Annotated in this window: 110 protein-coding genes and 4 tRNA genes (2 of these 114 running past the window's edge); 48 read left to right on the top strand and 66 right to left on the bottom strand. The window is 46.0% G+C overall.

Annotated elements, in window-relative coordinates:
• A protein-coding gene (gene nadC / locus FD967_RS03685; RefSeq protein ID WP_215326783.1) for a carboxylating nicotinate-nucleotide diphosphorylase crosses the window boundary here: on the top strand, nt 1-572 show its 3' portion. It extends 286 nt beyond the left edge of the window; only the last 572 of its 858 coding nucleotides appear in the window; its start codon lies beyond the left edge, outside the window; its stop codon occupies nt 570-572.
• 10 nt (nt 573-582) lie between these two features.
• On the opposite strand, the gene nadB is transcribed toward nadC, so the two are convergent.
• The 4 genes from nadB to FD967_RS03665 all read right to left on the bottom strand — a co-directional run bounded on the left by nadB (nt 583) and on the right by FD967_RS03665 (nt 7,499).
• The gene (nadB, locus tag FD967_RS03680; RefSeq protein ID WP_215326782.1) at nt 583-2,244 is read right to left on the bottom strand and encodes an L-aspartate oxidase; all 1,662 of its coding nucleotides are present in this window, start codon (nt 2,242-2,244) and stop codon (nt 583-585) included.
• A 97-nt stretch (nt 2,245-2,341) separates the two neighbouring features.
• The gene (fdhF, locus tag FD967_RS03675) at nt 2,342-5,236 is read right to left on the bottom strand and encodes a formate dehydrogenase subunit alpha (RefSeq protein WP_215326781.1); all 2,895 of its coding nucleotides are present in this window, start codon (nt 5,234-5,236) and stop codon (nt 2,342-2,344) included.
• Between the two features lie 37 nt (nt 5,237-5,273).
• The gene (locus FD967_RS03670; protein WP_215326780.1) at nt 5,274-7,076 is read right to left on the bottom strand and encodes an NADH-ubiquinone oxidoreductase-F iron-sulfur binding region domain-containing protein; all 1,803 of its coding nucleotides are present in this window, start codon (nt 7,074-7,076) and stop codon (nt 5,274-5,276) included.
• Nucleotides 7,077-7,274: 198 nt separating this feature from the next.
• Entirely contained in the window at nt 7,275-7,499 is a 225-nt protein-coding gene (locus tag FD967_RS03665; RefSeq protein ID WP_215326779.1) for a hypothetical protein, read from the bottom strand.
• 129 nt (nt 7,500-7,628) lie between these two features.
• Between FD967_RS03665 and FD967_RS03660 the strand changes: the two genes are divergently transcribed.
• Nucleotides 7,629-8,222, top strand: a complete 594-nt coding sequence (locus FD967_RS03660) for a DUF1080 domain-containing protein (protein ID WP_215326778.1) — start codon at nt 7,629-7,631, stop codon at nt 8,220-8,222.
• Nucleotides 8,223-8,281: 59 nt separating this feature from the next.
• On the opposite strand, the gene FD967_RS03655 is transcribed toward FD967_RS03660, so the two are convergent.
• The 4 genes from FD967_RS03655 to acs form a co-directional block, all read right to left on the bottom strand.
• Complete coding sequence (locus tag FD967_RS03655) at nt 8,282-8,587, bottom strand: YciI family protein (protein WP_215326776.1); 306 nt, start codon at nt 8,585-8,587, stop codon at nt 8,282-8,284.
• Nucleotides 8,588-8,685: 98 nt separating this feature from the next.
• Entirely contained in the window at nt 8,686-9,258 is a 573-nt protein-coding gene (locus FD967_RS03650) for a phasin family protein (protein ID WP_215326775.1), read from the bottom strand.
• 234 nt (nt 9,259-9,492) lie between these two features.
• Nucleotides 9,493-9,583, bottom strand: a tRNA-Ser gene (locus tag FD967_RS03645).
• A 60-nt stretch (nt 9,584-9,643) separates the two neighbouring features.
• A complete protein-coding gene (gene acs, locus FD967_RS03640; protein ID WP_215326774.1) occupies nt 9,644-11,617 on the bottom strand; it encodes an acetate--CoA ligase in 1,974 nt (657 codons plus the stop codon).
• 167 nt (nt 11,618-11,784) lie between these two features.
• Here acs and FD967_RS03635 point away from each other — a divergent pair, with 167 nt between their 5' ends.
• From FD967_RS03635 to FD967_RS03615, 5 genes are read left to right on the top strand one after another with little or no spacing between them, the layout of a single operon-like run.
• Nucleotides 11,785-13,308: a fumarate hydratase gene (locus tag FD967_RS03635; protein WP_215326773.1), complete on the top strand. Its 1,524-nt coding sequence runs from the start codon at nt 11,785-11,787 to the stop codon at nt 13,306-13,308.
• Between the two features lie 57 nt (nt 13,309-13,365).
• Nucleotides 13,366-14,172, top strand: a complete 807-nt coding sequence (gene murI, locus FD967_RS03630) for a glutamate racemase (protein ID WP_215326772.1) — start codon at nt 13,366-13,368, stop codon at nt 14,170-14,172.
• Entirely contained in the window at nt 14,169-14,864 is a 696-nt protein-coding gene (locus FD967_RS03625) for an energy transducer TonB (protein ID WP_215326771.1), read from the top strand. The genes murI and FD967_RS03625 overlap by 4 nt, the downstream gene beginning before the upstream one ends.
• A gap of 4 nt (nt 14,865-14,868) precedes the next feature.
• Nucleotides 14,869-15,561, top strand: coding sequence for a MotA/TolQ/ExbB proton channel family protein (locus FD967_RS03620; RefSeq protein WP_215326770.1), 693 nt, complete (start codon nt 14,869-14,871; stop codon nt 15,559-15,561).
• A 2-nt stretch (nt 15,562-15,563) separates the two neighbouring features.
• On the top strand, nt 15,564-15,977 hold the full coding sequence (locus tag FD967_RS03615) for a biopolymer transporter ExbD (RefSeq protein WP_215326769.1): 414 nt from the start codon (nt 15,564-15,566) through the stop codon (nt 15,975-15,977).
• On the opposite strand, the gene FD967_RS03610 is transcribed toward FD967_RS03615, so the two are convergent.
• Nucleotides 15,974-16,420: a hypothetical protein gene (locus FD967_RS03610; RefSeq protein ID WP_215326768.1), complete on the bottom strand. Its 447-nt coding sequence runs from the start codon at nt 16,418-16,420 to the stop codon at nt 15,974-15,976. The genes FD967_RS03615 and FD967_RS03610 overlap by 4 nt on opposite strands.
• A gap of 21 nt (nt 16,421-16,441) precedes the next feature.
• Nucleotides 16,442-16,530 (bottom strand) — tRNA-Leu (locus FD967_RS03605).
• Nucleotides 16,531-16,663: 133 nt separating this feature from the next.
• Between FD967_RS03605 and FD967_RS03600 the strand changes: the two genes are divergently transcribed.
• Both FD967_RS03600 and FD967_RS03595 read left to right on the top strand, forming a co-directional pair.
• Entirely contained in the window at nt 16,664-19,129 is a 2,466-nt protein-coding gene (locus FD967_RS03600) for a penicillin acylase family protein (RefSeq protein WP_215326767.1), read from the top strand.
• Between the two features lie 70 nt (nt 19,130-19,199).
• Entirely contained in the window at nt 19,200-19,607 is a 408-nt protein-coding gene (locus FD967_RS03595; RefSeq protein ID WP_215326765.1) for a surface-adhesin E family protein, read from the top strand.
• 21 nt (nt 19,608-19,628) lie between these two features.
• On the opposite strand, the gene FD967_RS03590 is transcribed toward FD967_RS03595, so the two are convergent.
• Nucleotides 19,629-19,922 (bottom strand): hypothetical protein, encoded by a 294-nt coding sequence (locus FD967_RS03590; RefSeq protein ID WP_215326764.1) that lies wholly within the window; start codon nt 19,920-19,922, stop codon nt 19,629-19,631.
• Between the two features lie 122 nt (nt 19,923-20,044).
• Between FD967_RS03590 and purU the strand changes: the two genes are divergently transcribed.
• Nucleotides 20,045-20,899: a formyltetrahydrofolate deformylase gene (gene purU / locus FD967_RS03585; RefSeq protein ID WP_215326763.1), complete on the top strand. Its 855-nt coding sequence runs from the start codon at nt 20,045-20,047 to the stop codon at nt 20,897-20,899.
• A 7-nt stretch (nt 20,900-20,906) separates the two neighbouring features.
• Here the strand turns inward: purU and soxA are convergent, their stop codons facing one another.
• The 6 genes from soxA to FD967_RS03555 are packed head-to-tail and all read right to left on the bottom strand — an operon-like array spanning nt 20,907 to nt 25,668.
• Nucleotides 20,907-21,692, bottom strand: coding sequence for a sulfur oxidation c-type cytochrome SoxA (soxA, locus tag FD967_RS03580; protein WP_251369085.1), 786 nt, complete (start codon nt 21,690-21,692; stop codon nt 20,907-20,909).
• Nucleotides 21,689-22,018 (bottom strand): thiosulfate oxidation carrier complex protein SoxZ, encoded by a 330-nt coding sequence (locus FD967_RS03575; protein WP_215326762.1) that lies wholly within the window; start codon nt 22,016-22,018, stop codon nt 21,689-21,691. The genes soxA and FD967_RS03575 overlap by 4 nt, the downstream gene beginning before the upstream one ends.
• Nucleotides 22,015-22,500 carry a SoxY-related AACIE arm protein gene (locus FD967_RS03570; RefSeq protein ID WP_215326761.1) on the bottom strand — a complete coding sequence of 162 codons (486 nt, stop codon included), beginning with the start codon at nt 22,498-22,500 and terminating at the stop codon, nt 22,015-22,017. The genes FD967_RS03575 and FD967_RS03570 overlap by 4 nt, the downstream gene beginning before the upstream one ends.
• 23 nt (nt 22,501-22,523) lie before the next feature.
• Nucleotides 22,524-22,958 (bottom strand): sulfur oxidation c-type cytochrome SoxX, encoded by a 435-nt coding sequence (gene soxX, locus FD967_RS03565; RefSeq protein ID WP_215326760.1) that lies wholly within the window; start codon nt 22,956-22,958, stop codon nt 22,524-22,526.
• 19 nt (nt 22,959-22,977) lie between these two features.
• Complete coding sequence (locus FD967_RS03560; RefSeq protein WP_215326759.1) at nt 22,978-25,209, bottom strand: xanthine dehydrogenase family protein molybdopterin-binding subunit; 2,232 nt, start codon at nt 25,207-25,209, stop codon at nt 22,978-22,980.
• 9 nt (nt 25,210-25,218) lie between these two features.
• On the bottom strand, nt 25,219-25,668 hold the full coding sequence (locus FD967_RS03555) for a (2Fe-2S)-binding protein (protein ID WP_215309754.1): 450 nt from the start codon (nt 25,666-25,668) through the stop codon (nt 25,219-25,221).
• Between the two features lie 132 nt (nt 25,669-25,800).
• Here FD967_RS03555 and FD967_RS03550 point away from each other — a divergent pair, with 132 nt between their 5' ends.
• Nucleotides 25,801-26,154: a CidA/LrgA family protein gene (locus tag FD967_RS03550; RefSeq protein WP_215309752.1), complete on the top strand. Its 354-nt coding sequence runs from the start codon at nt 25,801-25,803 to the stop codon at nt 26,152-26,154.
• On the top strand, nt 26,151-26,876 hold the full coding sequence (locus FD967_RS03545) for an LrgB family protein (RefSeq protein WP_215326758.1): 726 nt from the start codon (nt 26,151-26,153) through the stop codon (nt 26,874-26,876). Before FD967_RS03550 ends, FD967_RS03545 begins: the two co-directional genes overlap by 4 nt.
• A gap of 20 nt (nt 26,877-26,896) precedes the next feature.
• Here FD967_RS03545 and FD967_RS03540 read toward each other — a convergent pair whose 3' ends face one another.
• Nucleotides 26,897-28,246, bottom strand: a complete 1,350-nt coding sequence (locus tag FD967_RS03540; RefSeq protein ID WP_215326757.1) for an aminotransferase class III-fold pyridoxal phosphate-dependent enzyme — start codon at nt 28,244-28,246, stop codon at nt 26,897-26,899.
• Nucleotides 28,247-28,349: 103 nt separating this feature from the next.
• Here FD967_RS03540 and FD967_RS03535 point away from each other — a divergent pair, with 103 nt between their 5' ends.
• Complete coding sequence (locus FD967_RS03535) at nt 28,350-29,339, top strand: tripartite tricarboxylate transporter substrate binding protein (RefSeq protein WP_215309747.1); 990 nt, start codon at nt 28,350-28,352, stop codon at nt 29,337-29,339.
• Between the two features lie 47 nt (nt 29,340-29,386).
• Nucleotides 29,387-30,976: a gamma-glutamyltransferase family protein gene (locus FD967_RS03530; protein WP_215326756.1), complete on the top strand. Its 1,590-nt coding sequence runs from the start codon at nt 29,387-29,389 to the stop codon at nt 30,974-30,976.
• A gap of 6 nt (nt 30,977-30,982) precedes the next feature.
• Here FD967_RS03530 and FD967_RS03525 read toward each other — a convergent pair whose 3' ends face one another.
• The 4 genes from FD967_RS03525 to FD967_RS03510 all read right to left on the bottom strand — a co-directional run bounded on the left by FD967_RS03525 (nt 30,983) and on the right by FD967_RS03510 (nt 35,105).
• Nucleotides 30,983-32,308: an ATP-dependent RecD-like DNA helicase gene (locus tag FD967_RS03525; protein WP_215326755.1), complete on the bottom strand. Its 1,326-nt coding sequence runs from the start codon at nt 32,306-32,308 to the stop codon at nt 30,983-30,985.
• Between the two features lie 3 nt (nt 32,309-32,311).
• Complete coding sequence (locus FD967_RS03520) at nt 32,312-33,097, bottom strand: SUMF1/EgtB/PvdO family nonheme iron enzyme (RefSeq protein WP_215326754.1); 786 nt, start codon at nt 33,095-33,097, stop codon at nt 32,312-32,314.
• A 264-nt stretch (nt 33,098-33,361) separates the two neighbouring features.
• Entirely contained in the window at nt 33,362-34,330 is a 969-nt protein-coding gene (locus tag FD967_RS03515) for a hypothetical protein (RefSeq protein WP_215326753.1), read from the bottom strand.
• Between the two features lie 532 nt (nt 34,331-34,862).
• Nucleotides 34,863-35,105, bottom strand: a complete 243-nt coding sequence (locus FD967_RS03510) for a helix-turn-helix domain-containing protein (protein ID WP_215326752.1) — start codon at nt 35,103-35,105, stop codon at nt 34,863-34,865.
• 70 nt (nt 35,106-35,175) lie between these two features.
• Between FD967_RS03510 and FD967_RS03505 the strand changes: the two genes are divergently transcribed.
• The gene (locus FD967_RS03505; protein WP_215326750.1) at nt 35,176-36,108 is read left to right on the top strand and encodes a YqaJ viral recombinase family protein; all 933 of its coding nucleotides are present in this window, start codon (nt 35,176-35,178) and stop codon (nt 36,106-36,108) included.
• Nucleotides 36,109-36,128: 20 nt separating this feature from the next.
• Complete coding sequence (locus tag FD967_RS03500) at nt 36,129-36,818, top strand: recombinase RecT (RefSeq protein WP_215326748.1); 690 nt, start codon at nt 36,129-36,131, stop codon at nt 36,816-36,818.
• Between the two features lie 1,095 nt (nt 36,819-37,913).
• Here FD967_RS03500 and FD967_RS03495 read toward each other — a convergent pair.
• Nucleotides 37,914-38,927: an HD-GYP domain-containing protein gene (locus FD967_RS03495; RefSeq protein WP_215326747.1), complete on the bottom strand. Its 1,014-nt coding sequence runs from the start codon at nt 38,925-38,927 to the stop codon at nt 37,914-37,916.
• 135 nt (nt 38,928-39,062) lie between these two features.
• Between FD967_RS03495 and FD967_RS03490 the strand changes: the two genes are divergently transcribed.
• Nucleotides 39,063-39,920 carry a GGDEF domain-containing protein gene (locus FD967_RS03490; RefSeq protein ID WP_215326746.1) on the top strand — a complete coding sequence of 286 codons (858 nt, stop codon included), beginning with the start codon at nt 39,063-39,065 and terminating at the stop codon, nt 39,918-39,920.
• Between the two features lie 222 nt (nt 39,921-40,142).
• On the opposite strand, the gene FD967_RS03485 is transcribed toward FD967_RS03490, so the two are convergent.
• The 4 genes from FD967_RS03485 to FD967_RS03470 form a co-directional block, all read right to left on the bottom strand.
• Nucleotides 40,143-42,251: a polysaccharide deacetylase family protein gene (locus FD967_RS03485; RefSeq protein ID WP_215326745.1), complete on the bottom strand. Its 2,109-nt coding sequence runs from the start codon at nt 42,249-42,251 to the stop codon at nt 40,143-40,145.
• Nucleotides 42,248-43,492, bottom strand: a complete 1,245-nt coding sequence (locus tag FD967_RS03480) for a glycosyltransferase family 2 protein (protein ID WP_215326744.1) — start codon at nt 43,490-43,492, stop codon at nt 42,248-42,250. Before FD967_RS03480 ends, FD967_RS03485 begins: the two co-directional genes overlap by 4 nt.
• Nucleotides 43,493-43,587: 95 nt before the next feature.
• The gene (locus FD967_RS03475) at nt 43,588-43,851 is read right to left on the bottom strand and encodes a DUF1488 family protein (protein WP_215326743.1); all 264 of its coding nucleotides are present in this window, start codon (nt 43,849-43,851) and stop codon (nt 43,588-43,590) included.
• A 1-nt stretch (nt 43,852) separates the two neighbouring features.
• The gene (locus FD967_RS03470) at nt 43,853-44,293 is read right to left on the bottom strand and encodes a universal stress protein (RefSeq protein WP_215326741.1); all 441 of its coding nucleotides are present in this window, start codon (nt 44,291-44,293) and stop codon (nt 43,853-43,855) included.
• A 196-nt stretch (nt 44,294-44,489) separates the two neighbouring features.
• Here FD967_RS03470 and FD967_RS03465 point away from each other — a divergent pair, with 196 nt between their 5' ends.
• Nucleotides 44,490-45,965: a ribonuclease catalytic domain-containing protein gene (locus FD967_RS03465; RefSeq protein ID WP_215326740.1), complete on the top strand. Its 1,476-nt coding sequence runs from the start codon at nt 44,490-44,492 to the stop codon at nt 45,963-45,965.
• A gap of 37 nt (nt 45,966-46,002) precedes the next feature.
• Here FD967_RS03465 and FD967_RS03460 read toward each other — a convergent pair whose 3' ends face one another.
• Entirely contained in the window at nt 46,003-46,518 is a 516-nt protein-coding gene (locus tag FD967_RS03460) for a DUF1003 domain-containing protein (protein WP_215326739.1), read from the bottom strand.
• A gap of 145 nt (nt 46,519-46,663) precedes the next feature.
• On the bottom strand, nt 46,664-47,851 hold the full coding sequence (locus tag FD967_RS03455) for an MFS transporter (RefSeq protein WP_215326738.1): 1,188 nt from the start codon (nt 47,849-47,851) through the stop codon (nt 46,664-46,666).
• Nucleotides 47,852-47,930: 79 nt separating this feature from the next.
• Between FD967_RS03455 and FD967_RS03450 the strand changes: the two genes are divergently transcribed.
• Entirely contained in the window at nt 47,931-48,281 is a 351-nt protein-coding gene (locus FD967_RS03450) for a DUF3147 family protein (protein ID WP_215326737.1), read from the top strand.
• A gap of 111 nt (nt 48,282-48,392) precedes the next feature.
• Here FD967_RS03450 and FD967_RS03445 read toward each other — a convergent pair.
• The 3 genes from FD967_RS03445 to FD967_RS03435 all read right to left on the bottom strand — a co-directional run bounded on the left by FD967_RS03445 (nt 48,393) and on the right by FD967_RS03435 (nt 50,516).
• A tRNA-His gene (locus FD967_RS03445) sits at nt 48,393-48,468 on the bottom strand.
• Nucleotides 48,469-48,532: 64 nt separating this feature from the next.
• Nucleotides 48,533-49,615, bottom strand: coding sequence for a tRNA dihydrouridine(20/20a) synthase DusA (gene dusA, locus FD967_RS03440; RefSeq protein ID WP_215326736.1), 1,083 nt, complete (start codon nt 49,613-49,615; stop codon nt 48,533-48,535).
• A gap of 7 nt (nt 49,616-49,622) precedes the next feature.
• Complete coding sequence (locus FD967_RS03435) at nt 49,623-50,516, bottom strand: pseudouridine synthase (protein ID WP_215326735.1); 894 nt, start codon at nt 50,514-50,516, stop codon at nt 49,623-49,625.
• 115 nt (nt 50,517-50,631) lie between these two features.
• Between FD967_RS03435 and FD967_RS03430 the strand changes: the two genes are divergently transcribed.
• From FD967_RS03430 to FD967_RS03420, 3 genes are all read left to right on the top strand, one after another.
• Nucleotides 50,632-51,405 carry a TSUP family transporter gene (locus tag FD967_RS03430; protein ID WP_215326734.1) on the top strand — a complete coding sequence of 258 codons (774 nt, stop codon included), beginning with the start codon at nt 50,632-50,634 and terminating at the stop codon, nt 51,403-51,405.
• Nucleotides 51,406-51,531: 126 nt separating this feature from the next.
• Nucleotides 51,532-51,957: a universal stress protein gene (locus FD967_RS03425; RefSeq protein ID WP_215309730.1), complete on the top strand. Its 426-nt coding sequence runs from the start codon at nt 51,532-51,534 to the stop codon at nt 51,955-51,957.
• A 71-nt stretch (nt 51,958-52,028) separates the two neighbouring features.
• Nucleotides 52,029-52,265, top strand: coding sequence for a hypothetical protein (locus FD967_RS03420; protein WP_215326733.1), 237 nt, complete (start codon nt 52,029-52,031; stop codon nt 52,263-52,265).
• Between the two features lie 36 nt (nt 52,266-52,301).
• On the opposite strand, the gene arsB is transcribed toward FD967_RS03420, so the two are convergent.
• The 13 genes from arsB to scpB form a co-directional block, all read right to left on the bottom strand.
• Nucleotides 52,302-53,351 carry an ACR3 family arsenite efflux transporter gene (gene arsB / locus FD967_RS03415; protein WP_215326732.1) on the bottom strand — a complete coding sequence of 350 codons (1,050 nt, stop codon included), beginning with the start codon at nt 53,349-53,351 and terminating at the stop codon, nt 52,302-52,304.
• A complete protein-coding gene (locus tag FD967_RS03410) occupies nt 53,348-53,866 on the bottom strand; it encodes an arsenate reductase ArsC (RefSeq protein ID WP_251369084.1) in 519 nt (172 codons plus the stop codon). Before FD967_RS03410 ends, arsB begins: the two co-directional genes overlap by 4 nt.
• The gene (locus FD967_RS03405; protein WP_215326730.1) at nt 53,824-54,153 is read right to left on the bottom strand and encodes a helix-turn-helix transcriptional regulator; all 330 of its coding nucleotides are present in this window, start codon (nt 54,151-54,153) and stop codon (nt 53,824-53,826) included. Before FD967_RS03405 ends, FD967_RS03410 begins: the two co-directional genes overlap by 43 nt.
• Nucleotides 54,154-54,190: 37 nt before the next feature.
• Nucleotides 54,191-54,949, bottom strand: coding sequence for a molybdate ABC transporter substrate-binding protein (gene modA / locus FD967_RS03400; RefSeq protein ID WP_251369083.1), 759 nt, complete (start codon nt 54,947-54,949; stop codon nt 54,191-54,193).
• 60 nt (nt 54,950-55,009) lie between these two features.
• Nucleotides 55,010-57,373: a Tex family protein gene (locus FD967_RS03395; protein WP_215326729.1), complete on the bottom strand. Its 2,364-nt coding sequence runs from the start codon at nt 57,371-57,373 to the stop codon at nt 55,010-55,012.
• Nucleotides 57,374-57,500: 127 nt separating this feature from the next.
• Nucleotides 57,501-59,318, bottom strand: coding sequence for a translational GTPase TypA (typA, locus tag FD967_RS03390; protein ID WP_215309721.1), 1,818 nt, complete (start codon nt 59,316-59,318; stop codon nt 57,501-57,503).
• Between the two features lie 70 nt (nt 59,319-59,388).
• Nucleotides 59,389-60,300, bottom strand: a complete 912-nt coding sequence (gene truB / locus FD967_RS03385) for a tRNA pseudouridine(55) synthase TruB (RefSeq protein WP_215326728.1) — start codon at nt 60,298-60,300, stop codon at nt 59,389-59,391.
• A gap of 6 nt (nt 60,301-60,306) precedes the next feature.
• Nucleotides 60,307-60,675 carry a 30S ribosome-binding factor RbfA gene (gene rbfA, locus FD967_RS03380; RefSeq protein WP_215326727.1) on the bottom strand — a complete coding sequence of 123 codons (369 nt, stop codon included), beginning with the start codon at nt 60,673-60,675 and terminating at the stop codon, nt 60,307-60,309.
• 14 nt (nt 60,676-60,689) lie between these two features.
• On the bottom strand, nt 60,690-63,467 hold the full coding sequence (gene infB / locus FD967_RS03375) for a translation initiation factor IF-2 (protein WP_215326726.1): 2,778 nt from the start codon (nt 63,465-63,467) through the stop codon (nt 60,690-60,692).
• 13 nt (nt 63,468-63,480) lie between these two features.
• Complete coding sequence (gene nusA, locus FD967_RS03370; RefSeq protein ID WP_046329860.1) at nt 63,481-64,962, bottom strand: transcription termination factor NusA; 1,482 nt, start codon at nt 64,960-64,962, stop codon at nt 63,481-63,483.
• Complete coding sequence (gene rimP, locus FD967_RS03365) at nt 64,959-65,450, bottom strand: ribosome maturation factor RimP (RefSeq protein ID WP_046329859.1); 492 nt, start codon at nt 65,448-65,450, stop codon at nt 64,959-64,961. Before rimP ends, nusA begins: the two co-directional genes overlap by 4 nt.
• Nucleotides 65,451-65,623: 173 nt before the next feature.
• Nucleotides 65,624-67,363: a 23S rRNA pseudouridine(2605) synthase RluB gene (rluB, locus tag FD967_RS03360; RefSeq protein WP_215326725.1), complete on the bottom strand. Its 1,740-nt coding sequence runs from the start codon at nt 67,361-67,363 to the stop codon at nt 65,624-65,626.
• Nucleotides 67,364-67,369: 6 nt separating this feature from the next.
• Nucleotides 67,370-68,116, bottom strand: coding sequence for an SMC-Scp complex subunit ScpB (gene scpB, locus FD967_RS03355; protein WP_251369082.1), 747 nt, complete (start codon nt 68,114-68,116; stop codon nt 67,370-67,372).
• Between the two features lie 179 nt (nt 68,117-68,295).
• On the opposite strand from scpB, the gene FD967_RS03350 reads away from it, so the two are divergent.
• Entirely contained in the window at nt 68,296-69,210 is a 915-nt protein-coding gene (locus FD967_RS03350) for a patatin-like phospholipase family protein (RefSeq protein ID WP_215326724.1), read from the top strand.
• Between the two features lie 244 nt (nt 69,211-69,454).
• Nucleotides 69,455-69,727: a BrnA antitoxin family protein gene (locus tag FD967_RS03345; RefSeq protein ID WP_215309707.1), complete on the top strand. Its 273-nt coding sequence runs from the start codon at nt 69,455-69,457 to the stop codon at nt 69,725-69,727.
• A gap of 11 nt (nt 69,728-69,738) precedes the next feature.
• Here FD967_RS03345 and FD967_RS03340 read toward each other — a convergent pair whose 3' ends face one another.
• The 5 genes from FD967_RS03340 to FD967_RS03320 form a co-directional block, all read right to left on the bottom strand.
• Entirely contained in the window at nt 69,739-70,422 is a 684-nt protein-coding gene (locus tag FD967_RS03340; RefSeq protein ID WP_215326723.1) for a C40 family peptidase, read from the bottom strand.
• 137 nt (nt 70,423-70,559) lie between these two features.
• Nucleotides 70,560-72,227 (bottom strand): ABC transporter ATP-binding protein, encoded by a 1,668-nt coding sequence (locus FD967_RS03335; protein WP_215326722.1) that lies wholly within the window; start codon nt 72,225-72,227, stop codon nt 70,560-70,562.
• Nucleotides 72,224-73,249 carry an ABC transporter permease gene (locus FD967_RS03330; RefSeq protein ID WP_215326720.1) on the bottom strand — a complete coding sequence of 342 codons (1,026 nt, stop codon included), beginning with the start codon at nt 73,247-73,249 and terminating at the stop codon, nt 72,224-72,226. Before FD967_RS03330 ends, FD967_RS03335 begins: the two co-directional genes overlap by 4 nt.
• Nucleotides 73,246-74,310, bottom strand: a complete 1,065-nt coding sequence (locus tag FD967_RS03325) for a microcin C ABC transporter permease YejB (RefSeq protein ID WP_215327150.1) — start codon at nt 74,308-74,310, stop codon at nt 73,246-73,248. The genes FD967_RS03330 and FD967_RS03325 overlap by 4 nt, the downstream gene beginning before the upstream one ends.
• An 11-nt stretch (nt 74,311-74,321) precedes the next feature.
• Nucleotides 74,322-76,193 (bottom strand): extracellular solute-binding protein, encoded by a 1,872-nt coding sequence (locus FD967_RS03320; protein WP_215326719.1) that lies wholly within the window; start codon nt 76,191-76,193, stop codon nt 74,322-74,324.
• Between the two features lie 50 nt (nt 76,194-76,243).
• Between FD967_RS03320 and fabI the strand changes: the two genes are divergently transcribed.
• The 6 genes from fabI to FD967_RS03290 are packed head-to-tail and all read left to right on the top strand — an operon-like array spanning nt 76,244 to nt 82,600.
• Nucleotides 76,244-77,029, top strand: a complete 786-nt coding sequence (fabI, locus tag FD967_RS03315) for an enoyl-ACP reductase FabI (protein ID WP_215326718.1) — start codon at nt 76,244-76,246, stop codon at nt 77,027-77,029.
• Nucleotides 77,026-78,351: a chromate efflux transporter gene (gene chrA / locus FD967_RS03310; protein WP_215326717.1), complete on the top strand. Its 1,326-nt coding sequence runs from the start codon at nt 77,026-77,028 to the stop codon at nt 78,349-78,351. The genes fabI and chrA overlap by 4 nt, the downstream gene beginning before the upstream one ends.
• Before the next feature lie 31 nt (nt 78,352-78,382).
• Nucleotides 78,383-79,267, top strand: a complete 885-nt coding sequence (locus FD967_RS03305; protein ID WP_215326716.1) for a MaoC family dehydratase N-terminal domain-containing protein — start codon at nt 78,383-78,385, stop codon at nt 79,265-79,267.
• 14 nt (nt 79,268-79,281) lie between these two features.
• Nucleotides 79,282-80,652 (top strand): MmgE/PrpD family protein, encoded by a 1,371-nt coding sequence (locus tag FD967_RS03300; RefSeq protein ID WP_215326715.1) that lies wholly within the window; start codon nt 79,282-79,284, stop codon nt 80,650-80,652.
• 50 nt (nt 80,653-80,702) lie between these two features.
• Nucleotides 80,703-81,548 (top strand): CoA ester lyase, encoded by an 846-nt coding sequence (locus FD967_RS03295; RefSeq protein ID WP_215326714.1) that lies wholly within the window; start codon nt 80,703-80,705, stop codon nt 81,546-81,548.
• A 59-nt stretch (nt 81,549-81,607) separates the two neighbouring features.
• Nucleotides 81,608-82,600, top strand: coding sequence for a tripartite tricarboxylate transporter substrate binding protein (locus tag FD967_RS03290; protein ID WP_215326713.1), 993 nt, complete (start codon nt 81,608-81,610; stop codon nt 82,598-82,600).
• Between the two features lie 94 nt (nt 82,601-82,694).
• On the opposite strand, the gene FD967_RS03285 is transcribed toward FD967_RS03290, so the two are convergent.
• From FD967_RS03285 to FD967_RS03275, 3 genes are read right to left on the bottom strand one after another with little or no spacing between them, the layout of a single operon-like run.
• Nucleotides 82,695-83,315 (bottom strand): hypothetical protein, encoded by a 621-nt coding sequence (locus FD967_RS03285; protein ID WP_215326712.1) that lies wholly within the window; start codon nt 83,313-83,315, stop codon nt 82,695-82,697.
• Nucleotides 83,315-84,571, bottom strand: a complete 1,257-nt coding sequence (locus FD967_RS03280; protein ID WP_215326711.1) for an exo-alpha-sialidase — start codon at nt 84,569-84,571, stop codon at nt 83,315-83,317. Before FD967_RS03280 ends, FD967_RS03285 begins: the two co-directional genes overlap by 1 nt.
• Complete coding sequence (locus FD967_RS03275; RefSeq protein WP_215326710.1) at nt 84,568-86,289, bottom strand: glycosyltransferase family 39 protein; 1,722 nt, start codon at nt 86,287-86,289, stop codon at nt 84,568-84,570. The genes FD967_RS03280 and FD967_RS03275 overlap by 4 nt, the downstream gene beginning before the upstream one ends.
• Before the next feature lie 185 nt (nt 86,290-86,474).
• On the opposite strand from FD967_RS03275, the gene FD967_RS03270 reads away from it, so the two are divergent.
• Both FD967_RS03270 and FD967_RS03265 read left to right on the top strand, forming a co-directional pair.
• A complete protein-coding gene (locus FD967_RS03270; protein ID WP_215326709.1) occupies nt 86,475-86,804 on the top strand; it encodes a c-type cytochrome in 330 nt (109 codons plus the stop codon).
• Nucleotides 86,805-86,813: 9 nt separating this feature from the next.
• The gene (locus tag FD967_RS03265) at nt 86,814-88,091 is read left to right on the top strand and encodes an NAD(P)/FAD-dependent oxidoreductase (protein ID WP_215326708.1); all 1,278 of its coding nucleotides are present in this window, start codon (nt 86,814-86,816) and stop codon (nt 88,089-88,091) included.
• Between the two features lie 50 nt (nt 88,092-88,141).
• Here FD967_RS03265 and FD967_RS03260 read toward each other — a convergent pair whose 3' ends face one another.
• Nucleotides 88,142-89,497: a DUF3422 domain-containing protein gene (locus FD967_RS03260; protein ID WP_215326707.1), complete on the bottom strand. Its 1,356-nt coding sequence runs from the start codon at nt 89,495-89,497 to the stop codon at nt 88,142-88,144.
• 29 nt (nt 89,498-89,526) lie between these two features.
• Entirely contained in the window at nt 89,527-90,933 is a 1,407-nt protein-coding gene (locus FD967_RS03255; RefSeq protein WP_215326706.1) for a TAXI family TRAP transporter solute-binding subunit, read from the bottom strand.
• A 72-nt stretch (nt 90,934-91,005) separates the two neighbouring features.
• Between FD967_RS03255 and FD967_RS03250 the strand changes: the two genes are divergently transcribed.
• The 6 genes from FD967_RS03250 to FD967_RS03225 all read left to right on the top strand — a co-directional run bounded on the left by FD967_RS03250 (nt 91,006) and on the right by FD967_RS03225 (nt 96,441).
• The gene (locus tag FD967_RS03250) at nt 91,006-91,707 is read left to right on the top strand and encodes a pirin family protein (RefSeq protein ID WP_215326704.1); all 702 of its coding nucleotides are present in this window, start codon (nt 91,006-91,008) and stop codon (nt 91,705-91,707) included.
• Between the two features lie 58 nt (nt 91,708-91,765).
• On the top strand, nt 91,766-92,704 hold the full coding sequence (locus tag FD967_RS03245) for a 3-hydroxyacyl-CoA dehydrogenase NAD-binding domain-containing protein (RefSeq protein ID WP_215326702.1): 939 nt from the start codon (nt 91,766-91,768) through the stop codon (nt 92,702-92,704).
• Nucleotides 92,705-92,734: 30 nt separating this feature from the next.
• A complete protein-coding gene (locus tag FD967_RS03240) occupies nt 92,735-94,282 on the top strand; it encodes a UxaA family hydrolase (RefSeq protein ID WP_215326701.1) in 1,548 nt (515 codons plus the stop codon).
• 132 nt (nt 94,283-94,414) lie between these two features.
• Nucleotides 94,415-95,395, top strand: a complete 981-nt coding sequence (locus tag FD967_RS03235; protein ID WP_215326700.1) for a DnaJ C-terminal domain-containing protein — start codon at nt 94,415-94,417, stop codon at nt 95,393-95,395.
• A gap of 5 nt (nt 95,396-95,400) precedes the next feature.
• Nucleotides 95,401-95,712, top strand: coding sequence for a chaperone modulator CbpM (locus tag FD967_RS03230; protein WP_215326699.1), 312 nt, complete (start codon nt 95,401-95,403; stop codon nt 95,710-95,712).
• A 57-nt stretch (nt 95,713-95,769) separates the two neighbouring features.
• A complete protein-coding gene (locus FD967_RS03225; protein ID WP_215326698.1) occupies nt 95,770-96,441 on the top strand; it encodes an alpha/beta hydrolase in 672 nt (223 codons plus the stop codon).
• 42 nt (nt 96,442-96,483) lie between these two features.
• Here FD967_RS03225 and FD967_RS03220 read toward each other — a convergent pair whose 3' ends face one another.
• Complete coding sequence (locus FD967_RS03220) at nt 96,484-98,415, bottom strand: ATP-binding cassette domain-containing protein (RefSeq protein WP_215326697.1); 1,932 nt, start codon at nt 98,413-98,415, stop codon at nt 96,484-96,486.
• 101 nt (nt 98,416-98,516) lie between these two features.
• On the opposite strand from FD967_RS03220, the gene FD967_RS03215 reads away from it, so the two are divergent.
• Nucleotides 98,517-99,113, top strand: a complete 597-nt coding sequence (locus tag FD967_RS03215; RefSeq protein WP_215326696.1) for an ATP-binding protein — start codon at nt 98,517-98,519, stop codon at nt 99,111-99,113.
• Between the two features lie 4 nt (nt 99,114-99,117).
• Here the strand turns inward: FD967_RS03215 and FD967_RS03210 are convergent, their stop codons facing one another.
• A complete protein-coding gene (locus tag FD967_RS03210) occupies nt 99,118-100,728 on the bottom strand; it encodes an NAD(P)/FAD-dependent oxidoreductase (RefSeq protein ID WP_215326695.1) in 1,611 nt (536 codons plus the stop codon).
• Nucleotides 100,729-100,817: 89 nt separating this feature from the next.
• On the opposite strand from FD967_RS03210, the gene FD967_RS03205 reads away from it, so the two are divergent.
• A complete protein-coding gene (locus tag FD967_RS03205; protein WP_215326694.1) occupies nt 100,818-101,366 on the top strand; it encodes a YaeQ family protein in 549 nt (182 codons plus the stop codon).
• A complete protein-coding gene (locus FD967_RS03200) occupies nt 101,363-101,776 on the top strand; it encodes a putative toxin-antitoxin system toxin component, PIN family (protein ID WP_215326693.1) in 414 nt (137 codons plus the stop codon). The genes FD967_RS03205 and FD967_RS03200 overlap by 4 nt, the downstream gene beginning before the upstream one ends.
• On the opposite strand, the gene FD967_RS03195 is transcribed toward FD967_RS03200, so the two are convergent.
• The gene (locus tag FD967_RS03195; protein ID WP_215326692.1) at nt 101,768-102,784 is read right to left on the bottom strand and encodes an LLM class flavin-dependent oxidoreductase; all 1,017 of its coding nucleotides are present in this window, start codon (nt 102,782-102,784) and stop codon (nt 101,768-101,770) included. The two genes, FD967_RS03200 and FD967_RS03195, sit on opposite strands and share 9 nt — an antisense overlap.
• A 33-nt stretch (nt 102,785-102,817) precedes the next feature.
• On the opposite strand from FD967_RS03195, the gene FD967_RS03190 reads away from it, so the two are divergent.
• From FD967_RS03190 to FD967_RS03180, 3 genes are read left to right on the top strand one after another with little or no spacing between them, the layout of a single operon-like run.
• Complete coding sequence (locus FD967_RS03190) at nt 102,818-103,048, top strand: hypothetical protein (protein WP_215326691.1); 231 nt, start codon at nt 102,818-102,820, stop codon at nt 103,046-103,048.
• Nucleotides 103,049-103,069: 21 nt separating this feature from the next.
• Nucleotides 103,070-103,273: a SlyX family protein gene (locus FD967_RS03185; protein WP_215326690.1), complete on the top strand. Its 204-nt coding sequence runs from the start codon at nt 103,070-103,072 to the stop codon at nt 103,271-103,273.
• A gap of 56 nt (nt 103,274-103,329) precedes the next feature.
• Nucleotides 103,330-103,677 (top strand): phage holin family protein, encoded by a 348-nt coding sequence (locus tag FD967_RS03180; protein ID WP_215326689.1) that lies wholly within the window; start codon nt 103,330-103,332, stop codon nt 103,675-103,677.
• 3 nt (nt 103,678-103,680) lie between these two features.
• On the opposite strand, the gene FD967_RS03175 is transcribed toward FD967_RS03180, so the two are convergent.
• Nucleotides 103,681-105,495, bottom strand: a complete 1,815-nt coding sequence (locus FD967_RS03175; RefSeq protein ID WP_215326688.1) for an AsmA family protein — start codon at nt 105,493-105,495, stop codon at nt 103,681-103,683.
• A gap of 240 nt (nt 105,496-105,735) precedes the next feature.
• Between FD967_RS03175 and FD967_RS03170 the strand changes: the two genes are divergently transcribed.
• On the top strand, nt 105,736-106,596 hold the full coding sequence (locus FD967_RS03170; protein WP_215326687.1) for a hypothetical protein: 861 nt from the start codon (nt 105,736-105,738) through the stop codon (nt 106,594-106,596).
• Between the two features lie 11 nt (nt 106,597-106,607).
• On the opposite strand, the gene FD967_RS03165 is transcribed toward FD967_RS03170, so the two are convergent.
• The 3 genes from FD967_RS03165 to FD967_RS03155 all read right to left on the bottom strand — a co-directional run bounded on the left by FD967_RS03165 (nt 106,608) and on the right by FD967_RS03155 (nt 109,618).
• The gene (locus FD967_RS03165; RefSeq protein WP_215326686.1) at nt 106,608-106,877 is read right to left on the bottom strand and encodes a hypothetical protein; all 270 of its coding nucleotides are present in this window, start codon (nt 106,875-106,877) and stop codon (nt 106,608-106,610) included.
• Nucleotides 106,878-106,943: 66 nt separating this feature from the next.
• On the bottom strand, nt 106,944-107,999 hold the full coding sequence (locus tag FD967_RS03160; RefSeq protein ID WP_215326684.1) for an extracellular solute-binding protein: 1,056 nt from the start codon (nt 107,997-107,999) through the stop codon (nt 106,944-106,946).
• Between the two features lie 62 nt (nt 108,000-108,061).
• Nucleotides 108,062-109,618, bottom strand: coding sequence for an iron ABC transporter permease (locus FD967_RS03155; RefSeq protein WP_215327149.1), 1,557 nt, complete (start codon nt 109,616-109,618; stop codon nt 108,062-108,064).
• Between the two features lie 68 nt (nt 109,619-109,686).
• Here FD967_RS03155 and FD967_RS03150 point away from each other — a divergent pair, with 68 nt between their 5' ends.
• Both FD967_RS03150 and FD967_RS03145 read left to right on the top strand, forming a co-directional pair.
• Nucleotides 109,687-110,757 (top strand): ABC transporter ATP-binding protein, encoded by a 1,071-nt coding sequence (locus FD967_RS03150; RefSeq protein WP_215326683.1) that lies wholly within the window; start codon nt 109,687-109,689, stop codon nt 110,755-110,757.
• A gap of 35 nt (nt 110,758-110,792) precedes the next feature.
• Complete coding sequence (locus FD967_RS03145) at nt 110,793-111,188, top strand: dihydroneopterin aldolase (RefSeq protein ID WP_215326682.1); 396 nt, start codon at nt 110,793-110,795, stop codon at nt 111,186-111,188.
• 4 nt (nt 111,189-111,192) lie between these two features.
• Here the strand turns inward: FD967_RS03145 and FD967_RS03140 are convergent, their stop codons facing one another.
• Nucleotides 111,193-111,912: a glycosyltransferase family 2 protein gene (locus FD967_RS03140; protein ID WP_215326681.1), complete on the bottom strand. Its 720-nt coding sequence runs from the start codon at nt 111,910-111,912 to the stop codon at nt 111,193-111,195.
• On the opposite strand from FD967_RS03140, the gene FD967_RS03135 reads away from it, so the two are divergent.
• Nucleotides 111,913-112,458: a YggT family protein gene (locus FD967_RS03135; RefSeq protein WP_215326680.1), complete on the top strand. Its 546-nt coding sequence runs from the start codon at nt 111,913-111,915 to the stop codon at nt 112,456-112,458. It begins immediately after the preceding gene.
• 4 nt (nt 112,459-112,462) lie between these two features.
• Here the strand turns inward: FD967_RS03135 and recQ are convergent, their stop codons facing one another.
• The 3 genes from recQ to serS all read right to left on the bottom strand — a co-directional run.
• Nucleotides 112,463-114,304, bottom strand: a complete 1,842-nt coding sequence (recQ, locus tag FD967_RS03130) for a DNA helicase RecQ (RefSeq protein ID WP_215326679.1) — start codon at nt 114,302-114,304, stop codon at nt 112,463-112,465.
• A gap of 87 nt (nt 114,305-114,391) precedes the next feature.
• Nucleotides 114,392-114,481, bottom strand: a tRNA-Ser gene (locus FD967_RS03125).
• A gap of 56 nt (nt 114,482-114,537) precedes the next feature.
• A protein-coding gene (gene serS, locus FD967_RS03120; protein ID WP_215326678.1) for a serine--tRNA ligase crosses the window boundary here: on the bottom strand, nt 114,538-115,343 show its 3' portion. The gene runs 505 nt beyond the window's last position; 806 of the gene's 1,311 nt are visible here — the last part of the coding sequence; its start codon lies beyond the right edge, outside the window — the gene reads right to left on this strand; its stop codon occupies nt 114,538-114,540.

The following is a 115,343-nucleotide window of genomic DNA, read 5'->3' as shown; positions in this document are numbered from 1 at the left end:
TACTCTCGGCTGAGCGTCCCTGTATTAATTTTTTACAAACACTATCTTGGACTGCCAGTATTGCGCGTCAACATGTTGATGCGATTGCAGGCGTCAGCCCCAATCTAAAAGGTTGCGCAGTACTAGATACTCGCAAAACCATTCCGGGATTACGTCAGGCGCAGAAGTATGCGGTACGCGTCGGCGGTGGTCAAAATCAACGTCTTGCACTTTGGCATGGCATCTTAATTAAAGAGAATCATATTGCTGCCGCAGGTGGTGTTGCTGCTGCCGTGAAAGCTGCACAGGCTTTAAATTCCGGAGTAGATATTCAGGTGGAAGTAGAAAACTTGACTGAACTGAAAGAAGCTTTAGATGCTGGCGCCAAAAATATCTTGATCGATAACTTTACTACCGAGCAAATGAAAGAAGCTGTCGCCTTTACCAATGGCCGCGCCTTGTTAGAGGCCTCTGGTGGTATCGACCTAGATCAGATGCGCGCCATTGCCGCTACGGGCGTTGATCGGATTTCTCTCGGAAAGCTCACTAAAGATATTAAGGCCGTGGATTTCTCAATGAGAATATCCGCATAGTAATTAATCTCTAGCTTGCAGAGCTTTCGGAATTACCCTCAGCCTGAGGCGTCAAAATAGTTGGATAAGAAACTGCCCAAGTACCTGGGTAATCACGGCTGTAATGCAGCCCCCTACTCTCTCTACGCATTAAAGCTGATCTCACAATGAGTTCCGCGCACTCCAACAAATTGCGAAGCTCAATTAAGTCGCGTGTTACTTTAAAGTTAGCGTAATACTCTTGTACCTCATATCGCAAGAGCTTAATGCGATGTAATGCTCGCTCCAAGCGTCGATTAGTTCTCACGATACCGACATAGTTCCACATCAATGAACGCAGCTCATCCCAATTATGGGCAATTACCACCTGTTCATCTGCATCCTCTACTTGACTCTCATCCCAGAGTGGGAGCTTTGGCATTGCTGGCGCTTTTAATGCAGAAATATCTGCAGCAGCAGCTTTGCCAATAACGATGCACTCCAATAAGGAATTACTTGCCAAGCGATTAGCGCCATGCAGCCCAGTGTAGGTAGCCTCACCTACCGCATACAGACCAGGCAAATCAGTACGCCCTTTGAGATCAGTCACAACTCCACCACAGGTATAGTGCGCTGCTGGTACTACAGGTATTGGCTCTTGAGTAATGTCTAGCCCCAAACTCATACAGCGCGCATAGATCATTGGGAAATGCTCTTTGATAAAAGCTTCACCTAAATGAGTGGCATCGAGATGCACGTAATCAAGACCATGCTTTTTCATCTCAAAGTCGATTGCCCTAGCAACAATGTCACGAGGAGCCAACTCATTGCGCTCATCATGCTCGGGCATAAAGCGAGTGCCATTGGGGAGCTTGAGCAAACCACCCTCACCACGCATCGCCTCAGTAATTAAAAAGGTTCTATCGCTCGGGTGATACAAACACGTTGGGTGGAACTGAATAAATTCCATATTACCGACACGGCAACCTGCGCGCCAGGCCATAGCGATACCATCACCTGTCGCGGTGTCCGGATTGCTGGTGTACTTATAAACCTTGCCAACACCGCCGGTAGCCAATACCACTGACTTGGCTTCAATCGTTTCTACACGATTATTTTTAATATCGAGAGCATACACGCCATAACAACGATTCGGCTTGGCGCGTTGCGTCTTTGCATCTAATTGACGATTAGTAATCAGATCTAAAGCAATCCAATGCTCTAGTAATTGAATATTTTGATGATCTCGTGCTTTATCTAATAGCACCTCATGAATAGCCTTACCAGTAGCATCCGCAACGTGTGCGATCCGACGCTGACTATGACCACCTTCACGCGTTAGATGCAAACCCATGGGACCAGTCTCATCGGCGGTAAACGGAACGCCCTGTTCAACTAGCCAACGAATCGCTTCAGCGCTTTCTTCAGCGATATATCGAGCAGTAGACTCTACCACGAGTCCTGCGCCAGCATCTAAGGTATCGGTAACATGAGAATCAACACTGTCATGCACTTTATCGACCACTCCAACAATGCCACCTTGAGCCCAAGCAGTTGCAGCCTCACCCAGACCGCGCTTGGCCATCACAATAACCGGCTGCGTCTCTGCCATATGCAGCGCAACGGTTAGACCTGCTAGACCCGCTCCAATAATTAGGACGGGTAATTCTGCTTTGGTATCAGATGGAGGGGTTTGGGGTTTTGAACTAGCCATGACTGATTCTAAAGGGCAATCGCTAAAGATATATTTTAAGAGATTTAAAACAACAAAGCCCCTGATCAGGGGGCTTTGTTAGGTTTTGCAAAATAGCTTAGGAAGTGAGTTCAGGCTGCTGCCTACTAGGGTCATTAGTTCCATAACCCATCACTAGAGCAGCCTGACCACCTTTGGCGAGCTTGACCGCACAGTACTTAAATTCTGGAATCTTGCCAAATGGATCTAAGGCAGAGTTGGTGATGAGGTTGGCTGCAGCCTCATAGTATGCAAACGGAATGAAGATCACACCACGCGGAGTGCCATCATCTCGACGAACGTGGATAGCCACTTCGCCACGACGGGACTGAACCGTAATCACATCACCAGCAGATACGCCTAACTGCGTCATATCTTCACCATGCATGGACACAGTAGCCATCGGCTCAATCGCATCCAAGACAGTTGCACGGCGCGTCATACTGCCGGTATGCCAATGCTCTAACTGACGTCCTGTAATCAGCACAAAAGGATACTCCGCATCTGGGCGCTCGTTTGCGGGAATGATATCGGCTGGCACTAACTTCACTCTGCCATCTTTGGTATCAAACTTGTCATCAAACACAATGGGTCGACCTGGATCTTCAGCAGATAAACATGGGTAAGTCACGCTAGACTCTTTTTCTAGACGCTCCCACGTAATACCATTAATGGCCGCATGCATTGCTTGACGCATCTCGTCATACACCTCTGCAACACCGTCATCAGCACCTTGGTAATTCCAGTTCAGGCCCATGCGCTTAGCAATTTGCTGAATGATCCACAGATCAGGCTTAGCGTCTCCCGGGGGGTTAATCGCTTTCTTGCCCATCTGCACCATACGATCCGTATTGCTGGCAGTACCGACCTTCTCAGGCCATGCGCTCGCTGGCAATACTACGTCTGCTAGGAGCGCGGTCTCGGTCATAAAAATATCTTGTACAACCAATAGGTCCAAAGAAGCTAAAGCATGACGGGCATGATTCAGGTCGGGATCGCTCATCGCAGGATTCTCGCCTTCAACATACATGCCACGAATCTTGTCTGGATCACTATCCGGTGCGGTGATCTTATGCATGATCTCCACTACGGTGTAACCAGGCTTCTTATCTAATGGGGTATTCCAAAACTTCTCAAACCACGCATGCGCTTCTGGATTGTCTACGCGCTGGTAGTTCGGGAACATCATCGGAATTAATCCCGCATCACTTGCGCCCTGTACGTTATTTTGTCCGCGCAGTGGATGCAAGCCAGAACCAGGTTTACCAATTTGGCCAGTAATGCTGACCAAGGCAATTAAACAACGGGCGTTATCAGTACCGTGAACGTGCTGACTAATTCCCATACCCCACAAAATCATGGCAGATTTAGTTGTCGCAAATTCTCTGGCAACCTCACGCAAGGTTTCCGCTGGAATACCGCAGATTGGAGCCATTGCTTCAGGGCTATAGCCCTTGATATTTTCTTTGAGTGCTTCAAAGTTATTAGAGCGATTCTGGATAAAGTCCTTATCAACTAGCCCCTCTTCAATTACGGTGAAGATCAAGGCATTGAGCATAGCAACGTCAGTATCTGGCTTGAACTGCATCGTACGCCAGGCATGCTTACTAATTTCGGTCGAACGTGGATCGCACAATACAATTTTTGCGCCTCGTTTAGCAGCATTCTTAAACCAGGTAGCAGCAACGGGATGGTTTGCTGTTGGATTTGAACCGATCAAGAAAATAAGGCTTGAGTGCTCAACATCGTTTACTTGGTTGCTAACGGCACCCGAACCAACGCCCTCAAGCAATGCAGCCACAGAAGATGCATGGCAAAGGCGTGTGCAATGGTCAACGTTATTACTACCAAAACCAGTACGAACCAGTTTTTGGAATAAGTAAGCCTCTTCATTGCTGCCTTTTGCAGAGCCAAAGCCTGCAAGCACCTTATTGCCATATTGATCCTTCAGCTTTTTGAGGCCACCACCAGCAAGCTCCAAAGCCTCTTCCCAAGTAGCCTCACGGAAGATATCGGACCAATCTTGCTTACCTTCTAATAAAGCTTCATCTTTAGCAACGCCCGCCCTACGAATCAGCGGCTTAGTTAAGCGCTGTGGATTATGGATGTAGTCCATACCAAAGCGACCTTTAACGCAGAGACGATTGTGGTTGGCCGGGCCATCACGACCTTCTACGCTGACAATTTTTTCATCTTTAACGTTGTAAGTAATCTGGCAGCCTACACCGCAGAAAGGGCATACTGAATCTACCTTGCGGTCAACCGTTTGCGAGCCAATTAATCCCTTAGGCATTAATGCACCCGTTGGGCAAGCCTGCACACACTCACCACAGGCAACGCAAGTGCTATCACCCATTGGGTCATTCAGATCAAATACGATCTCGCTATGAGAACCGCGCATTGCGTAGCCGATCACGTCATTAACCTGCTCTTCACGACAAGCGCGCACGCAACGATTACATTGAATACAGGCGTCTAGGTTCACTGCCATCGCTGGGTGAGATATGTCATGACTCACTTTTTCACGACGTAATGCTTTGAGCTCTGGTCGAACGGTGACATCTAAGCGTGCAGCCCAAGTGCTCAATTCGCCATGTTGATTTTTTTGCTCTTCTTCTTTGCTGTCTCCTACCCACTTAAATCCTTCATCGGGCATATCGGATAACAACATTTCTAAGACAAGTTTTTGACTCTTCAGTGCACGCTCACTATTAGCCTTCACTTCCATACCAGGCGTAGCACTTCTGCAGCAACTTGGTGCCAAGGTACGTTCACCATTGATCTCCACTACACACGCGCGGCAATTACCATCAGCGCGATAACCATCTTTAAAACACAGATGAGGAATATCGATCCCGTGGCGCTTAGCGGCCTTGAGAATAGTCTCGCCTTCGTAAGAAACGATGGTTTGACCGTCTAGCCTGAACTCAACGGTTTGCAATTCAAGCTCTTTAGGATTTACTGGTGCGTTCATATTTGTCTCGTTTTTCCCTTGTTTTTTTGCCTGCTAATTAAGCAACTTCTTCTGGGAAATATTTTGCAATACAGCGAATTGGATTGGGTGCAGCTTGACCTAGGCCGCATATAGAAGCGTCAACCATCACAGTTGCTAAGTCCTCTAAAGTATTTTGATCCCAAGATGGCGACTGCATTAACTTGGCAGCCTTGCTTGTACCTACACGACATGGCGTACATTGACCGCAGCTCTCATGCTCAAAGAAGTGCATGACATTGAGCGCCATATCACGCGCTTTGTCTTTGTCACCAAACACCATCACCGCAGCAGAGCCAATGAAACAGCCATAAGGCTGCAAGGTATCGAAGTCAAGTGGAATGTCATTCATGGTTGCTGGCAAGATACCGCCTGAAGCACCACCGGGTAAATAGCCGTAGAACTTGTGGCCATCTTGCATGCCGCCACAATACTCGTCAATCAACTCCTGAATCGTAATTCCAGCTGGGGCTAGCTTCACACCCGGGTTTTTAACTCGACCGCTAACGCTGAAGCTACGCAAGCCTTTACGATCATGACGACCAAAAGAACTAAACCACTCTGGACCACGCTGAACAATGTCGCGAACCCAATAGAGAGTTTCAAAGTTATGTTCGAGCGTTGGACGACCAAACAATCCAACTTGAGCGATATACGGAGGACGCATACGGGGCTCACCGCGCTTACCTTCGATACTTTCAATCATGGCAGATTCTTCGCCGCAAATATATGCACCTGCACCACGACGTAACTCAATCAGCGGCAATTTAAATGGAGGGTTTGCCATGAGCTTAGCTAACTCCACTTCGAGTAATTCACGGCAACCATGGTACTCATCGCGTAGGTAAATGTAGCAAGCATCAATACCCACTACATTGGCAGCAATTAACATGCCTTCTAAGAAGCGATGTGGATCACGCTCCAAATATGTGCGATCTTTAAATGTGCCTGGCTCACCTTCGTCAATGTTCACTGCCATCAATTTTGGAGCGACTTGATCTCTCACAATGCGCCACTTACGTCCCGCTGGGAAGCCCGCACCACCAAGGCCGCGAAGTCCCGAGCTTTCCATGATCTTGACAATGCTCTCGCTATCTTTTTTACCTTCAATAATTTCTTTTGCTAAGGCGTAACCGCCTTGTGCGCGATAGGACTCGTAGCCCACATAGTCCGGTGAAACCGCTTGATTGTCACCTTGCGGAGATACGCCCTGTTCAGCGAAAGCTGCAGGATCAAAACTTGCACTGTCCTTCGCCATTGGCTGGGTAGTCAGATTATTTTTGACTGCGGCTGCGACCTTATCCGTAGTTGCAAACAATACTGGGTACTGATGTACAACTGCTATTGGAGCCTGCTCACAACGACCCACGCATGGAGCAGCCTCTACCTTAATCTTAGGGTTGCCTAGAATTACCGGCAACTTTGCTAGTAGATTTTGCGCGCCAGCCAGTTCACAGGCGATACCATCACAGACACGTAGAGTGATGTCTGCCACTGGATCATTGCCACGTACCACTTCAAAGTGGTGATAGAAAGTAGCCACTTCGTAAACTTCTGCCATCGGCAAATTCATTTCTTTTGCCAAAGCAACTAAATGACGATCATGCAAAGCGCGGTATTCATCATTGAGCTTGTGTAAATTTTCAATTAGCAAATCGCGACGATCAACTGCAACACCAATTAACTGGCGAACCTCTGCCAAGGACACATCGTCTGCTTGACGCCCTTTGAGTTTGCTCTTGCGACGAATGGTTTCCCTTAAATCATCTGCAGTTGCTACAGCAACAGCCTTGACTTCAGACGAGGGTTTTGGGTGATTCATAGTTTTAATCTCTAATTTCTAGTCGCAATAATGATGCTATTTTTTATGTCTACAGCTACGCTTAAGAAGGCCCAAATTGGCAAGAAACAACTTAGCTCGCTCTAAATAGGAAATTCCCAAGATCAAGGATGATTTTGGGTTATTTCTACACTCAAGTCCTTGACGGCGCTCAAGTGAATTTAATTAGGGTAAACCCTATTAAATGACTGATGGGGAGGGCTTGCTACCGGGGGGCGGAGAGTAATCCAGTTTGCGCTCGTAAACACGCGCCTTAAAGCAATCGTTGTAGCCCTTGCTGCCAATTTGCCAACCTATAGAAGTACAGTCATCTTGGGCTGCTGACTCAATAGAGCCGCATCCCGCTAAGGCAATGGTGGTAATAGAAACAAGGGTGGCTAAGGGGCGTAATGTTGTTGAATTCATACTCTAAGTCTACTGGATTCCTGGTTCCAAGTTAAGGGAAAGTGAGTACTTGTTGAATTACAGCCAAGTCAGTAACAATGCATGGAAGCAAGATTGCAGCTACAAAGATAAATTCATTAGGAGATCATGATGCAAACAACCTTAAAACAAGTTCTAGCAATTGCCTTTTCGCTGACTATTGCCCTGCTTTCAATCAACACCCATGCTCAAGCACAAGCGGGCTATACCGATTTAATCGATGGCGTCAGCCTAGACGGTTGGAACATTATTGGCAGCGCGAATTGGGTCATTGGCAAAGGAATAGTTGAAGGGAATAAGCCGTCTGGATTTCTGGTGAGCAGTAAAAGTTATCGGAACTTTATTATTCGCGCTGAATTTTGGGCTGAATCCAACACCAATAGTGGAATTTTTATTCGCTGCCAGGATCCCAATAAAGTCACCGCTGGAAATGCTTATGAAATTAATATCTGGGATACGCGTCCGGGACAGGAATACTCCACCGGTGCCATTGTTGATATTGCCAAGGTCAACCCAATTCACAAAGCAGGTGGGCGCTGGAACACCATGGAAATTACGGCCAATGGACCTCAGCTCAAAGTAATGATGAATGGAGTACTCACTGTTACAGATGCCAGAGATAGTAAGTTCTCCGAGGGGTCCATTGCCCTTCAGTCCGCCGGCGGCATCATCAAATTTAGGAAGCTACAAATCAAGCCAATCTAGATCATCTCTAGACAGATCCATCAAAGCGGCCACCTCAAATGAGGTGGCTCTTTTTTTACTTAAGCAGCAGGTGGAAACCCAACCTGTTGTTGCCAGCTATTGTTAAACACATGAATAACCGGCTGTTCATAGACTCCTGCTTTGGTAAATGGCTCATCCGCTAGCCAAGCCTCAACATCTGCCTTACTAGGAAAATCCATCACCAACAAGCTGCCCACTGTCGTTTTGCCATCTTCCGATGTGAGTGGGCCAGCAAAGGCCATCTTGTCTGCAAACTTACCCAAGTAAGCGCGATGCTCGGGTCGCACTTGAATACGTAATTCTGCGGTACCAGGACGATCCATTAAAAGGATTGCAAAGATCATGTTTTCTCCACATTAGCTCTAAAACATCCATCTTACGGCAAGCAGAAAAAGAAAAAACCGCCCGAAGGCGGTTTCTCGTGCAAAGCCATTAAAACGAATTAAGCAGCTTTACGGCTTTTAACAGCTGGCTTAGCTACTGCGTATTGGCCTTGAAAGTTAGCCATTGCAGCATCAACACTTTTCTCAAAGTTTGCATAAGCATCAGTTGCTGAAGCGCGAACTTGGTCAAACTGTTGGAGTGAAGTTTCAAATACAGTTTTGAATGCAGATACAAATGCCTCAGAACCAGCAGGAGCTGTCTTAGTAGCTTCCTTAACAAACTTAACCATATCAGCGCGTGCGTCATCGATAGATGCGTCAACTACTTGAACAACTTCTTTGTTGCTGTTACGCACAACTTTGTTTACCTTAGCTTGGTAAGCAGCAGCGTACTTAGCAGCTTCTTGTGCAGTTTCTGGCTGAGCCAATTTTGCCAATTGTTGTGCATCTTTAATTGCCAACAATTGAGCGCTTGCATCTTGAGCGACAACTAAAGCATCCTTAGCAGCAGCTTGGTTGATTTCAGCTAATTCTTTTGCGCTTTCAACAGCTACTTGGGCTAAGAACTTAGCGTTTTCAACAGCTTTAGTTTGAGCTTGTGTCATTTGGTCGTTTAATTGATTCTGGAACATGAGATTTTCCTAACTTTTATAAAATTGATAAATGTATTGCAATGCACCATTCTAAGAAGTTTTTTATTGCAGTGCAAGATTTATTTGCGGCAACGCAACAGAAATATCAAAAACCCCTTTTTTTGATTAAAAACAGGGGGTTGAATATCAAAATGATTTAGCTTGAGATGGTTTCTTAGGGCAAAAATCAAGAAAAAGCAAAGAAAAAACCACCCGAAGGTGGCTTCAGACTACTGGCGGAAGAGGCGGGATTCGAACCCGCGGTAGGCTATTAACCTACGCACGCTTTCCAGGCGTGTGACTTAAACCGCTCATCCACCCTTCCGTACAACCGTTGATTATACGTTTGCCAGAAGGGTCTGCCTCTAAAAGCGCAATTAACTACTTAAACAGACTCTTTGAGCTGATCCAAAATCGCTGGATTTTCCAGAGTCGAGGTGTCTTGAGTCACCTCTTCACCTTTAGCGATCACACGCAGCAAGCGGCGCATGATCTTGCCAGAACGAGTTTTAGGTAAGTTATCACCAAAGCGAACGTCCTTTGGTTTAGCGATCGGGCCGATCTCCTTGCCTACCCAGTTCCGCAACTCAGTTGCAATCTTCTTGGCTTCATCACCTGTTGGGCGTCCGCCCTTCAGAACCACGAATACGCAAATTGCTTCACCAGTCAACTCATCTGGACGACCCACTACTGCAGCTTCAGCAACTAAGGGATTGGCAACCAAGCAAGATTCGATTTCCATCGTACCCATGCGGTGACCGGAGACATTCAATACATCGTCGATACGGCCCGTAATCGTGAAGTAGCCAGTATCTTTATTGCGGATTGCGCCGTCACCTGCCAGATACAAAGTGCCACCCAACTCCTCCGGGAAATAAGACTTCACGAAGCGATCGGGATCACCCCAGATCGTACGAATCATGGAGGGCCATGGACGCTTCACAACCAAAATACCGCCATGACCATTTGGAACGTCTGCACCCACTTCATCCACAATCGCCGCCTGAATACCTGGCAATGGCAACGTGCATGAACCTGGAATCATGGGGGTTGCACCTGGCAATGGTGAAATCATGTGACCACCAGTTTCGGTTTGCCAAAAGGTATCTGCGATTGGGCAACGTGAGCCACCCACATTCTCGTAGTACCACATCCACGCTTCTGGATTAATCGGCTCACCGACTGAACCCAAGAGACGCAAGGAAGATAAATCATAGCTCTTGGGATGCACTGCTTGATCATTGCTCGATGCTTTGATTAATGAACGAATCGCCGTTGGAGCGGTATAGAAGATGGTTGCCTTGTGTTTTTGGATCATGTCCCAGAAACGACCCGCATTGGGGTAGGTTGGAACACCCTCAAACACAATCTCAGTAGCGCCAACTGCGAGTGGGCCGTAGGTAATATAGGAGTGACCTGTTACCCAGCCGATATCGGCAGTACACCAGAAGACGTCATTTGGTTTGATATCAAAAGTCCACTTCATTGTGAGAATTGCCCACAAGAGGTAGCCACCAGTAGAGTGTTGAACGCCCTTAGGCTTACCTGTCGAGCCAGAGGTATACAAAATAAATAGTGGGTGCTCAGCGCTGACCCACTCTGGCTCGCAAGTAGTGGATTCATTAGCTACGATTTCTTGCATCCAAACATCACGGCCAGCTGTCATGGTGACATCATTACCGGTGCGTTTGTTGACGATCACATGCTTCACATTGGGACACTCGCCAGTGGACAGAGCCTCATCACATATTGCCTTCAAGGGCAATGATTTGCCGCCGCGGAACTGTCCGTCAGCGGTAATCACGGCTACGGCACCAACGTCAATGATTCGATCGCGCAGTGCTTGAGCAGAAAATCCACCGAACACAACCGAGTGAATTGCGCCGATACGAGCACACGCCTGCATTGCGACAACTCCTTCGATCGTCATCGCCATGTAAATGATGACGCGGTCACCAGACTGAATGCCCATTTTGCGAAGTGCATTTGCCATTTTGCAAACACGTTCTAGCAACTCTTGATAAGTTACATTGGTAACAGATCCATCATCCGCTTCAAAAATAATCGCAGTCTTATTGCCAAGGCCATTTTCAACTTGGCGATCTAAACAGTTGTAGGAAGCATTGGTAGTGCCATCTTCAAACCATTTGTAGAAAGGCGCTTTGGATTCATCAAGGGCTTTAGTAAAGGGCTTTTTCCAGAAGACATTTTCTTTAGCAAGGCGACTCCAAAAACCGTCGTAATCATTGTTAGCTTCGGCACAGAGCTTGTTGTAAGCGTCCATTCCGGGAATAGCGGCGGACTTAATGAAGTCTGCAGGCGGGTTAAATACGCGGTTTTCTTGCATCAATGGTTCCATGCTTTACAGCCCTTCTATTCAATAATCAGTCGTCTTTTTCTGCAAAAATAGCGCAGGATTAGGGAAACGCATCCCCAAGAGCTAATAAGATAAGTGAAAACACGCTAGATTTGCTCTATGGCAAACCCTTAAAATAGATTAAACCTTGCATAATTAAGCTTATAACCATGACAAATATCAAACAAAACGACCTAATCCAGAGTGTGGCAGATGCCTTCCAATTCATCTCTTACTATCACCCCAAAGACTTCATTTCCGCTATGGGCAGAGCTTACGAGCTTGAGCAAGGTGCCGCAGCGAAGGATGCGATTGCGCAGATTTTGACCAATAGCCGGATGTGTGCAGAAGGTCACCGTCCAATGTGTCAAGACACTGGTATTGCAGTCGTTTTTCTCAAGATTGGTATGAATGTTCAGTGGGGCGATGCCACCATGAGCGTCTCTGAAATGGTGAACGAAGGTGTTCGTCGCGCTTATATGAACCCGGATAACCCACTACGCGCATCCGTTTTGACTGATCCAGCAGGTAAGCGCAAAAACACAGGTGATAACACCCCGGCGGTTATTCATTATGAAATCGTCCCAGGCGATGATGTTGAAGTCATTTGCGCTGCCAAAGGTGGCGGCTCTGAGAACAAAGCTAAGATGGTCATGCTTAACCCCTCTGATTCGATCGTCGATTGGGTAGTCAAGACCGTCCCGACGATGGGAGCAGGCTGGTGCCCTCCCGGCATTTTAGGCATCGGTATTGGCGGAACGCCTGAGAAAGCCATGCTAATGGCAAAAGAGTCCTTGATGGGCCCAGTAGATATTCAAGAATTAATCGCACGCGGCGCGAAGACTCGTGCCGAAGAGCTGCGCTTAGAGATCTACGAGAAGGTGAATAAGCTCGGGATTGGGGCACAAGGCCTAGGTGGTTTGGCCACTGTGCTCGATATCAAAATTATGGAGTACCCAACGCATGCAGCTTCATTGCCAGTAGCGATGATTCCAAACTGTGCTGCAACCCGCCACGTACATTTCCACTTGCATGGCGATGGCCCAGCGATATTAGAAAAACCATCCTTATCTGATTGGCCAGATGTGACTTGGACTCCAGACACTAAAAAATCCAAGCGCGTGAACTTGGATACTTTGACTGCTGAAGAAGTGGCTGACTGGAAAGCAGGCGAAACACTGCTCCTCAACGGCAAAATTTTGACTGGTCGTGATGCGGCGCATAAGCGCATTGCAGACATGCTGGCTAAAGGCGAGGCATTACCGGTGAGCTTTAAAAACCGCGTGATCTATTACGTTGGTCCAGTAGACCCAGTGGGAGGCGAAGCAGTTGGTCCAGCAGGCCCAACAACCTCAACCCGCATGGATAAGTTCACTGAGATGATGCTGGCTCAAACTGGATTGATCTCCATGATTGGTAAGGCTGAACGTGGCCCCACTGCAATTGAAGCGATCAAAAAGCATCAGTCTGCTTACTTGATGGCCGTTGGTGGCGCCGCCTACTTAGTCTCTAAAGCCATTCAGACGGCGAAGGTCGTGGGTTTTGCTGACCTTGGCATGGAAGCAATTTATGAATTCGATGTCAAAGACATGCCAGTGACAGTAGCGGTCAGTTCTGCCGGCATCTCTATGCATGAGACCGGCCCCAAAGAGTGGCAAGCAAAGATTGCCGGCATTCCAGTCATGATTGCTTGAGTCAATTAGTACGTCATTGATTCATTAAATCAACCGCCCTTAGTTAAGCGACCTAACTTGGCACTCATCGGAGTTTTTGATTCTGGAGTTGGTGGCTTATCAATTTTGGATGAGGCTTTGCGCCAACTTCCTGAGCATGACTATATTTACCTAGCTGATTCCATCAATGCTCCTTATGGAGAGAAGTCTAGTGAGTGGATAGCTTTGCGCAGCATGGAGCTATGCCAATACTTAGCAGCGCAAGGTTGTGATGCCATTATGGTTGCCTGTAACACTGCAACCGCCGAGGCGATTGCGGCTATTCGTAATGAGCTCAGTCATATTCCAATCATCGGCGTAGAGCCTGGTATCAAACCTGCAGCAATGCAGTCCAGTAATGGCATTGTTGGTGTACTTGCAACCGAGGCTACGCTCAAGAGCGGTAAATTTAGCGCTTTACTAGCCACCCTACCCGATTGTCAGTTTGTTAAACAAGCGGGTGCCGGCCTAGTTCCCCTAATTGAAGCGGGCCAAGCTGATGGTGAGCAAACTCTAGAGCTACTTGCCGAACACTTAGAACCCATTCAGGAAGCTGGAGCAGATACGCTTGTTCTAGGGTGCACACACTATCCTTTCTTGCGAAAAGCCATACGTAAACTATTGGGAGACTCAATTAATCTAGTTGATACCAGTGAAGCAGTAGTGCGCCAACTCAAACGAAAATTAGAGGCTCAGGGCAAGCGCTTAGATAATGATGAACATGGCTCTGTTACATTCATCAGCAGTAAGGATGCGCAGACCTTGCATCAAATGGCGTTCGAGCTCATGCAATCAGACCTAGATGAACACAGCATTAAATCTCAGCTAGTGAGCTCATTCACATGAGTACCTTTCTAAATCGGATGAATGCGTATCTACCATTTGATAAGACCGAACGCATCATCATCGGCATTGTTATTGCCTTGCATTTATTATTTTTGATTGGCTTTCAGAGCAGCATGAAGCCTGACAACGATAACAATCAAGATGATGCGCGAGTGATGGCCAATCTGGTGAGTCCTGAGGCTGCCAAACAACCCCAGGCTGCCCCAGCTGCGCCTCCACCAAAACCCAAGCAAGAACAAAAGAAGAAAACTGTGGATGAAAAATCCACGCAGGCACCAACACCTCCACAAACTCAACAACAGGCTCCTACCCCGCCAACACCCCAGCAATCTAAAAGTGAATCACAGGCTCCCAATGCCGCAGTTGCACCCGCAACCACTCCTGGATCCAGTGGCACACCGATTCAGACTGACATTGGTAAACTAGTTGTCGTATATCAACCAGATGCAGATGCTTACTACCCTTCTTTCTCCAAAAGATCTGGGGAGCAAGGTGAAGTGGTGGTGAGACTGATTATTGATGAATCAGGTAGTGTTGAGGATGTTGCCCTATTACGTTCCAGCTCATTTCCAAGATTAGATAGAGCAGCAACCGAGATTGGTCGTCGTTATCGCTTTAAACCATTTTTAGTTAATGGTTCGCCACAAAGAATTTCTACCAACCTTTTAATTAAATTTAATTTAAAGAATTAATATTATGAATACACCATTTGGCTTGGCAAATTTATGGCTCGAGGGCGATGCAGTTACCCGCTTTGTGGCCATCGCACTTCTGATCTGCTCCATTGTGACCTGGGTAATTTTGCTCTCCCGTTTTTGGGTGTTGCGCAATTTACGCAAACTCCAACCTGAGATTAATCAGTTTTGGCGCGCCACTTCCTATGACCAGGGTCTGAATGCATTTACCAGCCATGCAAGTAATCCCTACTTTCAAATTGCTAAAGCGGCAAATGGTGCCTCTACCCATCACCAAAGCCAATCGACTAACCATCGTGAACTTTTGCAAACACTGAACTACTCCGAGTGGATGGCGAGAAGTCTAAAAAACAGTATTGATGGTGTTGCAGCCCAACTCCAAAAAGGACTTACCTTCCTTGGCTCGACCGGCGCAACCGCACCATTTATTGGTTTGTTTGGAACGGTTTGGGGCATCTATCATGCTTTGATCGCAATCAGCAGCTCAGGTAGCGCACAGATTGATCAGGTTGCTGGCCCCATTGGCGAAGCACTCATCATGACTGCTTTAGGCTTGGCTGTAGCGATTCCAGCAGTGTTAGGCTTTAATGCGATTAATCGTGCCAACAGATTATTGGTTGCTGATCTCAATCGCTTTGGCAATGATCTCCTCGCTTACTTTGTTACTGGTGCCCGCGTGAAGTCTGGAGAATAAACATGTCTTTTAATCTTCAGAACGATCAAGAAGAAAGCGGCATCATGGCCGAAATCAACATGACTCCGATGGTGGATGTCATGTTGGTACTCCTGATCATCTTCATCATTACCCTGCCGGTCATTCAGCAGGCGGTGAAGGTTGAGCTGCCGAAAGCCAATAGCGTACGTAATGAAGTAAAGCCAGAGTCAGTTCAACTCTCTATTGATGCTCAGGGTCAAATATTTTGGAATAGCACACCAATTGATTTAAAAACTTTTGATGGCTATGCAGAAAAAGCTGCTCAGAAGGAGCCGCAACCGGAAATCAATTTACGCGCTGATAAGTCAGTGAAATATGAATATGTTGCTCAGGTATTAGCGGCCTCGCGTCGTGCCGGCTTAACGAAGCTGGGGTTTGTAACTGAACCTAATTAAGACTTATTAGCAGCAGTGCATTGCTCTTGATAAGTCTTCGTGCCCTCGCCGAGGGTTGCCGAGAGTATTCCACCTTTAACCGTCTCCGCCTTTCTCATCTGACCCGTTGAGCGATTAATGATGATCACCGTGATTACAGAACCAGCGCCATACTGAATACCATCAAAATTTTCTGGGGGAAATTGTGCTTCCATTGAAATGAGGACTGTGGATTCAGCAATAACAACATTCTTAATGGCTTGCTGACCCAACTCGCTAGCCCGATCTAAATCTCGGTCATCGACAAAGACTTTGGCCTTCTGATTTTTTGAGGCAGCCATGACTTTAAGTTGATAAGTTTCGGTGTAGTTATTTTCCGAACGCTCACAAGTAAAAACTAAGAAATCTGCAGCCAAAACAGGGGCGGCACATAAAAGCAAGGAGAGAAAGTAAAGATATTTCAAGGATGTCTGAAATCAATCGATTGGTGCCCGAGGCCGGAATCGAACCGGCACGACTTTTTTGAGTCGGCAGATTTTAAATCTGCTGTGTCTACCGATTTCACCACTCGGGCTCGCACGAGCAATAAAGCCGCACTAAATAAACCAAGACAAGATAAATTTTAGCATGTGAGCCCTATCGGAGGTGGGAAGCCTGCTTTCATCAAGCCTAGGGTCTAATTTAGGCAAACCCACTAAACTATTCCCATGAAAATATCCACGCCAAACTCAGGTCTTAAATCAGCCTTTAAAGGTATCTTTTGGTTTGGCTCTGCAGCCTTAGTCTTGATCATCGCCGCTGGAACAATCTACCTAAGCTCAGCTCAAACCAATCCTTCTGGCCAGCGGATTATCAAGTCTCTCGGGGATTCTGTTTCGATTACCTTTGATGAGAGTGATATTCCCCATATTCAGGCAAAGAGCTCTACTGATGCACTCTTTGCCTTGGGCTATTTGCATGCTAGCGAACGATCATGGCAAATGGAAATTAATCGCCGACTAGCTAGTGGGCGACTATCCGAACTCCTCGGCAAAGAAACTTTTGCAATTGATCGTTTTATTCGGACTCTCGGTATTAAGCGTGCCGCTGAAAAACAGTTTGATCACTACCCTATTGCCACCAAGAGATTGCTTCAGTCTTATGCGGATGGAGTTAACGCTGGTAATGCCCACTTAGGCTGGGCCCTTCCAGTTGAATACTTTTTAACAGGCTCTAAACCAGGTCACTGGTCACCTACCGATAGCCTCGCCTGGATGTTGATGATGGCGCTTGATCTTGGGGGTAACTGGCATAAAGAACTCCAACGCCTCGAACTCTCACAGTTTTTAACAACCAAGCAAGTATGGGAAGTGATGCCAGCATATACGCTTGGTGAGCCTGTGAGCAATGTTGACTTTGCCAAAATATATCAGGAGCTAAATGTCTTCAATCCAAACCCACTTGCACGAGATCAAAAGTCCAAGAAGCTGCCTGCAACTGAATTGACTATCAATGAGGTGCCAGGCGGCAAGGAAGGTATTGGATCTAATAACTGGGCGCTTAGCGGAAAACTGACGGCCTCTGGCAAGCCCCTGCTGGCAAACGACCCCCATCTAGGCTTATCAGCGCCTGCAATTTGGTATATGGCTCACTTAGAAGCTCCTGGACTGAATGTCATGGGCGCAACCCTTCCCGGTATTCCGGCGGTGGTATTGGGCAGGACCGAAAAGTTTGCCTGGAGCTTTACGAATACTGGCCCTGATGTTCAAGATTTATATATTGAGCAGCTTGATCCGAAAAATCCTGGAGTGTATCGAGGTCCAGACGGCCCGCTACCCTTTAAAGTTCGCCAAGAAATCATCGATATCAAAGGCGAGTCTTCAGTGCGGTTTTTAGTCAAAGAGACTAGGCATGGTCCAGTGATTTCTGAATCTTATGCACGCGCAAAACGTGCCATCGATACCGATCGCTTTGTTTTGTCCTTACGCTGGACAGCGCTAGATATTGAAAATCAGTCCGTTGCTGGCTTGCTGGATATGAATCACGCCAAAGATTTAAATACATTTAAGCAGGCGCTACGCAAAAACTATGCGCCAATGCAAAACGTCGTGATGGCAGATGTAGATGGGAACATTTCGCTTCAAACTACTGGAGTCGCCCCAAAGCGCACTTTGCATCAAGGTTTGTATGGCGTGGCGCCAGCCTTGGGCTGGGAGAAGCAATATGATTGGACTGGCTATGTCCCCTTCGAGCAGCTGCCGAATAGCAATAACCCAGAGACCAATTGGATCGCTACAGCCAACCAGAAAATCTTAGCCAATAATGATCCAAATCCATTGACCGGCGACTGGGATCTACCAACACGCTATGACAGAATTGTGGAGCTCATTAAAGGTAGGTCAACGCATGACTTTGCTTCCATGAAAGCGATGCAAGCAGATACTCTATCTTTGGGCGCCACACCATTATTAGCATCATTTAAATCTGTACAGTCAACACATCCACTGGCTCAACAAGCAATTGAGCTCAGCAAGAACTTTGATGGGGATATGAAAATTGATAGTACTGGCGCACTGATATTTAATGCTTGGGCTGACCAACTCACGCGCAAACTCTTCTCACGCTTAGGATATTTGTTCACAGAGAATTATGGTACCCGCAACTTTAGAAATCCACTGATATTGCAATTACAAAATCCCAATAGCCCTTGGTGCAACGACCCCAAAACTGAACAGGTTGAGAGTTGTGCTGACACTTCGAATGCAGCCTTTGATAAAGCACTTGAGCAACTGAGTTCCCAATTTGGGAGTAACCCTAAAAACTGGGTATGGGGAAACGCGCATATTGCAGTCTCTGAGCATCGCCCTTTAAGCAAGGTGCCACTGCTTGGAAGTTTCTTTAATTTGACGCAGCCATTTCCTGGTGATAGCTTTAGTATCAATGTGGGGCGTCTCGAACTACTCAGATCTGATAATCCCTTTGAAACTAAGCAGGCACCGAGCCTGCGGACGCTTTATGACTTATCAGACTTAGAGCAATCCCTTTTTATTTATCAAGCTGGACAGTCTGGCTGGGTGCAGAACAAGCTTTACCGCAATATGAGTGTGCTCTGGGCTCGAAATGAATATCTTCCCCTGCAAATGAAACCCCAAAAGATCAGCCGACAACTAGATCTCAATATTAAGGAAAAATAAGCTGGGGAGTTTAGAATGTTCCTAAGAGCTCTTTTTAGGTTCAACCTTCTTACTGACAATACTATTTATTATGAAAAAAATATACGTACTCACTCTTTTTACCACCCTCTCCTTACTACCCTTTTCTAGCAGCTTCGCTGAGTGGAAAGAATTAGGATCAAATGCGGTGATGGTGGTGTATGTTGATCTTGATACGATAAGCGCATCAGGCGATAAAGCGCAAATCATGTCAATGCTCGACCTGAAGAGGTCTAGCGTTAATCCAAAAACAAAACAACCTGTTAGCTCAATCATCGGCATCAATGAGTACAACTGCCCAGCCATTAGCTACCGCCCAATCGAATACAAAGAGTTCGCTGGCAACAAAGGTAGCGGTAAAGTAGTTTCAGATAACAAAACTCCCAATAGTGAATTTGAGCCTGTTGTAAGCGAGTCTTGGGCAGCTGGCGTTTTCAACGTTGTTTGCCAGCGCAAATAAACATCCCATTTTGAATGCCTCTCAAAGCAGACCACACCCATCGGGCTGGTCTGTTCTTGGATGCATGGTTCTTTGCCTTAATTTGGGAGGTTGTGCGGCGCCATTACTGGCTTTAGGAGGATCTGCCACTACAGCTGCAAGTTCTGCAGGCTCAGTAGCGGTATCGGCAGCAGCAGCCAACCCTTCAACTGCAGCTAGCGCCATCTCCACTATAACCACTGGTAAATCCCCCTTAGAACACGCCGCCTCTGCGGCTACCAAACAAGATTGCAATTTTCTGAATGCCTTAGGACCAAAGCCGATTTGCTCAGACATACCCATTCCTAAGATCAAAGATATGAGCGAGCCCTACCTAGGTCCAGCAGACAGTATTGCCACCTCCAAATAAGCAGCCTAAAATTACGCCCTAAAAGCCATCTCTACCCCTTTTTAAAGCCATGACTACAGAAAATTACTACCTCACGCTGACCTGCCCCAATAGACCGGGCATTGTTGCCGCTGTTTCAACCTACATCTTTGAATTAGGTGGTGATATTGAGGAAGCGCAGCAATTTGATGACAAGGCTTCTAAACGCTTCTTCATGCGCGTAAGCTTTAGCTGCAGTGCTGATAGCAAATCTCTGAAGGCTGGCTTTGTAGAAATTGCTAAGCGCTTTGACCTCACCTGGGACTTGCGCGCTGTAAAAGATTTAAAGCGAGTGCTGATCATGGCATCTAAGCTAGATCATTGCTTAGTAGATCTTCTCTATCGTTGGCGTATTGGTGAGTTGCCAATGATGATCAGTGGAATTGTTTCCAATCATCCGCGTGAGGTTTACTCCAGTATTGATTTTGCAGATATTCCGTTTTATCACTTACCAGTTACGCCAGAGACAAAGCCAAAGCAAGAAGCGAAGCTCCTAGAAATTGTGGCTGATTCCAAGGTAGACATGGTTATTTTGGCACGCTACATGCAAATTCTGTCGGATGATTTATCCACCAAATTATCCGGACGCTGCATCAATGTTCACCACTCGTTCTTGCCAAGCTTTAAAGGTGCCAAGCCTTACCATCAAGCCCATGCTCGCGGTATTAAGTTGATTGGAGCTACCGCACACTTTGTGACGAGTGATTTAGATGAAGGCCCGATCATTGAACAAGACGTCACTCGCGTTACCCATGGCGATACGCCTGAAGACTTAGTTCGAAAGGGTCGAGATTTAGAGCGCACCGTACTCTCACGCGCCCTGCGCTACTACTTGCATGACCGTGTTTTGATTAATAGTGCAACTTCAGTAGTCTTCTCAGACTAGGTTGCACTCAAGGTCGGACTCCTGGAGTTTCTAAGGGCATGCCTCTGGCTCGCCACATGAGAAATAACTCTAATTGAGCCATCTCTTGCGAGCCGTACTCAAACTGCTGAGCGCGCACCCCACTCATACAGTTGCGTAAACGTCTTTGTAAAGACCCCATGGTCTGCCATTCAATTCGGTAAATTGGGTAAGCAGTTGGGTGCCCCTGAGGAATCAGGCTTCCTCCTAATTTCAAGCCAGCGCGATCTTGATGACATTGAGCGCAAGATAAATTGAGCTGACCCATTCTTTCATTAAAGAACTGACGGCCTTGTTGTAGATCTTTTTTGTTCTGAAGCGTTTCTTGAATGGCGATTGGCAAACCCTTAGATTGGGTTGCCACAAATGTTGTCAAGGCTAAGAGCTCTTTACTCTCATAAGCGAGTAGCGGGGCTTCTTGCTGTGATGTGCGACATTGATTAATTTGCCCCTCCAAGGTCTGTAACTTTCCTTTCTGCATCTTAGGGAACTGTGTTGCTATACCAACCATCTTTTGCCCACTATCGCCATGGCAGGATGCGCAGGATATATTCTTTGTACCGGTTTTTTCTTTCCAGAGACTGTGACCATCCATAACCCAAAATACAGCGGGATTGAGATTAGAGTCATCTTGCATTGCCCGATTCTCTGGTGTCATCAGGTAATAGCTTGATTGCCGAGGATCTTTTGGAGCTTCAAGTGCTTGACTGCAATCTGCCCCAATCAGAATGACTAATGACGGTAATACACGAAGGCAAAAAACAAATAGATTCACGAAACAGTAATTTGCGCTTGATTTACTGCCTCATAGCCACCATCTCCCACCCATTTGAACACGAGCGTGCCAGAGGCTACTGCTACGGTAGTGAAAATGATGAGAGGGTTAGCGCCGATGCCTGGATAGAAATCCGCCCTGAATACTTCCTCGCCGTTGTATTGACAAGTAAAGAGTTGAATGATGTCACGTGGAATTCGCTTACCATCTTCAGTGTATCGATAGCCCGTCTCCATATCATGCTGAGCAATTGCCCGAATCTCAACAATGGCACCTTTTTTTGCTTGGGCTGGCATCGTAATGCCTGTACGGGAGGTCTTGCTCATATCATCTCCGTACAGGCTGAAAGAGTGACTAGCGTATCGGCATACCCTCGAAAAAAGCTGCCGTCACTCATTTGAGCGATAGCCCATACCCGTTGTGAGTCTGCCAACCTCACACGAGTTGTTAACTCAGCGCGGCCAGAGCGGGGTGTGAAATACGCAGTAAACATACTGGGGGATGGATTAGCCTCAGAAATCACATGCACCGCCTTAACGTAGTCATTTGCAGTCATTGGGCTTTCTATAGATAGCTTGAGAACCACCAAGTTACCACTCTCCACCAAAGGTGGAATCACCAACTTCACTCGACCATCAAGAATAGTGTTCGAGCCAGCAATTTTTACGATCGCTTCCATTGCCTCTGGCTTTTTAGCCATCGTCAAACTCGGAGCCATCCAACCGGATAGACCTAAAAGACCCAGCGCAGATAAGTACATTCGCCGACTTAGTTTGATGGGGTTTGAACTCGGATTGAACTTAGTCATATTCATTTCGTAATTTCGGTTAGTTATTGAAGGCTTACTAAAAAAGCCACAACGTCTTCTATCTCTTGGCCAGTAAGAATAGTGTGATCCATAAACTTGGGAGCCACGCGACTCAGACCAGTGGTGCGATAGTACGCCGGCATGATGCTTGATGGATTCAAGCGACCTGGATCAACTAATCGAGCTCGTAATTGAGCTGGGGTGGATTTACCCACGCTAGCAACCAAATCTGGTGCTAGATTGCCCTGAAAGCGTTCCTCGGGAAATGGTCCACTATGGCACAGCAAACATAAACCAACTTGACGGCTAGCCACGATCGCGCGCCCCCTCACAGCATCCCCTGGAGAAGAAGTCAGGGGATTCACAATCGAATCCCCCACCCAGGTTTGAGAGTGCGCTAAGCAAGGCAGGAAAAGAGTCGAGGTCCCTAGCAATAAAGCTGCTAGCGTTCGTCTCATTCCTGCTTGCCTATCATCATTAAACCAACTTAATGCCGCTGTTTTTCAATGGGACTGTGCGCAAGCGCTTGCCTGTGGCACGGTAGATCGCATTGAGAACCGCTGGTGCTGCCACGGCAATCGTTGGCTCTCCAACACCACCCCAATCCTTACCACCACCTTGAATGATGATCGTCTCTACCTTAGGCATCTGAGACAGGCGAATGGAATTGAAGGTATCAAAGTTCTTCTGCACAACCGCGCCCTTCTCGATCGTAATTTCTTCTTCGAAGAGAGCGGATAAGCCGTACACAAACGAACCAGAAACTTGACGAGCAACTTGCGCTGGATTGACTACATAACCAGGGTCGGTTGCAGCCACAATGCGATGAATTTTGACTTCATTCCCATTAGTGACTGATAACTCGCAAGCGGCAGCTACATAACTTCCAAATGAGCGCATTTGGGCGACACCGCGGAAAACACCTGGCTTAGCTGGCTTATTCCAACCAATGCCATCTGCTACGGCATTGAGAACGGCGATTGCACGAGGGAATTTCTCCATATGCTTGCGACGGAATTCCACAGCGTCAACACCGGTAGCTTCAGCCATTTCATCCATAAAGGTTTCCAGGAAGACGGCATTTTGATTGACGTTCACGCCACGCCAGAAACCTGGTGGCACATGGGTATTTCGCATTGCGTGGTCAACCATCAAATTCGGAAAGCTATAGGTAATGCCATGCTCACCCGCAGGATCTAATCCCTGAAACACTACAGGATCTTTACCCTTATTAGCCGCCACTACTGCTGGACGCACTGTTGCCAAAATAGATTGGCCGGACAAACGCATATCTAGGCCAGTAATATTTTTCTTATCGTCAATCGCGGCAGTCATTTTGCACATCATCACTGGGTGATAACGACCCTGCGTCATATCCTCTTCGCGAGTCCAAATCAATTTGATGGGCGTGCCCGGCATTTGCTTGGCGATATTGACAGCCTGAGTTGTGTAATCCTGGAAGGCGCCGCGACGACCAAATCCACCGCCGAGGTTGACCTTATACACATTACATTTTTCTGAAGGCAAGCCTGAAGCAGCAATTACCGCAGCCAAGGATGCTTCACCATCTTGGGTTGGAACCCAAGCTTCGCAAGAATCTGGCGTCCACTTTGCCGTTGCAGTTTGTGGCTCTAGCGTTGCATGGTTTAAGAATGGATAGAAATAGGTTGCCTCAATCTTTTTAGATGCCTTAGCAATCGCCTCCTTAGCATCACCATTGGAGTTGCCTACAAAAGTATCGTTAGCTGTCAGCCCCTCTTCGAGCATTTTCTTAATCGATGCACTAGAAACATCCCCATTGCTACCGTTATCCCAAACAATATTGACGGCATCTAAACCTGTCTTTGCCTGCCAGAAAGTATCAGCAATCACGGCAATCGAAGAATCATTTACTTGAATGACCTTCTTCACCCCTTTGATACTGCTAGCCTTAGTGGCATCGTAGCTTTTGACCTTACCGCCAAATACTGGCGACTCTTTAATAGTGGCAACCAGCATGCCGGGCAACTTGAGGTCAATGGCATAGATTTGCTTGCCGGTGACCTTGTCAGCCGTGCCATCAATACGATTCAATGACTTGCCGATCACAGTCCACTCTTTAGGATCTTTGAGAGCAATCTCCTTTGGCACTTCTAACTGAGATGCAGCAACTGATACTTTTCCAAAAGTAGTTTTGCGACCAGATGGGGTGTGTGTAATAACGCTATCTTTAGCTACGCACTCAGACGCTGGGACATTCCATTGATTAGCTGCAGCCTGAACCAACATGATGCGAGCAGCTGCTCCACCCTTACGAACATACTGCTCAGAAGTACGAATACCGCGACTACCACCAGTGGAGTAGCTACCCCATGCTTGCTTACGCTTGAGACTCTCAGCTGGCGATGGGTACTCGTAAGATACTTTTTTCCAGTCGCACTGTAATTCTTCTGCAACCATTTGGGCTAAGCCAGTAATAGTTCCCTGACCCATCTCCGAGCGGACGATACGCACAACGATGTCATCGTTTGGCTTAATCACCACCCAAACACCAATCTCTGGTGTTGCGAGTGGGGCCATAGCAGTTGTGCCAGTGCCCATAGCAGCATTTGCTGATGAGATGAAGGAGAAGTCAAAGCCAATTGCTAGACCTGTTGCGATAGCGCTTGATCCAACAATAAAGTGGCGACGTGAAGTGTTGGTAGTGTTTGTATTAATAGTTTTTGTCATGATTGCTCCTTATGCCTTGCTCACAGCATGAATAGCATCACGCACTTGTTGGAAGGTTCCGCAGCGGCAGATATTGGTGACCGCAGCATCAATCTGAGCATCAGTTGGTTTTGGGGTGTTGCGCAACAAGGCCGTAGTTGCCATCACCATGCCAGACTGGCAGTAGCCACATTGCGGCACCTGATTGTCAACCCACGCTTTTTGCACTTTAGAGAGCTGGCCATTTTTTTCTAGGCTCTCAATAGTTTCAATCTTCTTACCTACAGCCGCACTCACCGGAATGGCACAACTGCGGATTGCTTGGCCATCAAACAAAACAGTACATGCACCACACTGACCCACACCGCAACCATATTTAGTACCCGTTAATCCAACATGATCACGAATCGCCCACAACAAAGGGGTTTCTGGATCAACATCCACCTTGTACTTTTTACCGTTGACGTTTAAGTCAGCCATGCCCATTCTCCTTAGTGTTTTTTATATCAAGCCTCATCCAAGAGACAAAGACCCTCTTGTTGTAGTGATTATCTTAACGAAGAAATAATTTATTGCTTTGCAACATATATTGCAGAGCAGTAAGATCAAGTCATGATCTCGGGCCTTGTCCAAATCCTTCTCTTTCAAAGCCTGGGTGAGCTTGTCTCCAAATTTGCCCTACCCACCCTCCCTGGTCCCGTGATTGGCTTGGTGCTACTGATTATTTGGCTGGTGCTCCGTAAAGGGATTAATCATGAACTCGCATTGGTGGCCGATGGCTTTAGCCAATACCTTGGCCTCTTATTTGTTCCGGCGGCCGTTGGGGTGGTGCTATTTTTACCCCAACTGAAGGCCAATGCCCTAGCAATCATCAGCGCCTTGGTCGGTAGCGTGATTCTCACCATTGCCACGAGCGCGATAGTGGTCCGCTTTTTGAGCGCAAAGCCAAAAGAGACAGGGCAATGAACGAAAAACACTCGATTGTGGAGATTTGGGTTTATCTCTCGGGCAGCCCTTTATTCGCCCTCTTTATTACTTTGGCGGCCTATCAAGTAGGTCTCTCGATTTATAAAGCTGCCAAACAGAATCCCTTAGCCAACCCAGTAGCAATTGCGATCATTCTGGTCGCCAGCATCATTCAATTTGTTGAAATGCCCTATTCCACCTACTTTGAAGGTGCGCAATTTATTCACTTCTTATTAGGCTCAGCAACCGTCTCCTTAGCCATACCGATCTATAGAGGTTTAAGTAGCCTAAAGGGCCGATCTATTCCTTTGCTAGTCTCTTTAATTGCGGGTGGCTTGGTATCCATTGTGGGCGCAGTAAACATTGCTAAATTACTCGGCGCCGACTCCAGCATTACGGGTGCCATGTATCCCAAATCAGTTACTGCACCTATTGCTATGGGTATTGCTGAGCGTATTGGCGTATCCCCGACCTTAACCGCCATCTTTGCCGTCACTACCGGCATCCTCGGAGCTATTCTGGCCCCCTTTATTCTGAATGCGCTGGGAATGAAAGCGTGGTGGCAGCGTGGTTTTGCTATTGGCATTGGCGCTCACGGCATTGGTACCTCGCGTGCATTTAGCATTCATCCTGAGGCAGGAACTTATGCCAGTCTTGCTATGGGAATGAATGGGGTCATTAGCGCGGTAGCCATCCCCATTCTGTATCACTTATTTAACTAGCATTCTGCTAGCTCACGTCATTAGCTGATCTTCATAGCATCATCAATCGCATCACTCAGAACGCTCACTAAGAGCTCGACTTCGGCTGGTGTTGAAATAAATGGAGGGCCAACTGCAATCGTGTCGTTCGTAATGCGCACTAAGGCACCTCTTTCAATGCAAGCCTCTAAAGTCTTCATGGCTCGCAATCCTGGCTTACCAGCAATGGGCACTAAATCGACCGCGCCAGAAAGACCAAAGTTACGAATATCCAGTAAGCCTGTTTTTCCCTTGAGGGCGTGCAGGGAATTTTCTAAGACCGGTTCCAGTGCTTTAGCGCGATTGACTAAATCATCGGATTCAAAAATATCGAGTACAGCATGAGCAGCTGCCGTGGGGATTGGATGGCCAGAGTAAGTGTAGCCGTGAAAGAATTCAATCGCTTGCTCTTGCCCGCCTTGCGACATGATGGCATCGTAAATATCTCCGCGCACCAATACACCGCCCATCGGAATCACTCCATTGGTAATGGCTTTTGCAAAGGTAATCATATCTGGCGTCACACCAAAACGATCTGCACCAAAGTTTGCTCCTAAGCGTCCGAAGCCCGTAATGACTTCATCAAAGATCAACAAGATGCCGTGCTTTGTGCAAATATCCCGAATCTTCTGCAAATAACCTTGTGGGGGCACAATCACCCCCGTCGATCCCTGCACTGGCTCTAGGATTACTGCAGCAATCGTGTTGGCATCATGCAAAGTGACAATATTTTCTAGCTCATCAGCTAAGTGTGCGCCCCACGTAGGCTGCCCTTTTGAGTAAGCCATTTGTGAGAGATTGAATGTGTGCGGTAGGTGATCTACTCCCGGCATCATCATTCCAGCAAATGCCTTGCGATTGGCCACAATGCCGCCAACGGAGATACCGCCAATACCAACACCGTGATAAGCGCGCTCGCGCCCAATCATCCGAAAGCGTGAGGCATTACCCATGCAACGATGATAGGCAACCGCCATTTTGAGTGCTGTATCTACAGCTTCAGATCCAGAGTTGGTAAAAAATACTTTATCTAAGCCTGTTGGCGCCAGATCAACAATGCGACTGGCTAAAGTAAAAGTAGCCTCACTCGCCATCTGAAATGCAGGGCAATAGTCCATGGTTTCATACTGCTTTTGAATGGCTGCACCAATTCGTGGATCAGCATGCCCCAAAGGTGAGCACCACAAGCCCGATAATCCATCGAATAACTTACGACCATGGTCATCAAAGTAGTAAGCTCCTTTGGCTGACTGCATTACTTTTGGATGCTGATGAAAGTAACGATTTGGCGTGTATGGCAACCAATAGGCCGACATATCAATAGCTGAAGGTGTTTGAAGTGCTGCAGTCATAGTTGTCTCAATTTAACTTTTATTATTCGCTTTACACCCCTTGGGTGGTTTCCAATACTATATTACCTACTTATTCTTACCTACTTACTCACTGGACAATGTCATGAACTTCTTGAATCGTTTTTCAAAACCATTCCTCGGGCTTGCAATCATTTCAAGCTTGTGTGGACAAGTGCTAGCTGCACCAGATACGGATTGGCCTAAAAAACCAATCGTCGCAGTTTTGTCATTTCCTGCAGGCGGTTCTACCGACGTATTTGCTCGTGCCGTTATGGCTCCCTTGGGCGAGGCTCTCGGACAAGCGATTGTGATTGAAAATAAACCTGGTGCAGGTGGCATGATTGGCTTGGGCGCAGCAGCCAAAGCCGCTCCAGATGGCTACACCATTCACTTCAGTGCGATGACTAATCAGTCTATTTCACAAGCACTCTTCAAAAATCCGCCAGCAGACCTTACAAAGGATTTTGCACCTGTTGCTCTCGTTGGTACTATTCCTCACCTGATTGTTGTCAATCCCACAGTTCCAGCTAAAAACCTGTCGGAGTTAATTACTTTCATTAAATCGAAAAAAGGTGACTTCAATTATGCGTCTCAAGGTAATGGCAGTCTCTCTCACTTAGAGTCCACTCTATTTATGCAACGTATCGGAGCCACCGGTACACATATTCCTTACAAAGGTAGCTCTTTCGCCTTACCTGATTTAATTGCTGGTAACACGCTCATGATGTTTGATAGCGTGACAGCATCACTGCCACATATTCAGAGTGGCAAGTTACGCCCTATCGCTATTGCTGCAGCAGAGCGCTCACCATTAATGCCCAATGTCCCCACCTTAGGACAAGATGGTATGAAGCAGTTTGATGTAGAAAACTTTTATGCAGTTTATGTACCCAAGGGCACTTCTCCAGCAATCATTGCCAAGCTGGAAAGGGAGATCCGTAAGATTCTGACTAACCCCGACTTCAAAGCGCGTTTAGCAACTCAAGGTATTCACCCGCAATTTGCTAACTCCGAGCAATTAACTTTGATCACGCAAAGCGAGCAAGACAAGTGGGCGAAGGCAGTAAAAGCAGCCAACGTTAAAATTGACTAATTGCCCATTCCTTTTGCTCACACCTTCTTATTGAATAGATCGGATCCATGTTAATTTCCCCTCCCTTTGGTGGCGGCCGTGCCCCAGTCCTTGCTAAAAATGCAGTTGCTAGTTCACAGCCATTGGCTACACAAGCGGGCATTGAAGCTTTGCAAAGCGGCGGCAATGCGGTTGATGCAGCCTTAGCGACTGCGATCACACTGACCGTGGTTGAACCCACCATGAATGGTCTTGGTGGCGATGGCTTTGCTCTCATTTGGGATGGAAAAAAACTCCATGGTATGAATGCCTCTGGTCGTGCCCCAGCTGCTTGGACGCCGGAATATTTTTCTGGCAAAACCGCCATGGATTTGATTGGCTGGAATACCGTGACCGTACCTGGCATGGTTTCGGGTTGGATTGAGTTATCTCGTAAATTTGGCAAGCTGCCTTTTGCGCAACTCTTCAAGCGCGCTATTGACTATGCTGAAAACGGCTTTCCAGTCTCACCAGTAATCGCTCGTCAATGGCGCGAAGCCATTCCCATTTTGAAGAATGAACCTGGTTTTAGTGAATCCTTTTTGATTGATGGCAAGGCGCCTACTGCCGGTCAACTTTGGCGCTACCCCGCCCAAGCTAATACACTGCGTGAGATCGCTAACACTGAAGGTGAATCTTTTTATACCGGAAAATTAGCCCAAAGCATGGTCGACTTTGCTCAAAGTACAGGCGGCTGTTTCACCATGGCAGATTTTTCTGCTAATCAAACGGACTGGGTTGAGCCATTGGCATTTGATTATGGCGATTACACCTTGCATGAGATTCCTCCCAATGGTTCTGGCATTGCAGCCCAGATGGCACTCGGTATTTTGCAAGCAGCTAATGCAAAACAATATCCAGCTAATTCTGCAAAGCGTATTCACCTACAAGTGGAAGCCATGCGGATTGCCTTTGCTGATGCGTACGCTCATGTCTCCGATGCCAGCACCATGAAAGTGCCAGCGAGCGGCCTATTAGACAGAGATTATTTGGCTAGCCGTGCTGCTCTGATTAATCACAATCAAGCAGGCAGCTACGGCGCTGGAGATCCACATGCTGGTGGCACCGTTTACTTGTGCGCTGCGGATGAGAGTGGCATGATGATTTCTTATATTCAGTCGAACTTCAAAGGCTTTGGTTCTGGTGTAGTTGCTCCAGGTGGCATTGCTTTTCATAACCGTGGCATGAGCTTTAGTTTGGTCGATGGCCATCCGAATCAAGTGGCACCAGGTAAGCGTCCTTTTCACACCATCATCCCCGCATTCCTTACTAAGGGTAATCAACCCACTATGGCATTTGGTGTGATGGGTGGCAATATGCAGCCACAGGGACATCTTCAGTTTGTAATGCGCTTTGTTGATGAATACCTCAATCCACAGGCCTGTTCAGATGCGCCTCGCTGGAGAATTGATGATGTGGGTAAGCTCACTGTTGAAGCATCCATGCCAACAGCAGTCGTCGATGGACTTAAAGCAATGGGACATGAAGTGACTGTCATGCCAGCGAACAGCCTAGACTTTGGAAGCGCTCAAGCAATTGCTCTATTAGGTGAACAAACTCAGGATGCTTATATTGCAGGAAGTGATCATCGTCGCGATGGCTTGGCGGCGGGCTTTTAAGAAAAATTAGCCAGGCAAGCAATTCAGATAGAAACGCTTCACCTCTTGGTCACAGCTGACATCTTTGGGCTGTATAGGACGCTCAAGAGTAATGCCCTCGATGGAGGTGCAACGACTCAAGGCGACATAAACTTGCCCCGAGGCAAAAGCCCCTGAGGATAAATCTACCTTGATCTTGTCGAGAGTCTTGCCCTGACTCTTATGAATAGTGACAGCCCAAGCTAGCATTAATGGGATCTGTACAAAGGTGCCAATGATGTTTGGTGAGATCTTGCCAGACATCATGTCATGGTCATAGCGATACGATTCCCACTGATGTCCTTTGACTTCCACCGTATTGGAGTAAGGGCCGTTTTGCACCATCACCTTCACCGTGTTCGGTAACAATTCGCGAACGACGCCAATAGTACCGTTCACCCAGCGCTTCGGGAAATTGCTATCGGTTGCCGTAAACATCACCTTTGCGCCCACCTTGAGGGTGAGCTGATTGGGTGACGGCAGATTACGATCATCCACATTGAACTTACCGGTGCTATTGCCCATATAGACCTTGGCATCGGTTGTGAGCGCTCGTAATCCTGCGCCATTAATTTGATCCGCACGGGCGTTAGTGGTGGTTAGCGTGATGGTTTGCTCATCAATTTCTTTTTTGGTTTCATAACAGACGGCATTTAAGGTATCGAGCGCTTCATCAATATCTTGATTGATGCGGATCTGATTAAGTAGACCGGCAAAGTGCGCGTCCTTTTGACGGAAGATCTTGGATAGCTCCACCATGGTGACATCTTTGCGATGCAACGCATTTGCGCAAAAGAAGTAAGGACCTTCGTAACCGCGCTCAGAGAGCACTTGCATATCCGTTTGAGATACCACCGGCGGCAGCTGAAACAAGTCCCCTACAAACATGACCTGTATGCCGCCGAAGGGCTCACTCTTCTGTGGTCCGTTAGCACGCAGGAATAGATCAATTGCATCCACTACATCTACTCTCACCATCGAGATCTCATCAATGATGAGTAGGCGGATATCTTTATAGAGACGCTTGTCTTTTAGAGGCTTGATATCTTCTTCGGGAAAGATCAAGCGAGGTGGCAAGCGAAAAAAGGAGTGAATCGTGACACCCTTCACCTGCAATGCAGCTACACCAGTTGGTGCAACTACTACCACGTTGCCATGAATGTTCTCACGCAGATAGCCAATTAAAGTGGTCTTACCAGTACCTGCTTTACCACTGACAAAAATATAAGGGTCATGACGCTCGATGGCATCGATTACCTCCTGGTATTCAGGGGTGATCTCAATGGCGGCTGGATCGACTGCAAGATTGGTCATTCCCTATTGTTTCACGGCATCAGCCACACACCGAAATCCAATGTAAACGACTCCAATATCTGCTGGCTTAGACTCAACATCAGATTCTTTTTGTCTCTCCGGGCCATACCACCAAGAAGCACCACGAGTAATGAAGCCACCATTGCGCTCAGTAGCCGTCCACTCCCAAACATTGCCGCCCATATCTAATAGACCATTAACTCCAGGCTTAGTGGTGCCCGTGGGGACATGACCAGTGCCTCGGTTTAATGCGCCTGCTGGTGCGACACCTTTGTAATCACCACAGCCACTTAAGCAATGAGAAACTGCAGGCGTACTACCACCAGGAAATGGATAACGCTCTCCCTTAACAAAGCCAGTAGGTGGATTAGTTCGCTGCTCTACAAATGCCGCAGAAGTCCACTCAGATTCAGTAGGCAAACGTTTGCCAAAATAACGACAGGCAGATGCCGCTTCAGATTGATTGAGGTGCACTGCGGGCTCATTATCTTTTGCAGGAACACCGTAGGGGGTTTTCCAAGTCCAGCCAGGTTTCTTAACAAAACCAGATTCGTAATTCAGTCCGCCACCATTTTTCTCAGCCTGGCTCACAAAGCCTGTAGCCGTTGCAAATGTTTTCATATCGGCAATCGTCATCTCAGTTTGATCCCAAGATACATTGCCCACTTTAACCACGGGGATGGTTGACGCAGGCGCGCTAGTAGCAGTTGAGGGTCTCAACATGAAATACAGCGCAATGACTGATAGCAAAACACCAAATAGGATTGGGAGAATGTCGAATTTTTTCATAGGAGATTAATGGACATCCCTGCAGCGTTAATCATGCAGATAAAAAGCTTAAGAATGCCCAAATAGCAATTTTTCTAATACTTTTAGTTTACGCCTGAACTGAGCTTAAGTAGGAGAGCACAGAAAAGCCCTCCACCAGCGCCGCCGATTGATTCTCATTTAGCGCTGGTGGGGCTAAAAAACATTCAAATTGTTAAAGAGCAAAAATGTTAAGTACTTGTTTTTATGAAATAAAAACCATTTCGTTTCGCAAAAAGCGTCTATTTAATCTTTTCGAAAATCAATCTCCTTGGGTGGCTTAAAACCATGCATTGGCAACTCCTTTGGCGCAGCTGCCCATAAGGTGTATTGCGCCTTTCGCAATTGCATCAATTTATCGAGCATGGTATTGGCGTGTTTGCGCTCAGCCATGAGCCCAGCATCATCGCGCTCTAAGCGCTTTAACTCATGATGCTGCGCAAAGTACCAGGACTCCATATACAGACGAATTTGCGGCTTGTACTCGTTAAAGTTGGCAAGGTAAAAGAGCTCCTTACTTAAGACCTCCAAATACTCTCGGACTGTTTCTGGACGTTGTTGCCATGCTAGATCGAGATCCTTTTGATTGGGTGTAAAGAGCGGCTTTAATGAACCTAGACGATTAATATGCATACCTAAGGCATTAAACAAATCCGGAAAGTTGCGCCAGACCAAATTAAAGTTGGTGACACCTTGAGCCCCCGCCATTAAACGCTCATATTGCTCATAGGCAGCATTAGCTAGGCATTCTTGTGAGCGGTGGATCTTCGTTTTGAGATTGATTAAGTAATCAGGAGCCGCAGCGCAATACTCTGGTGATAAACCCAGCATATTGGCCATCATCGATGGCGTTAGCTGATCAAGAATTTTCTCGCGCTCATAAGCGGTGCGATTTTCCTGGCGTTGCAAGCGCCAAAGCGCATGACTATATTCATCAACGATTTGCTGCTCAACATAATCATTCGGAAGTAAAGCGGCACGAATCTCGCGTAGATGTGCCTTAAAAGCTACCTCATCCTCAAATGGCAATAGCGTGCTCTTAGCGTAACGCCCATGCTTTAGGGAGTTCCATTTTGAGTGCCACTTACCCCGCTCCGTCTTTGGGCCTGTTTGGCCGTGAGCCTGACTAGGCTTATCAACCTGTACTGAACCACTGACTTCTCTAACCTCTTCTTTATCTACTTCTGTAACAACATCCTTGATATCTTTGGACATAACTACTCCTTAATCTTTAAAAAATAAAATGTGTTGCGAGCGTGCGCCAAGCCCCCAGATACCCAGAGGTAAAGCGTACGAACGCGCTAAAAAAACAAGTTGTTTGTGGGATTTGGTCCACAAGAGTTGACGGAGTTTGGCCGTCGGTAAAACGTGCTATTGGTTTGGTGACCTATTTGGTTTTGGCCATGCGACGGTATTTGGTCCGTCATCACCACCTAAACGGGATTTGAATCGTTTAGGCATTGCAACTAAATTGTGTCTTACAAAACTGTGGGTTGATTTGTCGGGTTTGACGACTGCAGGTTTTGAACTGCATCTACTTCACAGGCCACAAGGGTATTTGGTCCGCTTGTGTAATTAGCAGTAATTTTTTGGAGTTACTGCTAACTTAACTACAGCTTAGCAGAAAATAATTGATTTTGTAACAGCACAAATCAAAAATATTTTTGTGCAAACACTTGATACAACATCACGCGATTTGTGTCTCTGAATATAGTAGGTGTATCGCTAAGCAGTCACCTGATGACTGTTATTTTGATTTGGATTTCCAGCGTACTCCGGCGCCGTCTTCTGGTGCACCAATGAATTCAACGCCAGCTTTTTCGAATACGTTTTGAATAGTCTCCAGAGTTTTTGCTTGTGCACTTGGAACGCCATCCAAAACTTCTAATCTCATCAGCGTTGAAAAACCAAGACCCGTCTTTTCAGCCAGTTCTTTACCACTCCACCGAAGAAGTGCGCGTGCCGCACGAATTTGATCGCTTGTAATCAAGTTATATTTGCTATAATATTAGTAATAATTACTAAGTAAATAGTAATTTATATTAAATAAAGGACAAAAAATGCTTATTAATCAAGATTTTAGCGTAGATCGCAGCAAATACATAGGCGGTAGTGACATTGGAGCGATTTTGGGTCTGTCTCGATTTAGATCTCCATTAGAGGTCTGGATGGAAAAGACTGGGAAAGAAACCAAGAAGCTAGACTCCCTACCCCTGCGCTTTGGCTCTTTTGCCGAAGAGTTTGTCGCAACAGAGTATGCCAGCGCTACTGGCTTTGAACTCGTTCACGATGAGTCTATCTACATCCACCCAGAGCATTCTTTTATGAGTGCGCACATAGATCGCTTTGTATTAGAAAATGGCTCTTCTTCCCCAACTCGTATTTTGGAATGCAAAACAGCCAACCCCTTTAGCTCTGGTGACTGGGGAGAAGTCGGATCGGATGAAGTGCCCATGAGCTATCTATGCCAGTGCATTTGGTATATGGCTATCACGAACCTTAATAAAGTCGATCTTGCTGTGCTCTTTGGTAATAGCGACTTTCGGATCTATGAGATTGCGAGAGACTTGGAATTAGAGAACGCCATACTAGAAAAGGCCAGCCTCTTTTGGCATGAGTACGTTTTAAAAGATCTACCGCCTCCAGCGCAAAGCGAAGCCGACTGTCAAGCACTCTTTAGCAAAGGCGATCCCTCAAAGTCAGTAGAGGCTAAAGCGCAAACTTTTGAATTAACGAAGCGCCTACAACTACTCAATAGCGAGATCGACGTTCGCGAAGAAGAGATCTCCACTATTAAGCAAAACATCATGAATCAGATGGGGGAAGCTGAATCACTGTTATATCAAGGCAAGATGATCGCCACCTGGAAGGCGCCTAAACCGTCTTTTAGATTGGATAGCAAACGTCTAGAACAAGATCTCCCAGATATTGCGAATAACTACAAGATGCCAGTGCAGAACAGCAGGCGTTTAGTTATTAAGCAGATCAATTAGCGCACAAAGGAAGACCCGTCATGAAAAATACCATCGACAGAGCTAGTAAACCAAATAAGCGCTCCCAAGCTTTGAAAAGCATTTTAGAAAAACAAGGCATAGAACATATTGCAGAAGACTCTATTAAGGAAGTGATAGGAGTGCCCAACTCAAGTAATAGTCCAAAGATAGTGAACTTTGGTGATGAATCCATCATTCAACCTAATGGTCAATCAGTTATCGCTCAATCAATAGAGCTTTTTAATAATTTGATTGCGAAGGAACTAGCTAGAGCCGCTAGTGGACTGGGTATTGAGGAGGCAGGACTTCAGGCCTGGGTAAATCTTCAAATCGAAGTACCGGCTAAGACGATTTTGACATTACTAAGAATGATGCAAAGCCTGCATTTAGATCCCCTGTGCGAAGAAATCGGCTTTACTCAATATGAAGATGGGCAGTGGCAAGTCTTTATTACGATTGAGGGATGCTCAAAGTTACTCAATCAACATCCTCAATTTAACGGCTTGCACTTTACTCAAGCCGATACCTTGGTAGACGGTCTACCAGAGTGGATTGAATGCTCAATCTATCGAAAAGATCGTGAAGTACCCACCACTGTGCGAGAGTACCTAGCTGAAGTAAAAGGTGAGAACGAAATTTGGAAAAAGATGCCTAGGAGAATGCTAAGACATCGGGCATTGCAGCAGTGCGTGAGGTTGGCGATGATTTAGCAACACAACAGTAGACTTTTAATCATTGGTCGCGAGTTTGAATCTCTCCCGACCCAATAGAACTTAAATCTGGACCAAAGGATTATGAGAGCAGACACCCAAGATAGACCCTTATAAACAGGGGCTCTGCGGGTGGTCAGCGTCGGTGTGTAAGCAAATGTGTAAGCAAATTCATGGATTTAAAGGAAGTGGCCTCTCGGTCTTTGGTTTTCGAAACCACAGGATTTTTGGAGCAACCATCTAACACTTCGTTGCTCCAAAGTGCTCTTATGTAAAGTAGGTAGGCGTTACTTTAAGTAACACTTAAAAGACAAACCCTCACCATTGCTGATGAGGGTTTACTTTTTTGGTGGGTCTACCAGGACTTGAACCTGGGACCAAAGGATTCCGGTTTGTGTAGCTTTCACTACTCCCTGGACTATGCCTTCACCGTATTCATTTCTGAACTTAGGTGGGTGCCGTCTAGTCTCTACACCTTCAACAGCACTTTCATACTGAAGCTTGGCTCGGCGTTAGCGTATCTATTGCTAGACTTAGCTTTCTCCGAATTTGACACCATCCCTTATGCAGTTTCCACGCATAAGGCACAACTTTCGCTATGAGTCCTCTGCTCTAACCAACTGAGCTATGGGCCCTAAATCGTTACATTTACTACACACCTTGCTGCTGGTGTTTACCACTGCAAAACCACACTAAAACCGCATTTACTACACACCTCGGTTTTTGCTCCGGTGTGTAAGCGGTGTGTAAGCAATTTTGACCACCTAATTCACCACTAACCTCTTGAATCTATTGAGGTCTTTACTACAAGACCCCTAGGCCTTCTTTCTTATGAGAGCAGAAGCCCATGATAGACCCATATAAACAGGGGTTCTGCGGGTTGTCAGTGTCGGTGTGTAAGCAAATGTGTAAGCAGATTCGAGGATTTAAAGGAAGTAGCCCCTCACTCTTTGGTTTTTAAAACCAAAGGGTTTTTGGAGCAACCGTTTAGCACTTCGTTGCTCCAAAGTACTTTTTAGAGGATTGATGGGCGTTACTTAAAGCAATACTTGTTAACCAAGCAACTACCGCTAGTCCTTATACTAAAAAATTTATTTAAATCAGTGGTGGAAATGCATATCCATCAACTTTAAATACCTTTAAGCAAGCGTTAACGACGTCAGCATCAAATAGCTTGTCACTACCCATAGCGATCTCTTCTAATGCGGCATCCATACCCTTACCTTTTCGGTAAGGGCGATCCGATGACATTGCCTCTACAGTATCTGCCACAGCCAGAATTCGGGCCTCTTCACAGACTACATCGCCTTTAATTGCGTTGGGATAGCCACTGCCATCTAAACGCTCATGATGCTGTAAAACTGTTTGAGCAATATTCCAGGGAAAGTGAATATGTTTGAGCATATCGTAACCGGCTTGAACATGGTTTCTTAACATTGCCACCTCAAAGTTACTTAAGGCAATAGGCTTCGTTAGAATTTCTGCGGGTATGGTAATTTTTCCAATATCGTGAACTAAAGCGGCCATACGAATACCCTCAATTGTATGTAAAGGTAAATTCATTTCGGCAGCAATTGCTACAGCTAAATTTGCTACACGCTTTTGATGTCCGCCAGTATAGGGATCACGAGCAACAATGACGTTGGCAAGAGTATCAACCATTTCATTCATAGAAATATTGACGGAGTGTTGATACTCAAGCAATTCTTTTTCAAGTTTTTTTCTATCTGAAATGTCGCGAATATTACATTGAATAACACGATCGCCATTAACGCCATAGGCATTGCTGACGAACTCTACATTGATAATTTGCTCATCTTTTCTTTTTAATGGCAAATCTTCATATCGTATGTAGCCTTTGTCTTTAAGCACAGTAAATGCCGTTAAGGCCGCGGCTTTATCTACCATTGCGCCAATTTCCCATAACTCTTTACCGATGAGCTCATCCCTCGTAAAGCCTAGTAGGTTAGTAATAAATGGATTAGCGTCTTGAATAACGCCTGTTTGAAAATCAAGGATCAAGATGCCATCTTGAGCGGTCTCAAATAATCGCCTATAGCGAAGTTCTGACTGTTTAACTATCTGCTCTTTGCTTAATTCATCTGTCATACGCTGTTTTTGTGAGTTTTGTGGAATTCCTCACCCTTTTGTTCAGTGTATACCCATTAGTTCTTGTATCTATGGACTTTCTTTAAATTTTTAGTTGTAATCTATCTAATCTAATCATGAAATTTAAGGCACGCTTTGTATATAGCAATTGGCCTTTACTGCTTATCACTACTCTGCCAGGTCTTTGCCTCGCTTATTAGCCTGTCATTATTTCGACATTCAGTAACGATATATCGCTGGGGCTGGTTATTTTTAGCTACTGGTCTTGGCTTAATGATTGGCAGAAGAATTGGTCCAATATTTCATATCTTTGAGTCTGGTCGCTTCGACTTATTAGACGCAATATTGTCACTGCCAATTTCAGGATTCTTATTGCTCGGCGTTCTTGGACTTAGGAAATTAATTATCAAGTCTGATAACAATCAACTGATGCTCGAAACTCTTGCTCAGCACGACCCCCTCACTAATAGTTTAAGTCGCACTGAAATACTCTATCGAGTCTCGGAAGAAATTGAACGCTCGCGAAGAAATAAACACTCTTTTGCTTTATTAGAAATGGACATTGATCATTTTAAAGATGTAAATGATCAGCTTGGTCATCATGTTGGCGATGAAGTTTTAATTAATTTAGTAAGGCAATCCCAAGAAGTCCTTCGCTCCATCGACACGGTTGGCCGTATTGGGGGGGAAGAATTTCTAATTCTTTTACCAGAAACAGATGCTACAGGGGCTGCTCAAATTGCCGAGCGTTTGCGCGAACACATAGCCAATACGGCAAATGAAACAAGCTCCTCTTCCTCAATAAAAATCACAATTAGTATTGGGGGAACGATTTTTAACCCGAATGAAAACATGGAATATAAGCAGGACATACTTTTAAATGAATTACTCAATCAGGCTGACTTAGCAATGTATCAAGCTAAAAATGAAGGGCGAAATCGTGTTGCCTTTTGGGGCGCCTCTACCCCCCCCCTTAAGAGGGCACGATATTAAAACGGGATGATCAACTCTTCCATCACATAGCGATAAAAGTAATTAGGCCCTAAAAACCCAGCAGACTTTCCATAACCTGCCCGAGTCTTAAAGTAATAATCATTTGATGCTACTGGGCTCGTAGCCGCGAACTCAACATTAGTATTGATATCCCTATATTCTTGCTATGGCTTAACGCACACCGTTTGCATCAAATTAAGGAAACTCATTGCCTATTTTCGATTAAAAAGTGTATTTAAAATGCGCATCCACATAATAGTACTGATAATTACTAGCCGCACTGATATCAGTGCCAAGTGCTACACCATAAGTGATTGCCTTATTTTGAACATGGTCTAAAGCGAACCTTCCCGAGCCAGCAAAGATTTTTGTTCCTGCAGCATTAGCTTGTCCAGCATCAACCCAACCACTATATATATTTTCACCTAGAACCTTTCGCCAGCCGAGGCCAGTAGTAAGTCTCTGATAGTATTGTGGAGAATAGAAAAGTGGAGTATCTGCCTGACTATTAATATAGTATCGGTCCTTAATGTAAATGTGTACGCCCTCGTAAGCAGTCATCGCATAAATTTTTGCAGTTCCACCAGTTTGAGTATTTCCTTGCGTGAAATAGCTTTGAGTTCCGCTAAGCGATAGGCCTCCATAATCGTTGTATAGATCTCCTCCAATATTCCATCCCTGCTGAGTAACACCTTGTTGAAGACCTAAAACTGAATTGACTACATCACCGTAGACCCCAAATGCAATTAAGCTATTTGCATTCACAAATTTCATAGCTGTCATATCACCAACTAAATAGTTTTTTCCACTTAATACTCCAATACCCAAACCACCCTTTAATGCATAGTTACCATCGTTATAGTTAGCCAAGAACTGTAACTCCTGACCTAAATATGTAGCGCCTGGGTTGCTATAGACAGTCTGCGCAAGACCAACACCAAAATCTTGTCTTCGTGGATCAATGAGCGTAATACGATCTACTTGAGCAATAGGTAATAGGCTTATCCTTGGAAAGCCTTTTATTTCTTCGCTAAGTTGAGTAGTGTTAATACTCTCTACAGCTTCAGATACAGTTTGTACCAGTACTTGACTAGTATCGATATATTGAATTATTTCTAAAAAGAATTCAGGGCTAATATTTTCATCTGTACTACGAGCAGCACTAAATGTATGAAAATTTAATACTAAATATTCATGATTAGATTTTGCATCATCAATCCATTTTTTAACCTGAGCTAAAGTAGTCCAACGATCAATGCTCATACGGTTAATTCTGTAGTCACTAATAGTACTTCCAGCATTGCTTGTACTATCAACATTTAGGCCATACTTGAAATGTTTTAACACTAAAGCATTAATTCGTGGATCATCTAGACCGCCAGGATAAGCAAAATACTCACGACCAGCATATTGGCGATCCTTTAAATAAGAGGCTGTTGAGCCAAGAAAACTATCAACTTCCTGCGTCGACATGGCTCGAAGGTTATAGTTAATATCATGACCGCCAATATTCCAACCATCTCTTGCAAATAGATCAAGCTGCTTTTGTGACAAGAATCCTTTTTGTCCAATTGCAGATGGATCAATGAATAGCGAACCTTTCATCCCGTATTGATCCATGATGCGCTTTGCAATAAGACTATCGAGATCACCATCATCGATGGTAATGCTAATACGCGCAATGCTACCGTTGTCAATAATTTGAAATCCAGCTATTTCAGTCTCTACTCGTGACACACCTTTGTCACGTACTCTCCATAATGCAGAGTAAATATCAAGCATGTTGGGACTATTGTATGAAAAGAAATTACTAATGGGCGCCGTTACTTCCACCCAATTATTATTAGTTTGACCATGTAATTTCTCTGTGAGGTCAAGCGTAAAGCTACGAGTAAAAGAGTCATCTCCCGAACTTAAAATAAGACTAAGCTCTTTAATCTGAGACCAGTTCGAGACTTTAACTCGAAACCGAAGGCTCTTATTTCGCATTGAAATAGGTTTAGGGAAATTGTAAAAAGTACCAGCCATATTTTCAGATGATGTAGACACCCTGAGTGACTTACGCTCCTGAGTCATCACCTCGATATCATTCGCCTCATAATAGGGCTGAAATGGTGAATCAAAAATAATCCCATCCTGACCATTCTTTCCATCACGCCAGTACTCAGCCATGATCTTGCTAACAGAATTACGCTCTGTATCGACACTTTGATAAATTCTCGCACCCAATGGAAGCCCCTGAGCAATAGCAAGAGGCGTTATTACAATCTGTGCAAATAGGATATATATTAAAGATTGCTTCAGTAATTTGAAGAGGAGAAAGTTTCTCATTTTGTCCCCCATGATTTGCGAAGATTAAATAGCTCAGAAAAATATCCATACACACAGGCAGGCTGGAGAATAAATCCGTAAGCAAATACATAAGACAAGAATCCCAAGATATTTGCCCGAACTGTTAAATGCTCAGCATTGAACATCGCCTTACCTTTTAAATACATTTGCCAATTGAGCAAAAAAGCCATTGGCAATAGTGATAGGGTCATGGGGCCTGCTATCCAAAAAATACCAAAGCAAGCGAGAATTAGTCCAGGAATAAAGCCAAAGGTAAAAGCAATATCCATCAGTGGAAACATCGTATTCCACCAAATATAAAAAGTTGAGTACCGTGGTTTAAACAGGATCATTGGGTTATCTTTAAAAGCCTCAATCAAACCACGTGACCAGCGTCTTCTTTGGTTAACAAATTTTTTTAATGTGTTAGGGCAGTCGGTAAATGCCAAGGCATCTTCGGCATGGCCAACTCTGTAACCTGCCACCAAAATTCTCCAAGTCAGCACGATATCTTCACCGACCATTTCCGGCCACCCACCCAGATCTAAAACTGTTTTTCGATCGTATAAAGAGAATGCGCCTTGAGCAACTAAAGTGCCTTGAAATAAAGACTGAATGCGCTTAATGGTGGCAATACCTAAAAAGTAATCCCACTCCTGCGCCTTAGTGATCCAGTTTTCTCGTGAATTGCGAATGAGAATTTCACCAGCCACTGCCTTGGTGTTTATTGGATCTGAAAGATATCGGCCAACCAAATGACGAACCCCATCTTTCAATATATAGCTATCCGCATCGATTGAAATAATGATGTCCGTTGTGCATTTTACCAAGCCATGATTTAGAGCAGATGCCTTGCCGCCGTTATGTCCCAAATCAATGAGCTCTAAATTGGGATGGGCCGACTGTAATGCTTTAACAGAATCAACAGTCTTATCACTTGAGCCATCATTAATCACAATGATACGAATATCTGCTGGGTAGTCCTGTAGAAAAATTCCTGACAAGGTTGAGGATATTGAATTTTCTTCGTTATAGGCAGCGATTAATATCGTGACTGGTGGGTAGTGCTGATCAACAATGACTTTAGGACGACGATCCAGTAGTAGCGCCATCGCCACAAAGGCATTCATGAAGCCTGGGATGATTGCTATAAATGTAATTGTGAAGTAAGCGGGAAATGTTCCTATTTCATTGCTGAGATCTGAGAACCAAGGCTGGGAATACCAAAAAGAAAATCCCATCCAACCTAAGGAAAATAGCAGGGAAATAATAAATTTTGCTTTTACTGAGAAGTACAAATTATATTAGTCGAAAAAATTAAAGAAATTAGTGGATTTTATAAAAGCAAGTCATTGCTAAAAATTTGAATTTGACCATCGTGTGCATGACCATCTCGAATTTTTTTCTCCGCAATTGAAAGAAGCTTTAGTTGATGCTTTTGAAAAAGGGTTGCAGCATCACCTTGAACTGTATCAGGATCAACATCCTCCAGAGCTTCGTAACTAAAGTGACATAAGAGAGTCTCACCGTCTAACTTAGCCGCATAAAAAACGCCACCATCCTCGGCAAGTACAGGCGGTCCTATGAATTCGATTTTCATATCAATTAAGCACAATGACGGGAATAGGGCTATGAAGAACAACTTCACAGGCCTCACTACGTAAAATCAATCCAGATAGACCAGTGCGCTTATGAGAAGACATCGCAATCGCATCTGCCTTAGATTTTTTGGCTGCCTCTAAAATACCATCGGCAATATTGGGATGGATGATATGCATAAACTTAACATTAAGGCTAGATCCTAATTGAGACTGAGCATTTGTAAATAATTTTTTAGCAAACTCTGCGCATGCTTTTTTATGGGCTGCCTCCGAGATCAATAAATTATTGACACTTTCTGTATATACGTAAGGTGCCAATGGGTCGGATACATAAACCAAGACAATATCGGCATCATCTATCTTAGCTAGCTTGGTAATTTTATTAAGTTCTTTTTTAGTGATTGCATCACCACTAATGGGAACTACTATTTTTTTAAACATAATTTACCCCTTATATTCATTGCATAAAAATTATAATTAGATTCTAAGTATGCTCTCTTAAAAAAGATTCAAACGAAATCTTATATTCTTAGTGCATACCCTATGTAATTAATTGCTTTTGAGAAGATTCGCAGACTACCTCCGATATGATTGAGAATAGCCCAACACTTCAACTACCTTGGTCAACACCCAATATATGTCAAAACACCAGCAATATGATAAATCTGACTTAGCTAGGATCGCTGCAACCGTAACGGAGGAAAGAGGGCTTGAGCCTAATTTTTCCAAAGAAGTCCACGAACAACTAGACGCCATTAATCTGCCAGCAGAAGATAACGATCCTCTTGTTAAGGACCTCACCAATCTCCTATGGTGCTCTCTAGATAATGATGATTCAAAAGATTTAGATCAATTAACAGTATGCAGTGATGCTGGCAATGGAAATCATAAAATCTATATTGCCATAGCGGATGTCGACGCCCTCATTAAAAAAGATACTCCTATTGATGAGCATGCTAAACATAACACCGCATCGATCTATACCTCTGCACGAATTTTTCCGATGCTGCCAGAAAAACTATCTACCAACCTCACTTCCCTCAATTTTGATCAAATCAGGCTGGCTTTAGTTACTGAAATTGTTGTTGGCAGCAAAGGAGAGATCTTAGGCTCGACAATTTATAGAGCGAAGGTACACAATAAAGCAAAGTTAGCTTATGACGCCGTATCAACTTGGATCGAGGGCAAAGGAGAAATGCCAGCCGCAATGGCTGCTGTTCCTGGCATGGATCTACAGATCAGGGTCCAAGATGAAATTGCGCAGCGATTACGTTTGAAGCGGCAACGGGCTGGATCACTGCAGCTAGAGATTTTCCAGCCAAAAGCTGTTTTTGAAGGTGAACATATTATTGGGATTGCCGAACAGGTTCATAACCGTGGTAGGCAGCTAATAGAAGAGTTCATGATTGCAACTAATGGCTCGACTGCGCGTTTCCTACTCAAAAAAGGTATCCCTTCTCTACGAAGAGTGGTTCGTAGTCCAGACCGATGGTTACGCATTGTTGAACTTGCCAAGCAGTATGGGGAAGTATTACCTAATGAAGCCAACTCTAAAGCTCTATCGGAATTTTTAGCCAAACGGCACGAAGCGGACCCCCTGCGCTTTCCCGACCTATCTCTGGTCGTTATTAAACTAATGGGTCCAGGAGAGTATGTTTTAGAGCAGCCAGGGGCTACTCCGATCGGCCACTTTGGTTTGGCCGTTCAAGATTACATGCATTCAACAGCGCCAAATCGACGCTATCCCGATTTAATTACCTTACGCATGCTCAAAAAAGCTATTAATAATGAGTCTAATGCATATGAAACCCAGGAACTTTATGCATTCGCCCTCCACTGCACCACACAGGAGGATGCCATTCGTAAGGTGGAGCGCAGAATGCGCAAATCTGAAGCTGCGCTATTTTTAGAGCCCTATATTGGCAAAGACTTTAATGGCGTGATTACCGGCATTACGCCAAATTATGGGTGGGTCAGGATTTTCAATCCCCCTGCCGAGGGAATGCTTCTGAAGCTTCCTAAAGATGTATCCATCGGAAATAAGGTACGGGTAAAACTAACATCTACTAATGTTGAGATGGGTCACATCAATTTCATGCAGGTTGCCTTCTAAAACTATATTGCTCAATTCGTGGGTCGAAATGGTTGAATTATTTACGATAAACATCCAATTTCTGACTCAAAGCCTCAACTGCTTTAGTCAGAGCAAAAAGTTCTTTTTCTTTCATCATGTCTATTTTTTGATGAAGTAATTCGATTTCTAACTCTGCTTTTACGTTCACCTCAAAATCATTATTAGCCTGCTGCCTGTCGATTTCTGAAAGTCGATTTTGACTCATCATAATTGCCGGCGCGGTGTAAGCTGCCTGAAATGACAACATTAGATTGAGCAAGATATAAGGATATGGATCCCAAACATTGGCATTATTTAGCGAGTTATAAGTAATCCAACCCAAAATACAAATACTCTGGATGATGATGAATTTCCAGGACCCCACTGTCTTCGCTACCGTGTCTGATATTTTCTGGCCTGTAGTTAGCCCGCCCTTAGCTTGCTCAACATGGCCTGAAATCTGGGCTGGAATGCTCGCTCTGTGTGCTCGCCTATGAATACGCAGGGCCTCCAAAGTTTGTAGCTCTTGATTGGTAGGTACGTGAATTATCATGGGGACTCTCCTATTGAACTTCCACTCTACGCCCTTTTAAATAAAAAACCACCGAAGGAAGTTTTGGTATTTCTTGGTGGGCTCAGTAGCACAGCGCATTAGTAGCACAGCAAAACAACCAGTATTACTCGTGAAATAATTTGATCTACGTCTCTAGCTTAGCTTGATTGGGCCTGTCGACCCAAAAAGCCATCAACACAAATGCCACCAATGCGCATCCGCCTGAAAATAAGAATGCATACAGTGGCGCAATGGATTCGTATATCCAGCCAAAGATAAATGAGGCTGGAAAGAGCATTAACCCTGTTATTAAATTGAACCAGCCAAAGGCGGTACCAGCCAGACCTTTTGGCGCAAAGTCTGCGACTAAGGCTTTTTCAACCCCCTCTGTTGCTGCTTTAAATAATCCGTAAACCCCAAAGAGCGCAAATATTTGATAAGTGGAAAGTCCTGGTAAGCCCATACAAATGTAAAAAAATGCAAAAGCAATCCAAGCAATCAAAATAAATCGCTTACGGCCAAAAGTATCTGATAGTGCGGATAAGGGGGTACCAAACAATGTTGTAATTAAAGAGATTGCCGCCCATAAGAGAGGGATTTGCTCTTGTGGAACCCCCGCCTCTCTTGCTCTTAGCAACAAGAACATGTCAGATGAATTCGCCAAAGCAAAAATACCTGCCACAACTAGATATCTTTTGAATTGATTTGGCATCCCCTCAAGCGACCAGCTAAATTTACTTGCTTGTGGAACAGCCTCTCGCTTTGGTTCTTTAATGCACAAAGCAAGAGTAATGGTAATTACAGCCGGAACAATGGCCCATAGAAAGATATCTTTGAGCGCTACCCCCATAGATAAAAACATCGCCGCTAATAGTGGTCCGATGACTGCACCTGCGTTATCCATTGAGCGATGCAAGCCATAGGTAATACCTCGCTGATTTTCATTCACACTCTCAGCTAAGAGGGCATCACGGGGGGAACTTCGAAGACCCTTACCCATTCGATCAGTAAAGCGAATTGCTAAAACCCATAGCCATGAATTCGCAATCACAATCAGGGGTCTACCAATACCAGCCAGCGTGTAGCCCAAAACAATCCAAGGCTTGGCTTTTTTTGTACGATCAACAATCACGCCTGAAACTAATTTAAAGATACTAGAAGTGGCCTCAGCAATGCCTTCAATGATTCCCAATGCCTTTGGCCCAGCCATTAAGACTGATGCTAGGTACAAAGGCATCAAAGGGTAGAGCATCTCACTGGCCGAATCATTTACCAGGCTGATGAAACCAATAAGCCAAACAGTACGAGGAAGAGCGAGAATTGTTTTAAACATTACAAGCTCAATTTACTCTTGTTTTGTCGTTTTAAACGATATTCCTATAATGGGGTGGGCATACACAATAAAGGCTTCTATGGCTTGGATTATTACTAGGTATCTCCTAACAGCAGGAATGGTTGTGTTCATCTCTGAGGTAGCTAAACGCAGTGATAGGTTAGGTGGCTTTATTGCAGCATTGCCCTTGATGACTCTTTTAACACTTGTATGGCTGTATGTAGAAAACCAGCCAGAAGAAAAGATTGCCAATCACGCCTATTACACCTTCTGGTATGTGATGCCAACATTGCCTATGTTTCTATTGTTTCCATACCTACTTCCCAAGCTAGGGTTCTGGATAACTATGGGAGCTTGCGTGGTGACAACTGTTATCTGCTTTGGCTTATTTGCTTTGGCAATGAAGGGGTTTGGGATTGAGTTACTGTAAATATGTGAAACATTGCCCGCCCTTTTTAATCTGCGCTTATTCAGAGAAAATCCGAAAGATTAATTTGCGAGAGGCTTATAAGAACCTAAAGATTTAGGATCTTGGGCTAAGTGGGGCGAACGACGGGGCTCGAACCCGCGACAACCAGAATCACAATCTGGGACTCTACCAACTGAGCTACGTCCGCCACTGAAGACATAGATTATAGCTTTTGAGACAAAACCCTGTCAAAAATGGCTTAGATAGGTGATTTAAGCCTCATCAAACTCAAAGGCAGCCCAATCCCCCAAGGTGAGGCTAGCATCGATAAAGAAGTCCAAAATAGCTACCTTACTCTGTACTTTAGCCAAGGCATGGTGATCAGAAAGGCGCTGGCGCCAATAACGCGATCCCGCTCTACCATGGGCTAGGCCAAGGATATGTCTTGTAAATGCGCCGATATAAAACGGTTTGCCTTTAGATTGGCACTCGTCAAACCATGCCTGCACCTGCCTCACTAATGCAATCTGTATGCGATGCCACTCGGTCTCACTAAATAGATACCCAGCAGCTTCACCATTGGTCTTAATCAAATCATCCCAACCAAGCAACATTGCCGGAAAATGATATGCCGCCCTACCCACCATAAAACCATCAAAGTCATCCCAATGACCAGCAATTTGCTCATTAGTTTCTAGGCCACCATTGAGCAGCACTTTGAGATTAGGAAATTGTTTTTGCGCATCTAGACGAAGTTTTGCGGCGACTTCATAACGCAATGGTGGTTTACTACGATTCTCTTTTGGGGATAAACCCTTGAGAACAGCATTGCGCGCATGGATGGTAACTTGGCTAGCACCCGCATCCGCTACCGCAAGAATAAAGTTCAAAGCAAATTGATAATCTTTTTCAGAGCTTGCGGCATCCATCGAGTCTAAGCCCAAGCGATGCTTTACTGTGATCGGGATATCAACAGCGGCTTTCATAGCTTTGACACCATCGGCAACTAGTTGTGGCTCAGCCATTAAACAAGCACCAAATGCTCCACGTTGTACGCGCTCAGACGGGCAACCACAATTAAGATCAATCTCGTCGTAGCCCCACTGCTGGGCTAATTCTGAAGCTTTTACTAGATCAGAAGGCTCAGAGCCGCCAAGTTGCAATACGACTGGATGCTGATCTTGCGAATAATCCAAATGGCGTGGCACATCCCCATGAATGAGGGCGCCTGTCGTCACCATCTCGGTATAGAGAACAGCATCCTTAGTGAGCGAGCGATGAAAAGAGCGGCAATGACGGTCAGTCCATTCCATCATTGGGGCTACAGCTAATCGTTTGGCGGGCTTTACAGTCATACGGATTTCAAACTAATACTCTTTCACTCATGAAAAATCGTTCTTGCCCCGTTACCGGGTCTTTGAAATGAATCTCTTTTGCTAAGAGCTGTAGGGGTTTAGAAAAGTCCAAATCATACTCTTGATAAGGGGTCAGGATTGGATAGATCTGATCATGACGTATTGGAACCCCGAGGGCATTAAGGTGGCAGCGTAATTGATGCTTCTTGCCACTACCCGGAGTTAAGCGATATTTAGCCCAAGGCTTATTTACTTCAATCAGTTCAATGTAGGTATCTGTATTTACAGTGCCATCCACTTCTTCCATTTGCAAGAAATGTTCAGACTCCCTTATATTGCTTTCATAAGTCATTGGCAGTTTTTTGATCAACTCTTCTGAATACGGCGCTATGGCTTCGTATACTTTCTTGACTTCTCGGTCTCTAAACAGATTTTGATATTGAGCCCGCTCTTGAGGTTTGACTGAAAAAATGACTAGTCCTGCAGTATCGCGATCAATACGATGAATAGGACTTAAGTCTTGAATGCCTGTTTTTTTCTTTAGGCGATTCAATAGGGTTTGATGAAGATAAAGACCGCTTGGAGTCACTGGTAAAAAATGGGGTTTATCGGCAACCAAAATATGCTCATCCTGAAAGAGGATGGCTTCTTCGAAAGGAATTTCTGGTTCACGCACTAAGCGCCTGAAATACAGTAAATGGGTATTAGGTAGGTAAGCATCACTAGCTGCAAGTGCCCCTCCCTCCGGAGTCATGATTAGACCCCCTATAAAACGAGATTCCCATTCAGCTCTATCGATATGCGGGAAATTGCTTGTGAAAAAATCCAGCAAAGAAACATAACTCTGCCCAGCAGGTAAATACACCCTAGAAGAGGAGACTCCTTCAGAATTGACTTTCATTTGCACTAGATTATCCACCCCCACCAAGCTAGGCAAGGCAATCCAAGTACGCCCAAATGAAACCCTCTAAAATGGGGCAGCAGCGCCCATTAAAACTAGAAAATGAATAGACAGCATGCTTGAACTCTCTGCATTTGACCTTGGCTTATTGTTTGCCTTCGCATTATTTGCGGGATTGGTCGACTCCATTATTGGTGGCGGGGGGATGATTCAGGTTCCAGCACTGTTTGCAGCCCTACCGGGCTTTCCACCAGCCACCCTACTCTCAGTCAATAAGTTTGGTTCTATCGTAGGTACGATTGGCTCAGCTATTCAGTACAGCCGAGTCAATAAAAGCCCTTGGGGCCTTGTGATCATCTCTTCTACTTTTGCCTTTTTTGCCTCAGTTGCAGGGGCCTACCTCGTTACTCGCCTACCAACCGAATGGCTCAGAGGCGCCCTGCCATTTTTATTGCTAGCACTACTGATCTTTAATATCAAATCTAGCGCGGGTCTAGTTCACGCTCCCAAGCATCATCACCATAAACAAAAAGCTATTGCCTCAACAGGCGCCGGCATCATTGGATTTTACGATGGCTTCCTAGGGCCTGGAGCTGGTGCCTTTTATAAACTCTTTTACACCCGTGTTTTAGGATTTGATTTTTTGCGATCTGCAGCGCCTGCCAAGTTTCTCAATATTGCTTCCAATCTAGGTGCGCTCTGCGTATTTTTCTATCTAGGTTACTTTGACTGGAAGCTTGGCTTACTCATGGCCAGCGCCAATCTGGTGGGCGGTCAAATTGGCACCAGGATTGCGATCAAGCATGGCAACTCCTTTATTCGTAAGGGCTTCTTCATTTTGGTCACCATACTCATTATCAAAACCTTCTACGATGCCTTCTTGAAGTAAATCTTTTCAAGAAAATAGATACACAATTTAGTAAGGTATTGGAAACCCCTTGTGGATTTATAGGCATATTGAGAGTAAATTAAGGGTATGAGAATTTAGTTTATTTACTATAAAAATGAGGGTGTTATGAAAATTCTATTACCAGTTGACGGCTCCAAATCTTCACTTAATGCAGCTAAGTATGTTGTGAAATTAGCAAAAGATTTGCGCAGCAAGTGCACAGTGACATTAATTAGCGTTCATGATGATATTGGCTTGGGTCATGTGAAACAATTTGTGGCAAATAGCGTCATTGATGACTACCTGCGCGAAGTGAGTGAGAAAGAACTCAAGGGATCCCAGAAGGTATTGGATTCGGCTGGCGTAAAACATAGCATGGTTATTAAGCGCGGCAATATTGCCAACGAGATCATTGCACTTGCCAATAAAGAAAAGTTTGATCTGATCGTCATGGGCTCAAAAGGTCGCAGTGGTATTGTCGATACCATGATGGGTTCTGTTGCTCAGAGAGTCAGCAATACAGCCAAGCAAGCTGTTTTATTAGTCAAGTAAGCTTAAAAAGTGCATCGCTAGATTATTTTCAATAGGCCGTCTAAGTGACGGTCTTTTTTATGGATTCTTCAATGAGTATTTTGCTGCTCTTATTCGCACCGGGGATATTTGCCATCTACTGGCTTATTCGCCTGCAAATATGCTTAACTAGAATTCGCTATCTAGTCGATACCTATGGAATGGATCGTCAGAAACTTCAAAAACTCAAATGCAAAGAAGTAAAAGCGCTGAGAGAGTCTATTGACCAACTCAGGCATGCAAATGATGCCTTTGGTTTAGAGAATCTAGTTAGGCCTTACAGAGCATAAAAAAACTTGCCGAATGAGAACTGCAAATCCTGCAACTTAAACGCTTCTTGAGAAATAGCGCCCTTTAAACCATAAGGCCACAGTCACTAAGCCAATCATGATGGGCACCTCTACTAAGGGCCCGATGACTGCTGCAAAGGCTGCTCCAGAATTAATTCCAAATACCGCAATCGCTACAGCAATCGCCAATTCAAAGTTATTACTCGAAGCAGTAAATGAGAGCGTACAGCAACGCTGGTAATCGATCCCCATCTTGCCGGTGACAAAGAATGTCAGCAAGAACATGATCAGAAAGAAAATCAGCAATGGAACGGCGATGGTAAGGACGTCCATCGGGAGCGTCAAAATTACCCCGCCTTTGAGGCTAAACATCACGACGATGGTAAAGAGCAAGGCAATCAAGGTAAGCTTGCCAATCCGAGGCACAAGATGCTCGTGATAATGCGCTTTAGTCATGAACTTGAGCATCACTACCCTAGTCAATATTCCTGCGATACAAGGAATGCCTAAATAGATAAATACACTTTGCGCAATCTGACCCATGCTTATGCTCACGCTTGATCCTGCGAGCCCGAAATATGGAGGCAATACCGTCAGGAAAAAGTAGGCGTAGACACTAAAGAACAGCACCTGAAAAATGGCATTAAATGCCACTAGGCCAGCAGCGTATTCAGTAGAGCCTTTGGCCAGATCATTCCAAATAATGACCATCGCAACACAAGGTGCGATGCCAATCAATATCAGCCCAGCCATATATTCCGGTTGATCTGGAACAAAAGTAATCGCTAAAAAGAACATTAAAGTTGGTGCAATGATCCAGTTCATGAATAGCGAAATCAGAAAGATACGTTTATCTTTAAAAACGTCAGGCAGATCTTCGTAACGCACCTTAGCAAAGGGTGGATACATCATCAATATCAAACCAATAGCAATTGGAAGATTAGTGCTTCCAACCTGAAAGAAATTAATAAACCTTTCTACATCTGGAATAAAGTGACCCAATGCAATACCTAGGGCCATTGCTGCAAAGATCCAGACCGTCAAATAGCGATCTAGAAAGGAGAGTTTTTTAGTAAGGGAGCTCATGCTTTGCTGTGTATCTCTTTCAGGCTCATAGAATCGAGTTTTTCCAATGGCATTGCCGCCAAAATATCTAAACGTCTTTTGAGGCCATTCATGACCTCATTAAAAGCTGCCTTTTTCTCTAAATCAGTACCCTGTACTTGGGATGGATCAGGGAATCCCCAATGCGCTGTCGCAGGCTGACCTGGCCAAAATGGGCACACTTCGCCAGCGGCGTTATCGCAAACCGTCACAATAAAATCCATCTTTGGAGCGTCTGGTAAAGCAAACTCATCCCAACTCTTCGATCTCAAAAGAGTGCGGTCCATACCCAATTCTTCTGCAATATCAGCAGCAATAGGATTCACGCTTGTTCCCGGGGTAGAGCCTGCTGAATAGCCTACAAATTTTCCACTTGGATGAGTGGATGCTAAAGCCTCACCCAAGATCGATCTAGCAGAGTTATGAGTGCATAAGAAAAGAATGTTGTACTGCTTCATTGGGCCTTTACCTTTTTGATCACTTTGGTAGTTTTGCATGGCTTACCGTCGCAACAGTTAGCTAGCAAGAATTGACTAAGATCTTCTACCATTCCTGGATTTGGTCTGTAGATCAGATTACGACTTTGGCGCTCGACAGTGATGAGATTGGCTTGATAGAGCTCTTTCAGATGAAAGCTGAGCGTCGCATTGGGAATACCCAGCATTTCATGGATTTGCGATGGCAATAAACCCTGATCACCCTTTTGAACGATGAGGCGATAGACGTTTAAGCGGGATTCTTGCCCTAGGGCCATGAATGCCAGAATAGCTTCAGTATTTTTCATAATTCCATAATAATCGAACTATATTACAAATAGATGACTACGGAGCAGTGAAGCCATACCTGCTCATGATTTGCCGAGACTTAGACTCTTGTAGGTATTGATAAAAATCTTTTGCGCTAGATGTACTATTTTTGATCAAGGCCATCTTTTGTCTTAAGGGCTTATGCAAGTGATCCGGTATTAATACATAGGTAGATTGCACTTGCACTTGGGGTGATATGGCTAAAGATAAAGCTGCAATTGCAAAATCTGCTGAGCCAGTTAAGGCAAACATCGTTGCTTGAGAAATATTTTCTCCAAACACTAGCTTAGGCTGGGCCAGATCCCAAACACCAATGCCAATGAGGTATTCTTTTGCAGCCCTACCGTAAGGGGCGTGCTCTGGGTTGGCTATGGCAATTTTCTTGGCCTCTGTAATGGCTTTAATCAAACCATCTTTATCTGTAGCAAGCTTGATTGGATTACCCTTTTTCTGCAAGAGAGCTATTCTGCCGATAGCGTAAAGACTTCCCTGATCTACTGTTAAGCCATTTTTATGTAAGTCATCGATATACGCCTCGTCGGCAGACATCAGCAAACCAAAGGGCGCTCCATTTTTGACTTGCTGCCAGAGCACACCAGATGAACCAAATACCAGCCTCACCTCTTGCCCCTTATCAGCCTTATAGTTCGCAGCGATTTCTTCTAGGGCAAACTTGAGGTCTGAGGCTGCAGCTACTGTTGGCGCTGTTTGAGCTAAAGAAGTAGAGACATACAGAGCCATCAAAGTCAGAAGAATATGTTTGATCGGATTCATTTAGCTAATATTTCTATGCCTATTGTTTGATGTACTCCACTACTTCAGTGTAACGATTTTTTAACCCTTAAGCTTTCGTAAGGCATCAGCCATTGCATTATTCATTGGAGGCGCAGATCTTCTATCTTCCTGCGGTCTTCTAGCTTCTGGAGCTCTTGAAGTGCCAGGTCTATTTGACCTTTGCTCAGGCTTTGAGCCTACCGACACTTTAGGCGCTTCATCAGAGAGTCGCATGGTGAGTGCAATGCGCTTGCGCTTTTCATCTACTTCAAGTACTTTGACCTTCACCACCTGCCCTGCTTTGACTACCGTGTGCGGATCTTTTACAAAGGTATTGGCCAATGCAGAGATATGTACCAGGCCATCTTGATGAACGCCAATATCGACAAAGGCACCGAAGGCTGCCACGTTGGTAACTACGCCTTCTAAAATCATATCGGTCTTAAGATCACTGATTTTTTCGACACCATCTTTAAATGTCGCTGTAGTGAACTCCGGACGAGGATCACGGCCGGGCTTTTCTAATTCCTTAATAATGTCGGTAACTGTAGGAAGACCAAACTGCTCATCGGCATACTTTTCTGGATTGAGCCCCTTAAGTATTGCGATATCGCCAATGAGCTCTTTAACACCCTTCTTGATATCTTTCAGAATCTTTTCTACCAAAGGATAGGATTCTGGGTGGACAGCAGAGGCATCCAAAGGATCTTTACCATTCATAATGCGCAAGAAACCAGCTGCTTGCTCAAAAGTCTTCTCGCCTAAGCGAGGCACGCTACGCAAATCTGCCCTCGTCTGAAAGGCGCCATGGCTATCTCGATAAGTCACGATTCCTTCAGCAACCGTAGCACTTAAGCCTGAGACTCTTGCCAATAAGGGTGCGGATGCCGTATTCACGTCAACACCGACCGCATTAACGCAATCCTCTACTACTCCCACTAATGACTTAGCTAATTGAGTCTGCATCACATCGTGCTGATATTGACCCACGCCAATAGACTTTGGATCAATCTTCACTAGCTCGGCTAGAGGATCTTGTAGCCTTCTCGCAATCGATACCGCTCCACGCAATGACACATCCATACCAGGTAATTCTTTTGAGGCGTACTCAGAGGCAGAGTAAACCGATGCCCCTGCTTCAGAGACCACAATCTTGGTCAGCTTAAGTTCAGGTTTAGCTTTGATTAAATCTTGCGCCAATTTATCAGTCTCACGTGAGGCTGTACCGTTACCGATCGAGATTAAGTTAGCCTGATGTTTCTCAGCTAATTTAGCAAGCGTATGCAATGAGCCATCCCAATCATTCTTGGGTTGGTGTGGGTAAATCACATCGGTATCTACCACCTTACCTGTCGCATCTACTACGGCCACTTTGACGCCGGTTCTCATGCCCGGATCAAGGCCAATAGTAACCTTTGGTCCTGCAGGTGCAGCCAACAGTAAAGCCTTGAGGTTGCGCGCAAAGACATTAATCGCCTCCGCTTCAGAGCGTTCACGCAAAGCACTCATCAGCTCAGATTCCAAATGCATCGAGCATTTGATGCGCCAAGTCCAACGTACAGTGTCTGCAAGCCACTGATCAGCAGGGCGGCCTTCGTTTTTAATCTTGAAATGATTGGCAATACGGGACTCACAAGGATTATGCGGCGCGTCCCATTTGGGCTTTTCTTCTTCGGTGTCTAGACGCAAGTTGACCATAAGCATTTGCTCACGACGACCTCTAAATAAAGCCAGAGCACGATGCGACGGAATTGCTGAGATAGGTTCTGAGTAATCGAAGTAATCTGAAAATTTCTCACCCTCTTGCTCTTTGCCAGCAATGACTTTAGATTCCACAACGCCATGCTCCTGCAAATACGTTCTAAGTGATTGCACCAGTCCAGCATCTTCAGCAAAACGCTCCATCAAAATCTGACGAGCGCCTTCAAGAGCGGACTTAGTATCGACGACGCCTGGGTTATCACCCTGATCAGATGTAAATGCCTCTTTAAGATATTTGGCTGCTTCCACTTCTGGATCCAACATGGGGTTAGCCAATAAGTCATTAGCTAAAGACTCTAATCCAGCCTCCAGAGCGATTTGCGCCTTGGTACGACGCTTGAGTTTATAAGGAAGATAGAGATCCTCTAGGCGGGTCTTATCTTCTGCCATCAGGATGGCTTTGAGTAACTCCGGAGTCATCTTGCCCTGCTCTTCAATCGACGCAACAATCGCTTTACGACGCTCCTCCAACTCTCGCAAGTAACCGAGTCGGTCTTCTAGTAAACGCAACTGCGTATCGTCCAAACCGCCAGTTGCCTCTTTGCGATAACGTGCAATAAAGGGAACGGTTGCACCTTCATCCATCAATGCGATGGCGGCAGCCACTTGTGCAGGTTTAGCAGATAACTCTTGGGCAAGACGTTGTTCGATTGATGGCAGCATGAAATAATTTATTTACTAAGATTTTAAGAATATTGCTCTGGAGGAAAAATAAGAGCCACCCAAAGGTGACTCTTATTAACTCACTAGATGACTGATTAAAGTGCCTCAGTGTAGCAACTTTGCGAAATTACTCGCGGGAAGCTTTCTTACGGTCATGCTCTTTCAAATGACGCTTACGGATTCGTACGCTCTTCGGCGTTACTTCAACCAACTCATCATCACTAATGAACTCAACAGCGTATTCCAAAGTCAAGTCGATTGGTGTCACTAAACGAACCGCTTCATCAGTACCTGAGGAACGTACGTTAGTTAATTGTTTACCTTTAATTGGGTTCACAACTAAGTCATTATCGCGACTATGAATACCAATCACCATGCCTTCATAAACAGGATCGCCATGCTTTACAAACATACGACCACGGTCTTGTAGTTTCCAAATAGCATAAGCAACGGCCTCGCCATCGTCTTGGCTAATCAATACACCGTTGTGACGCTCACCTAAGATGCCATCTTTGGCTGGAGCATAAGAATCAAATGTATGACTCATCAAACCATTACCACGAGTCATGGTCATGAAATCGCCCTGGAAGCCAATCAAACCACGTGCAGGAATACGGTATTCAAGACGGGTACGACCTTTTCCGTCACTCACCATATCTTGTAACTCGCCCTTACGCTTACCCAAGTCTTCCATTACAGAACCTTGAGTAGCATCTTCTACGTCAACCGTTAAGTTCTCGTACGGCTCCATCTTGACGCCATTCTCTTCGTGAAAGACAACACGAGGACGGGAAACTGCCATCTCATAGCCTTCACGACGCATCGTCTCTACCAAGATGGTGAGGTGCAACTCGCCACGGCCAGACACTTCGAATACGGTGTCATCATCAGTTTCTTTAACGCGCAAAGCCATATTGGCTTTCAACTCACGGTCAAGACGCTCACGAATCTGACGGCTAGTTACAAACTTGCCTTCACGGCCAGCTAATGGGCTGGTGTTCACCATGAAGTTCATGGTTAAAGTAGGCTCGTCAATCTTGAGCATTGGCAATGGATCTGGTTTATCAACCGCACAAACCGTTGTACCAATCGCCAACTCTTCAATACCATTAATTAAAGCAATATCGCCGGCAAAGGCCTCGTCAACGATTTCACGCTCTAAACCTTTAAATTTCAACACTTGATTAATACGGCCTTTAAACGGCACGCCATCAGGACCGTTCATGCAGACTACTTCCATGCCTGACTTCACACGTCCACGGCTAATACGACCAACACCAATCTTACCGACATAGCTGTTGTAATCGATTGAAGAAATCTGGAATTGCAAAGGACCATCTGGATCATCATCACGCACAGGGACGTATTTCAGAACAGCGTCAAACAATGGACGCATATCGCCTTCACGGACATCTTCCGTTGTGCCTGCATAACCGTTCAAGCCTGATGCATAGATGATTGGGAAGTCGAGTTGCTCTTCCGTAGCGCCTAACTTATCAAACAATTCAAAAGTGGCGTTTATTACGTAGTCACAACGTGCACCTGGACGGTCAACCTTGTTAATCACAACGATAGGCTTTAATCCAAGAGCCAAGGCTTTCTTAGTTACGAAGCGAGTTTGTGGCATTGGGCCTTCAACTGCGTCAACCAAAAGCAAAACACCGTCAACCATGGAGAGCACACGCTCTACTTCACCACCGAAGTCGGCGTGTCCTGGTGTGTCGACGATGTTGATGTGTGTGCCGTCATATTCAACCGCACAGTTCTTGGACAAAATAGTAATGCCACGCTCTTTTTCCAAATCATTTGAGTCCATGACGCGTTCGGTCATTTTTTCGTTTGAGCGGAATGTGCCAGATTGGCGCAAGAGTTGGTCAACCAAAGTAGTTTTACCGTGGTCAACGTGGGCGATGATGGCGATATTACGAAGTGCGCGTTTAGTCATGTGAAGCTTCTAAAGTTAAGAATATGAAATTCGGGTTAGTTAAGGTTAATCAATTAATAAGTCAAAAATGTTAATGCGCCGAAGAAATCAAACGCTTGGGATGCAACACCCCAGAGCGCCAATCTCCAGTGCCGATAAAGTTATGTGGAGCAGCAGTTGCGCGATAGATACGCACTAGCGCTTCTATCGAGGTTAAATTGAGCGGGACTCGCTGCCCCATCTCTAAACGTTTTGCTTGCTGCTCATCTACTGTTAGATGTGGCAAGGTTTGTAATAGCGCATCGACTGGCAAGATGTAGCATGAGCTTTCTTGCAAGCCCTTCTGAATCGATTCGATTGTGAAAGACTGTTCTAAAGTGAGGTGACCTACTTCAGTACGGCGCAAGCCAACCAAATGCGCACCACAACCCAAAGCTTTGCCAATATCTTCTGCTAAGACACGAATGTAAGTACCTTTGCTACAGCTCACTTCTAAAGTGGCTTCAGGCCAATTGATATTGGTCCAGCGAATGGCGTGAATCGTAATATTTCGTGGGGCACGCTCCAACTCAACACCAGCACGAGCATATTCATATAAAGGCTTGCCATCGCGCTTGAGTGCTGAATACATTGGCGGAACCTGACTAATGAGACCAGTAAATGCGGGCAATAATGACTCTAGCGCTAACTTCAAGGCAACTTCATCAGCAAATACTGGGAGCGGCAACTCTTCAATGATGAGGCCTTCAGCATCGCCAGTATCAGTGCGCTGACCAAATTTCACTTGAGCGATGTAAGTCTTATCCGCTTCCAATAAATCCTGAGAGTACTTTGTTGCTTCACCCAAACAAATGGGGAGTAAGCCTGTAGCCATTGGATCCAAGGTGCCCGTGTGCCCAGCTTTTTCCGCATTGAATGCACGCTTCACAGCAGTAACGGCTCCTTGCGAGCTCATGCCAGCAGGTTTATCAAGCAAGACAACGCCATCGATACGTACAGACATAGCTATTTACGCGTTCTCGTCTTTGCGATCACTATCCACCGCTTGATCAATTAAGCGAGACATTTCGATGCCATGCTCAACAGAACTGTCGTAGTGGAAATGCAGGGTTGGCACAGTATGAATATGCAAACGCTTAAACAATAAAGAGTGTAAGTAGCCCGCTTTATCCTGTAACGCCTTCAATGCTACTTCAGGCTCAGCGCCCAAAACAGTGAAGAAGACTTTTGCATGCGCCAAATCTGGCGTAAGTTCAATACTTTGTAAAGTAATCAAACCTAGGCTCGGGCTACGCAATTCACGAGGAATCAGCTCGGCCAGGTCTCGCTGAATTTGATCGGCGAGACGCTGGTTACGATGAGGGCTAGATTTATGCATTAACTGGGTAGCTCTTAAAGTGTTCTAGCAACTTCAGTCACTTCAAATGCTTCTAGTTGATCGCCCTCTTTGATGTCGTTGTAGCCTTTTAATGACAAGCCACACTCAACACCGGCACGAACTTCTTTTGCATCATCCTTAAAGCGCTTGAGAGAATCTAGCTCACCACTCCAGACCACCACATTGTCACGCAAGAGGCGAACACTAGAGTTACGCTTAATCACACCATCGAGCACTAAGCAACCAGCAATCGCGCCAACTTTAGATACCAAGAAGACTTGACGAATCTCCACCATACCGGTGATTTCTTCTTTCTTATCTGGTGTCAACATGCCGCTTAAGGCTGCCTTCACTTCATCAACTGCGTCATAAATAATGTTGTGATAACGAATATCCACACCATTATTTTCAGCCAACTTACGCGCCGCACCATCTGCACGAGAGTTAAAGCCAATGATCACTGCCTTAGAAGCAACTGCCAAGTTCACGTCAGTCTCAGTAATGCCACCGACTGCTGCGTGAACGATTTGAACCTTCACCTCCGCAGTAGAGAGCTTTTGCAATGACTGTGACAATGCCTCTTGAGAACCTTGTACGTCTGCTTTAATAATCAGCGGCAACAACTTCGCTTCAATTGCACCCTCTTCCATGTTTTCCATCATGGTTTCGAGTTTGAAGGCTTGCTGTTTCGCTAGCTTCACATCACGGAACTTGCCTTGACGGAACAGTGCAATCTCGCGTGCTTTACGCTCGTCAGGAACCACTTGTACAGATTCACCAGCTGCAGGAACCTCAGATAAACCTTGGATCTCTACAGGGATAGATGGGCCAGCTTCATTACATGGCTTACCGTTCTCATCCAACATCGCGCGAACACGACCGTAGGTTGAACCAGCTAACAACATATCGCCACGCTTGAGCGTTCCAGACTGAACGAGAACAGTTGCAACCGGGCCACGCCCTTTATCCAAACGTGCCTCAATCACTAAGCCTTGTGCCGGAGCTTCTTTAGCTGCTTTAAGCTCTAACACTTCTGCTTGCAAGAGCACGTTCTCGAGCAATGCATCGATACCATCACCTGTTTTGGCAGAAACACCAATAAATGGCACATCGCCACCGTATTCCTCAGGCACTACTTGCTCAGCTACCAATTCCGTTTTGACACGCTCTAAATTGGCCTCAGGTTTATCAATCTTATTGATTGCTACAACGATTGGAACACCCGCTGCTTGAGCATGGTGAATCGCTTCTCTGGTTTGTGGCATCACGCCATCATCCGCTGCAACCACCAAGATCACGATATCCGTTGCCTTGGCACCGCGAGCACGCATTGCCGTAAAGGCTTCGTGACCCGGAGTATCAAGGAAGGTAATCATGCCGCGGGGAGTTTCAACGTGATACGCGCCGATGTGCTGAGTAATACCACCAGCTTCGCCAGTTGCAACCTTAGCTGCGCGAATCTTATCAAGTAAAGATGTTTTACCGTGGTCAACGTGACCCATCACCGTAACTACGGGTGGACGCGGCAATAACTCTGCATCGTGACCAGCTGTACCCAAATCTAAATCGGGGTCATCTAACTTAGCAGCATGCGCTGTGTGGCCCATTTCCTCGACGATGATCATTGCCGTATCTTGATCCAAGATCTGGTTAATGGTGACCATCTGACCCATACCCATCAAGAGCTTAATCACTTCTGCACTCTTCACAGCCATAGCGTGAGCTAACTCAGCAACGGTGATGGTTTCTGGGACATTGACATCGCGCACAATAGCTTCAGTAGGCACTTGGAAATTGGTGTCGACATTGGCTTCAGCAATTTGACGTTGCTTTCTTCTGCCGCCGCCTGAACGCCAACCACCTACACCACCTGAGCTATCACCACGAGTCTTGAGACCACCTGGTTTTTTAGCGCCTTCTTCTTGCCAAGTAGATGAAGTCTCTGCAGATTTAATCGTCTTACCGCCAACTTTAGCAACTGCTTTTTTCTTATCCTCAGCACCCTCAACCTTGGCAGGCTTATGTAGAGTACCTTTTTTAGCTTCTTCAGCAGCAATTTCACTTGGCGCCTTAAGAACACGCGCAGGTGTACTCATCATGTCGCGAATTGCTAAAGCTTCAGCCTCAGCAGCGGCACGGCGTTTAGTGATATCCGCCAATTGCACTTTATTAGCATCAGCAATATCTTTAGCAGCCTTGTCAGCCTTCGCTTTCTTTTCAGCAGCTTTAGCTGCTGCAGCATCTCCGTCTGCCTTGGCGGATTTCTCAGTCGCTGGCTCAGCTGCACTTGCAGCCGCTGCAGCATCAGCCTCTTTTTGGCGAGCATCTTCTGCTGCTTTCATTTCAGCTTCTTGACGAGCCAATAACTCAGCTTGACGCGTAGCTTCAGCAGCGCGTTTTTCTAACTCTTCAGCGGATAAGATGGGTTTAGCGGATGCTGCAGAAACAGCTTTCTTGGCTGCTGGAGCAGGAGCCTCTTCAGGAGCTTTATCTCCTGCTTTAACGAGCACGCGCTTTTTACGAACCTCAACCTGAACAGTGCGAGTACGCCCAGCAGAATCTGCCTGACGAATCTCAGAGTTTTCGCGCTTGATTAAGGTAATCTTTTTACGACTACCCGTATCTGCACTGCCATGCTCTTTTTGCAAATGCTCAAGCAGGACAGTCTTGTCCTTTTCGGTAATGCTGTCGTCCTCAGAACCTTTTTCAACACCGGCCGCCTTCAATTGCTCTAGAAGGTCTGGCGCGGTACGTTTTAATTCTTTAGCGAGTACTTTTACTGTTGTTGCCATGTACTACTTCCTCTCATGAAGTAAACCAATGTTCGCGCGCTTTCATGATGAGCGTTTTCGCGGTTTCTTCGTCAATTTGTGTCGCCTCAACTAGCTCATCAACAGCCAGTTCAGCTAAGTCGTCACGGGTATGAACTTGATTGTCAGCAAGCTTGGCAACCAGTTCAGTGGTCATTCCCTCAAGGGAACGTAAATCTTGTGAGACTTCGCCAACGCGCTCTTCCTTAGCCAATTCCATGGTCAAGAGAGAGTCACGCGCACGAGTACGCAATTCGTTTACGGTGTCTTCGTCAAAAGAGTCAATTTCCAACATTTCAGAAAGGGGTACGTAAGCAACCTCTTCTAATGTGTTGAAACCTTCTTCGATCAAAATATCAGCAACTTCTTGGTCAACGTCCAATTTATCCATGAACAATTGACGTACAGAAGCAGCTTCTTTTTCAGTTTTCTCAGCAGACTCTTCTGGAGTCATGATGTTGATCTGCCAACCAGTCAGTTCGCTAGCCAGGCGGACGTTCTGTCCACTGCGGCCAATCGCAATTGCCAAGTTCTCTTCATCAACCACCACATCCATAGCGTGACGCTCTTCGTCAACTACGATCGAAGAGACTTGTGCTGGAGCTAAGGCACCAATCACAAACTGCGCTGGGTCTTCAGACCACAACACAATATCTACCGCCTCGCCAGCCACTTCATTACGAACTGCAGTAACGCGTGTGCCACGAACGCCAACGCAAGTGCCAATTGGATCGATACGCTTGTCGTAAGTAATCACAGCAATTTTTGCGCGGATACCAGGATCGCGTGCTGCACCCTTAATCTCTAATAAACCTTGCTCCATTTCTGGAACTTCGTTCTCGAATAACTTGATCAAGAAATCTGGGCAAGTACGTGAGAGCTCAATCTGTGGACCACGGGCTTCACGATCTACTTTCAAGATGTAAGCACGAACACGATCACCAGAACGGAGGTTCTCTTTAGGAATCATTTGATCGCGACGCAGCAGGGCTTCAACGCGACCAGACTCAATAATCAAACCATTTTTGTCAGCACGCTTCACGGTACCGGTCATGACTTTTTCGCCACGCTCAAGGTAGTCGTTCAGAATCTGCTCACGCTCAGCATCACGAATACGTTGCAAGATCACTTGCTTGGCAGCTTGTGCGCCAATACGGCCAAAGGCTAAAGATTCGATTTGCTCTTCAATGTATTCGCCAACTTCCATATCAGGAAATTGTTCGAGGGCTTCGAAATGCAGAATTTCTTTATCAGGCTCTTGGAGACCTGCTTCATCAGGAACAACCAACCAGCGACGGAAGGTTTCGTATTCACCAGACTCGCGATCAATCGATACACGGATATCCACATCTTCTGTCGGATAACGTTTCTTAGTAGCTGATGCCAACGCCATTTCTAGCGCCTCAAACACAATCGCTTGATCTACGTTCTTTTCACGCGCTAAGGCGTCTGCCAACATGAGAACTTCTCGGCTCATGACTTTCTTCCTTTGAAATCAATAACAGGGACCAACCGAGTCTTATCGACCTCGGCTAAAGAAAACTCCAATTGAGACTCAGCGCCATCAGCGCCTTCAAACAACAAACCAAATTTCGCATCGGGTGAATCCAACTCACCACTCAGCAATCCTTGCAACACACCACGAAACTTCTTGCGATCGCCAGCGGCAACTCGCAATTTCAAATCCACTTCCATTCCGGAAAAGCGCTCGTAATCAGCCGCTGATTTAACAGGGCGATCTAGACCAGGAGAAGAAATCTCTAGACGCTCAAAGGGAATGTTTTCCACTGGCAATGTGTAGCTCAGTTGATGACTTACCTTTTCGCAATCCTGGACATTAATCAAACGCTCATAATCCGGGTTTTCGATCGTGACACGCAGCAAACCTCCGGCTTCACGCTCGATATCAACTAGCGTGTACCCTAGGTTTTCTACCTCTGCAGAAATAATCCGCTGATCCTTCACGAATACCCTTCAATCCAAAACGGCAAAAAAAAATGGGCTTCAAAGCCCATATTCTCGAAATTCAGAACAGGCCGACTTACGTTGATCGCAACATCAGTCGGTAACAACTTAAAACAGCAGCAAACTGCTGTAAGTCCAAAATTATAGCCGATTTAGAGGAAAACTCATGAAAATCAGAAGCTTTCGCTTGGATTTCGCGGTTTTCTAGGGCCTTTATTGAAGGGTTTGCGCCCTTTAGGTGCCCCTCGTTTAGGGCCATTTCCTGGAGTTTGAGGGCTTGCCGTTACAAAAGCAGACTGTCCATGATGGACTTTTTTGCCTTTATTACGGTTCTGGCTCTGACCACCTTGACCACCTGCACCTGGACGTCCGCCCTGAGTACGACCCCGGAAAGGACCGCGCCCCTCGCCAGAACCACCACCGCCAGGTTTACCACCCCGACCTTGATGGGTGAGAGAACCATGACCACTGGCCTGGGTTAAAGCATCCCGTGAACCCCAATAAGAAACCGAGGTTTGCATTGGGTCTGGCTGAAAATCCCCACTGGAGGCGGGATTACGGTCTCTTCCATGAGATCCAGAACTGGGGCCACGACCCTTATCTTGGGGTTGAGGCATTTTTAAGCCTGCAAACTTCATTAAGTTATAGATACCGCCAGCCTCAATCTCTTCCCACTTACCGCGCCTCAAACGTGGAGGTAATAAGAAAATGCCGTAACGAGTACGAATCAAGCGAGAGACGACATGCCCAACTGCCTCAAACATGCGGCGTACCTCACGGTTACGGCCTTCAGTCAAAGCAACGTGGTACCAACGGTTTGCACCTTCTCCGCCACCCATAGAAAGTCGTAAGAATTTGGCTTGGCCATCATCTAAGGTAATACCACTCTTTAATTGAGCCATATTTTCTTGACTCAAATCACCCAAAATACGGACAGCGTACTCGCGCTCAACGCCGTAACGAGGATGCATCAAGCGATTTGCCAGCTCACCTGAAGTTGTAAATAGCAAGAGGCCTTCAGTATTAAAGTCCAAACGCCCCACTGCAATCCAACGTCCTTGACGTGGCTTTGGCAAACGATCAAATACAGTTGGACGACCTTCTGGATCAGATTGACTGACGATTTCACCAGAAGGCTTGTGATACATGATCACGCGTGGCGGCTTGGTCTGAATCTTGCGATGCACAGGCTTGCCGTTAATACGCACCTGATCGGTCGGCCCGATACGCTGGCCAATATGGGCTGGCAAGCCATTCACGGACACACGTCCTTGAATAATCAAGTCTTCCATATCGCGACGTGAACCCATGCCGACATCAGCTAATACCTTGTGCAACTTGACAGTATCTTCGTCGTCAGCTTCGTCGTCCAAGCCATCCAAGTCTGACCAAACTTCATCACGCAAGCTGAGCGGCAAGTCATCGATGTTGGCAAATTGCAAGCTACTCATCTCATCATCGCTAGGTGTATCGGCATCATCGTCATGACGGACACGTTGTGCGCGACGCTCTGCACCAGTTTGATGAGAAATCTCATTCTCATTCACACCATCTGGGTTTTTAACTTCAATGGCCTCAGGCGCATCTAATGCGGCATCGAATTCTCCAGAGACTACTGAAGCAAACAAGGCTTCGCTTTCTGCCGGATTTGGTGCCAGCTTGGCAGCTGCGTGGTTAACGCCATCGCGCGCACCACCAGGGTCGCCCTCGCGACGAGGACGATCCTTGTTAAATGGACGTTTCTTATTAAACGGCTTACCAGCGCCCGCACCCTGACGGCGTGGACGACGTGGACCACCCTCACGCCCTTCGCCTTTTGCACCCTCTGAATGATTGGGCGCAGACTCAGAACCAGTGGAGTTATCCGATGTAGATTTAATCGGAGATGAATCGTTTTCGTTATGACTTGTCATTAATAATTATTTTGGTTCGTCTGATTTGTCTTCAGACTCTGGAGTAACTGCTTCTACTGCTTCACTTATCTCTTCGCTCATGGATTCGTCGTCTACCGATTCATCATCTGTTAACTGAATGATGGGTTGACCGTTTTCATCTAACTCGATGACTGTCTCAACAGTAGCACTAGGATCAAATTCCATGACCGCCTGACCTAATTGCGCAGCTGCAGCCATTGGCGCAGCATCCTCTAACATTGGCAAGCTTTGTAAATTAGTCAGACTGAGATCGTCTAAAAATTGCTTAGTTGTGGCATACAAACCGGGACGACCGATGGTCTCTTTGTGACCAATCACCTCAACCCAACCCCGATCCTCTAACTGCTTCATCACATTGCTACTGACTGCAACACCACGAATCTCTTCGATCTCGCCACGTGTCACCGGCTGACGGTAGGCAATAATCGCCAAGGTTTCAATCACCGCACGAGAATACTTTGGCGGCTTTTCTGGGGTCAAACGATCAAGATATTCACGCATTGCTAAGCGGCTCTGAAAACGCCAGCCAGTTGCAATGTGCACTAACTCCATGCCTTTATCTTCCCAGGCTTTTTGAAGCTCGGTAAGAGCATGATCAATTTCACCAGCGGCAATATCTTCCACAAATAAGCGCGTCATATCAGCAACTGTGAGTGGTTCTTGCGCGCACAAGAGGGCTGTTTCAATTACGCGTTTATTGTGATCATCCATAAAATTCGGGCTATCAGGCATTGGCCTGATGAGACTATAAAAATGTATTTCAGTAATGGGTTGGTAGTGTTCTGGTGGCACTTTTAGCTACTGCGGGCAATGCATCCACAAAATTCACTTGGGAGAGCTACCCGCGCTGAAACGAAGTCTTTTTCGCTCACCGTGCAACTATTATAAGGGAGGCTCAATACAATAGCTATATGCACGAAATTACAGCCCTACCCCCTCTTTCATCCCCTGAGACCGATGCAAGACGTCGTTTTCTGGGCTTAGGCCTAGGTTTAGGGGCTCTGCTTGGGGGCTCGAGTCTGGCTGGTTGTAGCTTAATGAGTAGTCGCAAGCCTGTCATTGGCCTTGCGTTAGGGGCGGGTGCCGCCCGAGGTTTTGCCCATGTGGGTGTTATTAAGGCTTTAGAGGCGCAAGGTATTCGACCCGATATCGTGGTCGGCAGTAGCGCCGGAAGCGTTATTGCGGCATTACTTGCCTCTGGTGCTACTGGAAATGATCTCAATCGACTCGCCTTAAGTCTTGATGAAGCCACCATTGCCGACTGGGGACTCCCTTTTGCGGGAAGATTTGGCGGCCTCATTAAAGGGGACGCCCTGCAAAACATGGTGAATCGTGAAGTGCAAAATAAGTCTATCGAGCAAATGCGGATACCCCTGGGGATTGTGGCGACTGAACTGCAATCCGGTAAAGGTATTTTGTTTCGCTCTGGCAATACAGGTCTAGCAGTGCGCGCCTCCTGTAGTGTTCCAGGTGTATTCCAGCCAGCAGTCATTAGCGGCAAAGAGTATGTTGACGGCGGCTTAGTTGCCCCCGTACCAGTGAGTTATGCCAGGCAGATGGGCGCAACGCTGGTGATTGCGGTCAACATCTCATCAGAGCCTGTTCATCAGGATGCCAGCGGAACCTTTGGCGTTATGCAACAAACCATATCCATCATGCAGCGAAGTATTAATCAATATGAGCTCAAGAGCGCCGATATTGTGATCACGCCCCTACTCAAACAAATGAGTAGCGGTGACTTCAAATCTAGAAATGCCGCCATTCTTGCTGGTGAGGTTGCAGCACAGGAGCAAATGGGGTTGATTAAGGAAAGGTTGAAGCAGTAAAACCTCCCCACATCCCCACATCATAAGCATGGTATATTTCCATATATCTGATTGTAACTACAATTAGATATATGGAGATTACCTATGATGACCATAAAAACAAAAGAAATCTAATAGAACGAAATCTCTTATTTGAGGAGGTTATCGAGTTTGATTTTGAGGGTGCAAGACTTTCTGTGGATGAGCGAAAAGGGAATACGAGTCATTAGCTTTAGAAAAGCAAACAAGCGGGAGCTCACTGAATATGAAAAACAAATCCAAAATTAATGGTGAAAACTTCGAGTGGTCAGCTGAAGAGCTCAGAAAGTCAAAAACATTTAAAGAGTTGCCAGAGTCGCTACAAGCTAAATTAGCCTCTCGAAAACTTAGAGGGGCTCAAGTTTTACCAACGAAAGTATCAACTACCATTCGCTTGTCTAGCGACGTAGTCGAAGCATTTAAAGCATCCGGGTCGGGATGGCAAACTAGGATTGATTTAGCGCTCAAAGAATGGCTAAGGGAGCATACACTCGCTTAGCTAGATAAAAATCAAAGGCTACGGGACTTACGCTTGAGCTTATTGACTTCATTGAGCAACTCTTGACGCTCTGCATCACCCAAATTGTCACTACCGTCTAAGCGGCGAGCACCGTCAAAGCGCTTATCCCAGTAAAGGCTACCAAGATCGTCTACACGCACACTGGTACCTTTGGATGGAGAGTGAATAAATTTATTGTCACCAACATAAATGCCGACATGAGAGAAAGTTAAGCGCATGGTGTTGAAGAACACTAAGTCACCAGGTTGCAATTCTTCACGAGTAATCGGTTTGCCCACTCGGCTCATTTGAGTCGATTTGCGTGGCAATAAAAAACCTAGCTTATCTTTAAAAACATAGCCAACAAAACTACTACCGTCCAAACCTGATTGCGGCAACTCAGCATCCCAGCGGTAACGCACGCCAATCACTTCCATAGCGCGATTAATTAATTCATCTGATTTGCCGGTAACGGAATCTGCCAAACGATCTGACACGCGGGCGAAGTAAGACTTACCTGCCTGAAACATGGTTTCTTTAGGAGTCTCTTTAACAACTTCTGCGGACGAATCTTTTGCAGTATCAGCAACAGCATCCACAGCTCGCGCGGGATTCGCAGCCAATGTGATTGCAATCAGCGCAGCGATCGGCAACTGCTGAATCAGCGTTGGCAAGAGGTCTTTTTTAAGGGACATCACTCGATTCTAGCAAAGAAGACCCATTTCACCAAGTGCTAAGCCTGAGATAACTCTTTGTTTTCAATAGTGTATTTGCCATTATGGGGCGTAAATGCACCACTTTAGCCCCTTGTAGAGCCTATTTAACTGAGCTCTTAGCTCAGTTCAGCGGCTGCAAAAAGCTCTTTGGTGTAAGTCTGACGAGGGTGCTTAATGAGGGTCTCAGTATCACCAAACTCCACCACCCTACCCCCTTTGAGCACCATCACCTCATGCGACATTGCCCGAATGACCGCCAAATCATGGCTAATCATCAAATAGGCTAAGTTGTATTTTTTCTGGAGCTCCGTCAGCAATGCGAGCACCTGTTTTTGAATCGATACATCTAATGCTGAAGTTGGCTCATCCAATACCAAGATCTGCGGCTTCAGAATCAAAGCACGAGCAATGGCAATGCGCTGCCTCTGACCGCCAGAAAATTCATGGGGATAGCGCGTGAGAGCGGAACGATCAATTCCCACCTCTCGCAAAATATCGAGAACGCGGGACTCACGCTCCGCCGCAGACAAATTCGGAAAATGCACATCCAAACCCTCTGAAACAATTTGCATCACATTCATGCGCGGAGAAAGTGAGCCAAATGGATCTTGAAAAATTACCTGCAAACTCGAGCGCATGGCTCGGCGATCCAATGGTTTTAGCTTTTGCCAATCTTTACCCAATACATCTACTGTGCCCGTGATCTCTGCTGCAGAATCACCCAACAAACCTAAAACTGCCATACCTAAAGTGGTCTTACCTGAACCAGACTCCCCAATGACACCGATAGTCTGTCCCTGCTTGAGCTCAAAGCTCACCTTTCGTAAGACCTGATGACGTGAAGATTTTTTAAACCAAGAGGTGGACTCTGTGCCAGGATAAGAAACAGATAAGCTCTCCGTCTTTAATAGGACGGGTGCCAAAGGCATTACTGGTGCTAAGTTGCGCACAGGTTCGCTGTTGACCAACGCTTTTGTATACGCGTTATCCGGATGCTCAAAGACTTGCTTTGTAGGCCCTACTTCCATTAGGTTGCCCTGATTGAGAACGGCAACACGCTGAGCAAAATGCTTTACTAAATTAAGGTCATGGGTAATTAATAAGATCGCCATGCCACCGTGATCCTTAGACTCCTCCTGCAACTCTTTGAGTAAATCTAAAATCTGCAAACGCAAGCTCACGTCCAAAGCGGTAGTAGGCTCGTCTGCAATGAGTAATCTGGGTTTACAAGCCAAGGCCATTGCAATCATGGCGCGTTGGCGCTGTCCACCAGATAGCTGGTGAGGATAAGAATGAAAGCGTTTTTCTGGCTCCGGAATACCCGTCTTCTTAAGCAGTTCAATTGCAGCAGACATTCCGTCAGGCTTAGAGATCAATGGCTCATAAATCTGCACTGCCTCAACAATCTGATTGCCGATAGTAAACAAAGGATTGAGCGCAGTCATCGGCTCCTGGAAGACCATGGCAATCTCACGACCACGAATTTCACGAATAGCTTGTATTGGTAGGTCTAGCAAATTCACAGAAGGATTACTAGCATCTGCACTCTGGCCACTCCACAAAATTCGACCAGATGTTTTTGCACCCTCCGGCTCAAGACGTAGTGGCGCTAAAGCAGTCAGCGTCTTACCTGAACCGGACTCTCCAACTAGGGCAATGCGCTCACCTACCCCAATTTCTAAATCAAGATGGCTCACAGCAAATTTTTCACGCCGACCTGAACCAAAAGAAATTGAAAAATCTTCATAGCGCAGGAGTGGAGCAGCACTTTTCACGGAACTCATGAACGGCCTCCACTCATCGCGCCTGACTTACGAGAATCAAAAGCATCACGTAAGGCCTCACCCATAAAAGTAAGTAAGAGTAAGGTGGCTACTAAAACAACAAAGGTTGATAGTGAAATCCACCACGCATCTAAATTACTTTTTCCTTGGGAGAGTAATTCACCAAGACTCGGCGTTCCTGGTGGCACACCTAAACCTAAGAAATCTAAACTGGTGAGCGACAAAATCGCCGCGCTCATTCTAAAGGGAAGAAAGGTAATAACGGGTGTCAAACTATTCGGCAAAATATGACGGCGCATGATTTGTAGATTGGTTAATCCCAATGCTCTGGCTGCACGAACGTACTCTAGTGCGCGATTGCGGAAGAACTCTGCACGCACATAATCAGATAGGCCCATCCAACCAAATGCCGCTAGCAAAATAATCAGAAGCCAAATGCTCGGGTTAAAGATGGAGGCAAAGATGATGAGTAGATATAACTCTGGCATCGCCGACCAAATCTCAATCAAACGCTGAGAAACCAGATCAAACTTACCGCCAAAGAACCCCATTAAAGAGCCAGTGATGATGCCTACGCTAACGCCAACAATGGTCAGCGCTAAGCCAAACAAAATCGATAGGCGAAAGCCATAAATTAAACGAGATAAGACATCGCGCCCACGATCATCAGTGCCTAACCAGTTATCAAACGATGGTGGTGCAGGATTGGGCACTTTTGAGAAGTAATTCAGTGTTTCATAGCTGTAGGGGATTGGCGGATAAATTGCCCAATTACCATTACTAGTAATGTTGTGGCGAATATCCGGATCTAAAAAATCGGTTGGCGTCGCGAAGTCACCGCCAAACACTCGCTCAGGTTGTGACTTCACAATTGGGAAATAGAATTTTCCTTCGTAGCGAACAATCAGGGGTTTGTCATTCGCAATCAGCTCTGCACCCATGGAGAGACCAAATAGGATCATGAAGATCCATAGGCTGGCGTAACCCATGCGGCTATTTTTAAATCTGTGCCAGCGACTCATGAGCCACCTCCCGCACCAAACTGGATACGCGGATCAATGTAGACGTAGCAAAGATCCGAAATCAACTTTGTAAACAAGCCAATCAGTGTAAAGAGATAGAGTGTTCCGAAAACCACTGGGTAGTCACGTCGCATGACGGACTCATAGGAAAGCAAACCGAGTCCATCTAAAGAAAATAAGGTTTCGATCAGTAGCGAGCCGGTAAAGAAGGCGCCAATAAATGCCGCCGGAAAGCCAGTGACTAAGGGAAGAAGTGCGTTACGGAACACATGCTTCCATAGCACTTGTTTTTCGGTGAGGCCTTTAGCTCTCGCAGTCAATACATACTGCTTACGAATCTCCTCTAGAAAGGAGTTTTTAGTCAGCATGGTGATCACGGCAAAGCTTCCTAAAACTGAGGCGGTAATTGGCAAAACTAAATGCCACAAATAATCCATTACCTTGCCGATCATGCTGAGCTCACCCCAATTATCTGAAGTCAGCCCGCGCAAGGGGAATATTTGCAAGAAACTGCCGCCGCCAAAAATGACGAGCAAAAGAACGCCCAATACAAAACCTGGAATGGCATAGCCCACCAGAATCATCGTACTCGTCACCGCATCAAAGCGAGAGCCATCTCTGACTGCCTTAGCTATACCTAGGGGTATCGATACCAAATACGTCAGAAAAAAGGTCCATAACCCAATGCTGATAGACACAGGTAATTTAGAGACCACTAATTGCCAAACACTTTGGTGTTGGTAGTAACTCTGACCCAAATCAAATTGTGCAAAACGTTTCAGCATCATGAAATAGCGCTCTACTGGCGGCTTATCAAAACCATACAAGGCCTTCACCTCAGCCAAACGCTCAGCATCCACTCCTTGGCGACCACGATAGTTGCTTCCACCACCAGAAGACTCCGCACCACTGACTGCTGCATCGCCCTTGCCTTTGAGTTCCAACATTAACTGCTCAACTGGGCCGCCCGGGACAAATTGCACCACAGCAAATGTCAGAGTTAAGACACCTAATAGAGTAGGAATCATCAAGAGCACACGCTTGAAAATATATGACCACATTTGCCCTTGCATTAACGCGCCCCCTCTTTCCACCAATTGAGCAGAATCCAAGATTCAGCGGTGAAATACAAAGGCGGTTCTGGATAGCGCATCTCCTTACGATACGCGATTCGGTGTGTTGGGTTGTACCACTGGGGAATGACGTAATAACTATTCCAAAGCACGCGGTCTAAGGCTCTAGTAGCCGCACGCAACTCTTCACGGGTTTGAGCTTTGACAACTGCATCCACTAAGGCGTCAACCACAGGGGATTGAACTCCAATCACATTGTCAGAGCCTTTTTCTTTTGCGGCCTGACTGCCAAAGCGATCCCACAATTCATTACCAGGGCTTTGTGAATCAGGGAAACGAATGGTGGTCATATCGAAATCGTATTCATCCATGCGTTTCTGATGTAAAGCAAAATCGCTTGTCCGAATATCCACCGCAATACCCAGCTTCTCTAAGTTACGAATATAGGATGACAAAACCCTCAAAAAGAATGGACCATCTTCGACCATCTCAAAACGAAATGGCTCGCCCTGCATATTTCGCAAGGCACCATCGCGGTACTGCCAACCAGCCTGAGCTAATAAATCACGCGCCTTGCGCAGGTTCTGGCGCAAGCTATCGGGCGAAGCGGTTGAGGGTGCTATAGGCATTGGATCAAAGACGGCGTCAGGCACCCACTTAGGGTATTGCGCTTTCAGGGGCTTCAGTAATTTCAATTCCGCTTCAGTAGGTTTACGAGGGCCATCGAAATTGGCGCTGAGATCGCTGTTCGTAAAGTAACTATTGATCCGACTGTATTGCTCAAAGAAGAGTTGGCGATTTAACCATTCAAAATCAAGCGCGTAACCCAAAGCTTGTCGTACCCGTGGATCCTGAAAAATCGGTCGACGTACATTCATTGCAAAACCTTGCATGCCTGCGCCATTGTGATTTAGAAACGCTTTCTTTTCTAGGGTGCCATCATTAAACCTGGGGCCCACATAACTCTTAGCCCAATTCTTAGCGCGGTACTCTACTAATGCGTCAAACTCTCCAGCCTTAAAGGCTTCTAAACGAACAGCATCATCACTATAGAGTTTGTAGTTCACGCGATCAAAGTTGTAAAAACCAACACGGACATTGAGTGGCTTACCACCCTGATCAGCCCAGTAATTAGGGTTACGTTTAAAGATCATGGTCTTGCCAGCTTTATAAGACTCGATCACATAGGGGCCACTTGCTATCGGGTGCTCAAAAGTCAACTTATCAAATGGAGTAATAGTGCCATCGGGTTTCTTACCCCAGTTGCGAGAGAAGATGGGCAAGGTACCTACCATCACTGGTAATTCAGGATTGCGATTCTTAAAGTCAAAGCGGATCACTCGATCCGAGACAACTACCGCCTGCTTCACGTCGGCATACACCGTTTTAAATTGTGGATTGGCAAGAGAGCTCATCAAGGTATCAAAGCTGTGCTTGACATCACCAGCCAAAATCGCATTACCATCTGAAAACTTTGCTTCAGGACGAATCCGAAACATCACCGACATCTTATCGGACGCCACTGCAATATCTTCTGCAATCAAACCGTAGGCACTAGAGACCTCATCCGCACTGCCCACCGCCAAAGACTCAAACATCAGCTGGGCGATACCAGGCGCAGTTACCCCACGTAGCGTAAACGGATTGAACTTATCAAAGCTAGTGCGACGATCGGGGTTAGGCAAAGTTAAGGTGCCACCCCTAGGCGCTTGGGGATTGACGTAATCAAAATGGCTAAATCCATCAGCGTATTTGGGTTTACCGTATTGAGCGATCCCCTGCGCACCATGAGCCGAATTCTGTGCTACCCCAGCCAGAAAGGCTAAGAGCAGCAAATTGGGGATTTGGCGGATGGCGGGGAGCATGGGCATATATGCAACAATTGTAGATAGCAAATCATATTTGAAGCAAAGGACACTATATGGGCTTTCTCGCTGGCAAAAAAATTCTGATTACCGGCCTTCTTTCTAACCGCTCTATTGCCTATGGTATTGCCAAGGCATGCCACCGCGAAGGGGCTGAACTGGCCTTTACCTACGTTGGTGAGCGCTTTAAAGACCGAATTGTCGATTTTGCTAAAGAATTCAATACCGAGCTGATTTTTGACTGCGACGTTGGCAGCGATGAGCAGATTTCCGCCCTTTTTCAGGATTTAGCTAAGACTTGGCCGCAGTTTGATGGCTTTGTTCATGCGATTGGCTTTGCACCACGTGAAGCCATTGCTGGCGACTTTTTAGAAGGTCTTTCTCGTGAAGGCTTCAAAATCGCTCACGACATCTCTGCTTACAGCTTCCCAGCAATGGCAAAAGAGGCTCTACCCATGTTGCGCGATAAATCTTCTTTGCTAACCCTGAGCTACCTCGGTAGTCTGCGCAACGTTCCTAACTACAACACCATGGGACTTGCTAAGGCCTCACTGGAAGCCTCGGTGCGCTATATCGCTGGCTCAGTTGGGCCTAAAGGCATTCGCGCTAACGGAATCTCTGCTGGCCCGATTAAAACGTTGGCTGCTGCTGGCATTAAAGGCTTCGGGAAAATTTTAGAAGCGGTTGAGAAAACTGCCCCCATGCGTCGTAATGTCACGATTGATGATGTTGGTAATACCGCCGCTTTCTTATTGTCTGATTTGGCGAACGGTATCACCGCTGAAATCATTTATGTTGATAACGGCTTTAGCCAAGTGGTTGGTGGAATGGAAGAAGTTTGATCGTTCCACTGCGCGAGGCCCTGAAGTTTTGGGCCAAGCTGGGCTTTATTAGCTTTGGCGGGCCCGCTGGACAGATAGCCGTCCTGCATCAAGAGCTTGTTGAGAAGCGTCGCTGGATTTCTGAGCGGCGCTTTTTACATGCGCTCAACTATTGCATGCTGCTACCAGGACCTGAGGCGCAGCAGTTAGTCACTTATATCGGCTGGCTGATGCATCGCACCTGGGGTGGTGTTTTAGCGGGCACTCTTTTTGTTTTGCCCTCTCTGCTTATATTAATCGGCTTGTCTTGGGTGTATCTCACCTTTGGCCAAGTTCCCTGGATTGCCGCAATCTTTTTTGGTATTAAACCTGCGGTCACTGCAATCGTCCTTCATGCTGCAGTACGCATTGGTAAGCGCACGATTCACAATCAAGTACTACGTTGGATTGCGCTCGCATCTTTTCTGGCGATCTTTGTTTTTAATTTAGCTTTCCCGATCATCGTTATCTTTGCTGCTTTGATTGGAGTCTGGGGTGGTAAACGCTACCCAGAATATTTTCAGCAAATCGCTGCTCACGACAAATTGAGTGAAGCCCATGCTCCCGCATTGATTAATGATCACACCCCTACCCCAGACCATGCCAAATTTTCTAAAAAGAAACTGGCACTGCATAGCTTGGTTGTTCTTACTCTCGGGTTAATTCCGTTTATTGCCCTGGCACTGATCTTTGGCTGGAAAACGCTTTACCCGCAAATTGCCTGGTTCTTCACTAAGGCCGCCTTCCTCACTTTTGGTGGCGCTTACGCAGTTCTGCCTTACGTATACCAGGGTGCAGTAGATCAATTTCATTGGCTCAGCGCCGGTCAGATGATAGATGGTTTAGCGCTCGGAGAAACTACTCCAGGACCACTCATCATGGTGGTAGCTTTTGTTGGATATCTTGCTGGCCATATTCAACATTTAATTGGTAATAGCAACCCGTTTTGGTTTGGCGTGCTTGGGGCCTGTGTTGCTACTTGGTTTACTTTTTTACCCTCCTTTTTTCTGGTACTAGTCGGTGGTCCACTCATCGAATCCACACATGGCAAGCTGAGTTTTACTGCACCCCTCACTGCCATCTCTGCAGCAGTGGTTGGCGTCATCGCTAATCTGGGGCTGTTCTTTGCGTATCACGTCTTTTTTCCACATGGTCTTGGTGGTTCAATCTCATGGATTTCGATTGTGATTACCTTGCTTGCAGCTTTGGCACTCTTTCAGTTTCAAAAAGGGGTGATTAGTGTCTTAACTGGATCAGCTCTGGCCGGCTTACTAAGCTATTTACTAGCAACTTTATTGATCTAAGTCCACTTTATCAGGGGCTGAAATTGGCATAATGGAACTTATGCGAATCGAACCCCAAACTATCACCCATCTCCAAGAATGGCTCGGTAAAACTGAGACCCTTCAAGATATCGTCACTGCAGCGCCTGTCAGAGCTTTATCAGCCACGCTCGATCGACCTGATGCTGCGCCCGTTGCAGGTAGCTTTCTGCCAGAGCTATGGCATTGGCTCTATTTTTTACCATGCGCCCTTCAATCAGAAATCGGACTCGATGGTCATCCAAAGCGTGGCGGCTTTTTACCCCCCGTACCATTGCCGCGACGCATGTGGGCTGGCAGTCGAGTTGAATGGTTAGCCCCACTGGCAGTTGGTGATGAAATTGAACGCATCTCCAAAATTGAATCCGTTACACACAAGGCGGGTCGCACTGGCGATCTCATCTTTGTATTAGTTAAACATACAATCTCTAATCAAAATGGCTTGGCCTTAGTTGAAGAGCATGACATTGTGTATCGCGATGCTCCCGGATCAGACGACAAGCCAGTTGCACCAACACCAGCTCCTACGGGAGCGACTTGGTCTAAAACAATTACTCCTGATGATGTTGTGTTATTTCGTTACTCAGCACTAACATTTAATGGTCACCGCATTCATTACGATCGCAAATATGTTACTGAAGTTGAGGGCTACCCTGGCTTAATTGTTCATGGTCCTTTAATTGCAACCTTATTGGTGGATCTTGTGCGACAAAGCATTCCAGCCTGCAAGTTAAAGAGTTTTGAGTTCCGCGCCATTCGCCCTACTTTTGACATCAATGTATTTAAAGTGAGTGCTAAGCCTGATTTGGAGAAAGATCCTTTTGGAAAAACGATCTCCATTTGGGCCGAAGATCATGAAGGCTGGCTCACCATGCAAGCCACTGCAGTTTTAGCTTAGGAAATTTTTACTCAATGACAACTCCACACTTATCTAAAACCTTAGCTACATTTGCTTCCGAATTAAAGATTGGCGCCATCCCCCAAGAGGTGATTGCGCGCACCGAAGATTTACTGGTAGATTGGTTTGGCTCTGCGATTGCCGGCAAAGGTTCACGCCCAGTAGAAACGATTACGCAGTTTGCGCAAAACATGGGTGGCTTTAATGCCGCTAATCCTGGTTCTGCTGAAATTCTGATTAGCCGCAAAAACTCAAGCCCTTTCTTAGCGGCACTAGCGAATGCCGCAGCTTCACATGTAGCCGAGCAAGATGATGTCCATAATGGCTCTGTCTTTCATCCCGCTACTGTGGTGTTTCCTGCAGCATTAGCAACGGCGCAAACGATTGGTGCCTCAGGCGAAGATCTTCTAGTAGCTGCTGTTGCCGGCTATGAGGTCGGCATTCGGGTCGGTGAATTTTTAGGTCGCTCACACTACAAGACATTTCACACTACCGGCACCGCAGGCACATTGGCTGCTGCCGCTGCAGTAGGTCGCCTGCTGAAACTGAACCCCACTCAAATGTTGCACGCTTTTGGTTCAGCCGGCACTCAATCCGCTGGCCTTTGGGAATTTCTGCGCGATGCCGCCGACTCCAAACAATTGCATACTGCGCACGCTGCCTCTGCTGGTTTGATGTCAGCCTACCTAGCGCAATCAGGCTTTACTGGTGCCGAACATATTTTGGAGGGCAAACAAGGTTTAGCGGCTGGTATGTCGAGTGATGCAGACCCTAGTAAGCTGATTGATCGATTGGGTATTCGCTGGACCATTACTGAGACGAGCTTTAAATATCATGCCTCGTGTCGTCACACTCACCCTGCCGCAGATGCCTTATTACAAGTGATGTTGGCCCATCAACTCAAGCCCAGTGATATCGCTAAAGTAGAAACCTTGGTTCATCAGGGCGCAATCGATGTGCTTGGCCCAGTGACCGATCCTACGACTGTGCACCAATCTAAGTTCTCTATGGGAACTGTGTTAGCCCTCATCGCCCATTATCAATTTGCAGGTCTGCAAGAATTTGAGCAACACTTTCATGATCAAGCCATTTGCGCATTCCGTGATCGCGTCACCATGATTTTAGATCCCGAAGTGGATGGAGCCTACCCTCAACGCTGGATTGGCAAAGTCAAAGTCTATTTAAATAGTGGCGAGGTTTTAGAAGGTCGCGTTGACGAACCCAAAGGCGATCCCGGCAATACTCTCAGTCGCACTGAAATTACCGATAAGGCCATGCGTCTAGCGGCATTTAGTGGCGGCGCAAGCCCAAATGAGATGAGCGCTGCAATTGAGCGCTTGTGGAATATCCGCAAGGAGTCCAAGATAGGTCTCTTGATATCCTAAATCTCAGTTGCTGATTCTTTCATTGCCTCACATTTTATAAAGCCACAGACATGAATCCACTTGATACCCCAATCGGCTTTAGCAGTACTTTCTTATTCGTTCCGGGGACACGCCCAGAGCGATTTGCTAAAGCACTCGATAGTGGTGCCGATGGCGTCATCATTGATTTAGAAGATGCAGTTGCCCAGGAAGACAAAGAATCTGCCCGCGCAGCAATACGTGCGGCTTGGCCTTCATTTACTGCAGAACAAAAAAAGCGTCTAGTGATCCGCTCGAATTCTCCTGGTAGTCATTTTTATGCGGCAGACCTCATCCTGATCCAAGAATTGGATGCAGCTTGCTTACTCATTCCAAAAAGTGAGTCTCTCGATCAAATCAATGGCGCAGCACAAATCCTTCCAAACACCGCCATCATTCCGATGATTGAGACTGCCATCGGTCTTGAACGCCTCAATGAAATCGCTAATTCTGAACAAGTATTGCGCTTGGCCTTAGGTAATATTGATTTGCAAGCGGACTTAGGCATGGTTTGTGACGCACAAGAAACTGAACTACAAACTGCGCGCTTTCAGATTGTGCTGGCCTCACGCTTGGCCCAGATCGCCCCTCCAATTGATGGGGTTACTCCCTCTACTGATAATATTGAGCGAATCACAGATGATGCGGAGCGTGCCAAAAGAATGGGCTTTGGTGGAAAGTTGTGTATTCACCCAAAGCAGGTTTCCTTGGTGAAGGACTCCTTTATGCCTACTGCTGCAGAGGTTTCTTGGGCTCATCGGGTCATCGAGGCTGACAAGGCATCTAAAGGCGGTGCAGTGAAGTTAGATGGCCGCATGATTGACCGTCCCGTCGTCTTATTGGCCCAAAGGACTCTGGCGATTGCTGGTAAACCCTAAAACCGATAGTATTCAATAGTGGCAAAATTAGCCTGCATCACACATTAACGGAGACTTAAATGAAAATAAAGAAAACCCTCTTTGCTGGAATTGCTGCAGTTGTCAGCGCCAGCACTTTATTGGGTAGCAATATTGCATCTGCTCAAAAGGATTGGCCTACTAAATCAGTTCAATTGGTTGTTCCATTTGCAGCTGGCGGCCCAACTGACACTATCGCACGCTTAATTGCAGTGCCAATGGGTCAGGCCTTAGGTCAAACAGTAGTAGTAGAGAACGTGCCTGGCGCTGGCGGCACAATTGCCTCCACCAAAGTAGCTCGCGCAGCTCCAGACGGCTACACCATCTATATTCATCACATGGGTATGGCAACAGCAAATGCGCTGTATGACAAACTCCCATACGACCCAATGACTAGCTTTGAGTACATCGGCCAAGTTGCTGACGTGCCAATGGTGTTGCTCGGTAAAAAAGATTTGCCAGCCAATAACTTTAAAGAGCTTGAGGCTTACATTAAAGCCAATGGTTCAAAAGTAACGATGGCTAATGCGGGTCCAGGTGCTGTATCACAGCTATGCGGTCTATTGTTTCAAAGTCGTATGGGTGTTCGGTTGACCAATATTCCTTACAAAGGAACTGGCCCTGCTTTGACTGATCTCTTAGGCGGTCAAGTTGACCTATTGTGCGACCAGACAACTCAAACTATTCCTTATATCAAGGATGGTCGCGTGAAAGCATTTGGCACGACCACGATGAAGCGTTTGCCTGCAATTCCTAATGTTCCAACTCTGAACGAACAAGGTCTCAAAGGCTTTGAAGTTAAAGTTTGGCACGGCGTGTATGCTCCAAAAGGCGTTCCGCAACCAATCTTGGACAAAATCAATGCTGCACTCAAGAAGGCATTGAATACTCCTGATGTGAAGAAGCGTTTGGATGATGCCAATATTGATATTGTGTCAATGGATAAAGTATCCGCTAAAGGCCTCAAAGATCACCTTGATAAAGAAATCAACATCTGGGGTCCAGTCATTCGTAAAGCCAATATTCCAGATTAATTCCGGAATAGCGGTAAATAAAAAAGCCAGCGAATCTCTGCTGGCTTTTTTGTTACCTAAAATTGAGAGATGTATCGATTAATTAGCTCGCTACTCAACCCGCTCTAAACAGATGGTTTGACCGGACTCTCTCAAGACGCTTCTGATAAATTGCATTCGGGATTGTTAGCAAGGCCCAAATAGCTAAGAAAGGATCTAAAAGATAGTCCCAGAGGTTGGCGGATTCATGCCAATGGGCTGCCCACGCAATAATCGCAAAGGACAGAATCCAAACGCCCTTAGTCCAGCCAGCAAGGCCACACACTATGGCAAAGAAAATGGTGGCGATTAAAAGACCAATGGAACCATAACCCCAAGCGTAGGGATCGAGCATTCCAAGACCTAGCGCTAAGGGATAAAACGCAATCGCAATTAATACCACCGGTACCTTAAATCCAAGCGGTGTTTTTTTAGCAGAAGGTAGGACGGAGCTCCACAGTAAAAGCATAGTCACAACACTCAGCTCACCCGTAACACCTCGAACATAGGCAGCCAAAGGTAACTCAAGCGACATTCCTAGTGGCCAGAAAAATAAGTTTACTAACAACAAGAGCATAAGCAGGCGAATTGCAAATGGAATTTCTTTCGAAGATAGTTTTTGCGAAAGAATAATGAGCACTACCGCACAGTTAAATGACATCTCTAGAAGAGCGATCAATTGTAAATAAGGAGTCATCATTGCACTTCCTTTTCTTTAGGGCTGCTAGCGGCATGCTTAAACCAGGTCGCTGGAAAATAAACATGCTTAATCTTTGTTCTATTCCAGGTATAGGCAAGATGAGCATCTTCACCACTCGCAGAAATTAAATACGGATAGGAAAATTCTCGATGCTGATCATTGATTAAAGACGCATCTTCCTCGAGCACCTGCACTACCTGCCATTGAAGGGAGCTTGGTTCACGCATTACCATCACCAATCGATAGCGCGCTGACTCGATGTTATTCAAGACCATCAATCTCGTTCCATTAGCTAAAGTGAGTGCAGCAAGGGCAGAATTGGGATTCGGAATCTCCAGGTCTTTTGTTGTCGTCCAAGATTGTCCAGCATCTTTGGTTTCACTTGAAGGGATCTGCTTTGGCTGAGAACTGGATCGAGTTTGGCGAAAGAAAGCCTGTGCCTCTTGTGGGTCATCAGCAAAAACTACCGGCTGAATTGCACCCCTACCCGAACTCATGCGTCGCTTATCGATCACCTGACTCGCATCGATTCTCAGAAACTCACCAAAACGAGCAATCCATTCGTGATATGCCGGTAAACCCAGCCGCCCATCTACAAATGAGATGGCTGGTGACTTTACTAAGGTACTTAAATTAATTAGTGGGGAGCTGATTAAACGCTGAGGTTGACCCCAAGTTAAGCCCTCATCATCTGAAATCATTGAAGAGATTGAACTGCCAGCCCAACCTCCAATAGAAACCGTTACGAAAAATAATTGCATGCGGCCATCGGCCATTCTGACTGGAACAGGATTACCTAACTTAGCAATGTAGCGAGACAGGCCTTTTTCAGCACTAACGCGATCCACCACAACTGTTGGGGCACTCCATCGAGATGCCTGCGAATCAAAAACAGATGTATTGATGACTACGTCTGGAGCACCTTCTCGACTGCCCGCAAACCAGAAGGCTCTCACCGCACCATCCTTAAGCGCAATTAAAGAGGCGGCATGCACTGAAGGAGCTCCAGTGTCAGGTAACCAATCTGTCAGCAGGCTGGACTGAACATGCTTTAATGATTTTAATGGCGCAGTATTTTTCAGCACCTTGACTTGCTTAGTATCCTCCGTTAACTCCGATGCATCATCAAGTTGATTGACATTATTTATTGGGTAATTACTTGCAAACGGCGCCCATACTGGGCGACTGTCAATGTGAAGAAAACCCAGCACCGAGGCAAGCAATAAAAAACAAAAGGCGATCACGCGACTCATCGACAAGCATCCTTACCCACTAATGGCAATGCAATTTTTGTGGGAGTAGAAATTAAATATTCATTCACAAACAGGTGCTCTCCAATTTGACCCTTGAGTATCGCCTGAATTTCTGCATCAGAATGGCGCGCTCGCATCTCCATTCGCTTACCCACTATCTTGCAAGAGTCACATAGCGCGGGCTCTACACCAATAGCTGACTGCACCGCTACCAGTGGGTAACTTTTAGTTAGCAAATCAATTTGACTGGCATCCTTCGCAAAATAGCCATGCAATATTGCCCCAGGTAATAAGAGTCGATACTCTTCATCCTTAGCGCGATAGTCGCAAGGTACCCAAACATCTTTTCCGGCAAGGTCTTGAATAGTCGCTTGCGAGTACCGACCCAAGGAACCCTCGAGAGGTGATAAGCCACTAGTAAGTGCGCAATAGCAAAGAAAGCAGCCCGCTAAAGCGATTGCCTTACTTCGATTGCGATTCAATATACCAAGCATTACTAGTGCTATCGCGGCTCCCATAAAAACCCAATGCCAAGGGGAATAACTCCAGATGCCGGACTGGCCCAGGAAGTTTGACAGCTGTAAATTACCACCTACCCAAACAAGCGCAACAAGTAATAGCAACTGCAGTAGCAATGCAACCCGAAATCCCCATGCAGGCAATCGATCCCAATGCAATGCGATCACAGTAGCAAATGCTGGCATCACTGGAAGTAGATATCGCCCCGAGCGCTGACTTGGCAAACTAAACACAATAAAAAAGGCTAAGACTAACAGCAGTAAAAGGCTCTCTTCAAGAGACATAAAACGCCGCTCTCGCCAACATTGAATCAATGCAGAAATCAACACGAAGATAAATAGTCCGGCATTAGCCAAAGTCGTTAAAGCCAGCATCCAAACACTATCGCCACCCCGCACTAAATCTAATAAATAGTTAGAGCTGCGCGCTTGAAACTTACCAGCATTCTCACCTAGAACAAATTCTTTCCAAACTGCTTCAGGGAAAGGATCTAGCGCAAACCACAGCGCAAATACGCCCAAAGCTAGAACTGCAATCAATAAGACTTTGTATAGGTCTTGCAATAAGACCTTGGGGATATTCCATTCACGCCAGCGCCAGTAAAACAAGCCCAAAGCAAATGCAGCGGGAACGATGTAGGCAAAAGACTTTGACAGCAAGGCCATACCAAAAGAGGCACCTGCCAATACAGGAAAGAAAAACTTTGAATCAAAAGCGGCTTTACCCCAATATAAGAGTGCAAAAAAGGGCAAGCTTAGCCAAAATACTTCGGGGGGGTCTGTCAGGAACGGACGTCCGTAGCGGTAAGTTGCAAAAAAGGAAAGCCATACTAAAGCCGCCAATAAGCCAGTCTGCCGCCTACCGCTAAAGCGAGAGACAGCCAAAAATAAGAAAAATGCGGTTAAGCCGGTATATATAACACTGGGCCAACGCAGCGAGAAGAGTGTCCAGTCGCTTCCCCAGGCGGTACTAGCAATACCCTCCCAAAACACCAAGGGAGGCTTAGTATTTTTAATGCCATCCATTTCGGACTGAAGCGGTAACCAAGCCCCAGCATCCGCGGTCATTCGGACAATATGCATATAGGGATATTCATCCCCATTCTTCGGAGCAAAGCGACTATCTAAACCATATAGGTAGGTAAATACACCTAGCAGTAGGATGAAAATGGCATTTCGGTAGGTAAATGAGCCTTGCATATTGCTAGTTTATAGGTCTTGGAGTGGAATACTAAAAAACTAACAAGGTCGATACCCTCATTTTTGGTTCTGAGCTTATTGAAAATCAGTCTAAGTAAAACCACTAATCCCATCCCCATCTGATTAAGATAGAGTTCATCAGCAGTATCCTAAGAACGGTTGTATGTAAGACGGAGATAATCCCTATGCAAGTGAAGTATATAAAACCCATTTTGGTGACTAGCGCCCTCATTGGCCTGAGCCAGTGGAGCGGACTCGGCTTTGCCCAAAACGCTGACCAACTATATAAACGTGGACTTGCTGCTACCTGCGCCAATTGCCACGGTACAGATGGCAAAGGCGTTGTGGATGGCGGCATGCCACTAATTAATAATCTCACTAGCGAACAAATGCTCGCCAAGCTAAAAGCTTATAAGTCTGGAGCATTAGAAGGCACCATCATGCCTCAACTAGCTAAAGGCTATTCCGACGAACAACTCACCACTATTGCCAATCAACTTGGCAAGAAACAATAAGGAGGCGCTATGGATCGTCGACATTTTATAGGTCAGAGTGCTGCAGCAGTTGGTCTGCTTGCAGGTCTTTCAAGCCAAACTAAAGCGGCTAATTTACAAAAAGCAGAAATCTTAGTCATTGGTGGCGGATATGGTGGCGCTACCGCCGCTAAATACTTGCGACTCTTCTCCAATAACACCGCTAGAGTGACTCTGATTGAGCCCAACACCTCCTTTGTCTCCTGCCCAATGTCTAATTTGGTCATCGGCGGATCACGTACGATCGCTGAAATTACCTCACCATATGACACCCTCAGCAAGCGCCATGGGATCAAGATTATTCAAGATAGCGTCAGTAGCATTGATCCAGATAAAAAGACGGTGACACTCGCTTCCGGAAAAACTTTGCGCTACGACAAAGCCATTGTGTCTCCAGGTGTCTCAATGAACTTTAAAAGCATTGAAGGCCTTGCTCAAGCCAATAAAGAAGGTGTAACGCTACAAGCTTGGAAAGCCGGTCCAGAGACTGTTGCCTTACACAAGCAACTCGCTGCTATGCGTGAAGGCGGTACTTTTGCAATCAGCATCCCAGAAGCTCCTTATCGTTGCCCTCCTGGACCCTATGAGCGTGCATGTCAGGTAGCAAACTATCTTCAGCAGCACAATCCTAAGGGCAAGGTATTGATTTTAGATGCCAACCAAGATGTAGTTTCCAAGGGCGCCTTGTTCAAGAAAGTTTGGGCTGAGCAATATGCTGGAATGATTGAGTACCGTCCGAAGAGCAATGTAGTTGGCGTTGATGCGAAAACCAAAACACTCAGACTCGAAGTTGAAGATGATGTGAAGGCTGATGTATTGAATGTCTTACCGCAAATGGCTGCTGGTGAAATCGCCATCAAAACCGGATTAGCGAATTCCAATGGTCGCTGGGCGAATGTCAACTTCCTCAACTTTGAATCAACAGCACGCAAAGATATTCATGTGCTAGGTGACGCGATTCAGATTGCACCGTTAATGCCTAAATCTGGTCACATGGCTAATCAACATGCCAAAGTCGCAGCAGCAGCAATCGTTGCAGAATTGAATGGCTGGGAAATCAATCCAGCGCCAGTTCTGACAAATACCTGCTACAGCTTTGTGAATAACCGAGAAGTCGTGCACGTTGCCAGCGTCCATCAATACAATGCCGCAGAAAAAACATTCAAGACCGTTCCTGGTTCTGGAGGCTTATCACCTGCACCTTCTATTCTTGAGGGTATTTATGCTTGGGGCTGGGCGCATAACATCTGGGCAGATAGCTTGGGTTAAAAGTATTTACGCTCATTAAAAAAAGAGGCCTCGACCTCTTTTTTTAATATCTACAGCGATTTACCCATCTCCATGATTCGCTTGCGTCTTCGATTGCTGATAAACAAGAAAGTAATCGCCACTACTGGGGCGGCGATAGCGGCAATAATTTCTGGATGAATAGCAAGACCAGCCTCTTTGCCACCTTTAGCTATATAGGCGAGCAAACTCACTGCATAGTAAGTCAATACCAGTACGGATAGACTCTCCACGGTTTCTTGTAATCGTAATTGCAAGCGGGCTCGTTGATCCATGCTAGCCAGTAATTTTTGTGTCTGCTCTTCATTTACAAATTCAATACGCGTTCTCAAAGTTTGAGTTGTCCTTGAGATTCGGTCAGATAATTCTTTTAATCTACGTTGAGTCCAAATACAGGTTCCCATCGCCGGCTGAAAACGTCGATCCATAAACTCGGAGAGGGATTGCACGCCCGGAATCGCAGACTCTGCTAGCTCGTATAGGTTTTTATTCAGTAATTGGCTATAAGCCTCAGATGCGGTAAAGCGCAGTCCGTATCCGGAAATCCATTGCTCGGCTCGTGAGGCTAGATTAGAGAGTTCACCTAAAAACTGGCCATCTTTTTCGGTATGTACCCCTGACTCAGTTTGCAATTGAGAAATGTTTTTAGATAAATCCGCCAATTCCGACTCTGCGGTTCTGAGTGGCATAGAAAGGCTCTTCGCTACCGGAAAAGCAATCATAGCCGCCATCCGATAAGTTTCAGCTTCAGCAATTGCACGCGCAACACGACCAGCCTGCCGTGATCCCAAAATATCGTGGGGAATAAAGTAAGAAATAAAGCCATCTTCATCTAAGCGTAAATCTGTCCATAACTGAGCCTTCTTGCTCGATAAGATGTAACTACCTAGTACGGTATTCCCGCTAAAGATGGAAGATACCTCTTGAGCTTCTGTAAAGAGGGTGCGATGCTCAAATGCGAGATCTAACGCAGAAATTCTTTCGCCGCCAGCCTCAACAATAGTTGGGCAGCCCAAGCTTTGAAGTAATACATCCAAACTCTTTTCCAGAGCGAGGCGTGACTCCAGTAACGGTCCAGTGATTTTGATGGGATTACGTGTAATGGCCGCAATGGTTGCAAACTCGCCATGCAACTCCCATTTAATCAACACCCTCTCTGGCTCCGGCGCCAGGGTCAACATCTTAAAGGAGTGATCCTGCTGATGATCATTAGAAATGCCTAAGGCGACGCTAAGCTTTTGAATCCACTCAATTTGAGTCTGACGAGAACTTGCATCAAGCAAAAAAGATTGTGATAACACTCTTTCATTTGGCCAGAGCGCAATGGGTGGGCGCGCATGCACTTCTTCGTGCAATTGTTTTCGAGCGGGATGGTCGTAAGGTTTCATGGGGCTTGATTTAGATGGCTACGCTTAAACTATACGCCAGCAGCATTCTCCTGAGATTTGTATGGATGAACACCCCGATTTAGGCAGTTGCGAACATAGTCTATGCTGGTGCGTAAGGCGTAATAATCGCTAGACATACTTTTAGAGACTTTTAACTGTAGTGCCTGGTACTCTAGTAAATCCAACTTCATCAGATACTCGTTCTTCACTTCTGGCAGAAAATTTTCAGTTAACTCTTGCTCGTAGCTCTTTAGAGTGCCATACAACTTATCAATTTTTCGCTTCATGCGTTTATTACGATAGCCCGGCAAAGTCAGTAAGACAGGATATGCCACAGCACAAAATGGCAGCAATACAAAAATCAAGCGATTGATCAGTTCTGCTAACCAAAAAGGGAAATAGAGCATTAATAATGGCGAGCCATTTTTTTCATAATGCAAGGCCACAGGGCTTTGTGCAAGTCCTGTATTTTTAAAAGAAGGGAATTCGCCATGCTCTGCAAAGAAGCTTGCTTGACCGTTAATCTCGCGTGCAGCTTCTAAAAATAAAAATTGGAGCGCCGGATGCATTCTGTCATCGATCAATAAATTGGTAGTTGAAGCCATCAACTTAATATCTCTAGGAGGAAAGTTCCGCGCCAAGCTAAATGCACCTGCAGGGACATTCAGTATTTGCATATATGGCAGCAACCGCGCATACGCCTCAGCTCGATCAAAGGCAACTAAATGTAAGTTGGGATCCTTTAGTAATTTCTGGACATTCGGGGCTTCATAAGCATCCACAATGAACACCGCATCGATCTCGCCTTTTTGCAAAGCGTCAACCGATTGAGTATTAGAGAGATTTAGAAAATGAGATCCTTCCTCAAAGCCATTCGCTTTTAGGATATGCATTGCTTGAGCATAAGTTCCGCTCCCCTTCAAACCAACTGACATTCTGGAATTCAGAAAGAAAGTGGCGCGAGCTTTAATGGACTGAAAATCATCCACCTTAATCTCTGGACCACGATAAAATAACCAAATTGGGTCATAAGAAATTGTGCCAAGCGACTCAACCCCAGTAACCTCATGAGGATTAAATGCGCCTGCTTGCACGAAGGCGGCCTGAACTGGATCCTGACGATCAACTAAGTGCGCCACATTTTCCTCGGCACCCTTTGTTGGGAGCAATTCAAGAGTAATACCTTTTTTATCAAAAAAAGCAGCGTACTTTTTTCCTAAAACGTCATAGGAGCCGCCGGACTGGCCAGTTGCCATCACCACATGTCTTGGTGGTGGTGGATCGGCGTACCACCAAACTCCAAGCAAGATCACCAAAAGAATGGCCAAGATAGGCCAAGCCTCTCTCAGGAACTGAGCAAAATCACCCAACTTCTCCTGAGCAGTCTCGTATAGTCCGAGATAGGTTTCTTTAATGTCTTGTTTGATACTTCCCATGGAAGGCCAATCAGCAAATATGTCAAAAGCTAATGATAATGTGCTTATTGCCCTCCAGAAAAGACTCTGCTCATGCTAACCCTCCGAAAAGCTCAAGACCGTGGCTACGCCGATCATGGCTGGCTTAAAAGCTTCCATTCCTTCTCTTTTGCGGGCTATCACGACCCCCGATTTATGGCTTGGGGCAATTTAAGGGTGATTAATGAGGATCGGGTAGCAGCAGGCATGGGTTTTGGGAAGCACGGCCACCGCAACATGGAAATCATCAGCTATGTTTTGTCTGGTGAATTAGCACATGAAGACAGCATGGGAAATATCAAAGGCATTCCACCTGGTGACGTACAACGCATGAGTGCCGGAACTGGAGTCACCCATAGCGAGTTCAACCATGCCAATGATCAAACTACCCACTTCCTCCAAATATGGATAGAACCCAATGTCATGGAAATCCCGCCAAGCTATGAGCAAAAATCTATTCCGCCCTCAGAAAAGCAAAACAAACTCTGCTTGATTGCATCGCCAGATGGATCGGGGAATGCTGTCAAAATTCATGCGGATGCCCGGGTATATGCTGGTCTTTTTGATGGTCACCAGTCCCAAACAGTGGATCTCGATTTACAGCGTAAGACCTATGTACATCTGATAAGAGGCTCTCTACAGGTCAACGATATACTTCTAACAAGTGGCGACGCACTACTAATAGAGAATGAAAAAAGCCTACTCATTGGTGATGCCAAAGATGCTGAGGTCTTGGTGTTCGATCTCAGTAGTTAATAAAAAGGGTATCGACTGCCATCCATATACTCTCAACCTAAATACATAAGATGAAAATATGAGTCAATACGTAGCCGTTATCGGCACCGGCACCATGGCCGCAGGAATTGCAGCTGGCTTCATCTCTTACAGCGTCCCTGTTGCGATTCTAGGAAGAAGTAAAGAGAAGTCCAGTAACTGCCTAAGGAAAGCCATTGAGCTAGCCTTCAAGATTGGTTTGCACGGTGAAAATGCTTCGCTTGATGCTGCTACCATCGAGGCGGCTCAAGTGAGCACTACCATGGAAGGTTGGGAGGCATGGAGTAAATGCTCTTGGGTGATTGAAACCGTTGCCGAAAATTTGGAATTAAAGCAACAAATTTTTTCCTACCTTGATGACAAAGTCCCGGCCGATATCCCGATCGGTAGCAATAGCTCTGGCTTTCCAATCACCAAAATCTCTGCCGGCCTGAAAACTGCTAACAGGATGATGGGAGCCCATTACTTTATGCCGGCAGAGATTGTTCCATTGGTTGAGATTGTGATGGGAGAAAAAACGGATCCCGCTTTTTCTGAAAGAGTGTGCCAAATTTATAAAGCTATCAACAAAAAACCGGTGCTGGTTAAAAAAGACATTCCTGGTTTTTTAGCTAATCGGATTCAACATGCACTAATGCGTGAAGCACTATCACTTGTGCAAGAGGGTATTGCAAGCCCAGAGGACATTGATGATGCAGTACGTTTTAGCTTTGGTTTTCGCTATGCCGCCGTTGGGCCCATGACCCAAAAAGAAATCTCAGGGTGGGACGGAATGGCAAATGCAGCAAGAGAAATCTACCCCTCCCTCTCCAATGTCACCTCCTTGCCACCAAAAGTAGTACAACTTATGGCGGAAGGAAAGACTGGCATGAAGGCCGGCGAGGGCTTCAGAAAATGGACCCCGGAAGAAATTGAGCAGACCTCGCATTCGTATTCAAAAAGGTTGAGGGCAGCCTTTGATGTACTCAATATGGACTAACAAATAAAATATATCTATTGAAAGTATTAAATGATTGAAACATCTGGAAAAAAATTAGCTGGGCCAATTATTCGCCTACATCCTAACGATAATATTGTTGTTGCCCGTATAGATATTGGCATTGGTGAAAGCGTCCCTAGCGAAAATTTGACTAGTCGTAGTCAAGTACCTGCCGGCTACAAAATCGCCGCAAAGAAAATATTGAAGGGTGAGCCTATCCTTAAATACAACGTAACTGTGGGCTTTGCTAATGCTGATATTGAAGCTGGCATGATGGTCCATAGTCATAACACTGAGTTTCGTGAATTTGATCGTGACTATGCCTATGCCAGTGAATACAAGCCCACTAACCTTCTTCCAGAATCTGAGCGTGCAACATTTGAAGGTTATGTACGCGCTAATGGAAAAGTAGGTACGCGTAATTTCATTGGCATTCTATCAACCGTCAATTGCTCTGCAACGGTGGTCAATAAAATTGCTGACTGGTTCACGCCCGAGAGGTTGAAAGACTACCCCAATATCGATGGTGTAGCTGCCTTTAGTCACAGTATCGGCTGCGGCATGGAGATGAGTGGTGAGCCAATGCAACTGCTACGCAGAACGATGGCGGGTTACGCGCAACATCCTAACCTAGCTGCAGCTCTCATCATCGGCTTAGGTTGCGAGCGTAATCAGTTGAAAGGATTGATGGAGCAAGAAGCATTGCAAGAAAACTCTACTTTGCATACTTTCATCATGCAAGAAACTGGTGGCACACGTAAAACTATTGAAGCTGGCATTGAAGCTGTCAAAGCACTTCTTCCAGAAGCCAATAAAGTAAAACGTCAAACTGTTTCTGCGAGCTATTTATGTGTTGGTTTGCAATGCGGTGGATCAGATGGATTTTCTTCCATTACTGCAAACCCCGCCTTAGGTGCTGCAATTGATATCTTGTCGCGCCATGGTGGCACAGGTATTCTTTCCGAAACACCCGAGATTTATGGGGTTGAGCACACCCTCACCCGTCGTGCAGCAAGCAAAGCCATTGGTGAAAAACTGATTCAACGGATTCGTTGGTGGAAAGATGAGTACTCCGTTGGTCGTGATGTACAGATCAATGGGCAAGTGAGTCCCGGCAACCAAATTGGTGGCCTTGCCAACATCTTTGAAAAGTCACTCGGCTCTTCTATGAAAGGCGGTACTGGACCTCTGATGGAGGTCTATCGATATGCAGAGCCAGTCACAGCCAAAGGTTTTGTATTTATGGATACGCCTGGCTTTGATCCCGTCTCAGCAACCGGTCAAATTGCAGGTGGGGCAAACCTAATTGCTTTCACTACGGGACGCGGCTCCATGTTTGGCTCTAAACCAGCACCTTGCATTAAGCTTGCTACTAATACACCAATGTATCAAAGACTAACTGAAGACATGGACATTAATTGCGGTGAGATCTTAGATGGCACGGTTTCGGTTCAAGAGATGGGACAACGCATTTTTGAACTCTTTCTCAGGACAGCCTCTGGAGAGGCTTCTAAAAGCGAATTATTGGGTTTGGGTGATTATGAATTCGTGCCCTGGCAAGTGGGCGTCATGAGCTGATTAAAGAATCCCCCTCACGCTAGCGATCAGCGGGCATCTAGCCCGCTTTTTCTTTACCCAAAAGAAACTAGAAATCAATGCTAGGGACTGTAGAATTAATACTATTGAATTAATCAGGACTTCATTAGGCTTATGAAATTCAGGGACTACTATGAAACACTCGGTGTCGCGCGGGGCGCCACTGAAGCAGAAATTAAAGCAGCCTACCGAAAGTTGGCGCGCAAATATCACCCAGACGTAAATAAAGAAGCTGGGGCAGAGGCTCAATTTAAGGAAGTTGGCGAAGCCTACTCCGTTCTCAAAGATACTGAAAAGCGTGCTGCTTACGATCGCATGGGCGCTAACTGGAAAAATGGCCAAGACTTCACGCCTCCACCAAACTGGAACGAGGGATTTGAGTATTCTGACAGTAACTTCGGTGGCGGGCACGCTGGGTTTGGCGGTGGCTACGAGGGTGATCAAAGCGAATTCTTTGAGTCTCTCTTTGGCAGAGGACGCCATACTCAAGGTGGACGAGGTGGCAACCCCCGTCAAGGTATGAACTTGAAAGGTCAAGATCATCATGCCAAGATACTGATTGATCTTGCAGATGCATATAACGGTGCAAAACGAACTATCGCCCTGCATATGCCTACGCAAGATGCCAACGGCCATGTCAGCACCCAAGAACGCAAGCTCGATGTCAGCATTCCGAAGGGCATTAAGGCTGGACAAAATCTACGCTTAGCTGGTCAGGGCGGCCCAGGTATGGGCTCTGGTGATGCAGGTGATCTGTATCTTGAGATTGATTTCCATCCCAATCCCATTTATCGCGTAGATGGCAAAGACGTTTATCTTAATTTACCGCTGGCCCCATGGGAAGCAGCGCTTGGAACCACTGTCAATATTCCGACCCCTGCAGGCTCAACTTTAGAACTCAAGATTCCGGCGGGCACAGCAGCCGGCCGCAAGATGCGACTCAAAGAGAGGGGTATCCCTAGCAAAGAGGCAGGCGATCTATACGTAGTGCCAACCATTGCTTTACCCAACGCCGAAACAGATGCACAAAAAGAAGCTTATCAAGCACTGGAGAAAGCTTTTGATTTCAAGCCCAGAAACCATTTGAAAAGATGATGAATATGACACAAACACAAATCACCTGGATTACAGGCAGCGTTGTTGAGGAGGAAGTGCACATGAGCATTGTGGAAATTTCACAAGCAACGCGCGCACCAGAGGATCTCATCATGTCCTGGGTATCCGAGGGTGTTCTCAGCCCTGTGGGCTCATCCCCAGAGGACTGGCGCTTTAGCGGAGAGTCTCTTCAGCGCGCAAAGACTGCTGCTCATCTGACCCATGATCTAGAGCTCAATACTCCTGGAGTTGCTTTAGCGCTAGATCTTCTAGATGAAATCAGTCGCCTTCGCAATCAGCTAGTTCGTGAAAAATAGTCTAAGTCCCCGAGAGACTTAGTAACGATGTACTGTGTAATTTAGGATAAAAAATAAATGCTCGCATTGCCCTGTATTGAAATTGAAACCGCTCCCAATCCAAACGCTGCTGTCATTTGGCTTCATGGACTAGGGGCTGATGGCAATGACTTTGTACCCATCATTCCCCAACTCAATCTTTCCGAGTGCCCTGCTATTCGATTTATTTTTCCAAGCGCGCCTTCTATGGCTGTCACCGTTAATGGTGGCTACGTGATGCCAGCTTGGTATGACATTACGGGGAGAGCTATTAACGACCGCGAGGATATTGCTGGCATTCACAAATCAGCAACAGCGATCTCGGAATTAATTGAACGAGAGACAAGTCGTGGCATTGCCTATGAAAAAATTGTTTTAGCTGGCTTCTCGCAGGGCTGCGCTATGTCTCTGCAAGTAGGGCTGCGCTTTCCACATAGATTGGCTGGCATCATGGCGCTGTCAGGCTATTTACCTCTAGCAAATTCACTGGCACTCGAGAGTAGCGAGGACAATAGCAAGACTCCTATTTTTATGGCGCATGGCGTTTGGGATGGCGTGATCACCCTAGAGCGCGCAGAAGCTTCAGCCGATACCCTAGAAAAATTAGGTTATCAGGTGGACTGGAATACCTATCCAATGGAACACGCTCTTCATCCAGATGAGCTGGTAGATATCTCCAGATTTTTGACTAGGGTATTGAGCAAGTCATAACCCACGCTGCATTGAACATTGGGGATTAGGACTGCAATTACATTAAGATTCTGAGCGACTTAAGAGTAGCTCCCAGCGCTGTAATTTGATGTCTAGATCGGCAGTGATTTCTGACAAGCGCGCTTGCATGCTCGCCGCTAATTCAGGTTCGTTCTTGTAGAGATCTGGATTACTCATGGCGATCCCAATATCAGCCTGCTCTGTCTCCAGAGTTTCAATCTGTAAAGGCAGGGCTTCTAATTCCTGTCGCTCTTTACCATTGAGCTTGCTCACCCCAGTTTTTACGGCAGCGGGTTTTGATTCAACTTTTGCCTCTGGTTTTGTTTCTGGCTTTAATTCGGATTTCTCAGCTGCCTTAAGGCCGCCATTAGCTGCACGAATCTTATCTGAGCGCGCCTTCTGAATCTTCCAGTCTTCGTAACCACCTTCATATTCTCGCCAAAATCCATCGCCCTCATTAGCAATGATGCTGGTAACCACGTTGTCCAAGAAGTAACGATCATGGCTGACCAAGAACACGGTGCCCTTATAGTCTTGAAGCAATTGCTCAAGCAAGTCTAGGGTATCAATATCCAAGTCATTAGTTGGCTCATCCAAAACCAAGACGTTTGCAGGGCGTGCGAATAAGCGTGCCAACAATAAGCGGTTGCGCTCGCCGCCAGACAAAGTGCTTACAGGCGAATTAGTACGCTCCGGCGCAAACAAGAAATCACTCAGATAACTCTTCACGTGCTTCTTATTGCCATTGATTTCGATCCACTCGCTACCTGGACTGATGTAATCCTCAAGAGAAGCGTTGAGATCGAGACCTTCACGCATTTGGTCAAAATAGGCCACCTCAATGCGCGTACCCATCGTTGCCGTACCAGAGTCTGGTGCAATCGTCCCGAGAATTAATTTCAGGAGTGTGGTCTTACCAGCACCGTTAGGACCAAGAAGCCCCACTTTATCGCCGCGCAAAATCGTTGCTGTGAAATCCTTCACAATCGGGCGCTCGTATGACTTAGAAACATTTTGTAGATCAGCAACAATCTTGCCGCTTCTATCCCCTGCTGAAACTGCAAGTTTGACTTGCCCAACAGCATCACGTCTTTGTGAGCGAGTGGTACGCAAAGCCTCTAGACGGGCTATACGAGCAACGCTACGAGTACGCCTAGCCTCAACCCCCTTGCGAATCCAAACTTCTTCTTGGGCAAGTAACTTATCTGCACGTGCATTAGCCAAAGATTCTGAGTTCATTTCTTGATCTTTTAATACCTCATAGGCCGAGAAATTACCTGGGTAGGTACGCAAGATACCGCGATCGAGTTCAACAATCTGTGTACAGACGTTATCCAAGAAAGCACGATCATGGGTAATCAGAATGACGGAGCCTTTGTACTCTTTTAATAAATCCTCTAACCAAGAAATCGAATCTAAATCCAAATGGTTAGTAGGCTCATCCAGTAGCAATACATCTGGCATCTCCACCAGCGCACGAGCAAGAGCAACCCGTTTCTTAGTTCCGCCCGACAAAGTATTAATCTTGAGCTCAGCCTCAAGGTGCAGACGATCCAGCGTTTCATGAACGCGTTGCTCCCAATTCCAGCCGCTTAAAGCCTCCAGTTGCGACTGCACCTCATCTAGGCGATGGTGAGCAGCATCGTCCCACTCTCCAATACTAAGGGCTTCATATTCTTCACGTAGGGCTTTAGCTTGAGCTACTCCCTTGGATACGGCATCAAAGACGGTCTCCTCAGCTTCAAATATAGGCTCTTGTGGAACATAGGCAATGCGGAGGCCTTGCTGATATTGCAGCAAACCATCATCCATTTTTTCTATGCCGGCCAAGATCTTCAATAAAGAGGATTTGCCAGTGCCATTACGGCCGATTAAGCCAACCCGCTCCCCAGATTCCAATGAGAAAGCAGTGTTTGCGAGGAGGTCAACGTGGCCAAAAGCCAGTTTTGCATCAGTGAGTACGATTAAAGCCATGGCGATATTATCGTCACTTCACCCAAAGTGGTGATATTTCCAATAAACATGGGATTGAGAAGTAGAATTTACTCAAGGAATACCTCCAAATAAAGGGATAAATGACCTGTAAGCTCAGCCCTAGCGCTCCACGACTTATTCTCTTTGCCGGCCATGCGGGTACCGGTAAAACCACTTTAGCTAAAAAAGCACTGCCACTCATCGTGGAAAAGACAGGAGAAAACTTTTTCTTTTTAGATAAAGATACGGTGTATGGCGCCTACAGTGCCCATGTCATGAAGCTCACCACCAATAACCCCAATGATCGAGATAGTCCTTTCTATCTCCAGAACTTGAGGAATTGGGAATATGCAGGACTCATTGCTATCGCCAAAGAAAACCTACAACTCGGTGTGAATGTCATCCTGGTGGGCCCCTTTTCTAGTGAAATCCAAAGTGGACGAATGTTTAAGCCCGAAGAACTGGGCGTACCCAGCGTATCGAGTATCAGAATTGCCTGGATTGATTTAGACGAGAGTGAAGCTAAAAGCCGTATGGAGCGGCGCTTAGATCCGAGAGATGAATACAAACTACAGCACTGGGATGAATATATTAAGCGCAGAGTAGAGCCACCAGAGCATACTGCAATACAGCGCTTTGATAATTTACATTTTAATGAAATTCAGTTTGAGAAATTAATCGATCACTTAATTAATTAAATACTTACTTGGATAGATAGTCGAGCGCAACCGCTTCCGCTACCTTAATGCCATCAACTCCTGCCGATAAGATTCCACCCGCATAGCCAGCGCCCTCGCCTGCAGGGTAAAGACCTTTGATATTTAGGCTCTGAAGATTGCTACCTCGAGTAATGCGCAACGGCGAGGATGTGCGCGTTTCGATACCCGTCAGCACTGCATCCTTCATCGAGAAGCCTTTAATCTGTTTCTCAAAAGCCGGAATCGCCTCACGAATTGCCTCAATGGCATAAGGAGGTAAAGCATCGGCAAGATCTGTCAGGTGCACGCCGGGCTTATAAGACGGGATTACAGAACCAAATTCTGTAGAGGCTTTACCAGCCAAGAAGTCGCCCACCAATTGGCCAGGGGCTTCATAAGTGCATCCACCTAACTCGTATGCTTTCGACTCTAAGGCTCTCTGAAAATCGATACCCGCTAAAGGGCCGCCAGGATAGTCATCCGGGGTAATGCCAACAACGATGCCTGCATTAGCATTGCGCTCATTACGCGAATACTGGCTCATGCCATTTGTGACAACTCGATTAGGTTCGGAAGTGGCTGCCACTACTGTGCCGCCAGGGCACATACAGAAGCTATAGACGGCGCGGCCATTCTTGGCATGGTGAACTAATTTGTAATCAGCCGCACCAATCAACTCGTTACCAGCATGTGGTCCTAAGCGTGCTTTATCAATTAAAGACTGGGGATGCTCAATACGAAAGCCTACAGAAAACGGCTTAGCTTCCATATAAACACCTGCCGCCTGCAAGACCTCAAAGGTATCGCGAGCACTATGCCCCAAAGCCAGCACGACATGATTGGCAGGCAGATCAGGATGACATTCAATTTTGACGCCTGTAATCTGATCATCCTGAATATCAAAGCCCACCACTTTTTGTGAGAAACGAATCTCCCCACCAAGCTCAATAATTTCTTGACGCATTCTTTCAACGACGCCTACCAATCGAAAAGTTCCAATATGTGGCTTAGCTACATAACGAATTTCTTCGGGGGCGCCCGCTTTGATGAATTCAGCGATGACTTTACGACCGTAAAACTTCGGGTCTTTAATTTGACTCCAAAGCTTGCCATCAGAAAATGTCCCTGCTCCCCCCTCACCAAATTGCACATTGGATTCTGGATTGAGGATATTTTTTCGCCACAGACCCCAAGTGTCTTGAGTGCGTTCGCGTACTGGTTTGCCGCGCTCCAATACGATTGGCTTAAAACCCATCTGCGCCAATACCAAGGCGGCAAAAATTCCACAAGGGCCAAATCCAATGACAACAGGTCGCTCAAAGCTTTCGCTCTTCACTTGTGAGGCATTGGCCACAAAGTGATAACTCATATCCGGTGATGGTCGAATATGAATGTCATTCGAAAACTGCTTCAGTAATTTTTCTTCATGCTTGACCGATAGATCCACTGTATAGATAAAGGCCAAAGCCACATTTTTTCTGGCGTCGTAGCTGCGCTTAAAAATATCAAACCGAATCAAGTCTTGGGCCTGGATATTTAAGCGCCGTAAGATCGCCTCTTCCAATGCCTCAGGAGCATGGCTGATGGGTAGACGAAGTTCGGTAATACGGATCATGGGTCTCTACGATACACAGTAAATTGGGGCATTTTTCCAAATAATACTGGGATAGACCGAATGACTGCGTTAAAAGGCGATAATGCGTTATGGCTCTACGCGCAACTATCCACAAATCCGACCTTCATGTCGCAGATTCTGACCGCCATTATTACGGCAGTCACTCACTCACTATTGCCAAGCACCCTTCTGAAACCGAAGAGCGGATGATGGTACGCATCATTGCGTTTGCTCTGCAAGCGCAAGAAGAGCTGGCTTTTACTAAGGGTCTGAGCGATACAGATGAGCCCGACCTCTGGGTGAAAGACCTCACGGATGCCATCAAGCTTTGGATTGAGATAGGCCAGCCTGATGAAAGACGTATTCTCAAAGCCTGTGGTCGATCCGATCAAGTTATCGTCTATTGTTATGGTGGACACACCAGCAAAATCTGGTGGGATGGTATTGCCAATAAATTGACTCGTGCCCGCAATCTTCAGGTGATCTCCATTCCGGCAGAGCAAGCCAAAGAACTGAACAAGTTAGTCGAGCGAAGTATGGTTCTGCATGTGAATATTCAAGATGGGGAAGTATACGTTTCTTCGGATATGGGACAAGTCACTATCACCCCGGAAATCTGGCGCAATCAACAGCAATGAGATACGTAGTTTTAGACACCAATATCTTGCTAGATATTTTTGTCTTCAATGACGAAAAAGCCCTTTACCTAAAGAAAGCGCTTTTTGATAAAACAACACACTTCGTAGCTAGCCAGAAAACAATAGAAGAATTTGCTGATGTCATCTCGCGCCCTATCTTCAAGCTTGATGAACAAGCTCAAGCAGCCATTTTGGCTCAATGGCAATCTATCGCGCAGCAGCAGGATGATTCGAACTTAGCTGCCGCACCCTGGAAATGCCAGGATCCGGATGATCAGATCTTCTTAGATCTAGCCTATCACTTAAGACCTGCGGTACTCATTAGCAAAGATAATGCAGTGCTTCAAATCGCATGCAGAGCGGCCTCAGAAGACATCCTCATTACCAGTAATTACAACGTCTTAGGTTAGAGAACTAAAGCGCAATCCTTTGGCTGCCTCAGCAGCAATCTCAAAGGACTTGAGGCGAGCTTGATGGTCATAAATTTGACCTGTGATGATGATTTCATTAGCACCAGTCTGATCAAGCCAATACTGCATCTCTTTTCTTACGGTCTGCAAAGATCCGACCGCAGAACAGCGCAAAGCATGAGCAGCAGTCATTTTTTCATGCGGCTCACAGAAGTCGTCTATATTTTGTATTGGGGGCGGTAACTGCCCGCGGGTATTGCGGCGCATACGAATGACGTTTTGCTGCAAAGTAGTAAATAGATGGGTCGCCTCCTCATCGGTATCAGCAGCGACTACATTCATCAGAAATGCGCAATAGGGTTTGGCCAATTTATCCGATGGCTTAAACAGTTCGCGATAGGTGGACATGGCATCCAATAATTGCTCGGGTGCAAAATGTGAAGCAAAGGCATAAGGCAAGCCAAAGTGAGCCGCTAGTTGAGCGCCATATAAGCTAGATCCTAATATCCATATCGGCACTTCGGTATCCATACCCGGAATAGCCCTCACAACTTGCCCCTCCTGAATGGGGCCAAAGTAATGTTGCAGCTCGCGCACATCCTGAGGAAAACGGTCATCGCTTCCAAGTAAATCGCGACGTAAGGCTCTAGCCGTCATTTGATCTGACCCTGGCGCGCGCCCCAAGCCCAGTTCGATCCTGCCAGGGTAAATAGATGCCAAAGTGCCAAATTGTTCTGCGATCACCAATGGAGCGTGATTTGGCAACATCACGCCACCAGATCCAACGAGAATAGTTTTTGTACCGCCAGCAATATAGCCAACCAAGACTGCGGTGGCAGAGCTGGCATTACCCGTCATGTTGTGGTGCTCGGCTACCCAATAGCGGGTATAGCCTAAGACCTCCGCATGCTGAGCAACGTCTAAAGAGTTACGCAAGGCATCTGCAGCGGTAAATCCCTCGGGGATCGGAGATATATCTAGAATGGAGTACGGGACGCAATTTGCCATCCGTAGATCATACTAAGAAAGTACTTTTTTGACATGAGTAAAGCAAAGATGCCAAAGATGGCAGATGCCGATGATGGCATCTTTAAGCCGGGTAGCAAGCTAAGACACATTAAGACAGGTGGCTTTTATAAGATAGTCTTACTTGCCAATATCGAAGCTAATTTAGAGCCAGCCTACGTCTATGAATCCCTCCAGTCGCACGACTTTTGGATTAGACCAAAAGCGGAAATGGAAGATGGTCGATTTGAATTGGTCGATGCTTAAGATAAAGATAAGGGAACTGACATGACCGATGATCGCATCACCAATCTTGAAATCAAACTTAGTTTTACTGAAGATTTGATTGATCAACTCAATCAAACAATCTACAAGCAACAGCAACAAATTGAATTTCTATATCGCGAGCTCAAATCCATCAAGGAGCAGGCTAGCAACGGAGATAGTGTAGGTAACAGCAGTCCAAAAGATGAAATCCCTCCGCATTATTAAAGCCCTGATAACATTTGCTGTAGATAACATAGCTTTTTTAAATAAGGACACTCGTCATGGGTAACTTGGTACCATTTTTAGTCCAGTGGGGCTTAACTTCTCTATCCCTTTGGGTTGCCAGCTATCTTTTTAGCGGCTTACGCTTTGCAGATGGCGGCTCACTCTTGATTGCCGCTCTGCTACTTGGATTCGCAAACGCAGTAGTGAAGCCCTTATTAATACTCTTGACGTTGCCACTGACTGTCCTCACCATGGGATTATTTCTTTTGGTTGTTAATGCCTTAGTGCTGATGATGGTGTCTGCAGTAGTGGGTGGCTTTACGATTTCTAGTTTCTGGACCGCATTCTTTGCCAGTATCTTTATTTCTTTATTCAGCCTCTTTATCAGCGGAATGCTGTTTTAAAAATTACTCCGCCCCAGGATAGATATCAGACCAGGGGTGGAGAGCGTCGCGGCACGGGTGGCTCTTTGTAGCCATTGATCTAGCATTCTCAGCCAAAATGCTTGCACCGCCCGTCAAAAAACCAAGCCCAATGGAGACGGCGCTATTCACTACTCCAGCTTGATTAATGCCTGCCTTTGGATTTGCTAATGTCCCACCCATCTTGACCATTCCAGTTAAATCTAGGCCCGTTGTGAGACCTGATTTCTCTCGTGGATCAATAGTGAGATTAATAGCCTCCGTCTTCAGATTAATAAAGCCGGCTAAAGCCACATCCAACCTGTCCGTTTCAACTCCAACTGACTTAGCTATATTGATCTGACCGTTATTAATTGGTAAATAGGCAACCGCACACTCCAAAATCGTCTCATTAGTTTTTTTACGTAGTGGGTTCATCGAATCCAAAAGCGTCACTACGAAATCACCGGCATCATTTAAAAAATTCGTACCCATACGAGCCTGGTTAATACTCAACTGCATCTTTCCATTGGAATTTGATGCCATTTGATGCAAGCTACTCCCAGATGTTTTCATATCAAATGCCATCTTCATGCTGCCCCCGCTCACCTTGGAGCCAGGGTCAAGCCTAGCTAGTAAGCTTTCAAGTGTGAAATCCTTCGTCACTCCTTTGGCTGTGAGTACGGGAGTTAACGTATTGAGCTCTGAGAGCTTAATCTGTAAATCAGCACTTCCCTTACCCATCTCAAACCTCAGGCTTGGAATATCAATCACACTGCCATTCAATTGCAAGGTAGCCTGAAGATTTTCAATAGGTTTACGTTTTGGCAAATTTAATTCGCCAATATTCATGACGATTTCCCCCTTGGCTTGAGGCAATACATCAAAGGGAATATTCTCGTTGCTAAATAAGTACTGGGACTGTGGCTTTTGGGCTTGATGTACTGCTACTGCTGGCTTAGCGCCATTTAAATCCCGTGGAGGATGATTGGGAGACGCCACAAAGACAGGCCAGTCAAATGCTTTTGAGTTCAATGTCAAATTAATCGTAGGTGGAGTCTTGGGATTCTTACTAACCTCACCTTTGATCATCATAGACTTTCCATTCATAGTGAAATTCAGGTCGATTGGAAATTGCGCCGAGGAAACATTCCACTGTTTGAGTAATCTAGAAAGTGAGCCCGTTTTTCCACTGAGCTCGAGAGCTTGCTCTTGAAGCTTGATACTGAGGGATAGGATCGTTTTATCGCCGCTATCTGCCAACGATAAACGCTGAATTTGGTAGCTTGATATGGCGCTTGAAGGATCTTGATACTGAATCCGAGCATCCGCAATCGAAAAACTGTCCATGGAGATTAAATTATCATTAGTAGGAGAGGTGCCTTCATTCTTGTTAGCGGCAGGGGAACTCCCAGATTCGTCTGCGCTCATATGCCAATTCGCTTTACCAGCTCCATTTTTCTGAAGAAATAGCTCCAGACCAGCCAGCTTCACGTTACCAATCTCAATACGCTTACTTAGCAATGGCAGAGTTTTAATATTGACATCAATGCGCTTGAGCGTCAGCATGTCAGAATCAGATGCCCAAGGTGCATTACCCAGACTTAAACTCTCTGCGGAAACAGATATCCCTGGAAAAAAACTTAAGCTTACTGGCCCGGCGATCTTTAGATCTCTGCCAGTAGCGGTTTTTACAGAGGAAGAAAGTAATTTGGTCAGTTGCACTGGATCTACCGTTGAGGCTGCGTACCATACTCCCATTGCAATAAGGATGATTACACCGCCAAGGGCACAAATAGTGATTTTGACTAATTTACTCATTATTAAGTGATTCTAAGTTACCCACAGCCTTAGACTAGGATTGATTTTTATATTATTCCGTTCGATGGCATACGGACCCTAAATAGCAATAGCTTTTTGTTGAGGCTTAAATCAATTGGAAATTCAGCCTTGATGTTGCAAGGTAAATCCCCATATCAGTATCAGCAAAAGTGGAAAGATCTGAAGTAAGATCAAAGGTGCATTAAGCACATTAACTACCAATAGGAAGGGCAATAGACCATGGCTACAAAGAAGTCTCCAGCAAAAAAGAAAGTAGCTACCAAGGTGGTAAAAAAAGCCCCTGCAAAGAAAGCCGTTAAAAAAGTGACCACTAAGAAAGTGGCAGCCAAAAAGGCCGTTAAAAAGGTAGTGAAAAAAACAGTAAGCAAAAAGCCAGTGGCTAAAAAGGTGGTTAAGAAAGTAGCGGCGAAGAAGCCGGCAGCCAAAAAGCCAGCCCCAAAGAAAGCTACCAAGAAATCCTCTAAGGCAGCTGCACCTAAGAAACTCAAAGTCGATCAGTACGGACTCGAAGAAGATGATGAATTCTACGGCCTGTACTTTGCCAAATCGACCAATAAGGGTTTGGTTGAAGTAAAGCCATGCACCTTCTCGCTAATGTATTGGTGGAAAGGCTTACTTGGCTATCCTGACATGATCGAAATCTCTAAAGATAGCAATACTGCAATGTTGCAGTTTGAGTCTACCTTTGGCGGTGGCGATTCTGGTGAGACAGAGTTGACAGAGAAAGATGTGTTCGATGTTGACCATATTATTGAAGTCGACGAACAGGAGCAGTTAGTTTCTCTCTACTCTTACGTTCCTATTTCCGTTCCAGAAAAGCTGATTGGCGCATTAGGCCTCTCTATTTTGAATATCAATCCAGAAACTCGTTATGGCAGCCTTGAGATTTGCTCTACTGATAACGAAGAAGGTGCAAATGAGCACTTCCTACGCTATCGTGCAGCTACTTATTTGCGTGGCGTGAAATCTGGCAAGGTTGAGGCCATTGAAAGCATGGTTACCAATGGTTCAGAGTTCTTTGGCTTAGCTTTAGATGCAATGTGCGTTAATAAATCGATTAAGAAATGGCTGCTGAGCTAAGCAGTTATTACCTAATAGGTATTACACGCAAAAATGTAAGTCATAGGAAAGCGGTCGTTCACTGTTTTACGAGTTTCGACAACAGTAGCGCTTCGCTTTCCTAGTTTTTTACACTCCTCTGCTGCGACTGCTTGAGCCTCAGTATCTTTGGCGGATTTAGGGGCATGTACCCCAACCGTTCCATCGGACTGTCGATAGACTCCAAACTCGCTTGGGGGTGTTGCGCAAGCCAACATGGTCATTGAGACAGCAAGCACCAAAGTACCCGAGATAATTTTCATGTTGAAATCCAGATCTTTTAAGCAATGAACTCATTCTAGCGATTTTGGGGGTCTAGCAAATAGATCTCACTTGTACCCAACACGATCAAGTAAGCGTTGAGCAGCGATTTGGTTCTTGCCAATCGCCGCAATAGAGATATTTTCTGCCTTGAATAGGCCCAACATTTTGAGGCCTTCATTATCAATTTTGACTGACTTCACTACAGGCCACTCGTTATTGCCATTTGCAAAATACTCTTGCGCAGAATCACTTGCCAAGTATTCAAGAAATTGTTTTGCAGCCTGTGGATGTGGCGCACTTTTAGCAACCCCGCCCCCTGCAATATTGATGTGTGCGCCAGTTGTCTGCTGATTTGGCCAAATAAATCCAATCTTAGAAACAATGGCCTGGTCTTCTGGCTTAGTCGAGCGTAAGAGTCTGACCAAGTAATAAGAATTGGTTAAAGCTACGCCGCATTCGCCTGAGGCTACCGCCTTGATTTGATCGGTATCTCCGCCTCTAGGAGGATGAGCCATATTAGCCACCATACCCTTTGCCCACTCCTCAGTAGCAAGCTCGCCACGACGTTCAATCATGGCGCCAATTAATGACAACATATAGGGATGGGCACCTGAACGCGTACACACCTTACCCTTATTCATGGGCTCCGCTAACTTTTCATAAGTGTCAACTTCTTGTGGATTTATTTTTGCTTTGTTGTAAACCACCAGACGTGCTCTGGTTGAAAAGCCAAACCAAGCTGATCCCTCTGGCCCCAACTGAGAACGCAAGTTTGCTGGGATACGGCTCTCTAAATACTTTGACTGTATTGGCTTAAAGAAGCCATCAATTTGAGCGCGCCACAATCGAGCTGCATCCACCATCAAAATCACATCTGCCGGACTATTGGCGCCCTCACTCTTTAGCCTTTCGGCCAAAGCATTGTCATCAGCCTCAATACGGTTGATCTTGATGCCCGTCTTTTTGGTGAAGTCACTGTAGAGCGCCTCATCAGTTTGATAGTGACGGGCTGAGTAGAGATTGAGTTCTTTCGCTTCCTGAGCCTGCAAGGGCAAAGCCAGAAAAACGCTCAACAACAATCCAAAGTTACTTAGGAATTTTCTTATTAGTGGGTTTGCCATTGCTGTATTTACGATCAGAATTAGATTCAATCCAATGTATCATAAATACGAATGATTATCAATTAGGACTTGGAAATGACCCTTGATAGCAGCAGGACTGGAAAAAGCCCAACCAAAACAATGGTTAAGGAAGGTAATGCCAGTTCAGCAAGACGCTCATCTGCAGCCAGCTGAAAGGTTGCGACAGCCAAGGTGTCAAAGTTAAATGGGCGCAATAAAAGCGTTGCAGGCAACTCTTTCATGACATCGACAAAGACAAAGAGGCCTGCAGTAATCAGGCTACGCTTGAGCAAGGGCACATGAACCCGCTTCAAAATCTGCATTCTAGAAAGCCCCAAGAGCGCCGCTGAAGCATCCATTGAGGGCGTAATACGCGCCAGACCCGCTTCTACACTCTGCAAACTAGAAGAAAGAAAGCGGACTAGGTATGCATAGATCAGTACTAACATGCTGGCAGACATCCACCAAGCAAGCTGAAAGATTTCTAGAAAAGAGAGGATGCCAATGGCTAAAACTGCACCAGGTAAAGCATAGCCAAAACCCAGTAATCTATTAACCCAACTTAAGCGTGCATTCATTCGCACGGAGTAAGCAAAGAATACGGCCAGCGCTACAGAGATCAGTGCTGTCAAAATCGAAACTGAAAGAGAATTACTCAGCCAATCTAGATAACGAATATCAATCGTGAGGCCTTGCTTGATTAATAATTGCAGGAGTGCAAATGCAGGTATCAGAAATCCGCACAAGAGCGTAGCGCCACAAAATGCAAATGCAAAAAAAGCTTTCTTGCCTTGCAAAGACTTCGCGAGTGACTTACCTCGAGTTGCAGAGGCATAACGTAATTTTGATCGACTACTTTGCTCGATAAAGAAAATAAGTAACACGAAGCTTAAGAGGCCTAAGGCAAGCTGCACTGCCGCCACTCGATCTCCAAATGAGAGCCAAGCCTTAAAGATGCCAGTTGCAAAAGTCTGAACGCCAAAGTAAGAGACAGCGCCAAAATCGGCCAACACCTCCATGAGTGCCAAAGCCATACCCGCGAAGATGGCTGGCCTTGCCATGGGCAATACCAATTTCACAAAACCTTGAAGTGGACTGTAGCCTAGCGTTTCTGAAACCTCAATCAATCGACCACTGCGCTCTAAGAATGCTGTACGAGTAATGAGATAAACATAAGGAAAGAGGCAGAATGAAAAAGACCAAATAGCCCCACTCAAGGACCTCGGATCTGGGAAGAACCAGAGCGCATCGACTCCTAGTACAGCGCGCAGCGTGCTCTGTATCGGTCCCGAAAACTGCAAGAGATCAACAAAGAGGTAGGCCATGACATAAGTGGGTACTGCCAAAGGCAGAATGAGGGACCACTCAAATATTTTCTTCCCTGGAAAATCATAGCTGGCAATAATCCAAGCATTGCCCACCCCAAGAATAAAGACTCCCACTCCGACACCAAAAATAAGCACTAAGGTAGAGGCAATATAGCCGCCCAGTACAAAGTTCCATAAGTGACTGAGGGTACCCGTAGCTAATAATTCCTTCCCGGGGAATAGGAAAGGTGCTGCCAGGCCAAAGAGGGGCAAAAATAACAACAGGGCAAGTGGCACCACAATACGATTCATCAAATCGGCAATCCGTTTAGACTCTAGCTATGTATTAAACCACTAGCATTAATGAGAAAATTATAGAGATGAACTCTGCTCGCACTCTGCTTTCGATCCAAGAACTGGAAATCGACTACCCCAGTCGAGATGGCCAAGGTCGCGTTACTGCGGTTAAAGACCTGAATCTCGCTCTTGCTCAAGGCGAGATTGGCTGTTTATTGGGCTCATCTGGCTGCGGAAAATCCACCGTCTTGAGAGCAATTTGTGGGTTTGAACCCGTTAAAGCAGGAAATATCGTCCTACGTGATCAGGTGGTGAGCTCGGCCTCCACTCATCTCCAACCCAATCAAAGGAAAGTTGGCATGGTCTTTCAGGACTTCGCCCTATTCCCCCATCTCAATGTTTTAGAGAACATTGCCTTTGGCTTGCAACATCTATCCAGTAGTGAAAGATCTGTAGTGGCCATGGAGTGGCTTAAGCGGGTTTCGCTATCCGATAAAGCCGATGCATATCCTCATGAGCTCAGTGGCGGCCAACAACAGCGTGTGGCACTAGCCAGGGCAATGGCACCGGAACCAGATTTAATTTTGCTAGATGAGCCCTTCTCTAGCTTAGATATTGAGCTTAGAGAGCGTCTTGCAGGTGAGATGAGAGAAATCCTCAAGTCAAACAATATTACCGCCCTGTTGGTTACGCACGATCAATATGAAGCCTTTGCCATTGCCGATAAGATCGGTGTCATGACGGATGGCAAAGTACTACAGTGGGATGTCCCTTACGAGCTGTATCACAAGCCAGCTAATCGCTATATTGCCGATTTTATTGGTCGCGGGGTATTTCTGAAAGGCGTTGTCCAAGCTAACAATAAAGTCAGAATTGAGTTAGGTGAGCTCGACCTGGAAGAAGATCGCAGCGCTGAAGTTGGAAAAGAAATCGATGTACTTTTGCGCGCTGATGATATTCAGCATGATGATCACAGTACCTTGTTAGCAGAGGTTGTACGCAAGACTTTTAGAGGGGCTGACTTCTTGTATACCCTCAAGCTCGCTTCAGGTGTTGAAATTTTTGCTTTTGTACCTAGCCACCATGATCATGCGATTGGTGAAAAGATTGGTATACACCTGGTGGCTGATCACGTTGTGACCTTCAGCGAATAAATAAGCACTATACAAGAGCAATCGAAAAATAACTCATGACATCAACAGCTTGTATAGAATTAAAAGATCTCCGACTAAATACCCAAATTGGGACCTATGCACCCGGCGCTTCTATCCCTGATCAACATCTACTGAATCTGACTTTATGGATCAGCAATAAACTGATTTTGATTTCAGAAGATCTCATGACTCAGGTGTTCGACTACGATCCCCTCATCCTTGAAATTGATCGCTTAGCTGCCGATGGGCATTACGAGACTCAAGAAAGATTAGTCACCAGGGTAGTTGAGGCCTGCGCTCGCTATTCGGAAATTGAATCTCTAGAAATTAGCCTCAGGAAAACTCCTGTGCGGGAGAGCTCAGGTGTATTGGGGGTCAAGCTATACCTTGATGAAAGCAGCCTAACTGGTATAAGAACAACACTAGCTTAGACGTTTAAGCCTCTTCCTCAAGAGCATCGACGAGATGGTCATACTTGAGAAAATTTTCACGATGTCTTCTGTAGTACAAAAGGCCTTCGTTCAGACTGACTACTGAAGCACCCTGCTCGCGCATCCTATCCCAAAGATTCCAATCCTCTTGCGGATGAATGCCATCGGCATATCTTTCCTTGTAACCCACCTGCTGACCCAGAGAGGTTCGATACATCATCGAACCATGGTGCTTCCCTTCTCGATCCCAGTAGAGATCACCTTGATGAGATCTAGTCTCGCCAGGAACACGATCATGAATCTCTTCTTTTAACTCACCAGTAACCACGATGTCATAAGTAACAATATCCGCTCGGGCGCTAGATAGCATCTCAATTGCATCCGACCTGAGCCAATTGTCAGCGCCAATGAAAAGAACGTATTCCGTACTGACTCTCATTAGTACATCATGGAAGTTATCCACAGTACCTAAATTCTGTGGTCTGAGAATATATTCAATATCGGGATATAAGTTGGGTAAGTGGCTACAGTCATGTGCCCCATCATCGACAAATAGAATTCTCGCCGGGGCTGTAGTTTGAGATAGCAAGGACTCAATGCAGTGCGCTGCAAGATGACCATACTTATAGGAGGCGATAACGACAGTAATCATATTGCAGGGCATTAGAACACGAAAGTGTGATGCCTGAGTGAAGCCCTGCTTTAAACCCCATACAATATGCATATGTTGATACAAATCGCCAACCTTCTCCTCCAAGTTCTCGTTAGCATTGTTGCGGGAGCATGTCTTTTGAGATGCTATCTCCAGTGGCTCGCATTTAATCTGGGTTCAGGCCAAAGTAGAACTATTGGCGCATACGTGCTACCACTGAGCAATTGGATCGTTATCCCACTTCGCAAGCTAATCCCGAGCGTTGGGCGCTTTGATGTCGCCAGCTTTTTAGCCGCTTACCTACTGGTTGCAGGCAAGACAGCAATCCTTTTATTGCTCTCAGGGGCCACATTAACGAACATCTCGTGGCTTCTATTAGCTTTAACCGATTTAGTAGATCTGATACTTTCGGGATTGGTTGGCTTGGTTTTTGCAAGCGTGATTCTCTCTTGGGTTAGTGCTGGTTCCCAGATTCATTACTTGGTCTCCCTACTGGTTGAGCCCCTGCTGGCGCCAATCAGAAAAGCAATGCCCAACTTTGGAGCTCTAGATTTATCACCCCTACTGCTCCTGCTCATCTTGCAAGTTCTCCAGATTGTGGTGAGCAATCTGAGGTAACTCATTAAGTCTCATTAGCCTCACGATGCTCCCGAATGACGTTGATAAAGTGTTCACCATAACGCTCTAGCTTAGCTTGCCCAACTCCACCAATATGACCGAACTGATCTAAGGTGGTTGGCGTCGATTTCACCATCTCCTGCAGGGTGCTGTCATGAAAAATGACATAAGGCGGCACTCCTTGTTCGCGTGCTAATTCAGTCCTTTGAGCCTTGAGTGCCTCCCACAGCTTTTCATCTGCAATATTGCTAAAGGGATGTGTAGAGCCCTTCCTTGCCCCAGACTTCGTAGCCTTGCTCTTGGAATAGCCAGTTTCTTTTCGCAGCCAAACTTCTTGCTCGCCACGTAGTACAGGCAAAGCAATACTGTCCACCAACTTTAAGCCACCATGCAATGCAATGTCTGCATCTAAATATCCGCCAGCCACCAATTGACGATAGATACTATTCCACTGAGCCTGATTGAGTTCTGCGCCAATACCAAATGTACTCACTTGCTCATGAAAATATTGCTTCACTCTAGGGGTCACTTTACCCAGCAGCACATCAATTAAATGGGTCACACCAAAAAGTTGGCCGGTGCGATACACACATGACAATGCTTTTTGCACTTCCTGTGTGGCATTCCAAGTCGCTACTGGTTCTAGGCAGTTATCACAATTACCGCAGCTACCCGCATGTATCTCTCCAAAGTAGCGCAGGATTGTTTGATGTCGGCATGTCGTGGACTCGCAATAGCCCAGCAAAGCATTGAGTTTTTGGCGCTCTACTCTCTTGCGATCTTCAGAAGCTTCGCCAGAATCCACCATTTGCCGCAAGCTCACCACATCTCCAAATCCGTAGGCCATCCAGGCATTGGCTGGCAAGCCATCGCGCCCTGCCCGTCCAGTTTCTTGATAGTAACCTTCCATACTTTTAGGTAGATCTAAATGGGCTACAAAGCGGACGTTGGGCTTATCAATACCCATACCAAAAGCTACGGTTGCGACCATGATGACACCCTCTTCACGCAAGAAGCGCTTTTGATTGGCGCTGCGTGTTTCTGCACTTAAACCTGCGTGATATGGCATGGCATCCCACCCGCGGTCTTGTAACCATTGCGCAGTCTCTTCTACACTGCGACGCGATAGACAATAAATAATGCCAGAGTCATCGGCGTGCTCGGCATCTAAAAAATGTTCCAACTGTTGCTTAGCACTCTGCTTTTGCAAAACTCGATACTTAATATTGGGGCGATCAAAGCTAGAGACAAACTGCTCTGCAGATTCCAATGAAAGACGCTCCACAATTTCTGAGCGGGTTGGCGCATCCGCAGTCGCCGTTAATGCGATACGAGGCACCTTAGGAAAGCGCTCGTGCAAAACAGTGAGCTGGCGATACTCTGGACGAAAATCATGACCCCATTGCGAAACGCAGTGCGCTTCATCAATAGCAAATAATGCAATGCCAGGTCCCGCATGAAGTCGATCAAGTATGGATAAAAAGCCTGAGTTCATTAGGCGTTCTGGTGCTACATAGATCAAGTCAAGATCTCCAGCCAGCAATTGACTGGTCACCTGTTGAGCTGTGACAGCATCCAGACTAGAGTTGAGAAATGAAGCCTTAACACCCAACTGAGTTAGCGCATCCACCTGGTCTTGCATTAGTGCAATGAGGGGCGAGACCACCACCCCAACACCGCGGCGCACAAGCGAGGGAATTTGGTAGCACAGTGACTTACCGGCGCCAGTGGGCATGAGGACCAAAGCATCACCACCAGCTACTACATGCTTAACAATAGACTCCTGAGCACCACGAAATTGATCAAAGCCAAAGACATCATGAAGTACTTGCTGACTCGATTGCAACAGTAATACTCCTTTGAAATAAAAAGCCCCACGTCATGGCGGGGCTTGATGACTGTCTTCTTTGTATTTACAAATACAAAATCTGGCTGGCGGAGAGGGTGGGATTCGAACCCACGGTAGGTTTGACCCTACGCCTGATTTCGAGTCAGGTACATTCGACCACTCTGCCACCTCTCCGAACCGAATAGTGATTATAGCTTTCGGGGGGCTCTTTGAATTTCTTACGCCTTTAGTTAGATAGGCTTTAGCACTTCCAATCCACCTAAGTAAGGTCGTAAGGCTTTCGGTATAGCGATGCTGCCGTCAGCCTGTTGGCAATTCTCTAAAAGAGCAACACCAGTTCTACCAACCGCAAGCCCAGAACCATTTAAGGTGTGAACCAGCTCAGGCTTACCTTGCCCAGATTTATATCTCGCCTGCATACGTCTAGCTTGGAAATCACCCATATTGGAGCAAGAGCTAATTTCGCGATAAGCATTTTGCGATGGAATCCATACCTCAAGGTCATAGGTCTTTGTGCTTCCAAAGCCCATATCCCCAGTACAGAGTAATACTTTTCGATAAGGCAGTTCTAGTAGCTCCAAAACTTTTTCTGCATGCGAAGTTAATTCTTCAAGAAGCTGCATTGAGTCTTCTGGCTTGGCAATTTGTACGAGCTCTACTTTTTCAAACTGGTGCTGACGGATCATGCCGCGCACATCACGGCCGTAGCTTCCAGCTTCAGATCTAAAGCATGGGGTGTGAGCAACGAATTTGAGTGGCAACTCCTCAGCCGCTGTAATGGTGTCACGTACTAAATTGGTAACCGGTACTTCCGCTGTAGGGATGAGATAAAAGTTTTCAACTTTTGCTTCTCCTTCCCCATCTTCACCACCCATTTGACGAGGGACCTTGAACAAGTCTTCCTCGAACTTAGGCAACTGACCAGTGCCCCGCATAGATGCAGCATTCACCATGAAGGGAACGTAGAGCTCTTCGTAAGCATGTTGAGTTGTATGCAGATCAATCATGAATTGCGCTAGTGCACGATGCAATCTGG

Source organism: Polynucleobacter sp. JS-Mosq-20-D10, from assembly GCF_018687755.1.
In the GTDB taxonomy this organism is placed as follows: Bacteria; Pseudomonadota; Gammaproteobacteria; order Burkholderiales; family Burkholderiaceae; genus Polynucleobacter.
Note: the sequence above shows the minus strand (reverse complement) of the source record. Positions and strands in the feature narration are given on the sequence as shown.

Excerpts from the sequence above, each read along its gene's own strand:
- nadB (WP_215326782.1), bottom strand. The coding sequence starts at position 2,244 with ATGGCTAGTTCAAAACCCCAAACCCCTCCATCTGATACCAAAGCAGAA.
- fdhF (WP_215326781.1), bottom strand. The coding sequence starts at position 5,236 with ATGAACGCACCAGTAAATCCTAAAGAGCTTGAATTGCAAACCGTTGAG.
- FD967_RS03670 (WP_215326780.1), bottom strand. The coding sequence starts at position 7,076 with ATGAATCACCCAAAACCCTCGTCTGAAGTCAAGGCTGTTGCTGTAGCA.
- FD967_RS03665 (WP_215326779.1), bottom strand. The coding sequence starts at position 7,499 with ATGAATTCAACAACATTACGCCCCTTAGCCACCCTTGTTTCTATTACC.
- FD967_RS03660 (WP_215326778.1), top strand. The coding sequence starts at position 7,629 with ATGCAAACAACCTTAAAACAAGTTCTAGCAATTGCCTTTTCGCTGACT.
- FD967_RS03655 (WP_215326776.1), bottom strand. The coding sequence starts at position 8,587 with ATGATCTTTGCAATCCTTTTAATGGATCGTCCTGGTACCGCAGAATTA.
- FD967_RS03650 (WP_215326775.1), bottom strand. The coding sequence starts at position 9,258 with ATGTTCCAGAATCAATTAAACGACCAAATGACACAAGCTCAAACTAAA.
- acs (WP_215326774.1), bottom strand. The coding sequence starts at position 11,617 with ATGGAACCATTGATGCAAGAAAACCGCGTATTTAACCCGCCTGCAGAC.
- FD967_RS03635 (WP_215326773.1), top strand. The coding sequence starts at position 11,785 with ATGACAAATATCAAACAAAACGACCTAATCCAGAGTGTGGCAGATGCC.
- FD967_RS03625 (WP_215326771.1), top strand. The coding sequence starts at position 14,169 with ATGAGTACCTTTCTAAATCGGATGAATGCGTATCTACCATTTGATAAG.
- FD967_RS03620 (WP_215326770.1), top strand. The coding sequence starts at position 14,869 with ATGAATACACCATTTGGCTTGGCAAATTTATGGCTCGAGGGCGATGCA.
- FD967_RS03615 (WP_215326769.1), top strand. The coding sequence starts at position 15,564 with ATGTCTTTTAATCTTCAGAACGATCAAGAAGAAAGCGGCATCATGGCC.
- FD967_RS03600 (WP_215326767.1), top strand. The coding sequence starts at position 16,664 with ATGAAAATATCCACGCCAAACTCAGGTCTTAAATCAGCCTTTAAAGGT.
- FD967_RS03595 (WP_215326765.1), top strand. The coding sequence starts at position 19,200 with ATGAAAAAAATATACGTACTCACTCTTTTTACCACCCTCTCCTTACTA.
- FD967_RS03590 (WP_215326764.1), bottom strand. The coding sequence starts at position 19,922 with ATGTCTGAGCAAATCGGCTTTGGTCCTAAGGCATTCAGAAAATTGCAA.
- purU (WP_215326763.1), top strand. The coding sequence starts at position 20,045 with ATGACTACAGAAAATTACTACCTCACGCTGACCTGCCCCAATAGACCG.
- FD967_RS03575 (WP_215326762.1), bottom strand. The coding sequence starts at position 22,018 with ATGAGCAAGACCTCCCGTACAGGCATTACGATGCCAGCCCAAGCAAAA.
- FD967_RS03570 (WP_215326761.1), bottom strand. The coding sequence starts at position 22,500 with ATGACTAAGTTCAATCCGAGTTCAAACCCCATCAAACTAAGTCGGCGA.
- soxX (WP_215326760.1), bottom strand. The coding sequence starts at position 22,958 with ATGAGACGAACGCTAGCAGCTTTATTGCTAGGGACCTCGACTCTTTTC.
- FD967_RS03560 (WP_215326759.1), bottom strand. The coding sequence starts at position 25,209 with ATGACAAAAACTATTAATACAAACACTACCAACACTTCACGTCGCCAC.
- FD967_RS03555 (WP_215309754.1), bottom strand. The coding sequence starts at position 25,668 with ATGGCTGACTTAAACGTCAACGGTAAAAAGTACAAGGTGGATGTTGAT.
- FD967_RS03550 (WP_215309752.1), top strand. The coding sequence starts at position 25,801 with ATGATCTCGGGCCTTGTCCAAATCCTTCTCTTTCAAAGCCTGGGTGAG.
- FD967_RS03545 (WP_215326758.1), top strand. The coding sequence starts at position 26,151 with ATGAACGAAAAACACTCGATTGTGGAGATTTGGGTTTATCTCTCGGGC.
- FD967_RS03540 (WP_215326757.1), bottom strand. The coding sequence starts at position 28,246 with ATGACTGCAGCACTTCAAACACCTTCAGCTATTGATATGTCGGCCTAT.
- FD967_RS03535 (WP_215309747.1), top strand. The coding sequence starts at position 28,350 with ATGAACTTCTTGAATCGTTTTTCAAAACCATTCCTCGGGCTTGCAATC.
- FD967_RS03530 (WP_215326756.1), top strand. The coding sequence starts at position 29,387 with ATGTTAATTTCCCCTCCCTTTGGTGGCGGCCGTGCCCCAGTCCTTGCT.
- FD967_RS03525 (WP_215326755.1), bottom strand. The coding sequence starts at position 32,308 with ATGACCAATCTTGCAGTCGATCCAGCCGCCATTGAGATCACCCCTGAA.
- FD967_RS03520 (WP_215326754.1), bottom strand. The coding sequence starts at position 33,097 with ATGAAAAAATTCGACATTCTCCCAATCCTATTTGGTGTTTTGCTATCA.
- FD967_RS03515 (WP_215326753.1), bottom strand. The coding sequence starts at position 34,330 with ATGTCCAAAGATATCAAGGATGTTGTTACAGAAGTAGATAAAGAAGAG.
- FD967_RS03505 (WP_215326750.1), top strand. The coding sequence starts at position 35,176 with ATGCTTATTAATCAAGATTTTAGCGTAGATCGCAGCAAATACATAGGC.
- FD967_RS03500 (WP_215326748.1), top strand. The coding sequence starts at position 36,129 with ATGAAAAATACCATCGACAGAGCTAGTAAACCAAATAAGCGCTCCCAA.
- FD967_RS03495 (WP_215326747.1), bottom strand. The coding sequence starts at position 38,927 with ATGACAGATGAATTAAGCAAAGAGCAGATAGTTAAACAGTCAGAACTT.
- FD967_RS03485 (WP_215326745.1), bottom strand. The coding sequence starts at position 42,251 with ATGAGAAACTTTCTCCTCTTCAAATTACTGAAGCAATCTTTAATATAT.
- FD967_RS03480 (WP_215326744.1), bottom strand. The coding sequence starts at position 43,492 with ATGGGATTTTCTTTTTGGTATTCCCAGCCTTGGTTCTCAGATCTCAGC.
- FD967_RS03475 (WP_215326743.1), bottom strand. The coding sequence starts at position 43,851 with ATGAAAATCGAATTCATAGGACCGCCTGTACTTGCCGAGGATGGTGGC.
- FD967_RS03470 (WP_215326741.1), bottom strand. The coding sequence starts at position 44,293 with ATGTTTAAAAAAATAGTAGTTCCCATTAGTGGTGATGCAATCACTAAA.
- FD967_RS03465 (WP_215326740.1), top strand. The coding sequence starts at position 44,490 with ATGTCAAAACACCAGCAATATGATAAATCTGACTTAGCTAGGATCGCT.
- FD967_RS03460 (WP_215326739.1), bottom strand. The coding sequence starts at position 46,518 with ATGATAATTCACGTACCTACCAATCAAGAGCTACAAACTTTGGAGGCC.
- FD967_RS03455 (WP_215326738.1), bottom strand. The coding sequence starts at position 47,851 with ATGTTTAAAACAATTCTCGCTCTTCCTCGTACTGTTTGGCTTATTGGT.
- FD967_RS03450 (WP_215326737.1), top strand. The coding sequence starts at position 47,931 with ATGGCTTGGATTATTACTAGGTATCTCCTAACAGCAGGAATGGTTGTG.
- dusA (WP_215326736.1), bottom strand. The coding sequence starts at position 49,615 with ATGACTGTAAAGCCCGCCAAACGATTAGCTGTAGCCCCAATGATGGAA.
- FD967_RS03435 (WP_215326735.1), bottom strand. The coding sequence starts at position 50,516 with ATGAAAGTCAATTCTGAAGGAGTCTCCTCTTCTAGGGTGTATTTACCT.
- FD967_RS03430 (WP_215326734.1), top strand. The coding sequence starts at position 50,632 with ATGCTTGAACTCTCTGCATTTGACCTTGGCTTATTGTTTGCCTTCGCA.
- FD967_RS03425 (WP_215309730.1), top strand. The coding sequence starts at position 51,532 with ATGAAAATTCTATTACCAGTTGACGGCTCCAAATCTTCACTTAATGCA.
- FD967_RS03420 (WP_215326733.1), top strand. The coding sequence starts at position 52,029 with ATGAGTATTTTGCTGCTCTTATTCGCACCGGGGATATTTGCCATCTAC.
- arsB (WP_215326732.1), bottom strand. The coding sequence starts at position 53,351 with ATGAGCTCCCTTACTAAAAAACTCTCCTTTCTAGATCGCTATTTGACG.
- FD967_RS03410 (WP_251369084.1), bottom strand. The coding sequence starts at position 53,866 with ATGCAAAACTACCAAAGTGATCAAAAAGGTAAAGGCCCAATGAAGCAG.
- FD967_RS03405 (WP_215326730.1), bottom strand. The coding sequence starts at position 54,153 with ATGAAAAATACTGAAGCTATTCTGGCATTCATGGCCCTAGGGCAAGAA.
- modA (WP_251369083.1), bottom strand. The coding sequence starts at position 54,949 with ATGAATCCGATCAAACATATTCTTCTGACTTTGATGGCTCTGTATGTC.
- FD967_RS03395 (WP_215326729.1), bottom strand. The coding sequence starts at position 57,373 with ATGCTGCCATCAATCGAACAACGTCTTGCCCAAGAGTTATCTGCTAAA.
- typA (WP_215309721.1), bottom strand. The coding sequence starts at position 59,318 with ATGACTAAACGCGCACTTCGTAATATCGCCATCATCGCCCACGTTGAC.
- truB (WP_215326728.1), bottom strand. The coding sequence starts at position 60,300 with ATGTCTGTACGTATCGATGGCGTTGTCTTGCTTGATAAACCTGCTGGC.
- rbfA (WP_215326727.1), bottom strand. The coding sequence starts at position 60,675 with ATGCATAAATCTAGCCCTCATCGTAACCAGCGTCTCGCCGATCAAATT.
- infB (WP_215326726.1), bottom strand. The coding sequence starts at position 63,467 with ATGGCAACAACAGTAAAAGTACTCGCTAAAGAATTAAAACGTACCGCG.
- nusA (WP_046329860.1), bottom strand. The coding sequence starts at position 64,962 with ATGAGCCGAGAAGTTCTCATGTTGGCAGACGCCTTAGCGCGTGAAAAG.
- rluB (WP_215326725.1), bottom strand. The coding sequence starts at position 67,363 with ATGACAAGTCATAACGAAAACGATTCATCTCCGATTAAATCTACATCG.
- scpB (WP_251369082.1), bottom strand. The coding sequence starts at position 68,116 with ATGCCTGATAGCCCGAATTTTATGGATGATCACAATAAACGCGTAATT.
- FD967_RS03350 (WP_215326724.1), top strand. The coding sequence starts at position 68,296 with ATGCACGAAATTACAGCCCTACCCCCTCTTTCATCCCCTGAGACCGAT.
- FD967_RS03345 (WP_215309707.1), top strand. The coding sequence starts at position 69,455 with ATGAAAAACAAATCCAAAATTAATGGTGAAAACTTCGAGTGGTCAGCT.
- FD967_RS03340 (WP_215326723.1), bottom strand. The coding sequence starts at position 70,422 with ATGTCCCTTAAAAAAGACCTCTTGCCAACGCTGATTCAGCAGTTGCCG.
- FD967_RS03335 (WP_215326722.1), bottom strand. The coding sequence starts at position 72,227 with ATGAGTTCCGTGAAAAGTGCTGCTCCACTCCTGCGCTATGAAGATTTT.
- FD967_RS03330 (WP_215326720.1), bottom strand. The coding sequence starts at position 73,249 with ATGAGTCGCTGGCACAGATTTAAAAATAGCCGCATGGGTTACGCCAGC.
- FD967_RS03325 (WP_215327150.1), bottom strand. The coding sequence starts at position 74,310 with ATGTGGTCATATATTTTCAAGCGTGTGCTCTTGATGATTCCTACTCTA.
- FD967_RS03320 (WP_215326719.1), bottom strand. The coding sequence starts at position 76,193 with ATGCCCATGCTCCCCGCCATCCGCCAAATCCCCAATTTGCTGCTCTTA.
- fabI (WP_215326718.1), top strand. The coding sequence starts at position 76,244 with ATGGGCTTTCTCGCTGGCAAAAAAATTCTGATTACCGGCCTTCTTTCT.
- FD967_RS03305 (WP_215326716.1), top strand. The coding sequence starts at position 78,383 with ATGGAACTTATGCGAATCGAACCCCAAACTATCACCCATCTCCAAGAA.
- FD967_RS03300 (WP_215326715.1), top strand. The coding sequence starts at position 79,282 with ATGACAACTCCACACTTATCTAAAACCTTAGCTACATTTGCTTCCGAA.
- FD967_RS03295 (WP_215326714.1), top strand. The coding sequence starts at position 80,703 with ATGAATCCACTTGATACCCCAATCGGCTTTAGCAGTACTTTCTTATTC.
- FD967_RS03290 (WP_215326713.1), top strand. The coding sequence starts at position 81,608 with ATGAAAATAAAGAAAACCCTCTTTGCTGGAATTGCTGCAGTTGTCAGC.
- FD967_RS03285 (WP_215326712.1), bottom strand. The coding sequence starts at position 83,315 with ATGACTCCTTATTTACAATTGATCGCTCTTCTAGAGATGTCATTTAAC.
- FD967_RS03280 (WP_215326711.1), bottom strand. The coding sequence starts at position 84,571 with ATGAGTCGCGTGATCGCCTTTTGTTTTTTATTGCTTGCCTCGGTGCTG.
- FD967_RS03275 (WP_215326710.1), bottom strand. The coding sequence starts at position 86,289 with ATGCAAGGCTCATTTACCTACCGAAATGCCATTTTCATCCTACTGCTA.
- FD967_RS03270 (WP_215326709.1), top strand. The coding sequence starts at position 86,475 with ATGCAAGTGAAGTATATAAAACCCATTTTGGTGACTAGCGCCCTCATT.
- FD967_RS03265 (WP_215326708.1), top strand. The coding sequence starts at position 86,814 with ATGGATCGTCGACATTTTATAGGTCAGAGTGCTGCAGCAGTTGGTCTG.
- FD967_RS03260 (WP_215326707.1), bottom strand. The coding sequence starts at position 89,497 with ATGAAACCTTACGACCATCCCGCTCGAAAACAATTGCACGAAGAAGTG.
- FD967_RS03255 (WP_215326706.1), bottom strand. The coding sequence starts at position 90,933 with ATGGGAAGTATCAAACAAGACATTAAAGAAACCTATCTCGGACTATAC.
- FD967_RS03250 (WP_215326704.1), top strand. The coding sequence starts at position 91,006 with ATGCTAACCCTCCGAAAAGCTCAAGACCGTGGCTACGCCGATCATGGC.
- FD967_RS03245 (WP_215326702.1), top strand. The coding sequence starts at position 91,766 with ATGAGTCAATACGTAGCCGTTATCGGCACCGGCACCATGGCCGCAGGA.
- FD967_RS03240 (WP_215326701.1), top strand. The coding sequence starts at position 92,735 with ATGATTGAAACATCTGGAAAAAAATTAGCTGGGCCAATTATTCGCCTA.
- FD967_RS03235 (WP_215326700.1), top strand. The coding sequence starts at position 94,415 with ATGAAATTCAGGGACTACTATGAAACACTCGGTGTCGCGCGGGGCGCC.
- FD967_RS03230 (WP_215326699.1), top strand. The coding sequence starts at position 95,401 with ATGACACAAACACAAATCACCTGGATTACAGGCAGCGTTGTTGAGGAG.
- FD967_RS03225 (WP_215326698.1), top strand. The coding sequence starts at position 95,770 with ATGCTCGCATTGCCCTGTATTGAAATTGAAACCGCTCCCAATCCAAAC.
- FD967_RS03220 (WP_215326697.1), bottom strand. The coding sequence starts at position 98,415 with ATGGCTTTAATCGTACTCACTGATGCAAAACTGGCTTTTGGCCACGTT.
- FD967_RS03215 (WP_215326696.1), top strand. The coding sequence starts at position 98,517 with ATGACCTGTAAGCTCAGCCCTAGCGCTCCACGACTTATTCTCTTTGCC.
- FD967_RS03210 (WP_215326695.1), bottom strand. The coding sequence starts at position 100,728 with ATGATCCGTATTACCGAACTTCGTCTACCCATCAGCCATGCTCCTGAG.
- FD967_RS03205 (WP_215326694.1), top strand. The coding sequence starts at position 100,818 with ATGGCTCTACGCGCAACTATCCACAAATCCGACCTTCATGTCGCAGAT.
- FD967_RS03200 (WP_215326693.1), top strand. The coding sequence starts at position 101,363 with ATGAGATACGTAGTTTTAGACACCAATATCTTGCTAGATATTTTTGTC.
- FD967_RS03195 (WP_215326692.1), bottom strand. The coding sequence starts at position 102,784 with ATGGCAAATTGCGTCCCGTACTCCATTCTAGATATATCTCCGATCCCC.
- FD967_RS03190 (WP_215326691.1), top strand. The coding sequence starts at position 102,818 with ATGAGTAAAGCAAAGATGCCAAAGATGGCAGATGCCGATGATGGCATC.
- FD967_RS03185 (WP_215326690.1), top strand. The coding sequence starts at position 103,070 with ATGACCGATGATCGCATCACCAATCTTGAAATCAAACTTAGTTTTACT.
- FD967_RS03180 (WP_215326689.1), top strand. The coding sequence starts at position 103,330 with ATGGGTAACTTGGTACCATTTTTAGTCCAGTGGGGCTTAACTTCTCTA.
- FD967_RS03175 (WP_215326688.1), bottom strand. The coding sequence starts at position 105,495 with ATGAGTAAATTAGTCAAAATCACTATTTGTGCCCTTGGCGGTGTAATC.
- FD967_RS03170 (WP_215326687.1), top strand. The coding sequence starts at position 105,736 with ATGGCTACAAAGAAGTCTCCAGCAAAAAAGAAAGTAGCTACCAAGGTG.
- FD967_RS03165 (WP_215326686.1), bottom strand. The coding sequence starts at position 106,877 with ATGAAAATTATCTCGGGTACTTTGGTGCTTGCTGTCTCAATGACCATG.
- FD967_RS03160 (WP_215326684.1), bottom strand. The coding sequence starts at position 107,999 with ATGGCAAACCCACTAATAAGAAAATTCCTAAGTAACTTTGGATTGTTG.
- FD967_RS03155 (WP_215327149.1), bottom strand. The coding sequence starts at position 109,618 with ATGAATCGTATTGTGGTGCCACTTGCCCTGTTGTTATTTTTGCCCCTC.
- FD967_RS03150 (WP_215326683.1), top strand. The coding sequence starts at position 109,687 with ATGAACTCTGCTCGCACTCTGCTTTCGATCCAAGAACTGGAAATCGAC.
- FD967_RS03145 (WP_215326682.1), top strand. The coding sequence starts at position 110,793 with ATGACATCAACAGCTTGTATAGAATTAAAAGATCTCCGACTAAATACC.
- FD967_RS03140 (WP_215326681.1), bottom strand. The coding sequence starts at position 111,912 with ATGCATATTGTATGGGGTTTAAAGCAGGGCTTCACTCAGGCATCACAC.
- FD967_RS03135 (WP_215326680.1), top strand. The coding sequence starts at position 111,913 with ATGTTGATACAAATCGCCAACCTTCTCCTCCAAGTTCTCGTTAGCATT.